104 protein-coding genes, 2 tRNA genes, 1 riboswitch and 4 other annotated features (2 of these 111 cut by a window edge) are annotated in these 115,343 nt (G+C 39.4%); of the genes, 98 read left to right on the forward strand and 8 right to left on the reverse strand.

Translation table 11 applies throughout. The annotated features are described in order from the left end of the window. Window positions 1-21, reverse strand: the beginning of a protein-coding gene (ytrH, locus tag RYX56_RS10415) for a sporulation membrane protein YtrH (protein WP_012960026.1). Its footprint begins 318 nt before the window's first position; 21 of the gene's 339 nt are visible here — the first part of the coding sequence; it begins with the start codon at window positions 19-21; its stop codon lies off the left edge, out of view. 193 nt (window positions 22-214) lie between these two features. Here ytrH and dnaE point away from each other — a divergent pair, with 193 nt between their 5' ends. The 34 genes from dnaE to RYX56_RS10585 all read left to right on the forward strand — a co-directional run bounded on the left by dnaE (window position 215) and on the right by RYX56_RS10585 (window position 38,060). Next, window positions 215-3,580, forward strand: a complete 3,366-nt coding sequence (gene dnaE, locus RYX56_RS10420) for a DNA polymerase III subunit alpha (protein ID WP_317122001.1) — start codon at window positions 215-217, stop codon at window positions 3,578-3,580. Window positions 3,581-3,797: 217 nt separating this feature from the next. Beyond that, window positions 3,798-5,039 (forward strand): NADP-dependent malic enzyme, encoded by a 1,242-nt coding sequence (gene ystJ, locus RYX56_RS10425; RefSeq protein ID WP_317122002.1) that lies wholly within the window; start codon window positions 3,798-3,800, stop codon window positions 5,037-5,039. A 32-nt stretch (window positions 5,040-5,071) separates the two neighbouring features. Continuing rightward, entirely contained in the window at window positions 5,072-5,737 is a 666-nt protein-coding gene (locus RYX56_RS10430) for a FadR/GntR family transcriptional regulator (protein ID WP_317122003.1), read from the forward strand. 85 nt (window positions 5,738-5,822) lie between these two features. Next, the gene (gene accD, locus RYX56_RS10435) at window positions 5,823-6,671 is read left to right on the forward strand and encodes an acetyl-CoA carboxylase, carboxyltransferase subunit beta (RefSeq protein ID WP_317122004.1); all 849 of its coding nucleotides are present in this window, start codon (window positions 5,823-5,825) and stop codon (window positions 6,669-6,671) included. Window positions 6,672-6,685: 14 nt separating this feature from the next. Further along, window positions 6,686-7,663: an acetyl-CoA carboxylase carboxyl transferase subunit alpha gene (gene accA / locus RYX56_RS10440; RefSeq protein ID WP_317122005.1), complete on the forward strand. Its 978-nt coding sequence runs from the start codon at window positions 6,686-6,688 to the stop codon at window positions 7,661-7,663. 209 nt (window positions 7,664-7,872) lie between these two features. Then, window positions 7,873-8,832 (forward strand): 6-phosphofructokinase, encoded by a 960-nt coding sequence (gene pfkA, locus RYX56_RS10445; RefSeq protein ID WP_317122006.1) that lies wholly within the window; start codon window positions 7,873-7,875, stop codon window positions 8,830-8,832. A gap of 32 nt (window positions 8,833-8,864) precedes the next feature. Then, entirely contained in the window at window positions 8,865-10,619 is a 1,755-nt protein-coding gene (pyk, locus tag RYX56_RS10450; RefSeq protein WP_317122007.1) for a pyruvate kinase, read from the forward strand. 79 nt (window positions 10,620-10,698) lie between these two features. Next, window positions 10,699-11,094 carry an FxsA family protein gene (locus tag RYX56_RS10455; protein ID WP_317122008.1) on the forward strand — a complete coding sequence of 132 codons (396 nt, stop codon included), beginning with the start codon at window positions 10,699-10,701 and terminating at the stop codon, window positions 11,092-11,094. 137 nt (window positions 11,095-11,231) lie between these two features. Next, window positions 11,232-11,705, forward strand: a complete 474-nt coding sequence (locus RYX56_RS10460; RefSeq protein ID WP_317122375.1) for a DUF441 domain-containing protein — start codon at window positions 11,232-11,234, stop codon at window positions 11,703-11,705. Window positions 11,706-11,925: 220 nt separating this feature from the next. Further along, window positions 11,926-13,041 (forward strand): citrate synthase, encoded by a 1,116-nt coding sequence (gene citZ, locus RYX56_RS10465; RefSeq protein WP_317122009.1) that lies wholly within the window; start codon window positions 11,926-11,928, stop codon window positions 13,039-13,041. A gap of 111 nt (window positions 13,042-13,152) precedes the next feature. Next, on the forward strand, window positions 13,153-14,421 hold the full coding sequence (icd, locus tag RYX56_RS10470) for an NADP-dependent isocitrate dehydrogenase (protein WP_317122010.1): 1,269 nt from the start codon (window positions 13,153-13,155) through the stop codon (window positions 14,419-14,421). 100 nt (window positions 14,422-14,521) lie between these two features. Continuing rightward, complete coding sequence (mdh, locus tag RYX56_RS10475) at window positions 14,522-15,466, forward strand: malate dehydrogenase (RefSeq protein WP_317122011.1); 945 nt, start codon at window positions 14,522-14,524, stop codon at window positions 15,464-15,466. A 213-nt stretch (window positions 15,467-15,679) separates the two neighbouring features. After that, a complete protein-coding gene (locus RYX56_RS10480) occupies window positions 15,680-16,405 on the forward strand; it encodes a response regulator transcription factor (RefSeq protein ID WP_317122012.1) in 726 nt (241 codons plus the stop codon). After that, window positions 16,398-18,170: a two-component system histidine kinase PnpS gene (gene pnpS, locus RYX56_RS10485; protein WP_317122013.1), complete on the forward strand. Its 1,773-nt coding sequence runs from the start codon at window positions 16,398-16,400 to the stop codon at window positions 18,168-18,170. The genes RYX56_RS10480 and pnpS overlap by 8 nt, the downstream gene beginning before the upstream one ends. 462 nt (window positions 18,171-18,632) lie before the next feature. Then, the gene (gene hflK, locus RYX56_RS10490) at window positions 18,633-19,583 is read left to right on the forward strand and encodes an FtsH protease activity modulator HflK (RefSeq protein WP_317122014.1); all 951 of its coding nucleotides are present in this window, start codon (window positions 18,633-18,635) and stop codon (window positions 19,581-19,583) included. After that, complete coding sequence (hflC, locus tag RYX56_RS10495; protein WP_317122015.1) at window positions 19,583-20,515, forward strand: protease modulator HflC; 933 nt, start codon at window positions 19,583-19,585, stop codon at window positions 20,513-20,515. The genes hflK and hflC overlap by 1 nt, the downstream gene beginning before the upstream one ends. 109 nt (window positions 20,516-20,624) lie before the next feature. Further along, window positions 20,625-23,252 carry a DNA polymerase I gene (gene polA, locus RYX56_RS10500; protein ID WP_317122016.1) on the forward strand — a complete coding sequence of 876 codons (2,628 nt, stop codon included), beginning with the start codon at window positions 20,625-20,627 and terminating at the stop codon, window positions 23,250-23,252. Window positions 23,253-23,266: 14 nt separating this feature from the next. After that, window positions 23,267-24,091 carry a DNA-formamidopyrimidine glycosylase gene (mutM, locus tag RYX56_RS10505; RefSeq protein WP_317122017.1) on the forward strand — a complete coding sequence of 275 codons (825 nt, stop codon included), beginning with the start codon at window positions 23,267-23,269 and terminating at the stop codon, window positions 24,089-24,091. Window positions 24,092-24,154: 63 nt separating this feature from the next. Then, complete coding sequence (ytaF, locus tag RYX56_RS10510) at window positions 24,155-24,790, forward strand: sporulation membrane protein YtaF (RefSeq protein WP_317122018.1); 636 nt, start codon at window positions 24,155-24,157, stop codon at window positions 24,788-24,790. A 30-nt stretch (window positions 24,791-24,820) separates the two neighbouring features. Beyond that, window positions 24,821-25,426: a dephospho-CoA kinase gene (coaE, locus tag RYX56_RS10515; protein ID WP_317122019.1), complete on the forward strand. Its 606-nt coding sequence runs from the start codon at window positions 24,821-24,823 to the stop codon at window positions 25,424-25,426. A gap of 287 nt (window positions 25,427-25,713) precedes the next feature. Beyond that, window positions 25,714-26,739, forward strand: a complete 1,026-nt coding sequence (locus tag RYX56_RS10520) for a glyceraldehyde-3-phosphate dehydrogenase (protein ID WP_047973475.1) — start codon at window positions 25,714-25,716, stop codon at window positions 26,737-26,739. Between the two features lie 320 nt (window positions 26,740-27,059). Continuing rightward, window positions 27,060-27,443: an adenosylmethionine decarboxylase gene (gene speD / locus RYX56_RS10525; RefSeq protein WP_047973476.1), complete on the forward strand. Its 384-nt coding sequence runs from the start codon at window positions 27,060-27,062 to the stop codon at window positions 27,441-27,443. A gap of 148 nt (window positions 27,444-27,591) precedes the next feature. After that, window positions 27,592-27,993, forward strand: a complete 402-nt coding sequence (locus RYX56_RS10530) for a DUF1499 domain-containing protein (protein WP_317122020.1) — start codon at window positions 27,592-27,594, stop codon at window positions 27,991-27,993. Between the two features lie 117 nt (window positions 27,994-28,110). Further along, entirely contained in the window at window positions 28,111-28,566 is a 456-nt protein-coding gene (gene nrdR / locus RYX56_RS10535) for a transcriptional regulator NrdR (RefSeq protein ID WP_047973478.1), read from the forward strand. A gap of 73 nt (window positions 28,567-28,639) precedes the next feature. Then, window positions 28,640-30,091 carry a replication initiation and membrane attachment family protein gene (locus RYX56_RS10540; RefSeq protein WP_317122021.1) on the forward strand — a complete coding sequence of 484 codons (1,452 nt, stop codon included), beginning with the start codon at window positions 28,640-28,642 and terminating at the stop codon, window positions 30,089-30,091. Continuing rightward, window positions 30,092-31,027 carry a primosomal protein DnaI gene (gene dnaI, locus RYX56_RS10545; protein ID WP_317122022.1) on the forward strand — a complete coding sequence of 312 codons (936 nt, stop codon included), beginning with the start codon at window positions 30,092-30,094 and terminating at the stop codon, window positions 31,025-31,027. Between the two features lie 104 nt (window positions 31,028-31,131). Beyond that, on the forward strand, window positions 31,132-32,244 hold the full coding sequence (gene mqnC, locus RYX56_RS10550) for a cyclic dehypoxanthinyl futalosine synthase (protein ID WP_317122023.1): 1,113 nt from the start codon (window positions 31,132-31,134) through the stop codon (window positions 32,242-32,244). Between the two features lie 183 nt (window positions 32,245-32,427). Next, the gene (gene ytxC / locus RYX56_RS10555) at window positions 32,428-33,291 is read left to right on the forward strand and encodes a putative sporulation protein YtxC (protein ID WP_317122024.1); all 864 of its coding nucleotides are present in this window, start codon (window positions 32,428-32,430) and stop codon (window positions 33,289-33,291) included. Window positions 33,292-33,648: 357 nt separating this feature from the next. Further along, complete coding sequence (gene thrS, locus RYX56_RS10560; RefSeq protein ID WP_317122025.1) at window positions 33,649-35,580, forward strand: threonine--tRNA ligase; 1,932 nt, start codon at window positions 33,649-33,651, stop codon at window positions 35,578-35,580. Between the two features lie 170 nt (window positions 35,581-35,750). Further along, window positions 35,751-35,877: a sequence feature (ribosomal protein L20 leader region), on the forward strand. A 101-nt stretch (window positions 35,878-35,978) separates the two neighbouring features. Then, on the forward strand, window positions 35,979-36,482 hold the full coding sequence (gene infC / locus RYX56_RS10565; protein ID WP_317122026.1) for a translation initiation factor IF-3: 504 nt from the start codon (window positions 35,979-35,981) through the stop codon (window positions 36,480-36,482). Between the two features lie 40 nt (window positions 36,483-36,522). Next, window positions 36,523-36,723 carry a 50S ribosomal protein L35 gene (rpmI, locus tag RYX56_RS10570; RefSeq protein WP_012959995.1) on the forward strand — a complete coding sequence of 67 codons (201 nt, stop codon included), beginning with the start codon at window positions 36,523-36,525 and terminating at the stop codon, window positions 36,721-36,723. A gap of 33 nt (window positions 36,724-36,756) precedes the next feature. Further along, window positions 36,757-37,116: a 50S ribosomal protein L20 gene (rplT, locus tag RYX56_RS10575; RefSeq protein ID WP_012959994.1), complete on the forward strand. Its 360-nt coding sequence runs from the start codon at window positions 36,757-36,759 to the stop codon at window positions 37,114-37,116. Between the two features lie 71 nt (window positions 37,117-37,187). After that, on the forward strand, window positions 37,188-37,448 hold the full coding sequence (locus RYX56_RS10580) for a DUF1294 domain-containing protein (protein ID WP_317122027.1): 261 nt from the start codon (window positions 37,188-37,190) through the stop codon (window positions 37,446-37,448). Between the two features lie 36 nt (window positions 37,449-37,484). After that, window positions 37,485-38,060 carry a TVP38/TMEM64 family protein gene (locus tag RYX56_RS10585; protein ID WP_317122028.1) on the forward strand — a complete coding sequence of 192 codons (576 nt, stop codon included), beginning with the start codon at window positions 37,485-37,487 and terminating at the stop codon, window positions 38,058-38,060. Between the two features lie 40 nt (window positions 38,061-38,100). Here the strand turns inward: RYX56_RS10585 and RYX56_RS10590 are convergent, their stop codons facing one another. Further along, on the reverse strand, window positions 38,101-38,481 hold the full coding sequence (locus RYX56_RS10590; RefSeq protein WP_317122029.1) for a sigma-w pathway protein ysdB: 381 nt from the start codon (window positions 38,479-38,481) through the stop codon (window positions 38,101-38,103). Between the two features lie 119 nt (window positions 38,482-38,600). Here RYX56_RS10590 and RYX56_RS10595 point away from each other — a divergent pair, with 119 nt between their 5' ends. Both RYX56_RS10595 and RYX56_RS10600 read left to right on the forward strand, forming a co-directional pair. Further along, window positions 38,601-39,089, forward strand: a complete 489-nt coding sequence (locus RYX56_RS10595) for a dUTP diphosphatase (RefSeq protein ID WP_317122030.1) — start codon at window positions 38,601-38,603, stop codon at window positions 39,087-39,089. 112 nt (window positions 39,090-39,201) lie between these two features. Next, window positions 39,202-40,287 (forward strand): M42 family metallopeptidase, encoded by a 1,086-nt coding sequence (locus RYX56_RS10600; protein WP_317122031.1) that lies wholly within the window; start codon window positions 39,202-39,204, stop codon window positions 40,285-40,287. Between the two features lie 150 nt (window positions 40,288-40,437). Here the strand turns inward: RYX56_RS10600 and sspI are convergent, their stop codons facing one another. After that, window positions 40,438-40,644, reverse strand: coding sequence for a small acid-soluble spore protein SspI (gene sspI, locus RYX56_RS10605; protein ID WP_317122032.1), 207 nt, complete (start codon window positions 40,642-40,644; stop codon window positions 40,438-40,440). Window positions 40,645-40,772: 128 nt separating this feature from the next. On the opposite strand from sspI, the gene RYX56_RS10610 reads away from it, so the two are divergent. The 18 genes from RYX56_RS10610 (at window position 40,773) to RYX56_RS10695 (ending at window position 63,806) form a co-directional block, all read left to right on the forward strand. Then, the gene (locus RYX56_RS10610) at window positions 40,773-41,528 is read left to right on the forward strand and encodes a TrmH family RNA methyltransferase (protein WP_317122033.1); all 756 of its coding nucleotides are present in this window, start codon (window positions 40,773-40,775) and stop codon (window positions 41,526-41,528) included. Window positions 41,529-41,588: 60 nt separating this feature from the next. Next, window positions 41,589-41,822 (forward strand) — a binding site (T-box leader). A 78-nt stretch (window positions 41,823-41,900) separates the two neighbouring features. After that, entirely contained in the window at window positions 41,901-42,935 is a 1,035-nt protein-coding gene (pheS, locus tag RYX56_RS10615; protein ID WP_317122034.1) for a phenylalanine--tRNA ligase subunit alpha, read from the forward strand. 12 nt (window positions 42,936-42,947) lie between these two features. Beyond that, entirely contained in the window at window positions 42,948-45,374 is a 2,427-nt protein-coding gene (gene pheT, locus RYX56_RS10620; protein WP_317122035.1) for a phenylalanine--tRNA ligase subunit beta, read from the forward strand. 78 nt (window positions 45,375-45,452) lie between these two features. Further along, the gene (locus RYX56_RS10625; RefSeq protein WP_317122036.1) at window positions 45,453-46,871 is read left to right on the forward strand and encodes a phospholipase D family protein; all 1,419 of its coding nucleotides are present in this window, start codon (window positions 45,453-45,455) and stop codon (window positions 46,869-46,871) included. A gap of 183 nt (window positions 46,872-47,054) precedes the next feature. After that, the gene (gene zapA, locus RYX56_RS10630; RefSeq protein WP_317122037.1) at window positions 47,055-47,333 is read left to right on the forward strand and encodes a cell division protein ZapA; all 279 of its coding nucleotides are present in this window, start codon (window positions 47,055-47,057) and stop codon (window positions 47,331-47,333) included. Window position 47,334: 1 nt separating this feature from the next. Further along, window positions 47,335-47,880, forward strand: a complete 546-nt coding sequence (locus tag RYX56_RS10635; protein WP_317122038.1) for a CvpA family protein — start codon at window positions 47,335-47,337, stop codon at window positions 47,878-47,880. Window positions 47,881-48,003: 123 nt separating this feature from the next. Then, on the forward strand, window positions 48,004-49,716 hold the full coding sequence (polX, locus tag RYX56_RS10640) for a DNA polymerase/3'-5' exonuclease PolX (protein WP_317122376.1): 1,713 nt from the start codon (window positions 48,004-48,006) through the stop codon (window positions 49,714-49,716). Window positions 49,717-49,753: 37 nt separating this feature from the next. Further along, window positions 49,754-52,120, forward strand: a complete 2,367-nt coding sequence (locus RYX56_RS10645; protein ID WP_317122039.1) for an endonuclease MutS2 — start codon at window positions 49,754-49,756, stop codon at window positions 52,118-52,120. Window positions 52,121-52,134: 14 nt separating this feature from the next. After that, window positions 52,135-52,548, forward strand: coding sequence for a DUF350 domain-containing protein (locus RYX56_RS10650; protein ID WP_317122040.1), 414 nt, complete (start codon window positions 52,135-52,137; stop codon window positions 52,546-52,548). 293 nt (window positions 52,549-52,841) lie between these two features. After that, window positions 52,842-54,545, forward strand: a complete 1,704-nt coding sequence (locus RYX56_RS10655) for a long-chain-fatty-acid--CoA ligase (RefSeq protein WP_317122377.1) — start codon at window positions 52,842-52,844, stop codon at window positions 54,543-54,545. Between the two features lie 206 nt (window positions 54,546-54,751). Next, the gene (locus RYX56_RS10660) at window positions 54,752-56,461 is read left to right on the forward strand and encodes a long-chain-fatty-acid--CoA ligase (RefSeq protein WP_317122041.1); all 1,710 of its coding nucleotides are present in this window, start codon (window positions 54,752-54,754) and stop codon (window positions 56,459-56,461) included. Window positions 56,462-56,561: 100 nt separating this feature from the next. Beyond that, window positions 56,562-57,149, forward strand: coding sequence for a fatty acid metabolism transcriptional regulator FadR (gene fadR / locus RYX56_RS10665; protein ID WP_317122042.1), 588 nt, complete (start codon window positions 56,562-56,564; stop codon window positions 57,147-57,149). 20 nt (window positions 57,150-57,169) lie between these two features. Further along, entirely contained in the window at window positions 57,170-57,943 is a 774-nt protein-coding gene (locus RYX56_RS10670) for an enoyl-CoA hydratase (RefSeq protein WP_317122378.1), read from the forward strand. A gap of 28 nt (window positions 57,944-57,971) precedes the next feature. Beyond that, complete coding sequence (locus RYX56_RS10675; protein ID WP_317122043.1) at window positions 57,972-58,742, forward strand: electron transfer flavoprotein subunit beta/FixA family protein; 771 nt, start codon at window positions 57,972-57,974, stop codon at window positions 58,740-58,742. 14 nt (window positions 58,743-58,756) lie between these two features. Further along, window positions 58,757-59,734, forward strand: a complete 978-nt coding sequence (locus tag RYX56_RS10680; protein WP_317122044.1) for an electron transfer flavoprotein subunit alpha/FixB family protein — start codon at window positions 58,757-58,759, stop codon at window positions 59,732-59,734. Window positions 59,735-59,926: 192 nt separating this feature from the next. Continuing rightward, window positions 59,927-60,241: a thioredoxin gene (gene trxA, locus RYX56_RS10685; protein WP_317122045.1), complete on the forward strand. Its 315-nt coding sequence runs from the start codon at window positions 59,927-59,929 to the stop codon at window positions 60,239-60,241. Window positions 60,242-60,373: 132 nt separating this feature from the next. Continuing rightward, window positions 60,374-62,149 (forward strand): excinuclease ABC subunit UvrC, encoded by a 1,776-nt coding sequence (gene uvrC, locus RYX56_RS10690; RefSeq protein WP_317122046.1) that lies wholly within the window; start codon window positions 60,374-60,376, stop codon window positions 62,147-62,149. Between the two features lie 72 nt (window positions 62,150-62,221). Then, window positions 62,222-62,410: riboswitch (Lysine riboswitch) on the forward strand. Window positions 62,411-62,558: 148 nt separating this feature from the next. Beyond that, complete coding sequence (locus tag RYX56_RS10695) at window positions 62,559-63,806, forward strand: aspartate kinase (RefSeq protein WP_317122047.1); 1,248 nt, start codon at window positions 62,559-62,561, stop codon at window positions 63,804-63,806. A 46-nt stretch (window positions 63,807-63,852) separates the two neighbouring features. Here the strand turns inward: RYX56_RS10695 and RYX56_RS10700 are convergent, their stop codons facing one another. Beyond that, window positions 63,853-64,251 (reverse strand): YslB family protein, encoded by a 399-nt coding sequence (locus RYX56_RS10700; protein ID WP_317122048.1) that lies wholly within the window; start codon window positions 64,249-64,251, stop codon window positions 63,853-63,855. A gap of 201 nt (window positions 64,252-64,452) precedes the next feature. Between RYX56_RS10700 and RYX56_RS10705 the strand changes: the two genes are divergently transcribed. The 5 genes from RYX56_RS10705 (at window position 64,453) to RYX56_RS10725 (ending at window position 69,967) form a co-directional block, all read left to right on the forward strand. Continuing rightward, complete coding sequence (locus RYX56_RS10705) at window positions 64,453-65,802, forward strand: TrkH family potassium uptake protein (protein ID WP_317122049.1); 1,350 nt, start codon at window positions 64,453-64,455, stop codon at window positions 65,800-65,802. Between the two features lie 399 nt (window positions 65,803-66,201). Next, complete coding sequence (locus RYX56_RS10710) at window positions 66,202-66,831, forward strand: succinate dehydrogenase cytochrome b558 subunit (RefSeq protein WP_317122050.1); 630 nt, start codon at window positions 66,202-66,204, stop codon at window positions 66,829-66,831. A 13-nt stretch (window positions 66,832-66,844) separates the two neighbouring features. Further along, entirely contained in the window at window positions 66,845-68,614 is a 1,770-nt protein-coding gene (sdhA, locus tag RYX56_RS10715) for a succinate dehydrogenase flavoprotein subunit (protein WP_317122051.1), read from the forward strand. Then, on the forward strand, window positions 68,611-69,363 hold the full coding sequence (sdhB, locus tag RYX56_RS10720; protein WP_317122052.1) for a succinate dehydrogenase iron-sulfur subunit: 753 nt from the start codon (window positions 68,611-68,613) through the stop codon (window positions 69,361-69,363). The genes sdhA and sdhB overlap by 4 nt, the downstream gene beginning before the upstream one ends. A gap of 139 nt (window positions 69,364-69,502) precedes the next feature. Then, complete coding sequence (locus tag RYX56_RS10725) at window positions 69,503-69,967, forward strand: acyl-CoA thioesterase (protein WP_317122053.1); 465 nt, start codon at window positions 69,503-69,505, stop codon at window positions 69,965-69,967. A 100-nt stretch (window positions 69,968-70,067) separates the two neighbouring features. On the opposite strand, the gene RYX56_RS10730 is transcribed toward RYX56_RS10725, so the two are convergent. After that, the gene (locus RYX56_RS10730; RefSeq protein WP_012959963.1) at window positions 70,068-70,292 is read right to left on the reverse strand and encodes a helix-turn-helix domain-containing protein; all 225 of its coding nucleotides are present in this window, start codon (window positions 70,290-70,292) and stop codon (window positions 70,068-70,070) included. Window positions 70,293-70,511: 219 nt separating this feature from the next. Between RYX56_RS10730 and RYX56_RS10735 the strand changes: the two genes are divergently transcribed. From RYX56_RS10735 to RYX56_RS10785, 11 genes are all read left to right on the forward strand, one after another. Continuing rightward, window positions 70,512-71,354: a PRD domain-containing protein gene (locus tag RYX56_RS10735; RefSeq protein ID WP_317122054.1), complete on the forward strand. Its 843-nt coding sequence runs from the start codon at window positions 70,512-70,514 to the stop codon at window positions 71,352-71,354. Between the two features lie 273 nt (window positions 71,355-71,627). Then, window positions 71,628-71,891, forward strand: coding sequence for a phosphocarrier protein HPr (locus tag RYX56_RS10740; RefSeq protein WP_012959961.1), 264 nt, complete (start codon window positions 71,628-71,630; stop codon window positions 71,889-71,891). Beyond that, complete coding sequence (gene ptsP / locus RYX56_RS10745; RefSeq protein ID WP_317122055.1) at window positions 71,891-73,612, forward strand: phosphoenolpyruvate--protein phosphotransferase; 1,722 nt, start codon at window positions 71,891-71,893, stop codon at window positions 73,610-73,612. The genes RYX56_RS10740 and ptsP overlap by 1 nt, the downstream gene beginning before the upstream one ends. A gap of 261 nt (window positions 73,613-73,873) precedes the next feature. Further along, on the forward strand, window positions 73,874-74,308 hold the full coding sequence (locus tag RYX56_RS10750) for a MarR family winged helix-turn-helix transcriptional regulator (protein ID WP_317122056.1): 435 nt from the start codon (window positions 73,874-73,876) through the stop codon (window positions 74,306-74,308). A 36-nt stretch (window positions 74,309-74,344) separates the two neighbouring features. Continuing rightward, complete coding sequence (gene racE, locus RYX56_RS10755) at window positions 74,345-75,157, forward strand: glutamate racemase (protein WP_317122057.1); 813 nt, start codon at window positions 74,345-74,347, stop codon at window positions 75,155-75,157. A 117-nt stretch (window positions 75,158-75,274) separates the two neighbouring features. Further along, complete coding sequence (locus RYX56_RS10760; RefSeq protein WP_317122058.1) at window positions 75,275-76,381, forward strand: GerMN domain-containing protein; 1,107 nt, start codon at window positions 75,275-75,277, stop codon at window positions 76,379-76,381. Window positions 76,382-76,518: 137 nt separating this feature from the next. Beyond that, window positions 76,519-77,271, forward strand: a complete 753-nt coding sequence (rph, locus tag RYX56_RS10765; RefSeq protein ID WP_317122059.1) for a ribonuclease PH — start codon at window positions 76,519-76,521, stop codon at window positions 77,269-77,271. Window positions 77,272-77,277: 6 nt separating this feature from the next. Beyond that, window positions 77,278-77,865, forward strand: a complete 588-nt coding sequence (locus tag RYX56_RS10770) for an XTP/dITP diphosphatase (RefSeq protein ID WP_317122060.1) — start codon at window positions 77,278-77,280, stop codon at window positions 77,863-77,865. A 27-nt stretch (window positions 77,866-77,892) separates the two neighbouring features. Beyond that, window positions 77,893-78,405 carry a metallophosphoesterase family protein gene (locus tag RYX56_RS10775; protein WP_317122061.1) on the forward strand — a complete coding sequence of 171 codons (513 nt, stop codon included), beginning with the start codon at window positions 77,893-77,895 and terminating at the stop codon, window positions 78,403-78,405. A gap of 165 nt (window positions 78,406-78,570) precedes the next feature. Further along, a tRNA-Gly gene (locus tag RYX56_RS10780) sits at window positions 78,571-78,641 on the forward strand. A 2-nt stretch (window positions 78,642-78,643) separates the two neighbouring features. After that, window positions 78,644-78,720 (forward strand) — tRNA-Arg (locus RYX56_RS10785). Between the two features lie 33 nt (window positions 78,721-78,753). On the opposite strand, the gene RYX56_RS10790 is transcribed toward RYX56_RS10785, so the two are convergent. Further along, complete coding sequence (locus RYX56_RS10790; protein WP_317122062.1) at window positions 78,754-79,161, reverse strand: putative endonuclease domain-containing protein; 408 nt, start codon at window positions 79,159-79,161, stop codon at window positions 78,754-78,756. Between the two features lie 308 nt (window positions 79,162-79,469). Here RYX56_RS10790 and ilvE point away from each other — a divergent pair, with 308 nt between their 5' ends. From ilvE to yihA, 15 genes are all read left to right on the forward strand, one after another. Next, complete coding sequence (gene ilvE / locus RYX56_RS10795; protein ID WP_317122063.1) at window positions 79,470-80,375, forward strand: branched-chain-amino-acid transaminase; 906 nt, start codon at window positions 79,470-79,472, stop codon at window positions 80,373-80,375. A 73-nt stretch (window positions 80,376-80,448) separates the two neighbouring features. Continuing rightward, on the forward strand, window positions 80,449-82,116 hold the full coding sequence (gene ilvD, locus RYX56_RS10800) for a dihydroxy-acid dehydratase (RefSeq protein ID WP_317122064.1): 1,668 nt from the start codon (window positions 80,449-80,451) through the stop codon (window positions 82,114-82,116). Between the two features lie 2 nt (window positions 82,117-82,118). Then, window positions 82,119-82,373: a binding site (T-box leader), on the forward strand. 149 nt (window positions 82,374-82,522) lie between these two features. Continuing rightward, window positions 82,523-84,226: an acetolactate synthase large subunit gene (gene ilvB, locus RYX56_RS10805; protein ID WP_317122379.1), complete on the forward strand. Its 1,704-nt coding sequence runs from the start codon at window positions 82,523-82,525 to the stop codon at window positions 84,224-84,226. Beyond that, window positions 84,223-84,744 (forward strand): acetolactate synthase small subunit, encoded by a 522-nt coding sequence (gene ilvN / locus RYX56_RS10810; protein WP_317122065.1) that lies wholly within the window; start codon window positions 84,223-84,225, stop codon window positions 84,742-84,744. The genes ilvB and ilvN overlap by 4 nt, the downstream gene beginning before the upstream one ends. A 39-nt stretch (window positions 84,745-84,783) precedes the next feature. Beyond that, on the forward strand, window positions 84,784-85,812 hold the full coding sequence (ilvC, locus tag RYX56_RS10815; RefSeq protein ID WP_317122066.1) for a ketol-acid reductoisomerase: 1,029 nt from the start codon (window positions 84,784-84,786) through the stop codon (window positions 85,810-85,812). Then, window positions 85,799-87,346 carry a 2-isopropylmalate synthase gene (locus RYX56_RS10820; RefSeq protein WP_317122067.1) on the forward strand — a complete coding sequence of 516 codons (1,548 nt, stop codon included), beginning with the start codon at window positions 85,799-85,801 and terminating at the stop codon, window positions 87,344-87,346. Before ilvC ends, RYX56_RS10820 begins: the two co-directional genes overlap by 14 nt. A 10-nt stretch (window positions 87,347-87,356) precedes the next feature. After that, window positions 87,357-88,442 (forward strand): 3-isopropylmalate dehydrogenase, encoded by a 1,086-nt coding sequence (gene leuB, locus RYX56_RS10825; RefSeq protein ID WP_317122068.1) that lies wholly within the window; start codon window positions 87,357-87,359, stop codon window positions 88,440-88,442. A gap of 78 nt (window positions 88,443-88,520) precedes the next feature. After that, a complete protein-coding gene (leuC, locus tag RYX56_RS10830) occupies window positions 88,521-89,942 on the forward strand; it encodes a 3-isopropylmalate dehydratase large subunit (RefSeq protein ID WP_317122069.1) in 1,422 nt (473 codons plus the stop codon). Between the two features lie 12 nt (window positions 89,943-89,954). Further along, complete coding sequence (leuD, locus tag RYX56_RS10835; RefSeq protein ID WP_317122070.1) at window positions 89,955-90,548, forward strand: 3-isopropylmalate dehydratase small subunit; 594 nt, start codon at window positions 89,955-89,957, stop codon at window positions 90,546-90,548. A gap of 248 nt (window positions 90,549-90,796) precedes the next feature. Beyond that, window positions 90,797-91,849 (forward strand): tetratricopeptide repeat protein, encoded by a 1,053-nt coding sequence (locus RYX56_RS10840; RefSeq protein WP_317122071.1) that lies wholly within the window; start codon window positions 90,797-90,799, stop codon window positions 91,847-91,849. A 127-nt stretch (window positions 91,850-91,976) separates the two neighbouring features. Continuing rightward, window positions 91,977-93,269 (forward strand): trigger factor, encoded by a 1,293-nt coding sequence (gene tig / locus RYX56_RS10845; protein WP_317122072.1) that lies wholly within the window; start codon window positions 91,977-91,979, stop codon window positions 93,267-93,269. A gap of 526 nt (window positions 93,270-93,795) precedes the next feature. Next, window positions 93,796-95,070, forward strand: a complete 1,275-nt coding sequence (clpX, locus tag RYX56_RS10850; protein WP_317122073.1) for an ATP-dependent protease ATP-binding subunit ClpX — start codon at window positions 93,796-93,798, stop codon at window positions 95,068-95,070. A gap of 160 nt (window positions 95,071-95,230) precedes the next feature. Next, window positions 95,231-96,901 (forward strand): ATP-dependent protease LonB, encoded by a 1,671-nt coding sequence (lonB, locus tag RYX56_RS10855; RefSeq protein WP_317122074.1) that lies wholly within the window; start codon window positions 95,231-95,233, stop codon window positions 96,899-96,901. Window positions 96,902-97,114: 213 nt separating this feature from the next. Next, window positions 97,115-99,442 carry an endopeptidase La gene (lon, locus tag RYX56_RS10860; RefSeq protein ID WP_317122075.1) on the forward strand — a complete coding sequence of 776 codons (2,328 nt, stop codon included), beginning with the start codon at window positions 97,115-97,117 and terminating at the stop codon, window positions 99,440-99,442. Continuing rightward, entirely contained in the window at window positions 99,439-100,032 is a 594-nt protein-coding gene (yihA, locus tag RYX56_RS10865; RefSeq protein ID WP_317122076.1) for a ribosome biogenesis GTP-binding protein YihA/YsxC, read from the forward strand. The genes lon and yihA overlap by 4 nt, the downstream gene beginning before the upstream one ends. A gap of 45 nt (window positions 100,033-100,077) precedes the next feature. Here the strand turns inward: yihA and RYX56_RS10870 are convergent, their stop codons facing one another. Continuing rightward, window positions 100,078-100,554 (reverse strand): LiaI-LiaF-like domain-containing protein, encoded by a 477-nt coding sequence (locus RYX56_RS10870; RefSeq protein ID WP_317122077.1) that lies wholly within the window; start codon window positions 100,552-100,554, stop codon window positions 100,078-100,080. A gap of 296 nt (window positions 100,555-100,850) precedes the next feature. Here RYX56_RS10870 and hemA point away from each other — a divergent pair, with 296 nt between their 5' ends. The 9 genes from hemA (at window position 100,851) to ysxE (ending at window position 110,504) form a co-directional block, all read left to right on the forward strand. Then, a complete protein-coding gene (gene hemA, locus RYX56_RS10875; protein WP_317122078.1) occupies window positions 100,851-102,230 on the forward strand; it encodes a glutamyl-tRNA reductase in 1,380 nt (459 codons plus the stop codon). 21 nt (window positions 102,231-102,251) lie between these two features. After that, entirely contained in the window at window positions 102,252-103,067 is an 816-nt protein-coding gene (locus RYX56_RS10880) for a cytochrome C assembly family protein (protein WP_317122079.1), read from the forward strand. Between the two features lie 44 nt (window positions 103,068-103,111). Next, on the forward strand, window positions 103,112-104,044 hold the full coding sequence (gene hemC, locus RYX56_RS10885) for a hydroxymethylbilane synthase (RefSeq protein WP_317122080.1): 933 nt from the start codon (window positions 103,112-103,114) through the stop codon (window positions 104,042-104,044). Beyond that, window positions 104,044-104,838, forward strand: a complete 795-nt coding sequence (locus RYX56_RS10890; RefSeq protein WP_317122081.1) for a uroporphyrinogen-III synthase — start codon at window positions 104,044-104,046, stop codon at window positions 104,836-104,838. The genes hemC and RYX56_RS10890 overlap by 1 nt, the downstream gene beginning before the upstream one ends. Continuing rightward, window positions 104,835-105,818, forward strand: coding sequence for a porphobilinogen synthase (gene hemB / locus RYX56_RS10895; RefSeq protein WP_317122082.1), 984 nt, complete (start codon window positions 104,835-104,837; stop codon window positions 105,816-105,818). Before RYX56_RS10890 ends, hemB begins: the two co-directional genes overlap by 4 nt. Before the next feature lie 21 nt (window positions 105,819-105,839). Next, a complete protein-coding gene (gene hemL, locus RYX56_RS10900; RefSeq protein ID WP_317122083.1) occupies window positions 105,840-107,126 on the forward strand; it encodes a glutamate-1-semialdehyde 2,1-aminomutase in 1,287 nt (428 codons plus the stop codon). Between the two features lie 179 nt (window positions 107,127-107,305). Then, window positions 107,306-108,571 (forward strand): stage VI sporulation protein D, encoded by a 1,266-nt coding sequence (gene spoVID / locus RYX56_RS10905; RefSeq protein WP_317122084.1) that lies wholly within the window; start codon window positions 107,306-107,308, stop codon window positions 108,569-108,571. A gap of 14 nt (window positions 108,572-108,585) precedes the next feature. Next, window positions 108,586-109,497, forward strand: coding sequence for a hypothetical protein (locus RYX56_RS10910; RefSeq protein WP_317122085.1), 912 nt, complete (start codon window positions 108,586-108,588; stop codon window positions 109,495-109,497). Continuing rightward, complete coding sequence (gene ysxE, locus RYX56_RS10915; protein WP_317122086.1) at window positions 109,494-110,504, forward strand: spore coat protein YsxE; 1,011 nt, start codon at window positions 109,494-109,496, stop codon at window positions 110,502-110,504. The genes RYX56_RS10910 and ysxE overlap by 4 nt, the downstream gene beginning before the upstream one ends. Window positions 110,505-110,583: 79 nt before the next feature. Here ysxE and RYX56_RS10920 read toward each other — a convergent pair whose 3' ends face one another. Next, window positions 110,584-110,781, reverse strand: coding sequence for a YszA family small membrane protein (locus RYX56_RS10920; RefSeq protein WP_317122087.1), 198 nt, complete (start codon window positions 110,779-110,781; stop codon window positions 110,584-110,586). Between the two features lie 223 nt (window positions 110,782-111,004). Continuing rightward, window positions 111,005-111,253, forward strand: a binding site (T-box leader). A gap of 58 nt (window positions 111,254-111,311) precedes the next feature. Between RYX56_RS10920 and RYX56_RS10925 the strand changes: the two genes are divergently transcribed. From RYX56_RS10925 to RYX56_RS10940, 4 genes are all read left to right on the forward strand, one after another. Beyond that, window positions 111,312-113,954 carry a valine--tRNA ligase gene (locus tag RYX56_RS10925; protein WP_317122088.1) on the forward strand — a complete coding sequence of 881 codons (2,643 nt, stop codon included), beginning with the start codon at window positions 111,312-111,314 and terminating at the stop codon, window positions 113,952-113,954. Window positions 113,955-114,139: 185 nt separating this feature from the next. Next, on the forward strand, window positions 114,140-114,682 hold the full coding sequence (locus tag RYX56_RS10930) for an RNA polymerase sigma factor (protein ID WP_317122089.1): 543 nt from the start codon (window positions 114,140-114,142) through the stop codon (window positions 114,680-114,682). Beyond that, a complete protein-coding gene (locus tag RYX56_RS10935) occupies window positions 114,675-114,980 on the forward strand; it encodes a hypothetical protein (protein WP_317122090.1) in 306 nt (101 codons plus the stop codon). Before RYX56_RS10930 ends, RYX56_RS10935 begins: the two co-directional genes overlap by 8 nt. After that, window positions 114,970-115,343, forward strand: the start of a protein-coding gene (locus tag RYX56_RS10940; protein WP_317122091.1) for a carboxypeptidase-like regulatory domain-containing protein. The gene runs 1,420 nt beyond the window's last position; only the first 374 of its 1,794 coding nucleotides appear in the window; it begins with the start codon at window positions 114,970-114,972; its stop codon lies beyond the right edge, outside the window. Before RYX56_RS10935 ends, RYX56_RS10940 begins: the two co-directional genes overlap by 11 nt.

Below are 115,343 nucleotides of genomic sequence, written 5' to 3' on the forward strand. Positions count from 1 at the left end.
TGCGAGAAGGTCACGATCCATTTTGTTTCTCACATCCTTTAATTGGGTTGTCCCATACGTTTGTATAATATATAAGAAAGAGTAGACATTTATGCTTGTAAACAATATTTAAACAAGCTAATCGTCTTGGATGTATAATATAAAAATACAAAAAAATAAAGGTAAGTTATTAGTGAAAGTGGACGAAGGAGTACTATAATAGGGGCATACATATTTGCAAAGAGAGAAGGTGAGGAAAGTGGACTTGCTTCATACACATGTTTATAGCGAGTACAGCTTACTTTCATCGACTAATCGTATTGAGCAACTAGTATCACAAGCAAAAAAGGAAGGGTACGGTGCCCTTGCCCTGACAGATAAAGGGGTTATGTTTGGAGCGATACCTTTTTATAAAGCTTGTTTAAAAGCCGGAATCAAGCCGATTATTGGCCTTGAAGTGCCGATTGACACACAAGTGAATGGAAGGCGCGCGCACCTTAGGTTATTAGCGAAAAATAAAGCTGGTTATCAATCCTTACTAACGATCTCCACAGAATTACAAATGAAATCGGATAAAGCTCGATTTTTTACAAAAGATGAGTTACTCCCTCATTTAGGTCATTGTGTTGTGATCCTTTCCTATGATGGAGGGCCCGTTCAGGAGTATGTGAAAAGCAAAGAGGAAGGTCTAGCTCAAGAATGGTGCAGAGAGTGGATTACATTCAAGCATAAGGGGTCTTGGTATATTGATTTACAAGGAACCATTGAAAAAGATCGAGCATTTTGGAAGAGAATTAGTCAGTTCGCAGCTAGTAATGAACTAAAAGTAATAGGTTCAAATCCTGTTTTATACACTAATAAGGATGATTATGAAGCATATGCGGCAGTCAGAGCCATTCGCTTAGGTACAACCATTCATCTTGAAGAGCCTAATCACGAAGAGCGTTTTTTTTATCTCCGATCGATTGAAGAGTATCAGGCTACTTTCAGCGAATGTCGAGAGGCTCTACTAGGGTTACAAGAAATAGATCAATTATGTCAGCTTGAATTAGATCTCGATTCACGCTATTTACCGGTTTATCCGTTCACTAAGAAAAATAATACACGTGAAGAGCTTAGGAATGCCTGTTTACAAGGGATAGATAAGAGGTTTGGGTCGAGTCCCGCGGAAGAAGTCACACAGAGACTTGAGATAGAATTAAAAGTAATTGATCAAATGGGCTTTAATGATTACTTTTTAATCGTCTCTGACTTTATGCGCTATGCTAGGAATCGGAAAATGATGACGGGACCTGGTCGTGGTTCAGCTGCAGGATCTTTAGTTGCCTATGTGTTATATATTACAGACGTTAATCCTCTTGAATACGGCTTGCTGTTCGAGCGTTTTCTTAATCCAGAACGAATCACCTTACCTGATATTGATATCGATTTCCCGGATCATCGTCGGGATGAAGTGATTCGCTATGTTCAAGAGAAGTATGGGCATGATCGTGTAGCGCAAATAGCAACGTTTGGGACACTTGCTGCAAAGGCTTCTGTACGTGATACAGGAAAAGTTCTTTCGTGTGACTCTTATTTGATTGAAAAAATGGCTAAATTAATTCCTGCAACTTCTGGTATGACTATTAAAAAAGCTATTCAGATAGACCGTGAGTTAAAAACGTTGTACCAAGAGTCAAAGGATGCACAAAGACTACTCGACATTGCTCAATCGATTGAAGGGCTTATGAGGCATGTATCTACTCATGCAGCAGGGGTAGTTATTAGTCCAGTTCCACTTACGGAGCTTGTTGCTGTGCAAAGGGGTCAAGGCCAAGGTGTATTAACACAGGCGACAATGGGAGTCGTCGAGGAAATAGGTTTAGTTAAGTTCGATTTTCTCGGCTTGCGTAATTTAACCTTACTTGAACGTGTTGTTTCAATTATTGAAGAACATTCTGGAGAAGTAATTGATGTGCGTAACTTACCGATTGATGATCAAAAAACCTATCAATTATTAGCGGATAGTGACACAACGGGGATATTTCAACTTGAGTCAGCAGGGATGAGACAGGTTCTACGCTCACTAAAGCCAACTGAATTTGAAGATATAGTGGCTGTAAATGCTCTCTACCGACCGGGGCCAATGGAATTTATTAATGTTTATGTAGAAGGCAAACATAAACAAAGACCTATCTCCTCTCCTCATCCAGATTTAAATGAAATCATTGAAAGAACGTATGGAGTTATTGTTTATCAAGAGCAAATTATGCAAATTGTCGTAAAAATGGCTGGCTTCTCATTAGCGGAAGCCGATTTATTGAGGCGAGCAATAAGTAAGAAAAATAAGCATGAGCTAGAGAAGAGTAGGGTTGATTTCATTACTGGGGCTATTCAAAAAGGCTACGAAGAAGACGTAGCGAAGAATGTATTTCAATTGATTGAACGATTTGCAAATTACGGATTTAACCGAAGTCATGCGGTTGCTTACAGCATGATCAGTTATCAATTAGCTTACTTAAAGACTCACTATCCATTAGCCTTTCATACTGCATTATTATCGAGTGTGTGGAATACGACTGAGAAATTAATGGAGTTGCTACAGGAGTCGAAAAGAAGAAAGATTGACGTATTACCACCAAAGCTCTCTAAAAGTGGGTTGTTATTTACATTAGAGAATGAGGCGATTCGATTTGGCTTATTGCCAATTAGCCATGTCGGCATTCAAGCAGCCAGACATATTATTGAATTGGTTCAAGAGAAACCGTTCAAAGATCTTTTTGATTATTGTTCACGTGTAAATCAACGAATTGTAAATAGGAGAGCAACAGAAAACTTAATAAAAGCAGGGGCGATGGATGAGTTTAAAGAAGATCGGGCCATACTGTTGTATAATCTTGATCAAGCTTATGCTTTTGCTGAAAAAGTTCAAACGTTTCAAGATGAAACGGCAGGGTTGTTCACAATCGATGTAGAAGCACCTCATTATGAAAAGGTCGATCCACTAACTCTTCAAGAAAGGCTCTTTTTCGAACGGGAAGCTCTCGGTGTTTATGTATCTGGTCATCCGTTAGAACAAGTAAGTGAGGTTCTCAAAAAGTATCAGCGCATAAATATTGTGGATCTTTCTACACAGAAGGCAAAGGTACGGATCGCCGGTTTAGTGTCTAACTTAAAAAAGATCACAACGAAAAAAGGTGATCCGATGGCTTTTTTAGAGGTTGGAGATGAGACTGATCAGTGTGAAGTGACTGTATTTCCAGATGTGTGGCAACAACATGGAAAGATGATAAAAGAAGGAGAACTTCTTTTCATGGAAGGTTCGCTTGATCATAAGCGGGATAAGCCACAATTCATCTTAAAAAGATGTGTAGCCGTGCAAACAATTGTTACCCAAGTAAAATCGAAACCTACCCTTTATTTAAAAGTTGTCAATCCTGCCCATTTCTCTCTAGTAAAAGCTTGTTTGTTAGAAGATAAAGGAAATACAGAAGTGGTTGTCTATCTTGATAACGAAAAACAAACAATTAAATTGGAGGCTGATTATAAAGTCGGTCCTAGTGAAGAATGTATGTGGGCGTTAGAAGAATTGCTTGGGCCAGAGCACGTAGTTTTAAAGTAACGTGATGGCCTTAGAAAGTAGTTCTAGATAAGGAATGGTCGAAGTAAAATGGACCTTTCCGCTATTCCCCCCTTGTTGATCGTTATAGTTTTGTTTATAATTAAGAATGATTTTGGTGGTCAGACCAATTATGTTTGTGTACAATGATTCACAACTAACTGAACAAGTAATAAAAATAGAAACGGTCTTGCTACCGAATTAAAGGAGAGTGCCTGTTGTGCCAACGACAAGAGAGGAAGCGCTACATATTCACCGCGCAAATCAAGGAAAGTTAGAATCAAAATCAAAGGTCCCTGTAAAAAACGCTCGTGACTTAAGTCTTGCTTATTCACCAGGCGTTGCAGAACCGTGTAAAGAAATTTTTGAAGATGTTGAATCAGTCTATGAATATACAATGAAAGGCAACATGGTTGCTGTTGTAAGTAACGGAACAGCTGTACTAGGCTTGGGTAATATCGGTCCTGAAGCTTCTCTACCGGTCATGGAAGGAAAAGCTGTATTATTCAAATCATTTGCTGGAGTAGATGCATTCCCAATTTGCTTACGTTCAACAGACGTTGATACGATTGTTGAAACAGTAAAATTAATGGAACCTACTTTTGGTGGAGTAAACCTCGAAGATATTGCTGCACCTAGTTGCTTTGAGATCGAAGAACGCTTAAAGAAAGAAGCTAATATTCCTGTGTTCCATGATGATCAACATGGTACAGCGATTGTTACATTAGCAGGGCTAATTAATGCTCTTAAATTAACTGGTAAAAAAATGTCGGAAATTAAAGTGGTAGCAAACGGTGCTGGCTCTGCAGGTATCGCTATTATTAAATTAATGCAACGCATGGGTGTTCGCGACATTATTATGTGTGATTCTAAAGGGTCTATCTTTGATGGTCGTTCTTACGGCATGAATGATGTCAAAGCAGAAGTAGCTAAGTTTACAAACCGTGATCGCCTAGAGGGAACTCTTGCTGATGTGATTAAAGACACAGACGTATTTATTGGTGTATCTGTAGCCGGTGCTCTTACTGAAGAAATGATTGAGAGTATGAACGAAGATCCAATTATTTTCGCAATGGCGAACCCAGTTCCTGAAATCATGCCTGAAAAAGCAAAAGCTGCAGGAGCTAAAGTAATTGGGACAGGCCGTTCAGATTTCCCTAACCAAGTAAATAATGTATTAGCATTCCCAGGAATTTTCCGCGGTGCATTAGATGTTCGTGCTACACATATTAACGAAGAAATGAAAGTAGCTGCAGTTTATGCGATTGCAGAGCTAGTTGCTGAAGCTGACTTATCGGCTGACTATGTAATCCCTGCGCCATTTGACCCTCGTGTAGCACCTGCAGTGGCAGCTGCTGTAGCGAAAACAGCTATGGAAACAGGAGTAGCTCGCTTGAAGGTTGATCCAGAACAAATTGCTGAAAAGACTCGTCAACTTGCAATTATTGGTCAAGATAAATAATGCCGAGGCAATTAATGAGGTGTGGTTGACTCATGACAGTGGAACAACCCAAAGTCTATATCGAAATAATCAATAAGATTAATGAGATTATGAAAGAAGACAACCTATCACAAGGTGATCGTCTTCCCTCAGAGCGCGAGTTGAGCGACCGACTAAATGTTGGTCGCTCCTCTGTGCGTGAGGCTCTTAGAGCTTTAGAGTTGTTAGATCTGATTGAAACACGTAGAGGTGAAGGGACATTTTTGAAGCCTGCTAATAGTCACCGCCTCGTTAGTATTATTCTTTCTTTTTTATTAAAAGACGAGAGTGCAAAGCAGGATTTAACAGAAACTAGGCGAATTGTAGAGTTAGAAGCGACTCGTTTAGCTTACGGTAGAATGGACCAACAGACATTAGATCGTCTAGAAGAGCTAATTAATCAATCAAAAGAAGAATGGAAGCATGGTGACTTTCCTGTAGATGAAGATTATTTATTTCACAAGACGATTGTAGAAGCGTGTGGAAATCGCCTTCTACTAAACATTTGGATTTCACTTGTGGAATATAACAAGGTTGCTATTAAGGAATCGCTTCAAAGAGAAGGAAGACCTACAGCTTCGATTAAGGAGCATGAAGCTATTTTTCAAGCATTAGCAAATAGTCGCTTAGATGAAGCCTTAGAAGCTATGCGTAAACATCTAGAAAATAGTCGTTTTTAGTTATAGAAATACAGGTTGTACTATTTTAAAACAAGTTATCATATGCTCTAAAAAAATATGAGTCTTAAGCTAGTGAGGTGCTGAAATGCTTAAGGATTTATTCACGAAAAAGAAACGATATGCCACTATACCTTCAGAACGAGCAAAAAAAGAAGTTCCAGAAGGGTTAATGACGAAATGTCCGACTTGTCGAACCATTATGTACACGAAAGAATTAAAGAAAAATTTAAATGTTTGTGATTCTTGTGGTCATCACCATCGTATGACGGCTTATGAGAGAATAAATAGTTTATTTGATTCAGGTAGTTTTGTTGAGTACGATAAAATGATGATTGGAAAAAACCCTTTAGATTTCCCTACTTATGAAGAGAAGTTAGAAGCGGATAGAGTGAAAACAAATCTTAATGAGGCAGTTGTAACAGGAGAAGGGGATATTAATGGCTTTCCTGCTGTAGTAGCTGTTATGGATGCTCGTTTCCGTATGGGAAGTATGGGCTCAGTTGTAGGCGAAAAAATTACAAGAGCGATAGAGGCTGCAATTGAAAAGGACTATCCATTCCTATTGTTTTCAGCTTCAGGAGGAGCACGCATGCAAGAGGGTGTCCTAAGCTTAATGCAAATGGCTAAAACAAGTGCAGCTTTGCAAAAGCTCAGTCAAAACGGAGGGTTATTTATCTCCATTATGACACATCCAACTACAGGTGGAGTGTCGGCCAGTTTTGCTTCGCTAGGAGACTATAATTTTGCAGAACCTGGTGCCCTCATAGGGTTTGCAGGTAGACGTATTATTGAACAAACGATCCGTCAAGAGTTACCCGATGACTTCCAAACGGCTGAATTTTTATTGAAGCATGGGCAACTTGATCGCGTTGTGCCACGTAAAGAAATGAAAAAAATGATGACCACTATTTTAGATATCCATCAACATGCGTAAGGAGGTGTAGGAACATGGCGAGTGAATTAGGATTTGAGAGACCAATTGTTGAATTAAGAGATAAAATTTCTGAACTTAAAACGTTTACAAATGAAAAAGAAATCGATTTAAGTGATGAGATTGAGAAGCTTGAGAATAGACTTCAACAATTAGAAAAAGACATTTATGGAAATCTTCAAGCTTGGGAGAGAGTACAAATTGCTAGACACAGTGATCGTCCTACAACCCTTGATTACATCGAGTACTTGTTTACTGATTTCCTTGAAATGCATGGAGATCGTCTATATGGAGATGATGCTGCTATTGTAGGTGGTATCGCGAAATATCATGGAAAACCGATTACCGTCATTGGCCATCAAAGAGGAAAAGACACAAAAGAAAATATTCGTCGTAATTTTGGAATGCCTCATCCCGAAGGTTACCGTAAGGCTCTTAGGCTGATGAAACAGGCTGAAAAGTTTAATCGTCCAATTGTATGCTTTATTGATACAAAAGGTGCTTACCCTGGGATGGCAGCAGAAGAAAGAGGACAAAGTGAAGCGATTGCAAGAAACCTTCTTGAAATGTCTGGTTTAACGGTACCGGTTGTTTGCATTGTTATTGGGGAAGGTGGAAGTGGTGGTGCACTAGCGCTAGGAGTAGGAGATCGAATTTTCATGCTAGAAAATTCGACTTATTCAGTCATATCTCCTGAGGGAGCAGCTGCTCTTTTATGGAAGGATGCAACACTTGCTCAAAAAGCAGCTGAATCGATGAAGATTACAGCTCCTGATTTAAAAGAGTTAGGTGTTATTGATGATATTATTCGAGAAGCCAAAGGCGGAGCGCATCGAGATGTGCAAAGTCAAGCCGAAGCCATTGATCGAACATTATCTGCTTCACTAGAAGAATTGGAAGTATTATCCAAAGATGAGTTAGTGAACAAACGTTATCAAAAATACAAAAAAATCGGACAATTTACGTTTGTAAACGATACCAATGGCGTAGAATAAGGTAAAGTGCTTTCTGTACAAAAGAAAGCACTTTTTGTTTTGGAAGCATCTGTATTGTGTTCAGTGCTGTAAAGTGGTATTTTTTTAAAATGAGAGCATGATAATAGGTGGAAAGCCACGAAATACGTTTGAGGTTTGTAAAAAAAGGGATTTTAATGATAAGTCACCTTTTGATATATAAATTTAGTTGATTGATGGAGGGAGTACTCATGAAACGAATTGGAGTATTAACAAGTGGTGGAGATTCACCAGGAATGAATGCCGCAATCCGTGCGGTCGTTCGTAAAGCAATTTTTCATGATGTAGAGGTGTATGGAATCTCTTATGGATATGCGGGGTTAATTGCCGGTGATATTCGCAAAATGGAGCTTGGTTCAGTAGGTGATATTATTCATCGCGGTGGGACAATGCTTTATACAGCACGATGCGAAGAGTTTAAAACCCTTGAAGGACAGAAAAAGGGAATTGAGCAGTTAAAGAAATTCGGCATTGAAGGGCTGGTCGTGATTGGTGGAGATGGTTCTTACCGCGGAGCTCAAAAACTAACCGAGCATGGTTTCCCGACAATTGGTGTTCCTGGTACGATTGATAATGATATTCCTGGAACTGACTTTACAATCGGTTTTGACACAGCTTTAAACACCGTTATTGATGCAATTGATAAAATTCGTGATACAGCAACGTCTCATGAACGTACCTACGTGATTGAAGTAATGGGACGTCATGCGGGTGACTTGGCGCTCTGGTCTGGTTTAGCAGATGGGGCTGAAACGATTGTCATTCCTGAAGCTGATTATGACATGAATCAAATTATTAGTCGTCTTAAACGTGGACAAGAGCGTGGTAAGAAGCATAGTATTATCATTGTTGCTGAAGGTGCAGGCAGCGGTTTTGATTTCGGTAAAAGGATTAGTGATGAAACGAAGATGGAAACAAGGGTAACTGTTCTTGGCCATATTCAACGTGGGGGGTCACCTACTGGCGCTGACCGTGTACTCGCAAGTCGTCTTGGAGCTAAAGCTGTTGATTTATTAATTGATGGCGAAGCAGGCAGAACAGTAGGAATTCAAAACAATAAATTGGTTCATCATGATATTGATGAGATTTTAGCAGAACCACATACTATTGATTTAGAAATGTACAAGCTATCACAAGAGCTTTCCATTTAAATAATTAGATAAGCAATTACAGGAGGCAGAATATGCGTAAAACTAAAATTGTATGTACGATTGGACCAGCAAGTGAACAAATCGACACATTGGTTCAGCTTATTGAAGCAGGTATGAATGTAGCGAGATTGAATTTTTCTCACGGAGATTTTGAAGAGCATGGTGCACGAATTGCTAACATCCGTGAAGCTTCAGAGCGCACTGGTAAAACAGTAGCCATTCTTTTAGATACAAAAGGACCTGAAATTCGTACGCAAACATTGGAGGGTGGCGTAGCAGAATTAACGGCAGGAGACCACTTAACTCTTTCAATGACTGAAGTAGTAGGTAATTCCGAGAAAATTTCTATTACATATCCTGGACTTGTTCAAGATGTACATCCAGGTTCGAAAATCCTTCTTGATGATGGCTTAATCGGTCTAGAAGTTGTGGAAGTGAAAGAACAAGAGATCGTAACCAAGGTGCTGAACAGTGGAACTCTCAAAAATAAAAAGGGTGTAAATGTACCTAATGTGAGTGTAAACCTTCCTGGGATCACTGATAAGGATACAGCTGATATCAAGTTCGGTATCGAGCAAGGCGTTGACTTTATCGCTGCATCATTTGTTCGTCGTGCTACGGACGTACTTGAGATTCGTGAGTTACTAGAACAACACCAAGCAACTGACATTCAAATCATTCCAAAGATTGAAAATCAAGAAGGTGTAGATAACATCAATGAAATTCTTGAAGTTTCGGATGGTCTAATGGTTGCACGTGGAGATTTAGGTGTTGAAATTCCAGCAGAAGAAGTTCCACTTGTACAAAAAGACTTAATTAAAAAGTGTAATGCAGTAGCGAAGCCAGTTATCACAGCTACACAAATGCTTGATTCTATGCAACGTAACCCACGACCAACTCGTGCTGAGGCGAGTGATGTTGCAAATGCTATATTTGATGGTACAGATGCGATTATGTTATCGGGTGAAACGGCTGCGGGTGACTATCCTGTAGAAGCTGTTCAAACGATGAATAATATTGCAGCGCGTACGGAACAAGCACTTAATTACCAAGCGATTCTTTCTAAGCGTACGAAAGAAACACGTCCATCTATTACAAGTGCAATAAGTCAGTCTGTTGCTCATGCTGCGTTTAATTTAAATGCATCTGCTATTTTAACAGCTACAGAGAGTGGTTACACAGCTCGTGTCGTAGCTAAGTATCGTCCGCAATCACCTATTGTTGCTGTTACTAGTAATGAGCGTGTCATGCGTACATTAAGCTTAGTTTGGGGAGTATACCCTCTACTTGGACAAAATGCTGAAACAACTGATGAAATGCTTGATAGCACTGTCAATACAGCTGTAAAAGCTGGACAAATTGGACAAGGTGATCTAGTAGTCATTACCGCAGGAGTGCCTGTAGGTGAAACAGGAACAACGAACCTCATGAAAGTTCATGTGATTGGAGAAGTTGTTGCTAAAGGACAAGGGATTGGTCGTCGTTCAGCTTCAGGTAAAGTAGTTGTGGCGCAAAATGCTCAAGAAGCAAACGATAAAGTAACAGAAGGATCAATTCTTGTAACGTATAGCACAGATAAAGATATGATTCCTGCTTTTGAAAAAGCTGCAGCTGTTATTACAGAAGAAGGTGGATTAACTTCTCACGCGGCAGTTGTCGGGTTAAGTTTAAGTACACCAGTCATTGTAGGGGTGGCCAATGCATTGAACTTATTCCAAGACGGTGAAGAGATCACAGTCGATGGGGCACGTGGTGACATTTACAGAGGACATGCAAGTGTACTATAATGAGTAGTAAGGAGAGGGATGATCCTTCTCCTTTTTTCTTTAGAAGTGTATTTAATTCACTATTGTGAAGGAGAGAACGATGTTTAGAATCCTATTATTGCTAATTATTATCGTTCCGGCTTTAGAGATTGCCGTTCTTATTTTGTCTGGAAATACAATTGGAATTTGGCCGACGATCGCTCTTATTATTCTAACGGGAATCCTAGGGGCTTGGCTGGCAAAAAAAGAAGGTTTACAAGCAATCAGAGTGGCACAACTGCAAACAAGTCAAGGACAGGTGCCTAGTAGTGTAATGTTAGATGGTCTTTGTATTTTAATTGGTGGGGTTGTTTTACTTACACCGGGCTTTATTACAGATGCAATTGGCTTCTTTTTACTAATCCCTCAAACTCGTGGGATTGCGAAAGCATTTCTACTCAAGATATTTAATGAAATGATAAAAAATGGAAATTTTATCATTATGTCTAGACGTTAACCACAGGACCTTACCTGTGGTTTTATTTTATTTAAGACATTCTTTTGAGCATTGTGTATGAGTGTCAAACATGGCGGAATTTTCAAAACTATGATATGATAAGGTAGAATTGCTAAGGAGGAAGGTTGGGTACAAACTTGTTTTCACAAGCAACGTTATTTATGCTAATTCTACTTGCCGTTGCCCTTCTTGCTAAAAATCAATCCTTGCTTGTGGCTGTTGGCATTCTACTTATTATCAAATGGGTGGGACTTGGAGACAAATTATTTCCACTATTCCAACAAAAAGGTATAAACATTGGTGTGACGGTGATTACAATCGCAGTATTAACACCAATTGTTACAGGGGAAATTGGTTTTAAACAACTTGGTGAAGCTGTGCGTTCTTCTTATGCATGGGTTGCACTAGCATCTGGCATTCTTGTTGCATTAATTGCATCAAGTGGAATTGATCTATTACAAAATGATCCTCATATTACGACCGCATTGGTATTTGGTACAATTCTAGCTGTCGCTTTATTTAATGGTGTAGCAGTAGGTCCTTTGATCGGTGCAGGGATCGCTTATTTGGCGATGAGGGTTGTACAATTCTTCACAAATTTGGGCGGCTAAGCCGACCACTAAGTAAAACTATCAGAATACTAAGTTAAGTGATAGTTTTAAAATGAGTAAATTAATTTACTATTTAAACGTTCACAAAAGTGTAAAAAATGTTTATAATGGTGCTTGTGTACATCCTTCCTACATAGCGCACATTTTCATTTCGTCAAAATGGAAATGTAAGCATTTACCGAAAGATGAAAAAGATATTCAGGGAAAAGGAGAGATTAACGTGAGTACAACTCGTGGTCTAGAAGGAATTGTAGCAACGACATCAAGTGTCAGTTCGATTATTGAAAGTGTCTTAACCTATCAAGGGTATGATATTGACGATTTAGCAGATAATGCGAGTTTTGAAGAGGTTATTTATCTTCTTTGGAACGGACGTCTTCCAAAAGAGCAAGAACTACGTTCGTTTACACAGGAGCTTGCTGATCATGCTGAAATTCCACAAGCAATTATTGATCAGATGAAATCATATCCAATCAATGAAGTTCATCCAATGGCTGCTCTACGTACGGCAATTTCAAGTCTCGCATTATTTGATGAAAATGCGGATGTAATGGAAGAAGAAGCGAACCGCTTAAAGGCGCTTAAGATCCAAGCACAAATCCCTACAATTGTGACAGCGTTTTCTCGAGTGCGTGAAGGGCAAGAGCCTGTTGCCCCTCGTAAGGACTTAGGTTTTGCAGCAAACTTCCTTTACATGCTAAATGGTAAAGAGCCAGATGAGGTTTCTGTTAATGCATTTAATAAAGCACTTGTGTTACATGCAGACCATGAGCTTAATGCTTCAACGTTTACTGCACGTGTATGTGTAGCTACTCTTTCTGATGTATACTCTGGTATCACAGCAGCTATCGGAGCTCTTAAAGGCCCATTACACGGCGGAGCAAATGAAGCGGTTATGTCGATGCTAACTGAAATTGAAGAAGTAGAAAATGTCGAACCTTATATCCGTAAAGCTCTTGATAATAAAGAGAAAATTATGGGCTTCGGTCACCGTGTATACAAAAATGGAGATCCACGTGCTAAACACTTACGTGAAATGTCTAAACGCTTAACTGATATTACAGGTGAATCTAAGTGGTACGAGATGTCTTTAAAAGTTGAAGATATGGTTACTGGCGAAAAAGGTTTATTGCCAAATGTTGATTTTTATTCTGCTAGTGTTTACCATAGTCTTGGGATCAAACATGATTTGTTTACCCCAATCTTCGCTGTCAGCCGTGCATCAGGTTGGTTAGCTCACATCTTAGAGCAGTATAGTGATAACCGTCTAATTCGCCCACGTGCTGAGTATGTGGGACCTGGTAAACAGACATATGTTCCAATTGAACAACGCTAATTAGCGTAGCAAGGAGTTTATAGCTCCTTGTACATAAGTTAGGGGAGGACAAGGTCATACTTGTCTTGTACAGTGAAAGATAGCTTTATCAATCTAGGGAGGTAATGTAACATGGCAAACGGAGAAGTAATCAAGGTAGAAAATGGAGTTTTAGACGTACCAAATAACCCAATTGTTCCTTATATCGAAGGGGACGGAATTGGCCCTGATATCTGGGCAGCTGCTTCACGTGTAATGGATGCTGCAGTAGAAAAAGCTTATAATGGCGAAAAGAAAATTGTTTGGAAAGAAATTTTAGCTGGTGAAAAAGCATTCAATGAAACTGGGAGCTGGTTACCAGAAGAAACATTAGAAGCGGTACGTAAATATATGATCGCTATTAAAGGACCTCTTACAACACCAGTAGGCGGTGGAATTCGTTCATTAAACGTTGCCCTTCGTCAAGAACTTGACTTATACGTTTGTCTACGTCCAGTACGTTATTTTGAAGGTGTACCTTCACCAGTAAAGCGTCCTGAAGATACAAACATGGTTATCTTCCGTGAGAACTCAGAAGATATTTATGCTGGTATTGAGTATCAAGAAGGTTCTGATGAAGTGAAGAAATTAATCAAATTCCTTCGTGAAGAGATGGGTGCTAGCAAGATCCGTTTCCCTGAAACATCTGGTATTGGTATTAAGCCTGTGTCACAGGAAGGTACAGACCGACTGGTTCGTGCGGCTATCCAGTATGCTCTTGATGAAGGCCGTAAGAGTGTAACACTTGTACACAAAGGAAACATCATGAAATATACAGAAGGTGCTTTCAAAAACTGGGGATATGAAGTTGCTGAGCGTGAATTTGGCGATAAAGTATTCACTTGGGCTCAATATGACAAGATTGTTGAAGCAGAAGGTAAAGACGCTGCAGATAAAGCACAATCCGAAGCAGAAGCAGCAGGTAAGATTATTGTTAAGGATTCGATTGCAGATATCTTCTTACAACAAATCCTCACTCGTCCTAAAGAGTTCGATGTTGTGGCAACAATGAACTTAAATGGTGACTACATCTCTGATGCACTTGCTGCACAAGTTGGAGGAATTGGTATCGCACCTGGTGCCAACATCAACTATGATACTGGACATGCAATCTTTGAAGCGACTCATGGTACGGCTCCTAAGTATGCTGGTCTTGATAAAGTAAATCCTTCTTCTGTTCTTCTATCAGGAGAGCTTATGCTTCGTCACCTTGGCTGGAATGAAGCTGCTGATTTAATCATGGCTTCTATGGATAAAACAATCGCTAGTAAAGTAGTAACATATGACTTCGCACGTCTAATGGATGGTGCAACGGAAGTGAAATGTTCTGGCTTTGCTGATGAATTGATCAACAACCTTTAATCATCTTAATGTTCAAGAAGTCCTTTTAGGACTTCTTGAACAATTTACTGTCTAATCGTTTTTGAAAGGTTTGTTAAATCATAACTAGGAGTTGATGGAAATGGCAATTAAGCGTAGAAAGATTTCAGTTATTGGAGCAGGTTTCACAGGAGCTACAACAGCATTAATGGTTGCTCAAAAAGAGCTTGGAGATGTTGTATTAGTAGATATCCCGCAACTAGAAGGCCCGACAAAGGGGAAAGCATTAGATATGCTTGAATCAACACCTGTTCAAGGTGTAGATTCAAATATTGTGGGTACTTCAAACTATGAAGATACTAAAGATTCTGATGTCGTTGTGATTACTGCTGGTATTGCTCGCAAACCTGGTATGAGCCGTGATGACTTAGTGAGTACGAATGCTGGTATCATGAAAGCAGTTACGAAAGAAGTGGTAAAGCATTCGCCTAACTGCTACATCATCGTTTTAACAAACCCTGCAGATGCTATGACATACACTGTATATAAAGAATCTGGCTTCCCTAAAAACCGTGTAATTGGTCAATCAGGCGTTCTTGATACAGCTCGTTTCCGCACGTTTGTAGCACAAGAATTAAACCTTTCTGTTGAAGATATTACTGGATTTGTACTTGGTGGCCATGGTGATGATATGGTACCTCTTATTCGTTACTCAGCAGCAGGAGGCGTACCTCTTGAGAAGTTAATTCCACAAGATCGTATTGATGCTATTGTTGAGCGTACACGTAAAGGTGGCGGTGAAATTGTTGGCCTTCTTGGTAACGGTAGTGCATATTATGCACCAGCAGCGTCACTAGCTCAAATGGTTGAAGCGATCATTAAAGATAAGAAACGTGTGATTCCTACGATTGCTTACCTTGAAGGCGAGTATGGTTACGAAGACCTTTATGCAGGTGTTCCGACAATTCTTGGTGGCGATGGAATCGAAAAGATTATCGAACTTGATTTGACGGACGACGAAAAAGAAGCACTAGCAAAATCTGTAGATTCTATTCGTAACGTTATGCAGGCACTTCCAAGCAACTAATATCACCTTGAAAAAACCCTTATGGTCTAAAGAGATCATAAGGGTTTTTTCGTAGAATGATAACTTGAAACATCAAAAGTTGAAAAAGTGTGACGACATCTAATCTAACTTTGGTATACTAATGAAGAATAGGGATGAGTATAAATTGTTTTTCGATGGCAGGGGAGCCGTTTAATATAAGTTCTACATAGGTAGAGTGTGGAGGGTGAACAAATGGCACAGAGAATTTTAGTCGTTGATGATGAGGAATCGATTGCAACATTGTTACAATTCAATTTGGAACAATCAGGGTTTGAAGTTACAGTAGCATCTGATGGTGAAGAAGGTTTAGCGTTAGCTAAAAATGAACCATTTGATCTATTAGTATTAGATTTAATGTTACCAAAAATGGATGGACTTGATGTGTGTAAACAACTCCGACAACATAAAAAGATGACACCAATTCTTATGCTAACAGCAAAAGATGATGAGTTTGATAAGGTGTTAGGACTTGAACTCGGAGCAGATGACTATATGACAAAACCATTTAGCCCAAGAGAAGTAGTAGCAAGGGTACGAGCAATTTTAAGAAGAAGCACTCATTTAACTGCTGTAAATGAAAAAAGTCCTGATGAACATACTGCTAATATGATCAGTATTGGAGATGTAGAGGTCTACCCTGACAATTACGAAGTACATGTACATAAGAAAGCACTTGAACTAACTCCTAAGGAATTTGAACTGTTCCTTTATCTAGCTAATCATAAAGGTCGAGTATTGACGAGAGATCAATTGTTAAATGCCGTGTGGAATTATGAATTTGTAGGTGATACACGCATTGTCGACGTTCATATCAGTCACTTGCGAGAAAAAATAGAGCCGAATACAAAGAAACCGGTTTACATTAAAACGGTTAGAGGACTAGGCTATAAATTAGAAGAGCCGCAGCTTCATGCATAAACTCAAGTTTAGGCTGGTATTTGCTATTTTAAGTATGACCTTACTGGTAATGGCTAGCTTGGGCTTGATTATTGGACAGGTCTATAAAAATATATATGAAAACCATTTAACAGATCGCCTTATGAAGGAAGCTGAATTAGCTGCATACACGATTGAATCTCACGAAGGAGACGAAATTGATGAGCAGCTGCTCGCGTTGAGAATGAGTGAACGTTTGGATGCGAGAGTCACGATTATTGCTGTTGACGGTACTGTATTGGGGGAGTCGGCAACAGACCCATCTACAATGGATGATCATTATGAACGTCCTGAGATCAGAGCCATTCGAGAAGGAAGACCTGAAATAGAGATTAGATATAGTGACACGGTGAACCAGGAACTATACTACTATGCCGTACCGTACGAAATAGAGGGAACGGAAGCTGGATACGTTAGAATAGGTGTAGCAACTCAAACCATCACAAATCTTAATGAAACGATTTGGTGGATTCTTGCTGTAAGTTTCACGATTGCCTTTGTTGTGATTGGGACGATCACTTATCGGATTGCAAATGAAATGATTAAGCCGATTGAAAATGCTTCTGAAGTTGCAATTGAGCTGGCAGAAGGGAATTTTAAAGCTCGAACGTTTGAAGGCAAGAAGGATGAAGTTGGACAGTTGACTCGCTCAATGAATGTGCTCGCTTATAATCTTGAACAAATTACAAAGCGACATGAAGCACAACAAGAGCGGCTTGAGACTTTAATTAATAACATGGGAAGTGGTCTCATCTTTATTAATGCAAGAGGAGATATTTCCTTGATTAATCAAAGGTGTCACGATGTCTTTCAAGAAAATACAAATGTTTGGTTGAATCAACTTTACCATGAAACCATTAAATCCAAAGAACTTATAAAAATTGTTCAAGCAGTCTTTATAACAGAAAAAAGGCATCGAGAACAGATTACGCTTGTTAACGGGCTTGATACAAAGCATTTTGATATCCATGCAGCACCTATTTTGAGTGAAATGGGGATAATGAAAGGTATTGTTCTTGTTTTACATGATATTACGGAACTGAAAAAGCTTGAACAAGTTCGTAAAGATTTTGTGGCAAATGTTTCACATGAATTAAAAACACCTATTACATCTATAAAAGGATTTTCCGAGACTTTATTAGATGGGGCAATGAAAGATCCTGTTTATTTAGAGAAATTTCTTACGATCATTTATCAAGAAAGTGAGAGATTACAAAGTTTAATACAAGACTTATTAGAACTATCTAAGTTAGAACAACACTATTTTAGTCTTAATTGGGGGAAAGCCGATTTAACTAAAATTACTGAGGATGTCGTTGAACTCCTTCGTCCCAAAGCGGAGGATAAAGGAATAAAGTTAAATTTACATGGGGACACAGCCGCAAGATTAGAGATGGATGGTGACTCAGAGCGCTTAAAGCAAATTGCAATTAATTTAATTAGTAATGCGATAACGTACACTCCCAATGACGGTCGAATTGATGTGTCGATCATTGCTAAAAAAGAATCAATTGAATTCGTTGTACAAGATAATGGGATTGGAATGGAGAAGGCTGAATTGCCACGCATCTTTGAACGTTTTTACCGGGTAGATCGAGCGCGTAGTAGAAACTCTGGTGGAACTGGATTAGGGTTGGCGATAGTTAAGCATCTTGTCGAGGCGCATAACGGAAAGCTTTCCGTTTCGAGTGAGCTTGGTATGGGAACCACATTTAAAGTTATTTTTATTAGAAATCAACAGCGATAGTCATAATGATCTAGGAATATAAAAATTTTACAATACTTTTACATTTCTTTCATTATAACTTAATGTCGATTACCTATAATAACTTATGAACGGTTTCATCAATGCTAAGCAAACATTCTAGATGCTCATCCCATCTATTTGTTTGGACACGTTGATTTACATCCCCTTAGAAAGACGAAAGCACCCCTTAGCTTTCGTCTTTCTTCTATTGTAAAAACCTAATAACCTCTGTTTTCAAGGTGGAGGATGGTTATTCACAATCAATCCCACTCTAATACTCCCTCATTGATTCATCTAGATTAGTAATTTTTCCTCCAGCTTTGTGTAAATATATACTATAATAGTAAGGTATTTTCTACTATAATTTAGAAAATACCATTCTTTATCATGAGATTTTGAATCTTTTTAGAGAGATATCTCGTATAAAAGGTACCATTAATTATTAAAATAGGGGGATTATGAATGACAGTCAAACAATTAGTTGTTGGGTTTGTCTCCTTGATCGGTATTGCCATTCTTGCTTTGTTTCTTGCAACTGGTTGGTATATTGTCGATGAATCAGAACAAGCCGCATTGATTACATTTGGGAAAGTGGACGAAACCGTTACTGAACCAGGTTTGAAGTTTAAAATGCCGTGGCCAATTCAGCGTGTGGAAATCCTATCAAGAGGTACATACAATCTTCAAGTAGGTTACAGTGAAGAAGATGGGGAAGTTGTAGAGTTTACGAACGAAGCAAAAATGATTACGGGTGATGAGAATATTCTTTTTGCTGACTTAGCCGTTCAATGGAGAATTACAGATCCTGAACAATACTTATATAGTACTGAAGATGCGAGATCAGTACTTTACAGTGCCACTTCAGCTGCTCTTCGTGGAGTAATTGGTAGCTCAGGAATTGACGAAGCATTAACCGATCAACGTCCTGAAATTGAGGCGAAAGTATTTGAAAATCTTGTAGAACTACTTGAAGTCTATGAGATTGGTATTAGTATTCAAGATGTTAAACTACAAGATGTTGAACTACCTACTGATGAAGTACGCCGTGCGTTTATGGACGTAACAGATGCACGTGAGGAACGTTTAACAAAAATCAACGAAGCAAATAAATATAGAAATCAAAAAATAAACGAGGCAGAAGGGGAGAAAGATGCGATTATCTCTCGTGCTGAAGGAACAAAAGCAGAGCGTGTAGAACGTGCGCGTGGGGATGCTTCCTTATTTGATTCTCTTTATAGCGAATATGTTGTTAATCCAGAAGTAACTAGACAACGTTTAGTACTAGAAACGATAGAGCGAGTATTACCAGATACTGAAATATACATCATGGATAGCAATAATGATACCGTAAATTATTTACCAATTAGACCACTAGAGCGTCGTCCTGAAGCTGCAGAGGGGGGAAGTAACTAATGAGTGACGAGAACATTGTGAATTTGAATGAACGTCGTCCTAGTGACGAATGGCGCAAGTATGTGAAATTAATTGCTGTAGCGATTATTTTAATAGTAATTTTAGCAACCATTATAAGTAACCTTTTTATTGTAGAACAAGGAGAGTATAAGGTAGTCCGTCAATTTGGAGAAGTAGTGCGCGTTGTGGATGAACCAGGCTTAAGTTACAAGATTCCATTCATCCAATCGGTCACAACATTACCGAAATACCAAATGATTTACGATATTCCCCCAGCTGAAATTAATACATTGGATAAAAAGAGAATGTTAGCTGATCATTATGCTTTATGGCGGATAGAAGATCCACAACTAATGATCTCTAACGCTACAACTATTGAGCGAGCAGAAGCGATCATGGGTGAAATTATCTTTTCAGCGATTCGTGCAGAACTAGGTCAATTAAACTTCGATGAGATTATTAATGAAGAAAAATCATCAAGAGGAAGTTTTAACGAACTTGTGCGTGAAAGAGTAAATGAAGCATTAGAACGTAATCATTACGGAATTATTCTTACGGATGTTCGAATGAAACGTACAGATCTACCTGAAGAGAACGAAGAAGCTGTTTATCGTCGTATGATTTCAGAAAGGCAATCAACAGCTCAAGATTACTTGTCTCAAGGGGACGCTGAAGCCAACCGAATTAAAGCGAACACAGATCGTGAAGTACAAGAGATTGTGGCAACAGCAACAGCAGATGCTAGAGTCATTGAAGGGGAAGGGGAAGAGGAGGCAGCATCGATTTATAATGATGCCTTTGGTCGTGACCCAGATTTTTATCAACTCTATCGTACCCTTCAATCTTATGAAAGAACTATCGGTGAGGATACGGTCATTGTCCTTCCAGGTGATTCACCATATGCTCGTATTTTAATGGGCTATATTGATTAATTTCAAAAGCATATAAGTAAAAGTCTCGCCTATGCGGGGCTTTTCTTTTTCGCTCGCCACTATGCTACAATTAAGGTAACAATAATTCGACTAGAAAGGAGCCGATTCGTTGAAGAAGCTCATATTAATTGATGGAAATAGTATTGCTTATCGTGCCTTTTTTGCCTTGCCTCTACTAAATAATGATAAAGGTGTATACACAAACGCGGTGTACGGTTTCACAACGATGCTCCTTAAAATCATTCAAGAGGAGAAACCAACACATATGCTTGTAGCATTTGATGCTGGAAAGACGACATTTCGTCATAAAACATATGAATCTTATAAGGGAGGGCGTCAAAAAACCCCTCCTGAGCTCTCGGAACAATTTCCGCTTATTCGAGAATTGTTAGATGCATTTAATATCAAGAGGTTCGAACTTGATAATTATGAAGCAGATGATATTATCGGTACCCTTGCTAAGCAAGCCGAAAACGAAAAGTGGGAAGTGAAAGTTGTTTCTGGAGACAAAGATTTACTTCAACTTGTTTCTGATTATGTAACGGTTGTATTAACGAAAAAAGGGATTACCAACGTGGAGTCATACGATGAAGCGCTTATTGATGAGAAGTATGGAATTAAGCCAGAACAGATTATCGACATGAAAGGATTGATGGGGGATAGTTCAGATAATATTCCTGGCGTACCTGGTGTCGGAGAAAAGACGGCGTTAAAGTTATTAAAACAATTTGGAACAATTGAGAAGGTCTTGGATGCGATTGAGGATGTTTCTGGAAAGAAGTTAAAAGAGAAACTGATGGAGAATAAAGATCAAGCATTAATGAGTAAGGAACTTGCAACCATATTTACAGAAGTCCCATATGACTTATCCCTTAATGAGCTCCAATTTGGTGAATATGATGAGCAAAAAGTGGTTTCTTTATTTAAGGAGCTTGAATTCAAATCATTAGTTGATCAATTTGATTCTGGAGCTAAGGAGTCAGATGAACCTTTAGAAGAGCTTTCATATGAGGTGCTAGAAGAAGTGAAAGAAGAGCATCTAATGACTCCAGCTGCTCTAATTGTTGAAGTGTTAGAAGAGAATTACCATCAGGCTGACATTATTGGTTTTGGGTTAGTCCATGAAAAAGGTCGTTATTTTATTCCGACTGAGGTTGCTCTTCAATCAGACGTATTTGTGTCATGGGCAAAAGATGAAGATCAAAAAAAATGGTTACTTGATGCTAAGCGAGGCGTTGTCACTCTAGGATGGCAAAATGTATTATTAGATGGTGTTGACTTTGATTTATTAATGGCCTCTTATTTACTTGATCCTTCGCACTCTTCTCATGATCTTGCAGATATTGCAACTCGTAAAGGAGCTAAGAGCATTCAAGAAGATGAATTTATATATGGAAAAGGTGCAAAGCGAAAAGTTCCCGAACGTGAAGTGCTAGCGGAGCATTTAGTCAGAAAAGCAAATGTGATTTATCAATTAAAAGAGCAAATGGAGTCAGAACTTAAGCAGAATGAACAATTTGAGCTCTTTAAAGATTTAGAGATGCCTTTATCTGTGGTCCTTGGTCGCATGGAAACAGGGGGAGTAAAAGTAGATGTTGAGCAGCTAAAAGCAATGGGGAAAGACTTAGAGGAGCGTCTCGCTACTCTTGAATCCGATATACATGAACATGCTGGAGTAACTTTTAATATTAATTCACCTAAGCAATTAGGAGAAGTGTTGTTTGAAAAAATGGGTCTTCCAGTAATTAAGAAAACAAAAACGGGCTACTCTACATCGGCAGACGTTCTTGAAAAATTAGCAGAAGAACATGAAATTATCCGTCATATTCTTCATTATCGTCAATTAGGGAAATTAAATTCAACCTACATTGAGGGGCTTGTTAAAGTAACGCATAAGGACACAAACAAAATTCATACTCGATTTAATCAAGCACTTACACAAACCGGGAGATTAAGTTCAACGGATCCTAATTTACAAAACATCCCGATTCGTTTAGAAGAAGGACGTAAGATTCGAAAAGCATTTATTCCTTCAGAAGAAGGCTGGAAAATGCTTGCCGCTGACTATTCTCAAATTGAATTAAGGGTCCTTGCTCATATTGCTAACGATGAAAAGTTAATTACAGCTTTTAAAGAAGATATGGATATTCATACAAAAACGGCTATGGATGTTTTCCATGTAGATGAAGATCAGGTTACTTCAGATATGCGAAGAGGTGCAAAAGCTGTTAACTTTGGAATTGTCTACGGAATTAGTGACTACGGATTATCACAAAACCTAGGTATCACTCGTAAGGAAGCAGCGAAGTTCATTGAACGTTATTTTAATAGTTATCCAAACGTAAAAGACTATATGGATCGAATTGTGGATGAAGCAAGAGAAAGTGGGTTTGTTCAAACTTTATTACACAGACGTCGCTACTTACCTGAGCTCACTAGTCGTAACTTCAATCTGCGTAGTTTTGCTGAGAGAACAGCGATGAATACGCCAATCCAAGGTACGGCAGCAGACATTATTAAAAAAGCAATGGTAGAAATGGCTATTCGTCTCGAAAAGGAACAACTAAAAAGCCGATTACTTCTACAAGTACACGATGAACTTATATTTGAAGTTCCCCCAGAAGAGATAGATGTCATGATGAAGCTTGTTCCGGAAGTGATGGAACAAGCTGTTGAGTTGGATGTTCCTTTAAAAGTTGATATCTCAGCTGGTGACACTTGGTATGATGCAAAGTAAGGAGCGGAATGTCTATGCCAGAATTACCTGAAGTGGAAACTGTTAAGCGTACGTTGAGCGAGCTTGTTGTTGGTAAAACAATTTCAAGTGTGACCGTCAAATGGGCAAACATTATTAAAGAGCCGGACGATACGAAGCAATTTGAAATGCTTCTATTAAACCAGACCATTCGAGAAATTCGTAGAAGAGGTAAATTTTTACTATTTGAATGCGATGATGTGGTGATGGTTTCTCACCTTCGAATGGAGGGACGTTATGGCCTTTATAAAAAGGATGAGGAACTGACGCCTCATACTCATGTGATTTTTCATTTTACCGATGGGGATGAGTTAAGGTATCAAGACGTAAGAAAATTTGGGACGATGCATATATTTCCAAAAGGGTCAGAAGAAGGGGTGCTGCCTCTAGCTCAGTTAGGGATGGAGCCTTTCTCAGAGCAATTTACAGCTGAAGTATTGCAAGCGGCTTTTAATAAAACAAATCGAAAAATAAAAGTAGCACTATTAGATCAGAAGACTGTAGTAGGGCTTGGGAATATTTATGTGGATGAAGCATTATTTAGAGCGCGCATTCACCCCGAGCGTCTTGCCAAAGCCTTATCAGAAGAAGAACTGATTGTTCTCCATCATGCGATTGTTACGACTTTACAAGAAGCGGTGGACCTCGGTGGGAGTTCCATTAAGTCTTACGTGAACGGACAAGGTGAAATGGGTTTGTTTCAACAAAAGCTTGATGTATATGGACGGAAAAATGAACCTTGTCGTCAGTGTGGAACAGAAATCGTGAAAATAGTGGTTGGAGGTCGCGGGACTCATTATTGTCCAAATTGCCAAATCTAACGTACATCGGATAGGCTCTTGCCATATACTATCGTATCGTCTAGGTGGGAGGAGCTTATCAAGATGGTTGAGATTCTTTCATTACTTGCGCTTGCGCTTGCCGTGAGCTTAGATAGCTTTGGTGTCGGATTGACCTATGGATTGCGGAAGATGAAGTTACCCTTTAAATCTTTAGTGTTTATTGCGTGTTGTTCTGCTACTTCTATTTTAGTGGCGATGGTCTTTGGAGGGGTGATACAGCGCGTATTACCTGAGGATGTAGCGGGTTCGATTGGCGGAATCATTTTAATTTTGATAGGAGCTTGGGCCATGTATCAGGTGTTTAGGCCTGCAAAAGCTTCTGAGAAAACTAAAGAAGATGAGATCATCATCAACTTTGAAATTAAAATGTTCGGTGTCGTCATCAGGATATTAAGAAAGCCGATGGTAGCAGATATCGATAACTCAGGTACCATTACGGGACGCGAAGCAGTCTTACTAGGGATCGCTTTATCGCTGGATGCATTCGGAGCTGGAATTGGAGCAGCTCTAATTGGATTTTCTCCTATACCAATGGCTTTAAGTGTTGCGCTAATGAGTGCATTATTTGTTACATGGGGGATGAAGAGCGGGTTTCGCTTTTCGGAGTCACCATGGATTAAAAAGTTCTCATTTATTCCAGGTTTGTTATTAATTGTACTAGGAGTTTTGAGTCTTTAAATCGTTCAACGGAAAAGAAAGGATACAAGTATGCGAATTGGATTAACAGGTGGAATTGCAAGTGGGAAATCAACAGTTTCAAATTGGTTAAATGAGTGGGGTTATCCAATTATTGATGCAGATAAAATTGCAAGGGAAGTAGTAGAGCCAGGAGAGTCTGCTTATCAAGAGATTGTCCGTCATTTTGGTAAGGAGATCCTACTGGAAGATCAATCGATAAATCGCAAAAAACTTGGTTCTATTATTTTTAATGATGAGCATGAACGTAAGGCATTAAATGGCATTGTTCACCCAGCGGTTAGAAAAAAAATGCTGGCTCAAAAAGAGCGTTATGAAGCGAGTGGACATCAAACAGTCATTTTTGATATACCACTTTTATTTGAAAGTGATTTGTTCCACTTAGTGGATAAGGTGATGCTTGTTTATGTAGATGAACAAACACAATTAGAGCGGTTGATAAATAGAGATCAAGCTGGTAAAGAGGATGCACTGGCTAGAATCTCTTCACAATTTCCTTTAAAAGATAAACGCGAGCGTGCTGATGCCGTTATTAATAATAGTGGCTCATTAGAAGAAACGGCATCACAAGTGAAAATGATCCTTAATCAGTGGAAAGCAAACCCTTCTAATTTATAGAGGGGTTTTTTAATGTACCATACCACTCACCTCCGCCTTTCTTGTCTGGCTTCATTGGCTCAGGTCATTGGTCGCTTCACTTTGTCAAACGAAGCAAAAAGCGCTTCTTATTGTCAAACCTCCACCGTCCTCCTCCCTTAACGAGCAATCTCCACCTTTCTAATTAGTCATTCATCCAATTTTTTCAGATTTTCAAAAAAGTAATCGTCCTCTTGTGGTATATATGATATACTAATTAACATAAAAACAATATTGAGTATAACATATATTTGGAGAGGGGAATTCAAATGAAGGTTAAAGTTGCCATCAATGGATTTGGTCGTATTGGCCGTATGGTATTTCGCAAAGCAATGCTAGAGGATGAAGTGGAGGTTGTTGCAATCAATGCGAGCTATCCTGCAGAAACACTTGCTCACTTAATCAAATATGATAGTATTCACGGAACATACACTCTTCCTGTTGAAGCGAAAGACGATACGATTGTAGTTGATGGGAAAGTTGTGCAGTTACTTCATTCACGTGACCCTCGTGAGCTACCTTGGGCAGAACTTGGAGTAGATATTGTTATTGAAGCAACTGGTAAATTTAAGACACAAGAAACTGCGGGTTATCACATTGAAGCTGGTGCTAAGAAAGTATTGATTACCGCTCCGGCTAAAGAAGAAGATATCACAATCGTAATGGGTGTAAATGATGGGGATTATGATGCCTCTAAACATCACATTATTTCGAATGCATCTTGTACAACAAATTGCTTAGCGCCAGTCGCAAAAGTATTAGATGAAACGTTCGGAATTGAAAGCGGTTTAATGACAACTGTTCATGCTTATACAAATGACCAAAAAAATATTGATAATCCACATAAAGATCTTCGTCGAGCTCGTGCGTGTGGTCAATCGATTATCCCGACTTCAACAGGGGCTGCAAAAGCTATTGCAAAAGTACTTCCTCAGCTTGAAGGAAAGTTAAATGGAATGGCCTTACGTGTACCAACACCAAATGTCTCCTTAGTTGACTTAGTTGTTCAAGTTAAAAAGGATGTTACTCATGAAGAAGTGAATACTGCCTTGAAAATGGCTGCAGAAGGGTCGCTGAAAGGGATTTTAGGATTCTCAGAAAAACCACTTGTATCAATTGATTATAATGGAGAAGAGCAATCTTCTGTTATTGATGGGTTATCGACGATGGTAATGAGCGAACGTCAGGTGAAGGTTCTTGCTTGGTATGATAACGAGTGGGGCTATTCTTGTAGAGTTGTTGATTTAATGAACCTTGTTGCTAAAAAAATGACTACTCCATCTCATGTTGGTTAATTCTCACTCATAGCTACCGCTGACTTGGATACCCTAACAAGAGAAGAGTGCTATGGAAATCACGTATATACTGTTGGATCAACCTTTGTCAAATTTGATAAAAAAGTAGTAAAAATTTCTTTTAAAAAAATGACAAGGATTGGTTGCATTAAAATTATAAAACAAGTATACTGATTTTCGTGAACTTCAATTAAAGCAAACCAGGATTCGTTTACTTGCAGAAAGGGTTAGGACCTCTTTGGACTAACTTTCCCCCGTGTAATTGAACGTTCCTACATGCTTGAGAAGGCATGAATTTTTTGTGAAGGGGGATTCAACTTATGGACACTATGGGTCGTCACGTTATTGCAGAACTTTGGGGCTGTAATACTGAGAAGTTGAATAATATGAGTTTTATTGAACAAACATTTGTAGATGCTGCGCTTAAATCAGGTGCAGAAGTACGAGAAGTTGCATTTCACAAGTTTGCACCACATGGTGTTAGTGGCGTAGTCATCATTTCCGAGTCTCATTTAACGATTCACAGCTTTCCAGAACATGGTTATGCAAGTATTGATGTATATACATGTGGAGATCGTATTGATCCGAATGTGGCATCTAATTACATTGCTGAAGCGCTTGGTGCTAGCTCAAGTGAAGTAATTGAAGTGCCAAGAGGAATGGGACCAGTTAAAGCAGAAAAATCAAAAGTTAATGCGTTCTAACATAGGGAGAAAGAGGGTAATCCCCTCTAGCTTTCCATTTTAAAAGAGAGGTTTGTTTTCACCTCTCTTTTTTGTATGCTCTTTTTCTTCTCCTAAAAATGCTCTTGGGTGTGATATGATAAAGAAAAGAAAAGTCAGGTGAAGAAAAATGGCATTAAGAGAACTTTTTGGCAAGTTAGTAAATAATCGGACTGAAACAACAGAAAAACACTCTGTTGATCAATTGAAAACGAGATATTACAAAACGTCTAAAGACAAAGCAATACAGGCCGTTGAAAGTGTCGTTCAATCATCGGGTTGGCAAGTTAAGCGGATCGAAGAAGAACGTGGAGAAATGATTGCTCAACCTAAAAATGGTGGAGAATCTTTATTGATTGCAACGATCGTAACGGTCAAGCCGTTTCGAACAGCGGTTGATTTTTCTTGTTCAACTGGTACGAGCCTTCCATCTGATTTTGGTAAAAGCAAAAAAATTGTTCTTGCTCTGTATGATAGGTTGGACCAAGAGCTACCCTTTGTTGGTTCGGGGATTGGAGAAGAGTTACTCTAATTTTAAGTAGGGGAAAGATACCCTGCCAAGCTTGTCAGATATCGTCTTTTTTTATATGATAGAGAAAAGAACGGAAGCTGTGTCTAACAGAAGATACAGAAAAGTGGAGATGATTACATGCGGTGTCCAGCTTGTCAATATAATGGAACGAGAGTACTTGATTCAAGACCTAGCCATGAGGGCCGCTCAATTCGTAGACGACGAGAGTGTGAATCATGCAGTAATCGTTTTACGACATTTGAAATGGTAGAAGAAGTACCTCTCATTGTTGTAAAGAAAGATGGAACACGCCAAGAGTTTAGTCGTGATAAAATACTACGTGGGCTTATTCGAGCATGTGAAAAACGACCAGTTCCACTTGAAACGCTAGAGCAGATTGTGAATGAAGTTGAGCGCGAGTTGAGAGGGAAAGGTAAGAATGAAGTAAATAGCGAAGATGTCGGAGAGCTTGTGATGGAGCGACTAGCCTTAATAGATGATGTCGCTTATGTTCGCTTTGCGTCGGTCTATCGCCAGTTTAAGGATATTAATGTATTTATCAAAGAACTAACGGAATTAATGAATAAAGGATAAGGTTAAAGAGCTGTAGTGTGAATACGCTATGAGCTCTTTTTTACTCATGACCTGAGGAGAGGAGGGACATTCAATGAGTTGGCATTGGAAGGAACTGTTGCCGGTTGACTCGTTCACAGTACGTGTCTCCAGCTACTTAACAGATTTGGATCAAAAAGTGATTACGTTATTGTACCAGCCTTTAGTTGGAGCCCTAGCCCATAGCTTGTACATGACTTTGTGGTCACAATTAGAACGTGATCAATATTGGAGTGAGAGTCAGACGCACCGACAGTTGATGCTGATGATGAATATCCCCCTCCAAACGATTTTTGAAGAACGAAAAAAGCTAGAAGCCATCGGACTTTTAAAGACTTATAAGAATAGTAAGGAGGAAGGGTCCTCTTATTTATATGAATTGCAACAACCAATGTCCCCAAAACAGTTTTTCGAAAATGATGTATTAAGTGTCTATTTATTTAATCGTCTAGGAAAACAGAAATATCGACAATTGCGCGAACGGTTCACAGAAGACAAGGTAGACAAAGGGGAGTATACCGAATTAACACACTCATTTGATGAAATATTTCATTCTCTCCATCATTCTGAAATCGTGTCTAATCTACAATCAGAAACATCAGATGCAATGAAGCTTAATGAGGCTTCGGAATTACTAGGGCAGGATGGGGATTCGTTAACATTTATTGAAGGGAATTTTGATTTTGAACTAATGAAAAAAGATTTATCAAGCTTTATTGTCCCAGAACAATTACTTACTAAAGAGGTTAATCAAGCGATCATCAGGCTTGCTTTTGTCTACCGAATAGAACCTCTAGAGATGAGTCGGATTGTCGGGCAAGCTGTCCTTCATGATGATGAAGTTGATATAGATTTATTACGAAAGAAAGCGCAAGAGTGGTACAAAATTGAACATAGTTCGGAGCCACCAGGGCTTGGGTTAAAGGTTCACCCGATTCAGCATCAAACGATGACATCTGTTGAGCCGAAAACAGAAGAAGAAAAGATTATTAAATTTTATGAAACAACTCCTCCTCTAACCTTACTCGAAATTCGTTCAGATGGAGCTTATGTTGCCCCTGCAGATGCGAAAATTGTTGAATCCTTACTAATGGATTATCAGCTATTACCAGGTGTAGCGAATGTCTTAATCGATTATGTTCTTTTTCAGCACGATATGAAGCTTCAAAAAGCTTTAATTGATAAAATTGCTGCTCACTGGGCTAGGAAAAAAATTAGTAAAGTAGCCGATGCAATGGTTCTTGCAAGAGAAGAACAAGAAAAGAAAGTCTTTGCAAAGGAAAGAAGCCAATCAAATGCCTCTTCTAAGCGTACGCAAGGACCGAGAAAGAACACAAGGCGCGATCGTTTACCAAAATGGTTAGTAGAAGAAAAAGAAAAAGAGAAGAATAAGGACCAAGAAAAGAAAACGCCTGAATCATCTCCTGAAACCACTGATGCCAAAGAACGTTTTGACAAGATGATGGAGGAGCTTAAAAAACGCAAAAGGGAGAAAGGAGAGAACTAGATGAAGCCAATACAATCCACGTTAAAACAGTGGACTAAAAGTGCAGGATTACAAGAACGGCTAGAGAACCAAAAGAAAGAACTTTTTAAAGACCCTTTTATTCAAGAATTTTTGAGAATGGAAAAATATTCGCTTACTACTGAAATGGTTGACCGTGGTATGGTGAAATTGTATGAATTTAAGAAGGAGCGAACCCATTGTGCGAATTGCCCTGGATTAAAAGCATGTCCGAACATGATGAAAGGTTATCAGCCGACCCTTCAGATTGAACGTGGACACCTAGAGCTTCGCTATCTCCCTTGTGCCTTAAAAGTTCAAGAAAAGCAGCATAAAGAGCAACAACAATTAATGAAGTCACTCTACATCCCAAAAGATATTCTTAAAGCTCGGTTTGAAGACATTGATATGGATGGAGAGCGAGAAGAAGCGGGGGCTGCTGCTCTTGAGTTTGCTTTAAAAGCAGAGCCAGGTGAAAACGGTGAGGGCTTGTATTTCTACGGCAAATTTGGCGTCGGGAAAACGTATTTAATGGGTGCAATTGCTAATGAGCTTTATGAGCGCGGGGTTGAATCCTATACGGTGTATACGCCTGATTTCTTTCGTGAGATGAAACAATCGATAGGTGATGGGACCTTTCAAGGTAAACTCGATCGGATAAAACGTGCCAAAGTATTGATTTTAGATGATATTGGAGCTGAAACAACATCGAGTTGGGTTCGCGATGATGTACTTGGAGTGATCTTGCAATATCGTATGCTGGAGAAGTTACCAACTCTTTTCACCTCGAATTATGACTATGATGAGCTAGAGGAACATTTGTCTTATTCCGATCGAGGTGGAATAGAGGAGCTGAAAGCAAAGCGCATTATGGAACGTATTAAACACCAAACGACTTTTGTGACGGTTAAAGGTCATAATCGACGGGAGTCTAAATAATAAATTTGAAATTTTTGGTACAAGAATCGCCCTTGCTTTCTTAAGGGTTCTATCTGTGATAGGATGAAGGTATCTTAAATTGATAGATTGTGAGGGTCATGATCATGAGCATCGATGCAATTCTTGAACGTGCGGTAAATGGGGAGCGCATCTCAATGGAAGATGCGATTGCTTTATATGAAAGTGATGAAGTAGAAAAAATGGGTGAGGTAGCCAATAAGATAATGAAGAAGTGGCACCCGGAACCTGTTACAACTTTTGTAATTGGAAGAAACGTTAACTATACAAATTTCTGTGATACGTACTGCCGTTTTTGTGCGTTTTATCGTAAGCCAGGTCACGATGAAGGCTATGTTTTAGAAGATGAACGTATCTTCCAGAAGATTCAAGAAACGATTGATGTTGGTGGAACGGAGATCTTGATGCAAGGTGGTACTAATCCGGACTTGAAATTAGATTATTATACAGACTTGCTTCGGGGTATTAAAGAACGTTTTCCTGATATTTGGATGCACTCTTTCTCACCAGCGGAAATTTGGAAGATTGCAGACGTTTCTAATATGACTGTAGAAGAAGTTCTACGCGAGTTACATGCTGCAGGCCTAGATAGCATGCCTGGTGGTGGAGCTGAGATTCTTACAGAAGAGACTCGTCTTCGTGTCAGTCGCTTGAAGATTACATGGGAGCAGTGGATGGAAGCGATGAAAGCTTCTAAACGTGTCGGCATGCATGGTTCTGCCACAATGGTTATTGGGTTTGGAGAATCAAATGAAGAGCGTGCGCTTCATCTTCAACGTGTACGTGATGCTCAAGATGAGACGGAGTGCTTTAAAGCATTCATTTCTTGGACATTCCAACCGGAGAATACAGGCATGTGGAAAACAGAAAAACTAGGTGCGCGTGATTATTTGAAGAATGTTGCGATCTCTAGAATCTTCCTTGATAATATTGCAAATTTCCAATCTTCATGGGTTACTATGGGACCAGAGGTTGGAAAGCAGTCGCTTGAATACGGTTGTAATGATTTTGGTAGCACAATGATTGAAGAAAATGTGGTATCAGCAGCTGGTACGACACATAAGGTTAATACGAATGAAATCCTTCGTTTAATTCGTGAAGCTGGTAAAGTTCCAGCACAACGAAACACCAAATATGACATTGTACGTATGTTTGAGGGTGAAACGGCGGCTGAAAAAGATTTTACCATGCAAAATTAATCATAAGCTCTTTTCCTTATATTTAGGAGAAGAGCTTTTTTGTTCCCCTTGAAAGATGGTATGTGAAAAATTAATCATTTTTTTGACACAACAGCATAGGATGGAGTAAAGCCTGTCTAAATGACTTCATGAGTGTGTAATCATAGATGAGTTTTCTAGTTGAGTGGGTTAGGGGGAATAGGTGTGATAGCCATTCATTTTGAAGAAGAACGTGACTGCAAGCAATTGTATGTATTATTACGTGATTATATTGAAAGGTATGCGGAATTAGGGTTAGGTGGCAAGGTTGAGTCAAATGGGGTTGAAACCATTGTGCTTAATTATACAAATAAGCATGTAAGCTTCTATGACTCCTTTCATCCACTATTAACATCAGTTCTTACAGAGCATGTCATTAAAACAAGAGAAGATGATTGGTTACTTGATATTATTGAGACAATGTTCTATTTTACAGATGAGGAAGAACAACAACAAATTCTTACCATAGCCAGGTCGATTTTAGAAGGAGATCGAAGTGATTTGCCATCTTTAGTTCCTTTTTTTAATCGATATGCCTATATTTATGATGCGTTTGCTAATAGTTTAGAAGAAGAAACGAACTTCTACTACGATCCCTTTTTAACGTTTCGACTAAGAGAGTACGGTGAGATGTTAATAGATTGTGTAGAAATTGCGATTGATGAATACATGCTAGAGCAAGAATATCAGAACATGATTGAAGACTTTCGTCAATATGTTCAATGTAAACCCCAGAAGTTCGAGGTGATTTACGTTGTGCATGATGAACAATTTATGTTTTATGATAAACATTTTAGAAAGCTTCCAAAAGATGAGGTTCTTTACCATCTGCAAGAAGAACTGGTTTTTGAGGAAGCAATTGAACTTGATAATATGGTGATTAGTCCACTCGTCAGTATGGTTCCAAGTATGGTTCATGTCTTTTCAGATGAACCAGATCACGGGGTCGTTGTCACCATCCAAGCAATTTTTCAAGAACGTATGAAATTATACCCATATCATGATTATGAGAAAAAAAGATTGGAATAAATAAGATGCCCTCTTGATTTTCCATTTCCGCGTCCATATAATACTACATATCAACACATTTGATATGAATGGTTATGATGAGGATAAGAGGCGCCACATATGACTTACAGAGAGGGAAGCATCTGCTGCAAGCTTCCTAGTACGTATGGATGACCTTACCACCTCTGAACTGCGCAGGGAAACACTGAAGTGGATTAACTAGCGCCGGCGCACAGCCGTTATCCTGTATGATGAGTTGCTACATACAATGTATTTTTTTGTTGTAGCGAAACAAGGGTGGAACCACGAACTACACTCGTCCCTTCTATGATGAAGGGACGAGTGTTTTTTATTTACAAAAAAAAGGAGTCGAGAAGAATGGCAGATGTTCTAAAGATTACATTTCCAGATGGTGCAGTAAAGGAATTTCCAAACGGCACGACCACAGAAGATATTGCTGCATCTATTAGCCCAGGTCTGAAGAAAAAAGCATTAGCTGGAAAGTTTAATCATACATTGGTTGACCTTCGTACACCACTCACTACTGATGGTGAAATTGCGATTGTAACGCAGGATTCAGAAGAAGCACTAGAAATTATGCGTCATAGTACAGCACATTTAATGGCTCAAGCAGTAAAGCGTTTATTTAAGGGCGTGAAGCTTGGTGTCGGTCCTGTAATCGAGGGCGGATTTTACTATGATATCGACTCAGAAGAGTCCATTACAGCAGAAGATCTACCTAAAATTGAAAAAGAAATGAAGAAACTTATTGCAGAGAACCTCGAAGTGAAACGTGTAGAGTTAAGCCGTGAGGAAGCAATCGCTCGTTATAAGGAAATTGGCGATGAATATAAATTGGAACTAATTGAAGCGATTCCTGAAGGGGAGAGTTTAACGATTTATGAACAAGGTGAGTTTTTTGATCTTTGCCGTGGTATTCATGTTCCATCTACAAACAAAATTAAAGAATTTAAGCTTCTAAGCCTTGCGGGAGCTTACTGGCGTGGAGATAGTAAAAATAAAATGCTACAACGTATTTATGGAACAGCATTCTTTAAGAAAGCTGACCTAGATGAGCACCTTCGTTTATTAGAAGAAGCAAAAGAACGTGATCATCGTAAGCTTGGTAAGGAACTGGGGATTTTCGCATTGTCACAGAAAGTTGGACAAGGCTTACCGCTATGGTTACCGAAAGGTGCCACTGTACGTCGAGTGATTGAGCGTTATATTGTGGATAAAGAAGAGCGCCTTGGTTATCAACATGTGTATACACCAATTTTGGGAAGCTCTGAGCTATATAAAACTTCCGGTCACTGGGATCACTATAAAGATGATATGTTCCCAGTAATGGAACGCGATAACGAGGAGTTCGTCCTTCGACCAATGAACTGCCCACATCATATGATGGTATACAAGCAAGACATGCGTAGTTATCGTCAGCTTCCTCTACGTATTGCTGAGCTGGGTATGATGCATCGTTATGAAATGTCTGGTGCTGTATCAGGATTGCAACGTGTTCGAGGTATGACGTTAAATGATGCTCATATCTTCTGTCGCCCTGACCAAATTAAAGAAGAATTTTTACGAGTGGTGTATTTAATCCAAGAGGTGTACAAAGATTTCGACCTAGAAGATTACAAGTTCCGTTTATCTTACCGTGATCCAGAAGATAAAGAGAAATATTTTGATGACGATGCAATGTGGGAAAAAGCGCAAAGCATGCTTAAAGAAGCAATGGACGAGCTAGATGTTGATTACTTTGAAGCTGAAGGGGAAGCTGCGTTTTATGGCCCTAAGTTAGATGTACAAGTTCGTACGGCTCTTGGAAAAGACGAAACATTATCAACTGTACAACTTGATTTCTTATTGCCGGAGCGCTTTGACCTAACGTATGTAGGTGAAGATGGTCAACAGCACCGACCTGTTGTTGTGCACCGTGGGGTTGTTTCAACGATGGAACGTTTTGTCGCTTTCTTACTTGAAGAGTACAAAGGGGCATTCCCAACCTGGCTTGCACCTGTACAAGTTCAAGTGATCCCTGTATCTCCAGATGTACATTTAGATTACGCGAAGAAAGTTCAAGATCAACTTCAAGCTGCAGGAGCTCGCGTGGAAATAGACGAGCGTAATGAGAAGATTGGTTACAAAATTCGCGAAGCCCAAATGCAAAAGATTCCATATATGCTTGTACTTGGTGATAAGGAAATGGAAGCAGGAGCTGTTAATATCCGTAAATACGGTGAGCAAGCGTCTGAATCAAAAGAGCTTCAAACATTTATTGATGACTTAAGTGGAGAGTTGAAGAAATAAACCTTCTGCTAAACGTCACATCTAGGTGCAAATGAAATAATTATGTAGCATGATTAAAATAACCATTGCAATGTGGACAAACATTCGTTAAAATAACGAAGTCGGACATATTGTGTTGACATCTTTAAAAGGATTATGCTATAGTTATCTAGGTAATCAAATAGAGGAAACAAAGCAAGCAGAGGCGCCCGCTTCTCACCTGATTGACGCTAAGGTTGTTGACAGGTATGATGGGATTCATTTTTGAGTAAATGATCGAAGTGTGGGCGTATTGTGCGCCCGCACTTTTTTTCATGAATCGGTGCATGTTCTGTATATCAAGTTATGATGAACAGTTATGCGATAAATTGCTTTGATCCGCGAAAATCCTTTGGAGGTGGCTCATTATTAGTAAAGACATGTTGGTCAATGAAGGGATTCGTGCCCGTGAAGTACGACTCATTGGAGCGAATGGCGATCAAATTGGAGTCAAGTCAAAACAAGAAGCGCTTGAAATGGCGCAAAATGTAAATCTCGACCTCGTATGTGTTGCTCCTGCTGCGAAACCACCTGTATGCCGCATTATGGACTACGGTAAGTTCCGTTATGAGCAACAAAAGAAAGACAAAGAAGCACGTAAAAAGCAAAAGGTTATCAATGTTAAAGAGGTTCGTTTGAGCCCAACGATTGAAGACAATGACTTTAATACGAAGCTTCGCAACGCTCGTAAATTCCTTGAAAAAGGAGATAAAGTAAAAGCTGCGATCCGCTTCCGTGGACGTGCGATTACTCACTCCCAAATCGGAAGAGTAGTATTAGAGCGTCTTGCAAAAGAATGTGAAGATGTTGCTGTAATTGAAGCGAAGCCTAAGATGGAAGGTCGTAGTATGTTCCTAATTTTAGCGCCTAAAACTGAAAAGTAACATCGACTAGCTTGAAGAAGATTAAAGGAGGACCTTAGTTATGCCTAAAATGAAAACTCATAGAGGCGCTGCGAAGCGTTTTAAAAAGACTGGATCTGGAAAGCTTAAGCGTGCGCATGGCTTCACTAGTCACTTATTCGGTAACAAGTCTCAAAAGCAAAAGCGTAAGCTACGTAAGTCTGCTATTGTACACTCTGGCGACTTCAAGCGTATTCGCTCAATGTTAACGTACAAAAAATAATTGATTCGTTCGGATTAAAAGGAGGGAACTTCGATGCCAAGAGTAAAAGGCGGTTATGTCGCTCGTCGTCGTCGTAAAAAGGTATTAAAGTTAGCAAAGGGTTATTTCGGTTCTAAACACTTATTATTCAAATCAGCACAAGGACAAGTAATGAAGTCCTTACTATATGCTTACCGTGATCGTCGTCAAAAGAAACGCGACTTCCGTAAGCTTTGGATTACACGTATTAACGCAGCAGCTCGTATGAACGGTCTTTCTTACAGCCGTTTAATGCACGGTCTTAAGCTTGCTGAAATCAACGTAAACCGTAAGATTCTTGCGGATCTTGCTGTTAACGATGCAGAAGCATTTGCACAATTAGCTGAAAAAGCTAAATCAAGCCTAAATGCATAAAACAAACAAAAGCGCGGCATTCTTGCTCGCGCTTTTTTTGATGAGAAGGCAATGAAGTCGGGGGTGAGTAGATGGAATGGATTATTTATTTATTCCTTATTAATATCACATCTTATCTCGTTATGGGATATGATAAGAAACAAGCTAGAGTTAAAAAATTCCGTGTCTCAGAACGGAATTTATTTATACTAACGGTTATAGGAGGAAGTATAGGGACTTATATGGGAATGAAGCAGCATCGTCATAAAACGAAGCATCGGACATTTACTGTGGGAGTACCTTTAATCATAAGTATCCAAATCATACTTGCAGCTTTCATCATATTCAGATAATAAACATATAATGATGGGAGAGGAGGATTGCTACTGATGGATGAATTTCTAGATAGTTCGCTAGCTTTTATCGAACAAAGTGGCTGGTTAGCTCCACTCTTTTTTATTCTTTTGCATGTTTTTAGGCAAGCTTTCTTTATACCCGTTCTGATTGTTTGTTTAATTGGAGGCTATTTATTCGGTACCTTATACGGTTCAATTTATTCAATTATAGGATTAACTGCAGTTAGTATTGTGTTTTATGGTTTGGTACGAATTTTCCCAGGGCTTAGGAAGAAACTAACGAATATGAAGCAACATTTCTTTAAAGATCGTCAAGATTGGAATCTTCCACAGATGATGATTATTCGGATGATGCCACTTGTTCATTTTCACGTCGTTTCCTTGTATTTGATCGAGACATCCAAAAACCTACGAGAGTATACGAATAAATCCTTTCTAGTTAGTATTCCACCAGCTATTCTTTATACGGCATTTGGTGATATGATTCATGAGCTACCTCTAGCAGGAACCATTGTTTTTGCAGTCTTTCTTTTCATCTTATTTATGTTAGTGAGACGAAAACAATCAAGCATAAGTTGGGAAGAGTTTTTCCATACAAAAAAACCGTAACCATCTCAATTAAATTATTGAGTGGAAACGGTTTTTTGTGTTAGCGTCGCAAAAATTCTTTAATGGGACTTTTCCATTCGATTTTTGCACTAGGATAACGAAGTCGAATATCCTCTTCAATAAAAATAAAGTCCTCTCGGTGCAAGCCTTTAAGGCGTTCTGTATCACGAGCCCATATATAGATGGAAACAATCTCAAAAGATTGCTCTGTGGTTCCTAAATATTTTTCGCCTTCAAACATGACACCTTTATAAGTGAGTAAAAAATTCTTACGTACATTTTTTTCATCATCTAAAAAGAAAAATTGTCTTTTTTCATGTGCTTGTTCAAGTTTACGGCGTGGATGGAATACATACTTAATCGCAGAGTAGACGATTAATACAATCGCAATGAGGAGTAACAAACGAAATAACAGTACCACTTCTCTATCCCCTTTCTTCGAGGCTTTCTACTTATTATAGTCTATACGAATTAGAACGTCATTGGTTGCAAAATTCTAATGAAAAATTGTTATAATAATTAAGGATAGGAGTGATCTAGATGAACTTAAAAAAGTTATTTGAGACACAAGAACAGTTAAATGACAGAATATTATCTGAACATAAGCTAGAAAATCATGATTTATTTGCAGAAAAGCAATTAGCTTTTCTCGTCGAATTAAGTGAACTTGCAAATGAGACTCGATGTTTTAAGTATTGGAGTAAAAAAGGACCGTCTAGTAAGTCTACGATATTAGAGGAGTATGTAGATGGGCTTCATTTCGTTTTAACACTAGGTCTTTCTTTAGGATATACCACGTTTGGACAATCTAAAAACAGTTCCAAAGAGCGTACATTGACGGAGCAATTTTTATATGTAATGGAATGTAACCATCTCTTAAATGAAAAACAAACAGAAGCGAGTTTCCATGAACTAGCACAGTCATTTTTAACGTTAGGAAGCCTTTTAGGTTTTGGAGAAGATGAAATTGAACAAGCCTATTTTAAGAAAAATGAGGTAAATCATCAAAGACAAGATCAAGGGTATTAAAATTCTTTCGAAATAATTTGAGTTGCGAAATAATTTCATTTATACTTAAAAAAGAGTGAAAAAGTGGGGGTATAAATGAAGTACCTTTCACGATCGAAGGGAGAAATACATAATGACGAAGCTTGATGAAAAATTGCAAATGCTAAAAGATTTAACAGATGCCAATGGAATTCCGGGGAACGAAAAAGAAGCTCGTGATGTCATGTCTAAGTACATTACTCCATTTGCTGATGAAGTGACAACTGATGGGCTAGGAAGCCTTGTAGCAAAGAAAGTAGGTTCACAAGACGGCCCTAAAATTATGATTGCTGGCCATTTAGATGAGATTGGTTTTATGGTGACAAGTATCGATGATAAAGGTTTCCTTCGCTTTCAAACAGTCGGTGGCTGGTGGGAGCAAGTGATGCTAGCTCAACGAGTAACAATTATGACGAAAAACGGGAACATCCCTGGTGTAGTGGGCTCAAAGCCACCACATATTTTGCCAGCTGAAGCTCGTAGAAAGCCAGTTGATAAAAAAGATATGTTTATTGATATTGGTGCAACAAGTAAAGAAGAAGCAATGGAATTCGGTGTTCGACCAGGAGATTCCGTTGTTCCAGTCTGTGAATTCACGGTTATGAAAAATGAGAAGTTATTAATGGCTAAAGCATGGGACAATCGCATTGGCTGTGCCATTGCGATTGATGTACTGCGTGAGTTAAAAGGTGTCGACCACCCTAATACTGTGTATGGCGTGGGTACGGTACAAGAAGAAGTTGGGTTGCGTGGAGCACGTACTTCTGCTCATTTGATCCAACCTGATATTGGATTTGGCGTCGATGTGGGAATTGCTGGAGATACTCCGGGCGTAACGGAAAAAGAAGCACTAGCCAAAATGGGAGATGGACCACAAATTGTGCTATATGATGCATCGATGATTTCTCATAAAGGGTTACGTGATTTTGTAACAGACACTGCAGATCAACATGATATTCCATATCAATTTGATTCAATGGCTGGTGGTGGCACAGATTCAGGAGCGATCCATCTTACTGCCAATGGGGTACCTGCACTATCGATTACAGTGCCTACTCGTTATATTCACACTCATGCAGCGATGCTACACCGAGATGATTATGAAAACACGGTTAAATTAATTGTAGAGGTAATTAAGAAGCTTGATAGTAAAACAGTAGAAGCAATTACGTATAATTAATAAGAGAATCCGGTCCATTTCGGTGGACTAGATTTTTAGAATGAGGTTTAACAATTATAGGTGAGGGCATAGGCAAGCACAGTTATATGACTTTCAATGAATAAGCGTCTAGTTCAAGTCTAAGACTGAGAGCTAGACGCTTCTTTAAAATTACTGAAGTCCTTGCGAAATTTGCTGGCAGAGTTGATCCTTTTCTTGTTCATTGGCATTTTTCCAATAAACTTCAAATAAAACCCCTAGACCAGGTAACATTTTTTCTTCGCCTTTTTGAATGGCATCTAGAATGGTAGCTTCGACTTCTTCTTCACTGCTGCCTTGAATATTAGCCATAATTGCTCCACGTAAATTAAAACCCATTTGAAACAGCTCCTTTAGTATGGAAATATTTTTCTTGCTTGCATTAGTATGTCGCAAGCCACACTGGATTATGAGTGAAAAAATCGGTATGATGGGTGATAGGACATGAACGTATAAAGGAGAAGAGCATGAAACGAATTGATTCTGTAAAGAATGAGCAAGTTAAAAATTGGAAAAAGCTACATACGAAAAAGGGACGTGATAAAGCAGGGCGCTTTCTAATAGAAGGGTTTCACCTTGTAGAAGAAGCCCTAAAAGCGAAATTCCATATCGAAATGATCATCATGACAGAGAAAACAGTTTTACCACTATCGTGGCAAATTGATGAGAATGATTTAGTGATCGTTAGCCCTCAAGTTTTAAAAGAGATTTCAGAGACGGAAACTCCACAAGGGATTGCGGCAGTATGTGCCATTCCCGAAGCACCCTCTTTTGATAGGCTGAGTGGGCAATTTCTCCTTATTGATCGAGTCCAAGACCCAGGTAATATTGGTACGATGATTCGTACGGCTGATGCGGCTGGAATGACTGGGGTCATACTTGGTGAAGGTAGTGTTGATTTATTTAACAGCAAAGTGATTCGTGCATCCCAAGGTTCGATTTTTCATATGCCTGTTATTCGTGGTTCGCTAATGGAATGGGTGGGGAAGTTAAAAGAAAAAAATATACCCGTATTTGGAACGTCCCTTACAGAGGCCAGTTCCTATACTGCCATCGAACCACAACCTGAATTTGCCTTGATTGTGGGTAATGAAGGAGAAGGTGTGTCGAGTGAATTATTAGAGAAGAGTAATCAAAACATTTATATTCCAATCTATGGACAAGCGGAATCTTTAAATGTAGCAGTCGCTACTGGTGTTCTTTTGTATTATTTGCGTGGTTAAGTAAATGAGAGCTTGCACACGTTCTTGAAATTATCTATAATATAGAAGCAAATAAATAAGATACATGCGAAGAAAGAGATTAGTACGTGTTACACCACCATAAAGGGAGGAAATGTCTAAGACTGTAAGCATTTCTATGGCAGGAAGCACTGAATTCACTCTGGAGCAGACATCGGAAAACAAGCTAGTACCTGTTAAGATGTTCCGGCAATGAGCCGTTATGACAATGAAGAATGTAATGAACCATTGGTTTATTATGAAATAAGGGTGGTACCACGAGTCTTCGTCCCTTTAGCGGGAGGCGAAGGCTTTTTTTGCGTTCTTTTTTGGAACGGAACCAAACTGGACGAATTACTGAAGGAGGAAATGAGCATGCGTGAGCGTTTAGAAGAGCTACAAGAGCGAGCTTTAGCACAAGTTGCTGAAGCAACAGATGTGAAAGCATTACAAGAAGTAAGAGTTGCTTATTTAGGAAAGAAAGGACCAATCACCGAGGTGCTTCGTGGAATGGGTAAACTTTCTGCTGAAGAGAGACCACTTATTGGTCAAATGGCAAATGATGTTCGTGACGCCATTAAATCAAAAATTGAAAGTAAAGAGGTTGAACTTGAAGCAGCAGCTGTAGAGGCGAAGTTGGCTAATGAAAGCATTGATGTGACACTACCTGGTCGTCCTGTATTAACCGGATCCCGTCATCCTCTAACAGCTGTAGTTGAAGAAGTAGAGGATGCGTTTTTAGGACTAGGTTTTTCAGTTGCAGAAGGTCCTGAAGTTGAAACAGACTACTATAACTTTGAAGCATTAAATTTACCAAAAGATCACCCAGCACGTGATATGCAGGATTCGTTTTACTTTACAGATGAGCTTTTATTACGTACTCATACTTCTCCTGTACAGGCACGTACTATGGAAAAGTATGAAGGTAGAGGTCCGGTGAAAATTATTTGTCCAGGTAAAGTATTCCGCCGTGATGATGATGATGCCACACATTCACATCAATTTATGCAAATTGAGGGTCTTTTTGTTGATAAAAATGTGCGCATGAGTGACTTAAAAGGGGTACTTGAAGCATTTGCTCAATCCTTCTTTGGTCGTGATCGTAGCATTCGCCTTCGTCCTAGCTTCTTCCCATTTACAGAACCTTCTGTAGAGGTTGATGTTTCATGTGGGATGTGTGGGGGAGAAGGGTGTCGCGTATGTAAGAACACAGGTTGGATAGAAGTTCTTGGAGCAGGGATGATTCATCCACGTGTACTTGAAATGAGTGGATTTGATCCGACCATTTACAGTGGTTTTGCCTTCGGAATGGGTGTAGAACGCCTTGCGATGCTTAAATATGATATTGATGATATTCGTCATTTCTATACAAATGATGTACGCTTTTTAGCGCAATTTAAACAGGTGTAAGGGGGAATAGACATGTTAGTATCTTATAAATGGTTACAAGATTACGTGAAAATAGATGACGTTACACCAAAAGAGATCGCAGAGAAAATGACTCGCGGTGGTATTGAAATTGACTTCGTACATGAGTTGAATCAAGGCATCAAAGGTGTAGTGGTAGGGTATGTTCTCTCTTGCAGTCAACATCCTAACGCTGATAAGTTAAATGTTTGTCAGGTGGATGTCGGAGAAGAAGAGCCAGTTCAAATTGTATGTGGCGCACGAAATATAGCAGCAGGCCAATATGTTGCTGTAGCTAAAGTAGGCGCAGTCCTTCCTGGTAACTTCAAAATAAAAAAAGCAAAGCTACGTGGCGAAGTATCACAAGGAATGATTTGTTCGTTGCAAGAGCTCGGTATTGAGAGCAAGCTTGTTCACAAAGATTATGCAGAAGGTATTTATGTCTTTAGTGAAGATGTTGAAGTAGGTGCAGATGCACTGGCTATCTTAAATTTGGACGATACGGTTCTAGAACTAGACTTAACGCCAAACCGTTCAGACTGCTTAAATATGTTAGGGGTAGCTTATGAAGTGGCTGCATTATATGATCGTAACGTTGAACTACCAACGATTGAGCTAGATACAAATAAAGAACAAGCATCGGATTATATTAGCGTATCTGTAGAAAATGCCATTGATAATCCTTATTATGGTGCAACAATTATTAAAGATGTGAAAGTAGGTCCATCACCATTATGGTTGCAAAATCGTCTGATGGCAGCTGGCATTCGTCCAATCAGTAATGTGGTAGATGTGACGAACTACGTATTACTTGAATATGGTCAACCACTCCATGCTTTTGACTATGATCGTTTCGGTTCTAAAGAAGTTGTTATACGCCGTGCAAATGATGGAGAGAAGATGGTGACACTTGATGATGCTGAGCGTTCATTAAATGCCGATCACCTTCTTATTACAAATGGAAAAGAGCCTATGGCAATTGCTGGTGTAATGGGTGGAGCGACTTCGGAAGTGAATCAAGAAACCTCTACAATTTTACTTGAAGCTGCTTACTTTAATCCTTCTACTGTAAGAAAAGCTTCCCGTGATCTTGGCTTACGTAGTGATTCAAGTGCTCGCTTTGAAAAAGGTGTAGATCCTGCTCGTGTAAAAGTAGCGGGTGAGCGTGCAGCTTCTCTTATTGCAGAGCTTGCAGGTGGTACGATTGTCTCAGGTGTGGTTTGTGCAGATGAACTAACTGTGGAAGAACAACAAGTGGCACTAGACTTAGAGCGTATGAACGACCGTCTTGGAACGACGATTAAAAAGACGAATGTGGAAGAGATTTTCAACCGTCTACAATTCTCATTTGAAGAAAATGGAGATCATCTTGTAGTGACTGCTCCAACTCGTAGACAAGACATTCAAATTGAAGAAGATTTGTTTGAAGAAATTGCTAGGCTGTATGGTTATGATGCTATTCCAACAACTTTACCTGAGGGGGCAACAACTCAAGGAGTGCTAACTCGTTATCAGGAAAAGCGTCGCCGTGTTCGTCGTTATTTAGAGAGTACTGGACTCACTCAAACGATTACTTACTCTTTAACAAGTCCTAAGAAGGCTGAAGGATTTGCAACGGATTATCCAATTGAAAAGGCAGTTCGTTTAGCTATGCCGATGAGTGAAGATCGTAGTACGATGCGTACAAGTTTAATTCCTAACTTATTTGATGTTTTAACATACAATTTGAATCGTAAAAATAGCGACCTTCACCTTTACGAAGTAGGTTCAATTTTCACAAGCGAAGAAAAAGAATTAACAACTCAACCAATAGAAAGAGAAATGGTTGCGGCAGCATTTACTGGAATGTGGCAAGAACACCCATGGCAAGCAGAGAAAAAGCCTGTGGATTTCTTTGTGGTCAAAGGGATTGTGGAAGGTCTATTTGCTGAAATGGGTCTTAAAGATCAAGTTAAGTTCCAACAGGCTAAGCTTGAGAAGATGCACCCAGGTCGTACTGCGGTTGTAGTCCTTAATGATGAAGAGATTGGCTTTATTGGACAAGTACACCCAACAACAGAAAAGCAAGAAGATTTGCGAGAAACTTACGTGTTCCAGCTTGATTTAGAGAGCATTCTCACAGCAGATGTGGCACCTGTTGTCTATGAATCATTACCAAGGTTCCCAGCTATTCAAAGGGATATTGCCTTAGTGGTTCATAGAAGTGTAGCAGCCGGAGAGGTTGAAGCGGTTATTCGTCAAACTGGTGGCAAATTGTTAAAAGCTGTTCATTTATTTGATTTATACCAAGGAGAGCATATGGAAGAAGGCAAGAAGTCATTAGCTTTCTCTTTAACGTATTTAGATCCAGAAAAAACATTAACAGATGAAGAAGTAACAAGTGTTCATGAAAACGTACTTGAAGAAATAAAGAAACAAATTGGTGCCACACTTCGTGCGTAAATAATTTGGTTTGAAACCCCTGCCTAAGAGGAAACTATATGGTGGGGGTTTTATTTATTCTGCCAAGATAGAGAGGGAGTGGCTTCACTGAAAAAGCGCTATGTACTAATCGCTATTTTATTCATATTAATTATCGTTACAATATACGGGATTTATCGTCCACTTCCAGAAGGGGTTTCTTATGAAAGTGAATCCTACTATGTAGAGAATGTTGATTTCTTATATGACTTAACCTACCTAGACCTAGAAGAAGACGTTCTTCAAATGGAACAGCAAATATTCTCAGCTATTGAAGATGCGATAGTAGAAGCAGAGGAATTTATTATATTTGATATGTTCTTATATAATGACTTCTATGATCCTGAGCTCGACTTTCCCCCGCTTAGTCAACATATGACCGATGTATTAATTGAGAAGAAAGAAACAAATCCTGAAGTTGAGATGCTTGTTTTATCTGATGAAATTAATACAACCTATGGGTCTCATCGGTCTCAACACTTCGAACAATTAAAAGACGCTGGTATTGATGTAGTTGTTGTAGATGTGACAAAGTTACGTGATTCAAATCCTTTATATTCTGGAATTTGGCGTACCTTTATCCAGTGGTTTGGTCAATCAGGTAATGGTTGGTTACCAAATGCCTTTAGTCCAGAAGCGCCAGATGTCACGCTGCGTTCTTATTTGAAATTATTTAATGTGAAAGCGAATCACCGCAAAGTAGTGGCAACTGAACGAACAGCGATTGTGTCTTCTGCTAATCCACATGATGCTAGTGCTCATCATTCTAATATTGCGTTTCAGGTGAACGGACCAATTATTGATGAGCTGGTCTATACAGAGCATGCAGCGAGTGAGTTCTCTAACGGCCCCACTCTCACAAATGCGGAAGCTCTCCCTGTGGAAGAAGGGGATGTAGAGGTAAGGGTGCTGACCGAAGGAAGAATATATGAACGAACACTTGAGATGATTGATGAGACAGTATCTGGTGAGGAACTATGGATTGGTATGTTTTATTTATCAGATCGAGATATCATTAATTCCCTGATTGACGCTGCTAATCGTGGAGCTCAGATTCGTCTAGTATTAGACCCTAATGAAAATGCTTTTGGCCAGGAGAAGGTAGGATTGCCCAATCGCCCTGTTGCAGCAGAACTGTTAGAAGAGGCACCTATTGAAGTGAGATGGTACGACACGATTGGTGAACAATTTCACCCTAAGCTCATCGCGAGAGTCAGTGAGGATCACACGACTGTTATTGGTGGATCTGCCAACTTTACAAGTCGCAACTTGCGTGATTATAATCTCGAAACGAATGTGTGGGTAGAAGCACCAAATGGGCACTCTTTCTCCCAAGACATCTCCTCCTATTTTGAAACAATATGGGCTAACGAAGAAGGTCACTTTACTGTGCCATACGAAGAGTATAGAGATGAGACAACATGGCTGACTAGGTTTTTATATCGATTACAGAAGTTGACAGGATTAACGACGTATTAATTTAGCGAAAATACTGACCACCACCGTTAGATAGGTGGTGGTTTTCATCGCGATTTTTCTTTTTTTTCCAACGGTTTGAACAGAAATATTTCCAACAACCGTGCTTCATGTTATGATTAACAAAGGATTTTGTCGGCTCTTAGTGTTTTAGAGCGAAGATTGTGGAGATAGGAGGCTTCTTTTGTGTCTAAGAAAAATCAAAAACAGCGGACAACTGTTTCAATCTATGGTCAAAATTATACGGTTGTCGGTCAAGAATCTCCGGCACATATAAAAGAAGTGGCGCAAGAGGTTGACCAAAAAATGCGAGAAATAAAAAAGAGAAACCCTTATTTAGATACAACACGTCTAGCAGTGTTAACAGCTGTTAATATAGTGGATGAATATAAAAAGTTACAGTTGAAACTTGAACAAGGCGTGACTAGCAACGTAGAATCAAACCGTACGACAGGAGACGAATAATATGTTAAGTTTGCTTTTACTTCTACTCTTATTTATGAGCTTCTTTATAGGACGTAGACGTGGATTTATATTGCAGTTGATTCATTTAGTAGGCTTTATCGTCGCATTGTATGTGGCATATAAATATTATCAAGATGTTGCTGCCTACATACAATTGTGGATTCCATATCCTCAATTCTCATCTGATAGTACTGTGGGAATGATTATTAATTCCTTTAACGGAGAAAGTGTTTATTACTCTGGAATTGCTTTTGCTTTATTATTTTTCGGAACGAAAATCCTCTTACACATCGTAGGATCGATGTTAGATTTTGTTGCGCATCTACCAATCTTGCGCTCTATCAATCGATTGCTCGGGGGGATCTTTTGTTTTATTGAAACCTATTTAATTTTATTCATTTTACTTTATGTTGGAGCGTTATTGCCAGTTGAGCTTGTTCAAGATCAGTTGCAGCGATCAATCGTTGCCCAAACAATGATGAATTACACTCCATTCTTATCTGACTGGATTCGTGATCTGTGGGTTAAAAATAATTTAGGGTCATAATGAAGGGGAAAGGTCTAACCATGTAAAGGTTAGACCTTTCTTCATGATTGGGTCCTTTTCTTGATTTTAACTACTAGAAATCGGTATGATGGTGGGTAGGAGAAAGGATCGGTGAATAGGATGATGAACAAAAAAGAGGTTATTAAAACTCTAGAGACGATTGCGATTTACTTTGAAATTAAAGGTGAGAATCCTTTTAAGATATCAGCTTATAGAAAAGCGGCTCAAGCATTAGAGTCAGATGAGCGTACAATTGACGAAATAGAAGATCCTGCAAAATTAAATGGGATAGGAAAGGGCACAGCAGAAGTCATTAATGAACTTAAATCAACTGGGGAATCGACTTTATTACGTGAACTTGCAGAGGATGTGCCTCCTGGATTAATTCCGCTATTAAAAGTGCAAGGTTTAGGTGGGAAAAAGATTGGAAAATTATATCAAGAGCTTGGTGTGGTAGATGCGACTACATTAAAGCAGGCTTGTGAGGATAAAAAGGTACAGACATTAGCTGGTTTTGGCAAGAAAACAGAAGAGAAGATTCTTGCGGCATTAGAAGACGCAATGACTCGTCCTGATAGGCTTGCTCTGCCTTTAGTGCTACCTGTTGCTACATGGATAGAAGGTCAGCTTGCATCGATGACAGATATTGAAAACTTCCAACGAGCAGGAAGCATACGCCGCTTGCGTGAAACCGTCAAAGATCTTGATTTCATTATTGCAACCAATCAACCAAGCAAAGTAAAAGATCAATTAATCGCGATGTCTGATGATGGAAAGATTATTGCAAGTGGGGAAACAAAAGTATCACTTGAAATTGAACAGGAATTTCCAATCTCTGTAGACTTTCGATTAGTTAAGCCTGAGGAATTCGCTACAACCCTTCACCATTTTACTGGTTCGAAAAATCACAACGTAAAAATGCGTCAGTTAGCAAAGAAACGTGGAGAGAAGATCAGTGAGTATGGTGTTGAAAATAGTGAAACGGGCGAATTAAAAACATTTAAAGATGAGAAAGAGTTTTTTGCTCATTTCGGCCTTGCATTTATTCCTCCAGAGGCCAGGGAAGATCAAGGAGAAGTTGAGTACTACGCGAACGAAGAGGATTTTGTTAAGCTAGAGAATGTGTATGGTGATTTGCACATGCATACAACATGGAGTGACGGTGCACATTCGATCGAGGATATGGTGGAAGCAGCAAGAGCAAAAGGCTATGAGTACATTGCCATCACTGATCATTCTAAATACTTAAAAGTAGCTAACGGGTTAACAGAAGAACGATTAAAGGCTCAGCATAAAAAAATTCGTGAATTGAATGAGAAATATGAAGACTTTACTATTTTTACGGGAATTGAAATGGATATCCTTCCAGATGGAACGCTCGATTACGACGATTCGATTTTGGAAGAAGTAGACTTTGTGATTGCGTCTATTCATTCTTCTTTTTCACAAAAACAAGAAGTGATTATGGAACGGTTAAAAACTGCTTTATCGAATCATCATGTTGATCTAATTGCTCATCCTACAGGTAGAGTACTTGGTAGAAGAGACGGCTATGACGTCGATGTTGAAGCATTAATACGGTTAGCAAAAGAAACAAATACAGCTCTTGAATTAAATGCTAATCCCAATAGACTGGACTTATCAGCAGAATGGCTAAAGAAAGCTGCTGAACAAGGAGTAACGATTTCAATTAATACGGATGCCCACCATATAGAAGGATTAAACGATATGAAATTTGGTGTATCACAAGCAAGAAGAGCCATGCTAAAAAAAGAGAACATTCTTAACATGTGGACATGCAAGGACGTACAATCATTTTTAAATCGTCACCACTAGAGTTTGAGGTGGGCGGTTAAATAAAGGAGTAAACGATATGGACCGGGTATTACGAGTATTAGAATATAGTAAAATGAAACAGCAGCTGCAAGAACATGTTGCTTCTTCTCTAGGAAGACGGCTTGTTGATTCCCTACATCCTCACACGGAACTTGAAGATGTTGTTCGTATGCAAAAAGAAACTTCAGAAGGCACAACTGTACTTCGTTTGAAGGGTCATGTGCCTCTTGGAGGGATCTTTGATGTGACAGCTCACGCTAAAAGAGCACAAATTGGTGGGGCGCTTGCATCAAGTGAATTAATCGAAATCGCAAGCACGATTTATGGAGGGCGACAATTAAAAAAATTTATTGAAGCCATGGTAGAAGAGGAAGAAATAGAACTGCCATTATTGTATGAGTACACAGGTCAAATAGAGCCTTTAACGGATATAGAACGAGCGATTAAGCAATGTATCGATGATAATGGCCATGTGTTAGATTCAGCGAGCGCAACATTACGTACGATCCGTCAACAAGTAAGAAGCTTCGAGTCAGCAGTACGTTCTAAACTAGAGAGCATCACCCGTTCTTCAAATACACAAAAAATGCTTTCCGATGCGATCGTGACAATTCGTAATGATCGTTTTGTGATTCCAGTCAAACAAGAGTACCGTAGTGCATTTGGAGGAATTGTACATGATCAGTCGGCTTCAGGTGCGACTTTATTTATTGAGCCACAAGCAATAGTGACAATCAATAATCAATTACGTGAAGCAAAGGTGAAAGAAGCACATGAGGTCGAACGTATTTTAGCTGAACTTTCAGCTCTCGTTTCAGAGCATGCAGGGGTGATTTTAATTAATCTCGAACAGTTAGCTGCTCTTGATTTTATTTTCACTAAAGCTCATTATGCGAAGAGAATTAAAGCAACGGCGCCTATACTAAATGACCGCGGATATATTCAATTAAAGCGAGCAAGACATCCGTTGTTGTCAGATGAAGAAGTTGTTCCTATTGGGGTTGAGCTAGGGGATCAATATCGTTCTCTGATCATCACAGGTCCGAATACTGGTGGTAAAACGGTTACCTTGAAAACGGTTGGACTCCTTACTTTAATGGCTCAATCAGGGTTACATGTCCCAGTCGATGATGAATCTGAGATGGCTGTATTTAAGCAAGTATTTGCAGATATTGGGGATGAACAGTCCATTGAGCAAAGTTTAAGTACCTTTTCAAGTCATATGACAAACATTGTAGATATTCTAGATAAAGTTGACTTCCAAAGTCTTGTATTATTTGATGAGCTTGGTGCAGGAACGGACCCAACAGAAGGAGCAGCTTTAGCAATTTCAATATTGGATGATGTTTATAAGCGGGGCGCATGTGTGGTAGCTACAACCCACTACAGCGAATTAAAAGGATATGCCTATAATCGAGAAGGGGCAATCAATGCCAGTGTAGAATTTGATGTTGAAACCTTGCGTCCTACGTATCGTCTTCTAATTGGGATTCCAGGAAGAAGTAATGCGTTTGCTATTTCCAGGAGACTTGGTTTAGACGAGCGAATTATTGATATGGCCAAAGAACAAATTGATAGTGAGACGAATCAAATTGAAAATATGATAGCCTCTCTTGAGACAAGTCAAAAGTCAGCTGAATCCGACTGGAATGAAGCAAGCTCCATTAGAAAAGAAGCAGAGTCTCTTCGTCGTGAGTTAATGACTCAACTCGATCAATTAGAAGAAGAGAAAGAGCGTGTGTTAAAAGAGGCAGAAGAAAAAGCAACTGCTGCACTTCATTCAGCCAAAGAGGAAGCTGAATTTATTATTGGCGAACTTAGAGAAATGCAAAAAGAAGGCTTACAAGTTAAAGAACATCAGCTGATAGATGCAAAAAAGCATTTGGAAGATGCTGTGCCTAAGCTTACAGATAAGCAAAAGAAAGTGAAGAGGGAAGCTGCAAAAGCCAAAGCTAAACAAACCATACAAGTAGGCGATGATGTAAAAGTATTAAGCTTCGGACAAAAAGGTCATGTTATTGATAAAATCAATGAGAAAGAATTTAACGTACAAATTGGTATTATGAAAATGAAGGTAAAAGCAGACGATCTTCAATTACTTGATCGACCAAAGCCAGTTGAAACAAAGCCACTTGCAACTGTAAGAGGTAGCGACCATCATGTAAAACCAGAACTTGATCTTCGCGGACAACGTTATGAAGATGCGATGTTAAAAGTTGAAAAATATATCGACGATGCCCTTTTAGCAGGGTATCATCAAGTTTCAATCATCCATGGTAAAGGAACAGGTGCGCTTAGAAAAGGTGTGAAACAATTAGTAAAGCAACATCCGAGAGTCAAAACTGCACGAGATGGTGGAATGAATGAAGGCGGACTTGGTAATACCGTTATTGAATTGAAATAAATAAGGAGATCAATATGGAAGCACTTTTAGAGCTTGAAATAATGAAAACAGCAGCTTATTATAGCGTGTCATTATTAGCGCTTATTGTTTTTCTCACCATTTTTGAAACGGTGACAAAATACAAAAATTGGGAAGAAATCAAAAAAGGAAATATTGCTGTTGCCTTAGCTACAGGTGGAAAGATATTTGGAGTAGCCAATATTTTCAGACATTCGATTGAGTACTCTGATTCATTATTAATGATGCTCGGTTGGGGAGTGTTAGGATTTGCGTTACTACTATTCAGCTATTTCATATTTGAATTTCTAACCCCGAGTTTTAAAGTAGATGAAGAAATTGCTCATGATAATCGTGCAGTAGGCTTTATCGCCATGGTCATCTCTATTGGTCTCTCCTATGTGATCGGTGCAAGTATTATTAGTAGATAGGTGTAGGGGGAGAATTAGATGGAAACATTAATGAAAATTTTATATGTTTGCTGTGGTGCGTTTATTTTAGCTGGCATTATCTATATGATTTTTTTCGCTGCATCATAAGGTGAATTGGCCGTGTGAAAGGATATTCACACGGTTTTTATTTATAAGTAAGAGCGGACTAGGAAAAAAGTTCAGAAAATTATAAAAAAAAGATACAAATCTGTAAGCGATTACAATACAATGGTAGTAGAGGAGAGTGGCACACGAGAAAGGAGATCGAAGAAAGGGGTAAGGAGATGACTGTTATGATACCAGAAGACAAAATTTGGCTTAAACATTATCCAGAGGAAATTCCTCATACGATTTCATATGAGGATAAGGCGCTCCATGAATACTTAAAGCAAGCTGCTAGCCGATATGCTAAAACATCAGCTTTGCATTTTTTAGGGAAAGAGTTAACCTATGAAGAGCTTTATGATCAAGCTAAACAATTTGCTAACCAATTGCAATCTCTTGGTGTGAAAAAAGGTGACCGAGTAGCGATTATGCTTGCGAATTGCCCGCAGTCCGTCATTAGTTATTACGGTGCTTTAATGATTGGAGCAATTGTTGTTCAAACGAACCCATTATATGTTGAGAGAGAGCTAGAGCATCAGCTTGTGGATTCTGGAGCAAAGGTTATTATTTGTCTTGATTTAGTATTTCCTAGAGTGCAAGCTGTCAGAAGTAAAACAAGTTTAGAACATGTCATCGTCACCAGTATTAAAGATTACTTACCATTTCCAAAGAATCTCTTGTATCCACTTGTACAAAAAAAGAAAATGGGAATTAAAGTCGAAGTTGAGTATGATAAGAATACTTTAGCTTTTAAGGATTTTCTGGGGAAGGGCTCTACCAAAGAAGTTCAAGTCGATATAAATCCTAAAGAAGATTTGGCATTATTGCAGTATACAGGTGGGACGACTGGACCGGCTAAAGGTGTAATGCTGACGCATGCAAACCTAGTTATTAATACATCTCAATGTATGGCTTGGATGTACAAAATGCGACCAGGACAAGAAAAGATGTTAGCGGCTTTGCCTTTCTTTCATGTGTATGGAATGACTATCATTATGAACTTCTCCATTATGGGAGGTTTAACAACGGTCATCCTGCCGAAGTTTGAAGTGAAGGGTGTACTGAAGACGATTCAAAAGCAAAAAGTCACTTTGTTCCCAGGCGCGCCAACGATGTATGTCGCATTAATTAATGATCCTGATATTCAAAAATATGATCTGTCTTCCATTGAAACATGCTTAAGTGGAGCAGCTCCACTACCACTTGAAGTTCAACAGAAATTTGAAAAGCTTTCTGGAGGGAAGCTTGTTGAAGGATATGGTTTGACGGAAACGTCTCCAGTTGCCATCTCTAACCCAATTTGGGGTGAGCGGAGAACAGGAAGTATTGGAGTGCCTTGGCCTGATACAGATGCAGCTATTATTTCAGCAGAAACTGGTGAGAAGGCAGACATTGGCGAGGTTGGAGAAATTGCCATACGTGGGCCTCAAGTTATGAAAGGTTATTGGAATCGACCAGAGGAAACGGCTAAAGTATTCAAGGATGATTGGTTCCTCACTGGGGACATGGGTTACATGGATGATGACGGATACTTCTATATTGTCGATCGTAAAAAAGATATGATAATAGCTGGTGGATTTAATATTTATCCACGTGAGATTGAAGAAGTGTTATATGAGCATGACGCTATTCAAGAGGCGGTTACAATTGGGGTGGCTGATGAGTATCGAGGCGAAACAGTAAAAGCCTTTATTGTTCTAAAGCAAGGCAAGTCAGTGACCGAAGAGGAGCTAGATCAATTTTGTCGTAAACATCTTGCTGCATTTAAAGTTCCAAAGTTATATGAATTTAGAGAAGAGTTACCGAAGACTCTTGTCGGAAAAATTTTACGACGTGTCCTTGTCGAGGAAGAAAAAGAAAAACATGAAGAGAACAAAGTCAGCAATCAATAATTTTATAACTCTATGAGTAAAACCTGTCCAAAATTGGGCAGGTTTTTATTGGATGAAAATGGTTCATGTAGACATTATTCGACGATAAAGCAGGAAAATTTTAAAAAATCACAAAAATCTATTTAAAAATGAATCAATATTCATTACAATAGAAAAGAGAGAGGAAATGTTAAGTAAGAGAGGGGAGCGATGAGGAGGCCAATTTAATGTCGACATTAACCGAACATGCATGGGTTGGACGTTATCACGAGGAAATTCCGGCAAGTATTGAGTATCCTAATGTTTCACTACATGAATTAGTAGAGCAAGCTGCACATAAATACCCGAACAATACGGCATTAGAATTCATGGGGAAGTCACTTACATATAGTCAATTTGACTTAGAAGTAAGAAGACTCGCCAATCATCTTCAATCTCTAGGCTTGAAGAAGGGCGAACGCGTAGCCATTATGTTGCCAAACTGCCCACAAGGAGTCATTGCTTATTTTGCAACGTTGCTTGTAGGAGGAGTTGTTGTACAAACAAATCCTCTTTATGTAGAGCGCGAATTAGAGCATCAGTTATCTGATTCGGGTGCCAAAATCATTTTATGCTTAGATTTGCTTTATCCACGAGTAATGAAGGTGAAGAATGCGACTTCTGTTGAACATGTTATTGTAACCGCTATCAAGGATTACTTGCCTTTTCCTAAAAATTTGATCTACCCTTTTATTCAAAAGAAGAACACAAAGATGACTGTGAATGTTGAGTATTCAAGCACGATTCATCCATTTCTTTCATTTGTTACAAAAGGGAATGACAAGAGACCTGATGTAGAGATTGATCCACAGGAGGATTTAGCGTTACTACAATATACAGGTGGTACGACGGGGCTTGCTAAAGGTGTGATGTTGACTCATCGTAACCTAGTTGCGAATACAATCCAATGTCGTCATTGGATGTATAAGATGAAAGAAGGACAAGAACGTACATTAGCCGTGTTACCTTTCTTCCATGTATATGGGATGACTGTGTCTATGAATTTAACACTAATGAATGGGAATGCTCTACACATCGTTCCTCGTTTTGATCCAAAGCAAGTTTTGAAATTAATTAGCAAAAAGAAAATCACCATTTTTCCTGGTGCACCAACAATGTATATTGGGTTGATTAATCATCCTGATGTGAAAAAGTATAACCTTTCTTCCATCGAAGCGTGTATCAGTGGTTCGGCATCTCTACCAGCGGAAATCCAACAACAATTTGAAGAATTAACGGGTGGCCGTCTTGTAGAAGGTTATGGCTTAACGGAAGCTTCTCCTGTTACTCATTGTAATTTACTTTGGGGAGAACGTCGCCAATCAAGTATTGGGTTACCTTGGCCAAACACGGAAGCTGCGATTTTATCAATGGAAACTGGTGAACCAGCTAATCAAGGAGAAGTTGGAGAGCTTGCAGTCCGAGGGCCGCAGATTATGAAAGGCTATTGGAATCGTCCTGAAGACACTGCTGCAACGATGCAAGATGATTGGCTCCTAACAGGGGATATGGGCTATATGGATGAAGAAGGCTATTTCTATATAGTTGATCGTAAAAAGGATATGATCATTGCAGGTGGATTTAATATTTACCCAAGAGAAATTGAAGAAGTATTGTACAACCATGAAGACATTCAAGAAGCAGTTGCAATTGGGGTTCCTGATGAGTATCGTGGTGAAACAGTAAAAGTATTTGTCGTTTTAAAAGAAGGCAAACAACTATCTGAGAAGGAATTGAATCAATATTGTCGTAAGAATTTAGCGGCCTATAAAGTCCCAAGGCTATATGAATTCCGCGAAGACCTACCAAAAACAATTGTCGGTAAGATTTTAAAACGTGTTCTAATTGAAGAAGAAAAAGAGAAGACATCTGCATTAAATAAAGAAAGGTCTAGCTAATAACCACTGCATAAAAAAATGGTGGATTGACAGTCTAGGTTTTTTCCTCTAGAATAATAGATATGAATGAATACTCATTCATTTTAAAGGGGAGACACAAGTGGGAAAGAAAAAAGGACCTAAATACAACCAGATTATAGATGCAGCGGTAACGGTTATTGCCAAACATGGTTATCATCAAGCACAAGTTGCAAAGATTGCCCGAGAAGCAGGGGTAGCAGATGGAACAATCTATTTATACTTCAAAAATAAAGAAGCTATTTTGACTTCTCTTTTTGAAGAAAAGATGGGGCGTTTTGTCGACACGATCAGAATAAAGATTGCTACTTGTCAAACCGTTGAAGAGAAATTTCTTCTTTTAATGACGATGCACTTTGAACAATTAGAAGCAGATAAGCAGTTAGCTATCGTAACACAATTAGAGCTTCGCCAATCAAATACAGATCTTAGATTAAAAATTAATGACATCTTAAAAGGGTATTTAACTCTTATGGACGAATTAATAACTGAAGGGAAAGAAAGCGGATACTTTGATCCTGATTTAGATAACCGATTAGCGCGTCAAATGATTTTTGGAACGCTAGATGAAGTGGTGACAAATTGGGTCATGAAAGACTGCAAGTATGACCTTACAGCTTTAGCAAAGCCCTTACACCAAATGCTTTTGGGAGGGTTTTGCAAAAGGTAGATAAGAATGGAGTGGAAGATATGGAGTATATCAAGCTTGATGTGAGTGAACATATTGCGACGATTACCTTGGCTCGCCCACCAGCAAATGCCTTATCACGTGGCGTTCTATCTGAACTTGATGAAGCGTTCACTCAAATTGAACAAGATAATGACGTTCATGTTGTCTTGCTCATGGGCGAAGGAAGGTTCTTTGCAGCTGGAGCAGATATCAAAGAGTTTACAGAGGTAGAAGATGGTGCAATGTTCACCAAGTTAGCTCTTCAAGGTCAAGATCTATTTGATCGAATTGAGTCATTTAAGAAACCTGTTATCGCTGCTATTCATGGTGCAGCGCTTGGTGGAGGACTAGAGCTTGCAATGGCGTGTCATATTCGTCTAGCAACTGAAGATGCCAAACTAGGGTTACCTGAATTGCAACTTGGGCTTATACCAGGTTTTGCAGGCAGCCAACGTTTACCACAATATGTGGGGCGTGCTAAAGCGACCGAGATGCTTTTGACAAGTGATCCGATTACAGGGTCTGAGGCAAAAACATTAGGTCTTGTTAATTCGACTCATTCTGAGCAAGCGCTCATTGAAGATGCTAGAGCTCTTGCGAAAAAAATCGCAATGAAAAGCACAGTAACCACTCGCTTAACCCTTGATTTACTTCAATATAGCATTGATGAACAATACAAGGATGGCGCCAAGCGAGAGGCCGAATTATTTGGTTTAGCATTTGATTCAGAAGATGGAAAAGAAGGCATCCAGGCTTTCATTGAGAAACGAGCACCTAAATTTCAAAATAAATAAGTTTACTAATTCTAGGAGGGAATAAAGCATGAATATTTTCGTCTTAATGAAACGTACATTTGACACAGAGGAAAAAATTGCGATCTCAAACGGTCGAATTGATGAGGGTGGCGCAGAATTCATTATTAACCCATACGATGAGTATGCGATTGAAGAGGCGATTGTCCTTCGCGATGAGCACGGCGGGGAAGTAACCGTTGTCACAGTAGGAGAAGAAGAAGCAGAAAAAGAACTTCGTACCGCTCTTGCGATGGGTGCTGATAAGGCCGTATTACTTGATAGTGAAGATGTGGAGGAGCTTGATCAATTTACAACCGCTACTATGCTTGCAGCGTACTTGAAAGAACAAGAGTATGACATCATTTTAGGCGGAAATGTAGCTGTTGATGGGGGAAGCGGGCAAGTTGGACCTCGTGTAGCAGAACTATTAGATATCCCACAAGTGACAACGATTACAAAGCTTGAAGTTGCAGATGGTCAAGCAACAATCGTTCGTGATGTAGAAGGGGACGAAGAAACACTTGAAGTCTCACTACCAGTTCTTGTAACGGCTCAACAAGGTTTAAATGAGCCCCGTTACCCATCTTTACCAGGTATCATGAAAGCAAAGAAAAAGCCATTAGAAACTCTTGATTTAGATGATCTTGATTTGGAAGAAGAAGATGTGGAAGCAAAAACAACGACACTTGACATTTTCCTACCACCAGATAAGCAAGCAGGTAAACAATTAGAGGGTGACCCACAAACGCAAGTGAAGGAACTCGTTTCACTTCTAAAATCTGAAGCAAAAGTCATTTAATTGGAGGGATTATCATGGCAAAGAAAGTACTTGTAATTGGAGAAGTTCGTGACGGAGAATTACGTAACGTATCATATGAAGCGGTCGCTGCAGGGAAAGAAGTAGCAGATGGCGGAGAAGTTGTAGGGGTTCTTTTAGGAGAGGATGTAAGCGGTTTAGCTGATAGCCTAATTCACTACGGTGCTGACCGTGTGATCGTGGTCAACCATGCCGATCTAAAAACGTACACGACAGACGCATATCAACAAGCATTGCTTCAAGTTCTTGATGTAGAAAATCCAGAGGGCGTATTGCTTGGTCATACTTCCCTAGGAAAAGACGTATCGCCACGTCTGGCGATGAAGCTTGGTGCTGGACTAATTTCAGATGCGATCTCAGTTGAAATGGACGGGGGAGATGCTGTCTTCACACGTCCAATCTACTCTGGGAAAGCTTTTGAGAAAAAGAAAGTAAATGATGGGGTTTTGTTTGCGACCATTCGTCCAAACAATATCGTACCACTTGAGAAAGATGAATCAAGAAGTGGCGATGTATCTACGCTCACAGTTGATTTGAAAGATTTACGTACGGTGATTAAGGATGTTGTCCGTAAGGCAACTGGTGGCGTCGATCTTTCCGAAGCAAAAGTAATTGTAGCTGGTGGACGTGGAGTCAAAGGCAAAGAAGGCTTTGAACCGCTTCAAGAGCTAGCCGATCTATTAGGTGGGGCAGTAGGTGCTTCACGTGGTGCGTGTGATGCGGACTATTGTGACTATGCGCTCCAAATTGGTCAAACGGGAAAAGTCGTAACGCCAGATCTATATATCGCCGTTGGACTTTCAGGTGCGATTCAGCATTTAGCGGGTATGTCGAACTCTAAGGTCATTGTAGCGATTAATAAAGACCCAGAAGCACCGATCTTTGAAGTAGCTGATTACGGAATTGTCGGTGACTTATTTGAGATCATTCCGATTTTAACAGAAGAGCTAAAAAGTGCTCTAGTTTCAAACTAAAGATCAATGAAGGGGAAGCTCATGGACGCGTGAGCTTTCTTTCTTTTTTAAAAGGTTTGAAGAAAACTATTTAGGTTATCTTATTAGAAGTATGAGAATGATAAGATCAAGCAACTTATTCGCCATTCAAGATCGCAAATGGTATAATCATACTGTAAATTAATTTGTTGAGATTTAAAGGAGGCTTTTACAATGGCTATAGTAAATGTAACTGATCAAACGTTTGCAAATGAAACAAGCGAGGGAGTTGTCCTTGCAGATTTTTGGGCACCTTGGTGTGGACCTTGTAAAATGATTGCACCTGTTCTTGAAGAACTAGATGCTGAAATGGGCGACAAAGTTAAAATCGCTAAACTTGATGTTGATGAAAATCAAGAAACAGCTGGTAAATACAGTGTTATGAGTATCCCAACTCTACTTGTTTTCAAAGACGGCGAAGTAGTGGATCAAGTTGTAGGTTTCCAACCGAAGGAAGCTTTAGCAGAGCTATTAAACAAACACCTATAATTCGAACCGAGATCGCGTTCTCACTTTGAGAACGCGATTTTTTAATGGTTTTCACTTGATATTTTAAAGGTTGTCACTAACAATAGAGAGTAAGAACGTATGTTTACAGCCTATGAGAGGGGAGACGTTACAGTGAATCAATTAAAGGAAAAGCTAGCGATCTTGCCTGATCAGCCTGGCTGTTATTTAATGAAAGATCGTCAAGGTACGATTATCTATGTAGGAAAAGCAAAAGTATTAAAGAATCGTGTGAGATCCTATTTCACAGGGTCACATGACGCGAAAACTCAACGTTTAGTCAGCGAGATTGTTGACTTTGAATATATTATGACTTCTTCAAATATTGAGGCGCTCATTTTAGAGATGAATTTAATTAAAAAGCATGATCCTAAATATAATGTCATGCTAAAAGATGATAAGTCTTACCCGTACTTAAAAATTACGAATGAAGAGCATCCTCGTTTGATTACGACAAGGTCTATTAAAAAGGATGGCGGAAAATATTTTGGACCTTATCCGAATGCAGGTGCTGCAAATGAAACAAAGAAATTATTAGATCGCCTATACCCATTGCGTAAATGTCGTACGATGCCTGATAAAGTATGTTTGTATTATCATATCGGACAGTGTTTAGCTCCTTGTGTCTATACAGTCACAAAACAACAGAATCAAGAAATGGTTCAAGAGATCACAAAATTTTTGCGGTCAGGTCACGATGAGATTAAGCAAGACCTTACTGACAAAATGATGATGGCTTCTGAGGACTTAAATTTCGAAAGAGCAAAAGAGTTACGCGACCTACTTCAGCACATGGATGCGGTCATGGAAAAACAGAAGATGACGATTAACGATCATATCAATCGTGATGTGTTTGGATTTGCCTATGATAAAGGATGGATGTGTGTACAAGTATTTTTTGTGCGTCAAGGAAAATTAATTGAGCGAGATGTTTCCATTTTTCCTTTTTATAAAGAAGCAAAAGATGACCTTCTGACGTTTGTTGGGCAATTTTATCTGCAAAAGGAACACATTAAGCCTGCAGAAATATTAGTACCAGAAGATATAGACCGTGAGCTTGTTGAGCAATTATTAGAAGTTAAAACAAATCATCCTAAAAGAGGCAGAAAAAAAGAGCTGCTTGATCTTGCTAATCAAAATGCCAAAGCTGCCTTAAAGGAGAAGTTTTCATTAATCGAAAGAGATGAAGATCGCACAATAAAGGCAGTTGAAAAACTAGGTGAGGCCATGGGAATTTCGACGCCATATCGAATTGAAGCGTTTGATAATTCTAATATTCAAGGGACCGATCCTGTATCGGCAATGGTCACGTTTTTAGATGGGAAGCCTAGTCGAAAAGATTACCGCAAGTACAAGATCAAGTCAGTAAAAGGCCCGGATGATTATGGGTCGATGCGTGAAGTGATAAGAAGACGGTATTTTAGGTTATTACAAGAAGACCGCCCCCTTCCAGATTTAATTGTCATTGATGGGGGGAAGGGACAAATTGCGGCAGCACAAGAGATTATTGAAGATGAATTAGGCCTTTCTATACCTGTATGTGGGCTTGCCAAAGATGAAAAGCATCGCACTTCTCAATTATTAATGGGTGACCCGCCCTCTCTAGTCTCGCTCAAAAGAGATAGTCATGAATTTTATTTGTTGCAACGTATTCAAGATGAGGTCCACCGATTTGCGATTACGTTCCACAGGCAAACAAGATCAAAAACGTTTTTTCAGTCAGTGCTAGACGATATAGAGGGAGTAGGAGAGAAACGAAAGCGACAGCTCCTAAAGCATTTTGGTTCCGTTAAGAAAATGAAAGAGGCGAGCATGGAGGAATTGAAGATGCAAGGGATCCCGCAGAAAGTAGCGGAGGCTATTTATGAAAAATTACATGAAGGTCAATAAATTACTTCTTGCAGGAGTGATCTTCATCTGCTAAAATGAAAAACAATTAAATATGCCGCACTTCAAAAATGAAGTGATGGTAGAGGAGCGAAAACCAAGAGTACACTAGTCGAGAACGATGAGGTTTAACGACGCTAGTTGAAAGGGGAATTCGCCGAAGTGTGTAGGACACTCATAACCATACATGCTGGACTTATCCTAAAAAAGGATAAGGCTGTCACTTGACTATACCCAATAGTCTTGTGGAGAACTATCTCACGTGAGAAAGGGAGTAGTGTGGTACCTGTACGGTATGACAAGCAACGGTGAGGGGTTTTCCTTATTGTTGCTTTTTTTGTACGCATTAAAGGTATAGCACATCCAGTCGATCAAATGTATCGCGCGTGAAGAGATTGAGAGGATGAGGAAAATGGCAAGGGTTGTACAAAAATATGGTGGAACGTCAGTTGGTTCTGTAAAGAAAATCGAGAATATCGCCAATCGAGTAGCACGAGTAGTTGAGGACGGAAACGAGGTGGTCGTCGTTGTATCGGCTATGGGGAAGTCAACAGATCAGCTCGTTCAACTAGCGAATGACATTACAAAAAATCCAAGTAAAAGAGAAATGGATATGCTACTTACTACAGGTGAGCAAGTAACGATTGCCTTACTTACTATGGCTCTTCAAAAAAGGGGAGTGGATGCTCTTTCTTATACAGGAGGCCAGGCTGGAATCCTAACCGAAGCGAACCATGGCAATGCTAGAATACGTGAAATTGACTCTGCTCGTTTGAATGAACAACTTGAAGCAGGCAAAGTACTTGTTGTAGCTGGATTTCAAGGCATAATGGAAGATGGAAGTATTACTACTTTGGGGCGCGGTGGCTCAGATACAACGGCAGTTGCGTTAGCGGCAGCGACAAAAGCTGATCGTTGTGAAATTTATACGGATGTAACGGGAGTCTTTACAACCGATCCTCGTTATGTGGAGAAAGCGAGAAAACTACAAGCGATCTCTTATGATGAAATGTTAGAAATGGCTAACCTTGGTGCTGGAGTGTTACACCCTCGGGCTGTAGAATTTGCGAAAAATTATGATGTTCCTTTAATGGTTGCATCAAGCATGGTAGAAGAAACAGGAACAATGATAGAGGAGGAAGTAACAGTGGAGAAGAATTTAGTGGTGCGCGGAATTGCATTTGAAAATGATGTAACAAAAATAACGGTAGCAGGATTGCCGAACCGAATTGATAGCCTACCTAAACTTTTTTCAATCCTATCAAGCCATGGGGTTAATGTAGATATCATTATCCAAAATCAATATGATGCCAATCACGTGAACATATCTTTTTCAATTACGCAATGTTCATTAAAAGACACGGTAGCATGCCTAGAGCAAGCGAAAGAGGAATTAGAATTCGAAACCCTTCATCATGAAGAGGAACTGGCAAAAGTATCCATTGTGGGGTCTGGTATGATCTCAAACCCTGGCGTTGCTGCAACAATGTTTGAAGCGTTAGCTAAAAACGATATTTTTATCAAGATGGTGAGCACTTCAGAAATTAAAGTGTCAGCAGTCGTATCGGAAGATGATATGGTAATGGCTGTTGAGGTCTTACACGATGCATTTAAATTAGATGAAGTGCTGGCAGAGGCACCCGAAAAACAACTTGTGTAATCTGCTTAGTATACAAAAAACGATGCTTAGAAAGCATCGTTTTTTGTTAAAGAGCGAGCGAGTCTTGCAAGTCAGATTCAATTTGTAGATGAACAATACCCTTTTTCTTTGTTTGAGTAGCAGCAGTAAAAGAGGACAGCCACGTTTCGACTTGTTGGGCAAGGAAACCAGCTTCTAGTTGATAGCATCTGGTGTCATTTTTTTTCATCCATTCTCCTTCTAACTCAAAGTGTCGTTCATTTTTCTTTTCTTTAACAAGGGTAAGGTTACCCCAGTTCGCGTCATTAAAAAATTCAATGACTTCTTCTATCGTATGTAATGGATATTTTCGGGCAATGGATTTACCGACCCAATACAAAATCGAATCATATTCTTGTCCGAATACCTCTTTTAAGACATCATTTCTAAGCAATTCGTACCCAAATGTTTCTTGTCTAGGTTCCATGTAGAAAACACCTCTCCTCTTCTTATATTATAAAAGGTGAAGCAGTAGCTGTCCAAATGAATATAGATGGATTCTCTAGTAGACTTTGTGGAATTTTAGGGGAACGATATGGATAGTACTTACTTTTTTCCTAGGAATTCTAGTTTCTAAAAGGTTAAAGTGGTATACTAAAGCGCGAATGAATGCGGAGGTACTACATATATGAAATTAGGTTTAAGTCAATTTCTATCCCCATTTAGAATTATTATTATTTCTTACGTATTAGCAATGATTTTATTTAGTATCTTGCTTTATTTACCGATCTCACACAAAGCTGATGTTGATGTGACATTCTCTGAGGCGCTATTTACTTCTGTAAGCGCTGTGAGTGTAACGGGGCTGACGGTTGTAAATGTATCAGAAACCTATAGTTATGTTGGGATATTTTTCCTTTCGTTAGCCATTCAACTAGGTGGCATTGGTATTATGACGCTCGGTACATTTGTATGGATGCTCTTTGGAAAGAAGATTAATTTATCACAGCGAATGCTTATTATGGTCGATCAAAACCAAAATAAGTTCTCTGGTCTTGTTAATTTGATGCGCGGGATTTTATTTGTTGCATTAATTATTGAATTTATTGGAGCGTTAATACTAGGTACATATTATTTACGCTATTTTGATTCTGTATGGGAAGCTTATTACCAAGGCTCTTTTGCGGCGTTGAGTGCTTTTACGAATGCGGGATTTGATGTAACAGGCCAATCATTAATTCCCTTTGCAAACGACTATTATGTTCAGCTCGTCGTCATTCTTTTAATTTTTGCAGGTGCAATAGGATTTCCTGTATTAATGGAACTAAAGGAGTACTTCTCGAAGGAGAATCCTCATTTCAAATTTAGTTTATTTACAAAAATCACGACAACAACTTATTTTGCAGTATTTGTAATTGGCGTTGTTGGTATTTGGGCTCTAGAAACCGGCTCTTATTATGTAGGTCTAGAATGGCACCAGCAATTATTTTATTCTATTTTTAACTCTGCTACTACAAGAAGTGGTGGTCTTGCTATCATGGATGTCTCAGAGCTTAACCTAGCAACTTTACTCTTTATGTCAGCACTTATGATTGTCGGAGCTAGTCCATCAAGTGTAGGTGGGGGGATTCGTACGACAACGGTCGCGGTCATGTTCTTAACCATTAAGAGCTTCGCGCTCGGTAAAGAAGATGTTAAAGTCTTCGGTCGTGAGATTCACCCAGAAGACCGTCAAAAGGCATTTATTGTGCTATCCGTATTTTTAGTTATGTTATTTGCTGCGGTCACCTTAATTGTTGCTTTTGAAGGACAAAAGGATATTGCTCTAATAGCGATTATTTTCGAAACTGCCTCAGCGTTTGGAACTTGTGGATTATCGATGGGGATCACACCTCACCTATCCTTACCAAGTCAATTTGTATTGATGATCTTGATGTTTATCGGGAGAGTAGGGTTAATTGCCTTTTTATTCTCGATCCGTCGTAGAGAAACCAAAAGTCATTTTAAGTACCCAACCGAACGAATTATCATTGGGTAACATATGGAGGTCCTGTTTACACCAAATAAAAATTGGGTAAACAGGATTTTTTTATATAATTTTTTTAGGGATATTTCTCTAAAAGATTAAAATAAACAGACTATTTTCTACAAAAAACGCTAACCATCAAGGTTTTCTTATGGGATAAGGGTTAGAGAGGGGTGAAATCTTTCCCCAAATAGCTTGTATACGTTTTCTTGACGAAGGAATCTGATGGGAGTACAATTAATTTGTCGGATTTTTTTCACAGAAACTTTACGTAAGTTTCACAATTTAGTTGAATTTCCATATCACGTTGTTTTCGCAGTGGGGAGGTACACGTTATACGGAAAAAGAGAGAAAGTACACAGGGTAAGAGAGTATGGGTAGGAAAAAAAACAATTGTGGGGGGACAAAGGTATGGCCGGTAATCGAGAGTTTTTTAATCGTAAGTTACATTCCTTACTAGGTGTAATTCCCGTGGGATTATTCTTAGTACAACATCTAGTTGTCAATCATTTTGCTACACGAGGCGCTAGTTCATTTAACCAAGCATCACATTTCATGGAGAGCTTGCCTTTCCGTTATGCGCTTGAGATCTTCATTATTTTTATTCCACTTTTATACCACGCTATTTATGGTATCTATATTGCATTCCAAGCAAAAAACAATACAGTACGTTATGGTTTCTTCCGTAACTGGATGTTCCGTCTACAACGTACATCAGGTATCTTCCTATTAATCTTTATCGCATGGCATGTTTGGGAAACGCGTATCGCAGCCGCTTTTGGTGCTGAGGTTAACTACAATATGATGGCAGATATTTTAAGTAGTCCATTTATGCTAGCGTTCTATATTTTAGGTGTCGTGGCAGCTACATTCCACTTTGCTAATGGATTATGGTCATTTGCTGTATCTTGGGGTCTTACTGTAACACCACGTTCACAAAAAATTGCAACATACGTAACGATCGGTATTTTCTTAGCATTAACGTTTGTAGGGATTCGTGCAATCCTAGCATTCATTAATCCAGACTTAGCAAACATTTAAGGGGTGGATCAGAATGAGTAAAGGCAGAGTTATTGTTGTCGGAGGCGGACTAGCTGGTCTGATGGCGGCAATTAAAGTAGCAGAAAAAGGTGTGCCAGTTGATCTATTTTCATTGGTACCAGTAAAACGTTCTCACTCTGTGTGTGCACAGGGCGGAATTAATGGTGCAGTAAATACAAAAGGAGAAGGGGACTCTCCTTGGGAACACTTTGATGATACGGTTTATGGAGGAGACTTCTTAGCTAACCAACCTCCTGTTAAAGCGATGACAGAAGCAGCACCAGGAATTATCCATTTAATGGACCGTATGGGTGTTATGTTTAACCGTACTCCCGAAGGCTTATTAGACTTCCGTCGTTTCGGTGGAACTCAGCATCACCGTACAGCATTTGCTGGGGCGACTACTGGCCAACAATTATTGTATGCACTTGATGAGCAAGTTCGTCGTCATGAAACAAGTGGTCTTGTAACGAAATATGAAGGATGGGAATTCCTATCAGCGATTGTTGATGATGAAGGTACCTGTCGCGGGATTACAGCCCAAGATTTAAAGTCATCTGAAATTAAAAGCTTCCCTGCAGATGCAGTTATTATGGCAACTGGGGGTCCCGGAATTATCTTTGGTAAGTCGACAAATTCTGTAATCAACACTGGATATGCAGCTGCTAAGCTTTATCAACAAGGTGTTCACTATGCAAATGGTGAGTTCATTCAAATCCACCCAACTGCTATCCCTGGTGATGATAAGCTTCGTTTAATGAGTGAATCTGCACGTGGTGAAGGTGGACGAGTTTGGACGTATAAAGATGGTAAGCCTTGGTACTTCTTAGAGGAAAAATATCCTGCATACGGTAACCTTGTACCACGTGATATCGCAACGCGTGAAATCTTTGATGTGTGTGTTGAGCAAAAGCTTGGTATTAACGGTGAAAACATGGTATACCTTGATTTATCTCATAAAGATCCAAAAGAACTTGATATTAAGCTTGGTGGAATTATTGAAATCTATGAAAAATTCATGGGTGATGATCCACGTAAAGTACCAATGAAAATCTTCCCTGCCGTGCACTATTCAATGGGTGGAATGTGGATTGATTACGATCAAATGACAAACATCCCTGGATTATTTGCAGCAGGTGAGTGTGATTACTCACAACATGGTGGTAACCGTTTAGGAGCTAACTCATTACTATCTGCCATTTATGGTGGTATGGTAGCCGGACCAAAAGCAATTGAGTATATGAACGGTCTTGAAAAATCTGCAGAAGCAATGTCTTCTTCTCTATTTGATGGTGAAGCGAAAAAAGAACAAGAAGCATACGAAAACATCATGAAAATGGATGGTAAGGAAAATGCTTATATTCTTCACAAAGAGCTTGGAGAATGGATGACGGATAACGTTACAGTTGTACGTTATAATGAAAAGCTTCTTAAAACAGATGAAAAGATTCAGGAATTAATGGAGCGTTACAAAAATATTAACATTAATGATACAGCTAAATGGAGCAATCAAGGTGCATCATTCACAAGACAACTTGATGGTATGTTAAGCCTTGCACGAGTCATTACTCTAGGAGCTTATAATCGTAATGAAAGTCGTGGAGCACATTACAAGCCTGAATTCCCAGATCGTAATGATGAAGACTTCTTGAAAACAACAAAAGCGACGTTTAACCCAGCGACGAATGCTCCGGACTTTACGTATGATGAAGTTGACACATCGCTCATTAAACCTCGTAAACGTGATTACTCACAAAAGAAGCAAGGAGCTGTTAAATCATGAGTGAAAAAACAATAAAATTTAAAGTGACTCGTCAAGATGACCCAAACGGCAGTTCTTATGTGGAAGAGTTTGAAGTACCATATCGTCCGAATATGAACGTGATCTCAGCTTTAATGGAATTTCGTCGTAACCCTGTGAATACAAAAGGGGAGGCAACAACTCCAATCGCTTGGGATATGAACTGTTTAGAAGAGGTATGTGGCGCTTGTTCAATGGTGATTAACGGTAAACCTCGTCAATCTTGTACAGCACTAGTAGACCAACTTGAACAGCCGATTAGCCTTGAGCCGATGAAAACATTCCCGGTAGTCCGTGATTTAATGGTTGATCGTAGTAGAATGTTTGATTCATTAAAGAAAGTTAAAGCATGGATCCCTATTGACGGAACGTATGATTTAGGACCAGGACCTCGTATGGCGGAGTCAAAACGTCAATGGGCATATGAACTTTCTAAATGTATGACATGTGGTGTGTGCTTAGAGGCATGCCCGAATGTAAACAGTAAATCTGAATTTATTGGCCCAGCACCGCTTTCTCAAGTACGCCTATTTAATGCACACCCAACAGGTGAGATGAATAAAGCTGAACGCCTTGAGACGATTATGGGTGATGGTGGACTTGCCAATTGTGGTAATTCTCAAAACTGTGTTCAAGCATGTCCAAAAGGGATCCCTCTTACAACATCAATTGCTGACTTGAACCGTCAAACAACATTGCAATCATTCAAGAATTTCTTTGGCGGACAATAAAAGAGCCTTCAAGAAATTAAGATTGGTTTAAGTGCTCGCCCTCTTACCATTTTTATTTTCTCGTTCTATCATCTAGAGCGATGGAAATAGATGTGAAGAGGGTGAGCTTTTTTACATATTAAAAAGTGAGGGAAAAACAATGAGATTACCAACTTATATTAGTGATTTTGAAAGATGGAAAGAAGGATTTACTTTTTCAAAAGCTATTCGTGTACGTTTTTCGGAAACGGATGCGTTTGGTCATGTGAATAATAAAAATGCTCTTGTCTATTTTGAGGATGCGAGATTGGAGTATTTTAGTTCACTCGGATTAATGCAGAAATGGGCGAGCCAAGATTTTGAGACAATGATTGTGGCTGCTGATCTGCAGTGTGACTATGTTAGGCAGATAAAATTTGATGAAATGCTATCGGTACATGTGAAAGTAGAAAAGTTAGGCAGCTCATCTCTTGATCTCCATTATCTTGTAGAAAATCAATTAGGCGAAGTTTGTTTAACTGGAAGAGGAACAATTGTTCAAGTGGGTAAAGAGAGTGGAAATGCAGTCCCATGGAATGAAGAAATGCGCCAAGCTTTAAATGGACATGTAATAAGTGAGTTGTAAGTAGCGTAAAATCAGTCTTCTTATAAAAGTAAAAGTCAGCTTATCTCCTAAGATGGAGGTAAGCTGACTAGAAGGCTGTCACATGGTATTTCTATGCTAGTTAAATTTCAATTTCACCTAGTCTAATTAGTTCAATAACAGCTTGAGAGCGCCCCTTAACCCCCAACTTTTGCATCGTATTAGAAATGTGATTTCGTACTGTTTTCTCACTTATGAAAAGTTCTTGTGCGATTTCTCTTGTGGTCTTATCTTGAACAAGTAGTTCGAATACTTCTCGTTCCCTTTTCGTAAGTAATGGTTTAGGTCCGAATTCTGCTCCTTTCAATGAGTTCACTCCTTCTTGCTCGGGCTAAGAGCGAATTTGGGTAACTCAATCCCATTGTTGAAGGGCTTTAGTCTTGATAGTATATGTAGAAGGTAACGAACATGTGAGCATAATTTAAGGATTATTAAAGTATTATATGTATGAGGGTAAATATTGACTACATTTTACTTATTCAGCTATGATGGATAGGAAATGAGTTTTGACAAAGAGGGTTGCTGTATGAAGGGACCGTTCCGCATAGAAAAAGTAGTAAATAATAATGTAGTGATAGCGACTAAACCTGATCTGAATGAAGTAATTGTCATTGGGAAAGGAATCGGCTTTGGTCGAAAACGTGGTCAGGAAATACATTCTGGCTCCATTGATAAATTATTTGTTCTAGCTAATCAAAAGGAGCAAGAACAATATAAGTTATTATTAAACGATGTAGATGAATCTTTAATTGTCACAATGGAAAAAGTTGTTAGGATGATTCAAGCTGAACTTAAAGAACCACTTCACCAAAGGATTCATCTTGCTATGACAGATCATATTCAATTTGCGATAAGGCGAATCGAACAGGGCATTGATATACCGAATCCTTTTCTGACTGAAACGGAGCTCATGTTCCCAGAAGAATTTCACCTTGCAAGAAAAGCAGTTCACCTATTAAATGAACATCTAGATGTAGAGCTTCCAGAAGCTGAGATTGGCTTTGTGGCCCTTCATATTTATAGTGCTTCTTCTAATCAACCCATTGCTGAAATGAATGAACATCCACAATTAATTTCAGATTTAGTGTTCATGATTGAAAGAAACGCCCATATTGAGTTGAATAGGCGCTCAGTTGAGTATATGCGTCTAGTAAGTTTTTTGTGTGAACTTATTGATCGATTTAGAAAAAAAGAAATGATTCAAACATCAGACAAACTTGCACATTTGTTGAAAGAAGAATTTGAGTTATGCTATACTATCACTATTGAGTTGATTGAGGTCTTAAATACTAGATTCTCAACCTCCTATAAAGTTGAACAAGTTCCAGATATGGTGTTCTACTTAAAAAAGCTTATAAAGTATAAATAAGGGTTGCACTTAGATTACGTGTTACTGACAAGATCAGGCATGAGTACGGAAGTGTATATGAGGGTTAAATGGGGTACGATACAAGTGTACTTCATGTTTTCATCATGTGCGTTTCTTTACTGATGCCTGTTTTTTGTAGGAAAACCTTTAAACCGTTTTCATAATTATTACAGGGAAGCAAAAAGTAGGGAACATTTATTAATACTGAATAGGTGAACTTCTCTATATAGCTGTTTACTCTATTCTAAAATAAACGAAAGAGGTTGATGAAAAATGGCAGAAAAAACATTTAAGATTACAGCAGAAACAGGAATTCATGCTCGTCCGGCAACACAGTTAGTAAACAAAGCAGGTCAATTTTCTTCTGACGTAACACTTGAATACAAAGGAAAATCTGTGAACCTAAAATCAATCATGGGTGTAATGTCACTTGGAGTTGGACAAGGTGCGGAAGTAACAATCAAAGCTGAGGGGTCAGACGCTGATGAAGCTCTTCAAGCGATTGAAGATGTAATTAAAGAAGGGTTAGGAGAATAATGTCACAAAAATTGACTGGAATTGCTGCATCAAGTGGTGTTGCAATTGCAAAAGCTTTTGTACACGTAGAGCCTAACTTTGAGATTGAATTGAAAGAAGTAGCAGATACAAAAGAAGAAGTAGATCGTTTTGATTCAGCTTTAGCGAAGTCTAAAGAAGAACTTGCTGTTATTAAAGACAAAACAGAAGCTGAACTTGGTGCGGATAAAGCCGAAATTTTTGCTGCACATTTACTTGTCCTAAGCGACCCTGAGCTTGTAGATGCAGTAAAAGGTAAAATTAACGATGAAAAACAAAATGCAGAATACGCATTAAATGAAATTGCTAATATGTTTATTTCAATGTTTGAGAACATGGATAACGAATATATGAAAGAACGTGCCTCGGATATTCGTGATGTTTCTAAACGTGTTTTAGGTCATTTATTAGGTATTGAAGCGCAATCACTAGCTACTATTTCAGAAGAAACGATTGTCATCGCTGAAGACTTAACACCCTCAGATACTGCTCAATTAAACCCTGTTTTTATTAAAGGGTTTGCAACTGATATCGGAGGAAGAACATCTCACTCAGCGATTATGTCCCGTTCTCTTGAGATTCCGGCTGTTGTTGGAGCAAAAGAAGTAACAGCTAAAATCGAAACGGGTATGATGATCATCGTTGATGGAATTGACGGAGATGTTATCATTAATCCATCTTCTGATGAATTAGCTACATATGAAAAGAAAAAAGCTGATTTCCAAAAGCAAAAAGAAGAATGGGCTAAACTTGTTAATGAAACCTCAACGACAAAAGACGGTCATCATGTTGAACTTGCTGCAAATATTGGTACGCCGAAAGATCTTGAAGGTGTAATCAATAACGGAGCTGAAGGTATTGGTCTTTACCGTACAGAGTTTCTTTATATGGGAAGAGATGCTCTTCCAACTGAAGATGAGCAGTTTGAAGCGTATAAAGAAGTTGTTGAGCGTATGGAAGGTAAGCCAGTTGTGATACGTACCCTTGATATTGGTGGCGATAAAGAACTTCCTTATCTTGATTTACCAAAAGAAATGAATCCATTTCTAGGCTATCGTGCGATTCGTCTTTGTTTAGAAAAAGATGATATGTTCCGTACTCAACTTCGTGCATTATTACGAGCTAGCTCATACGGGCAACTGAAAATTATGTTCCCAATGATTGCGACGCTTGAAGAGTTACGCCAAGCGAAAGTCCTCTTAGCTGAAGAGAAAGAGAAGCTTGTAGCAGAAGGTGTAGAAGTTTCAAATGACATGGAAGTTGGGATTATGGTTGAAATTCCATCAACAGCAGTGGCTGCCGATCGTTTCGCTAAAGAAGTTGACTTCTTTAGTATCGGAACAAATGATTTAATCCAATACACGATGGCAGCAGATCGAATGAATGAAAGAGTTTCTTATTTATACCAACCATACCACCCTGCTATTTTACGCCTTGTTAACATGGTGATAAAAGCTGCTCATAAAGAAGGAAAATGGGCTGGTATGTGTGGCGAGATGGCTGGAGACGAGATTGCGATTCCATTATTACTAGGTCTAGGTTTAGATGAATTTAGCATGAGTGCCACTTCGATCTTGCCTGCTAGAAGCCAATTGCTTGACCTTTCGAAAGAAGAACTTACAACATTTGCTGAAGAGATGCTTAATTTAGATACTGCAGATGAAGTAGAAGAACAAGTAAGAAAAGCGTTTGTAAAAGCTTAAAATAGTAAAGAGTAACCGTTTAGAACGGTTACTCTTTTTTTGGTTGCGTTCATTTGTCATTTCTCGTAACAGTCAGATCAAAGCTTGCAATTCCCTAAGAAAACAGGGACAATGATGAAATAAGGTACAGTTATCAACACTTAAAATGGTGCATGTGGAGCGTTTTGAATTTATTATATGATTATTTAATTGATAAAAATAGGACGATTATCGTCTGGACGATCGAGACGAAATCACGTTTAATAAACGGAGGTACAATAGATGGATCATCAACAAATTGAACAAATTGAGCGCTCTTTACGTAGAGTTTCAGAAATGGTAAAGCAGAAGGGACGAGAAATTCTGACCCAATTTCCGATTACTCCACCACAATTTGTCGCATTACAATGGTTAAACGAATATGGTGATATGACAATAGGAGAATTATCTACTAAAATGTACTTGGCATGTAGTACCACAACTGATTTAGTTGATCGGATGGAGAAGAATGAACTCGTAGAACGTGTAAAGGATAAGAACGATCGTCGTGTTGTTCGAATTCATTTACTAGAAAAAGGAACGACGATCATTAATGAAGTGATTAATAAGAGACAAGAGTATTTAGAGAATATATTAGCTAACTTCTCACAAGAGGAAGTAGACTTTCTAGAAAAGAGCTTACACGTTTTACATGAGGAAATGAAAGCGAAAGTTTAATGTGTTAAGAACACCGTAGAAATTGAGGGAGACATAGTGGATAGACCTATAGGAGTTATTGATTCTGGATTAGGCGGGTTAACCGTAGCAAAAGAGTTAATGAGACAGTTACCAAAAGAGGAGATTGTCTACATTGGCGATTCAGCACGTTGCCCATATGGCCCAAGGACGACTGAGGAAGTTAGAGCGTTTACATGGGAAATGATTGATCGGTTAGTAGATGAAAATATGAAGATGCTTGTCATTGCCTGTAATACAGCTACAGCTGTTGTGTTAGAGGAAGTTAAACAAGAGCTTTCTATTCCTGTGGTTGGAGTCGTTCATCCAGGTGCCACAAGCGCTCTTAAAGTGACGAAAAAGGATCACGTGGCAGTAATCGGGACAGCTGGGACCATTGAAAGTGGAGCGTATGAAAAAGCCCTTAAATCAATTAACAATGAAGTTGAAGTGGAAAGCTTAGCTTGCCCTCCTTTTGTTCCTTTAGTGGAGCGTGGGGTGTTTGACGGGGTTGAGGCTAATCTCATTGTTAAAGAAACCTTAGAACCGCTAAAAGGAAAAGGGTTTGATACATTAATTTTAGGGTGTACACATTATCCGTTATTAAAAAATACGATCCAAAAGCAAATCGGCTCAAACATACAACTGATTTCTTCAGGGGATGAGACGGCTAGGGAAGTAAGCGGATTGTTGTACCACAATAACTTGTTATTTACTGATAAACGTAAGCCTACTCACCGTTTCTTTACAACTGGTGATCACGAACAGTTCAAGGTATTAGCGGACAAATGGCTAGAAATGGACATTGGACAGGTTGAGTCCATTCTATTAGGAAAACAAGAGACCATCTAACATGACGTTAGGTGGTTTTTTTATATGTGCTTGTAATTATTTGTAGACAAGTGGTCTAAACTTCGATTGAGCTCGTATACATGTAGTACAAACCATCTTTTATTAGGAGGGGAAACAATGCGTAAGATGTTTCGTAGAGGGGTTCCTGTGCTCGTGTTATCTACACTCGTAGCTACAGGGTGTTCGTTTGGGGGTAATGAGGCAACAACAGAGATGGATGCGCCACCTGTTAGTTATGTAGATGAGGGAGAATCTCTGGACTTAGATGAAGAAGAGGATGTAAGTGAAGGGGAAGAACAAGAAGCAGAGGCACCAGAAAAAGGTGAAGAGGGAGAGGGAGAAGGCACTGAGGCTGTTGTTGAAGATGTACAACGTGAATTATATCTTATTGATGAGAATGGTTTAGTTGTGCCTCAGACGCTCTCGTTACCTAAAACTGAAAGTGTATTAAAGCAATCGCTTCAATATTTAGTTGAAGGTGGCCCTGTAACAGAGCTATTACCAAATGGGTTTAAAGCCGTTCTTCCTGCTGGTACAGAAGTGGATGTTCACTTAAATGATGGTGTGGCCATTGCCGACTTTTCAAATGAGTTCAAAGAATATGATCCATCCGAAGAACAACAAATTCTTCAAGCGATTACATGGACGCTTACTCAATTCGATACGGTTGAAAAAGTAAAGCTTAGAATTAATGGATATGATCAAGAGATGATGCCGCAAAATGGTACACCTATTGGTGATGGAGTTAGTCGTGCTAATGGAATTAACTTAGAGTCTAATGGTGTAGTAGACATGGTGAATAGTAAAAGTGTGACACTATATTTTTTAGATCAAAAGGGTGAGAATACGTATTATGTGCCTGTTACTCGTCGAGTTGGGATGGAAGAAGATTCTGTCAAAGTTGCAGTTGAAGAACTTCTTCAAGGACCATCCTTTAAATCAAATTTATTAACGGACTTTAGAAATGGTGTACAACTATTATCCGATCCTATCTATGAAAATGGAGTGGTTACGTTAAATTTTAATGAATCGTTGTTAAGTCAATTAGACGCAAAGGCAGTTTCAGATACAGCTTTGAATATGCTAGCTCTTACATTGACTGAGCAAGAGGGTGTGGAACAAGTAGCCGTGCAAGTAAATGGTGAGGCAAATATTCTTCATGAATCCGGACAAATGACTCAACCGGTTTCAAGACCAGAATTAGTGAATACCGGCAGCTTTTAGATAAGGTGAGGAGAGATGGTCATTTGACTATCTCTTTTTATTTGAGGAAGGATTTTGGGAAAGATGGATATAAGAGTGGTTTTTGTGTGATTCTAGAAGTGGATAGATGTTATGATATTGTGGAGGAGGAATTGACCATGAGACAAGACGGTAGACAAGTAAATGAATTAAGACCGATACAATTAGACACTCAATACCTAAAGCATCCAGAAGGTTCAGTCCTCATTTCAATGGGAGATACGAAAGTAATCTGTACAGCGAGTATTGAAGAGAGAGTGCCACCGTTTATGCGAGGGCAAGGGAAGGGTTGGATAACAGCTGAATACTCTATGTTACCTAGAGCAACGGAACAACGTACAATCCGAGAATCTTCTAAAGGGAAAGTAACAGGCAGGACTATGGAGATTCAGCGTTTGATTGGTCGTTCACTAAGATCGATTCTTGATCTAGACTTGCTCGGAGAACGTACGATTTGGGTTGATTGTGATGTGATCCAAGCTGATGGAGGAACGAGAACAGCATCGATAACAGGTGCATTTGTGGCCTTGACATTAGCAGTTGAAAAAGCAGTTGAAAATGGAAAAATTAAAAAATGGCCGATTAAAGACTATTTAGCAGCCGTATCTGTCGGAGTAGAACCGACTCACGGAGAAATATTGGATTTATGTTATGTAGAAGATGCTGCAGCAGAAGTGGATATGAATGTAGTGATGACTGGTTCGCATGAATTTGTTGAGCTTCAAGGAACAGGTGAAGAAGCGACATTTTCTAGAGAGCAACTTAATCAAATTCTCAATTTAGCGGAGCATGGAATAGATCAACTAATACATCATCAAAAAGCAGCTATAGGGGCTGTGAGTGAGAAGATCGATACATATAAAAAAGGATGAATTAACATGAGCAAGCAAATCATTATTGCTACTAAAAACAAAGGAAAAGTGCGAGAGTTTGAGCAAATGTTTGCAAAAGACGGATATGAAGTGAAATCTCTGCTTGATTATAAAGATATCCCTGATATTGAAGAAATTGGGGAAACGTTTGCAGAAAATGCATCCATTAAAGCAGAAACATTAGCTAAAGCTTTGAATGAAGTGGTGATTGGGGATGATTCAGGGTTAGTCGTCGATGCTCTAGACGGGCGTCCAGGAGTATATTCAGCTCGCTATGCAGGATTGACAAAAAGCGATGCTGCCAATAATGAAAAAGTATTAAAAGAAATGCAAGACATTCCGAGTGAAGATCGAACAGCTCGTTTTGTATGTGCAATTGCTGTAGCCTCACCACAAGAAAACACCTTTATCGTTGAGGGCACATGCGAAGGAGTGATTGCGCGTGAGCCGGTTGGAACGAACGGATTTGGCTATGATCCTATTATGTTTCTCCCTGCATTCGATAAAACGATGGCGCAATTAACAGCAAATGAAAAAAATGAGATCAGCCATCGTGCGAAAGCATTACAACAACTAATAAGTAAGTGGAAATAGATAGATAAAGGATGGGAGAGGATTTACATGAAGCTTCTCATTATGAGTGATAGCCATGGTTGGGGCGAAGAGATCGTTCAATTAGTGAAGCGGCATCAGCATGAAGTAGATGCAATGATCCATTGTGGGGATTCCGAGTTACAAGTGGATGCAATCGAACTAGAGGGAATCAAAATGGTTAAAGGTAATTGCGATTTTGGCGCAGATTTCCCTGAAGACTTAATTGAGACTTTTGGTTCTTTTGTTGTCTATGCTACTCATGGACATCTTTATAATGTGAAAATGACTCATGTGCCCCTTAGCTACCGTGCAGAAGAGGTAGGGGCTAACCTTGTCTGTTTTGGACACTCCCATGTGGCAACAAGCTTTAAGGAGCAGGGGATTGTTTTTATTAATCCTGGTAGCTTCCGGCTACCTAGAAGCCCTAAAGAGCAAACGTATGTTATTTGTGAAGTAACGGACTCTACTATACATGTGCGCTTTTATGAAAGAGAAAGTGCAGAAGAGTTGCATACTCTTTCAGAAAACTATTCTAGGTAAAAGGGATTTGGTTTTGAAAAGAAGGCAGTCTGCGCATAACTCTGCCTTCTTTCCAAAAAGATAGTTATTAAAAAAATGATAATTGTTATTGACACATTAAAAAATATTAGGTATAGTTATAAGCGTCGTCAGTTACTTAATTGATAGACGAACACATAATAACATGCGGGTGTAGTTTAGTGGTAAAACCTCAGCCTTCCAAGCTGATGATGTGAGTTCGATTCTCATCACCCGCTTTGTCCCAGTAGCTCAGCAGGATAGAGCAACGGCCTTCTAAGCCGTCGGTCGGGAGTTCGAATCTCTCCTGGGACGCCATTCCTATATTACATACGTAACGTCTCCGTTTAATTAAACGGAGACGTTTTTTGTTGGTCTTGCTTGTTGCTTGATTTCTCTTAAATAGTCATGTGTATCAACCAAGATTTTATCATCTTCATAGTACAACACACTCCAACCTTTTTTCCTCATAGAACGACTAAGCTTCTTTTCATCTACATTTTTCGTCTTTTCAATGAGTGCCAGTCGATAAGGAACTAAAGCCATATTGATTGTGAAGCCTCCAACCTCATAGCGAGGGGTGGGATAATAACCTAACTCTCGTAACTTTTCATAAAGGACCTTTTCAGCTTGTGTTCGGCAATTGGCTTCATTTTCTGTTACTAAAACTAATAATGCTTTTCGTTTTTGTCTAAGACGAACAAAAGGAAAGCGTTTAGATAAGTAAACCAAGCGGAACAGTTGCTTTAGTTGTTTCATCTTCATCACCCAATTATATCTTTTCCGCATTTACTCGATTCTATTAATAAAAAGGAAAAGATTTTAAAATGGGCTAAACGTAGGCTAGGTAAATGTGTAAGCGTATTCAATATTTCGGATAAATCTAAATTGTCAAATTATTTTACGGAAAGTGGTTGACCACTTCCCAAAATGGGCGTATTATAAACCTCAAATAACCATCACATAGAAAAACAAATGTCCGCTCAGAAAAGATACATTCATGGATTTTTTCTCATTGATTATTGGAGAAGGAAATCGGGTTGGAGACATTGAGGAGAGTGAGCATCATGAGTGAACAGTGGATTTACTTAAATGGACAATTTGTTTTGAAACAAGAAGCGAAAGTGTCTGTTTATGATCATGGGTTTCTATATGGTGACGGTGTTTTTGAAGGCATCCGAGTTTATGATGGAAATGTCTTTAGATTAGACGAACACCTTGATCGCTTATATTATTCAGCTAAATCAATCATGTTAGAAATACCACACACAAAAAAAGAGATGACTGATATCGTCGTTCAAACATTACAAAAAAACCAACTAAAGAATGCATATATTCGTTTAGTGATTTCAAGAGGAGTTGGAAATTTAGGACTTGACCCAGCATCTTGTGCAACTCCACAAGTTATTGTAATTGCTGAAGAGTTAGCGTTATTTCCAAAAGAACTCTACAAGACAGGACTTGAAATTGTCACGGTAGCAACAAGAAGAAATCGACCAGATGTGCTCAGTCCTAAAGTTAAATCACTGAATTATTTGAATAACATCCTGGTAAAAATAGAAGCAAGTCTTGCAGGAGTAAGCGAAGCGTTGATGTTAAACGATCAAGGGTATGTCGCTGAAGGATCTGCGGATAATGTCTTTATTGTTAAAGGAAATAAAATCTTAACACCTCCTGGTTACATTGGTGCCTTAGAAGGCATTACTCGAAACGCCATTATAGAGCTAGCTGATGAGCTAGGTTATGACATGAGAGAAGAGCCATTTACAAGACATGATGTATATGTTGCTGATGAAGTGTTCTTAACAGGTACAGCAGCTGAAGTCATTGCCGTTGTAAAAGTAGATGGCAGAGTCATTGGTGAAGGAGTGCCAGGAAAAGAAACAAACCGTTTACTCGAAGCGTTTCGTAAGCGAGTCGTAGAAGATGGAGAAAAAGTTTATCCTGAATCAAATCAAGTAGAGGTTAGCTGAGACTAGTATAGAGATAGATGAAGTTGAGTGGAGTGGAGTGGAGTGGAGTAGCAAGGAAGTTAGGGGCGATAAAATGAGAAGTGACATGATAAAAAAAGGCATCGATCGCGCGCCACACAGAAGTCTACTAAGAGCTGCAGGTGTTCGTGAGGATGAAATGGATAAGCCGTTTATCGGAGTATGTAATTCATATATTGATATTATTCCAGGCCATATGCACCTCAATAAATTTGCAGAAGTAGCAAAGCAGGCTATACGAGATGCTGGGGGAATTCCATTTGAATTTAATACAATCGGTGTTGATGATGGGATTGCAATGGGGCACATTGGAATGCGTTACTCACTACCAAGTAGAGAAATTATATGTGATGCAGCTGAAACAGTTATAAACGCACACTGGTTTGACGGGGTGTTCTACATTCCTAACTGTGACAAGATCACACCAGGAATGTTAATGGCTTCCGTTCGAACGAATGTACCATCCGTATTTGTATCAGGGGGTCCGATGGAAGCGGGACGAACAAAGGATGGAAAAAGCCTCTCATTAGCATCCGTTTTTGAAGGAGTTGGAGCATTTGCATCAGGTGCCATGTCAAGAGAAGAACTATTAGAAATTGAACAAAGCGCCTGTCCAACATGTGGTTCATGTTCTGGAATGTTCACAGCCAATTCAATGAATTCCCTAATGGAAATGCTAGGTGTGGCATTACCTGGTAATGGCACAATGGTTGCTACGAGTGAAGCTCGCCACCAGTTGATTAAGGATGCAGCGAAGCATTTAATGAATTTAATTGAAAAAGATATCAAGCCTCGTGACATCATTACTGAAGAAGCAATTGATGATGCATTTGCCTTAGATATGGCGATGGGCGGTTCGACCAATACAGTCTTACACACATTGGCTATCGCAAATGAAGCTGAAATTGAGTACGACTTAAATCGGATTAATAAAGTTGCTGAAAGAGTGCCTTACTTATCTAAGATTAGCCCAGCATCTGATTATTCAATGGATGATGTCCACCAAGCTGGTGGAGTAAGTGCTATTATGAAAGAACTGTGTAATATCGATGGAGCGATTCATCCCGATCGAATTACAATTACAGGTAAGAGTCTATATGAAAATGTGAAAGATGCAGAAATTACAAATGATGAAGTGATTCGTCGTCAGGACAATCCTTATAGCCCGGTAGGTGGTCTATCCATTCTTTATGGTAACCTCGCTCCAGATGGTGCAGTTATTAAAGTAGGGGCAGTTGATCCTTCGATTAAAGTATTTGAAGGAGAAGCGATTATTTTCAACTCCCAAGAGGAAGCTCAAAAAGGCATCGACGAAGGTTTAGTGAAAGCAGGCCATGTCGTTGTTATCCGTTATGAAGGTCCAAAAGGTGGGCCAGGAATGCCTGAGATGCTTGCACCAACATCCTCTATTGTTGGGAGAGGATTAGGCACGAAAGTTGCACTGATTACAGATGGCAGGTTCTCTGGTGCTTCTCGTGGGATTTCAATCGGTCATATCTCACCAGAAGCTGCTGAAGGTGGTCCGATCGCTTTCATCGAAAATGGTGACAAGATTCGTATCGATCTAACGAACCGTACACTTGAATGGCTTGTTACACCTGAGGAGCATGCGGAGCGTAAAGAAGGCTTTGTTGCACCGGAACCAAAAGTGAAAAAAGGATACCTTGCTCGTTATGCAAAGCTTGTTACATCAGCTAATACTGGTGGGGTTATGAAAATCTAATAACTAAAACGAAGAAGAGGAAAAGTATTCATTAGACCTAGCAACTACAGAGAGCCGTATTGCTGAGAATCGGCGTTGCTCTAATGAAGAAGCTCACCTCCGAGTGTCAACCTGAACGAGTAATCTACTAGGGTTGGTCGAGTGTTTGTAGCACTCGTTACCAAAACGTGATAAGCATAGCTTGTCCATGAGGCTGAACTCATTCGAATTCAGCGAACAAGGGTGGTACCGTGAAAAGAAATCTTTTCACCCCTTCAGTCGTTATTAGGACGGCTTGTTGTGGAGTGGAAAGATTTTTTTATTTGGAAAAATATTAATTAGATCATGATTCCACATTTAAAATACAGAATGTTCTCAAAAAGATAACTTGTGAGGAGGAAGAGACGTGAGCACAAAGTTGCAAAGTATGGAAAAGCAAACTACCGCATCTGGTGAAGAAATGTCAGGTTCTAGCATGTTGATGAAAGCCTTAGCCTGTGAGGATGTAGATGTCATTTTTGGTTATCCAGGTGGAGCAATCTTGCCAACCTACGATGAAATTTACAAAACGGGTATCAGACACATTCTTGCAAGACATGAGCAAGGAGCTATCCATGCTGCTGAAGGTTATGCAAGAGTATCAGGAAAACCAGGAGTATGTATTGTTACGTCTGGTCCTGGAGCGACGAATGTCGTAACGGGCATTGCTGATGCAATGATTGATTCCCTTCCTCTTGTCGTCATTACTGGGCAAGTAGCAACAACAGTCATTGGCACAGATGCTTTTCAAGAAGCTGACATGATTGGAATTACAATGCCGATCACAAAACATAACTATCAAGTTCGTTCGGTTGAGGAATTACCACGCATTATAAAAGAGGCTTTCCATATTGCAACGACTGGAAGACCAGGTCCAGTGTTAATTGATCTTCCGAAAGATGTATCACTTGCAACTGGGATGTTTGATTATGAGAAAGATGTTGATCTTCCAGGTTATCAACCAACCGTTATCCCAAACAAACTTCAAATCCGTAAAGTCGTAGACTCAGTTACTGCTTCTAAAAAGCCAGTAATCTTAGCGGGAGCCGGAGTCCTTCATGCTAAAGCGTCAGATGAACTTGTAGCATATGTAGAGCAACAGCAAATTCCAGTAGTCAATACTTTACTTGGTTTAGGTAGTTATCCAGGGGAAGATGATCTTCATTTAGGAATGGCTGGGATGCATGGAACCTATACAGCCAATATGGCTCTTCACGAAGCTGATCTTTTAATTAGTATCGGTGCTCGCTTTGATGATCGTTTAACTGGTAACCTTGCTCATTTTGCACCTCATGCAAAAGTAGCACATATTGATATTGATCCTGCTGAAATCGGGAAAAATGTTCCGACGGAAATCCCGGTCGTAGGAGATGCAAAACAAGCGTTGTTAATGTTAATGGACGAACAGGGTAAACGTGGTGATCATCATGAGTGGAAGAGTTGGCTCAGAGAATTGAAAGAGGAATATCCACTTTGGTATGAACAAGATGGTGAAACGATTAAACCTCAACATTTAATTGAGAAGATTTATGAAGTAACAAAAGGAGAAGCCGTTGTTACAACAGATGTAGGTCAGCATCAAATGTGGTCAGCACAGTTTTATAAATTTAACTATCCAAATCAGTGGGTTACTTCAGGGGGACTCGGAACAATGGGATTCGGTTTCCCGGCGGCGATTGGTGCTCAATTTGCAAAACCAGACAAACCGGTTGTAGCGATCATCGGTGATGCTGGTTTCCAAATGACAGCTCAAGAGTTGTCGATCTTACAAGAATTGAATTTACCGATCAAAGTCATGATTGTAAACAATGCTGCACTTGGAATGGTTAGACAGTGGCAACAGTTATTCCATGGTGAGAGATACTCTAACTCTTTGTTCCCGATCCAACCAAACTTTGTCAAGCTTGCAGAGGCTTATGATGTTAAGGGGATGAAAGTAGAACAACTCTCAAACCTTGAAGCATCACTCAAGGAAATGTTTGATTATCCTGGCCCTGTATTAATGGATTGTAGGGTAGCAAAAGAAGAAAATGTGTACCCAATGATTTCACCAGGTAAAGGACAACACCAAATGGAGGGGGTTAAGCCATGAAACGTACGATCACAGCCCTAGTTAACAATACATCTGGTGTGCTGAATCGAATTACCGGCTTGTTTGCAAGACGGCATTATAACATTGAAAGCATTACCGTAGGGGTTACAGAAAACCCTTCGATTTCAAGAATGACATTTGTTGTAAATGCTGATCAGATGCAAAATGTTGAACAAGTGATTAAACAATTAAATAAACAAGTTGATGTATTGAAAGTGAAAGATATTACAGATGAAGCCATTGTGGCTAGAGAACTTGCTTTAATTAAGATTGTGGCCTCTCCTAGTCAGAGGGGTGAAATAGCAGCCTTGGTCAACCCATTCAGGGCATCGATCCTTGATGTTGGGCGTGAAAGTATGACCATTCAAATTACTGGTGATCATCCAAAGGTCGAAGCATTCATTGATTTACTTCGACCGTACGGGATTAAAGAGTTAGCTCGTACAGGAATTACCGCTTTCAATCGTGGTCATAAAAAACCACTGACTGATCCCTATCGTTTAACCTTAATTAACTAATAAATGAAAAAATCAACCAAAACAGAGGAGAGATGAGAAATGGCAAAAGTATTTTATAACGGTGATGTAAACGAGGCAGTATTAAACGGAAAAAAGGTGGCAGTAATCGGTTACGGTTCACAAGGTCACGCGCATGCACTAAACATGCGTGAAAGTGGAGTAGATGTAGTAGTTGGATTACGTAAAGGTAAATCTTGGTCGCAAGCTGAAGAGGATGGATTTAATGTTTATACAGTAAGGGAAGCAGCAGCTCAAGCAGATTTAATCATGATCTTACTTCCAGATGAGCATCAACCAAAGGTGTATAAAGAAGAAATTGAGCCAGAATTAACGCCTGGTAAGGCATTAGCATTTGCTCACGGATTCAATGTTCACTTTAATCAAATCGTTCCTCCAGAAACAGTAGATGTTTTCCTTGCAGCGCCTAAAGGACCTGGTCATTTAGTTCGCCGTACATTCGAAGATGGAGCTGGAGTACCTGGATTAATTGCTGTATACCAAGATGCAACAGGGGAAGCGAAAGACATTGCTCTTGCTTATGCGAAGCAAATTGGTTCAGCGCGTGCAGGTGTACTTGAGACAACATTTAAAGAAGAAACAGAAACTGATCTATTTGGGGAGCAAGCAGTCCTTTGTGGTGGTACAACAGCTCTTGTGAAAGCTGGATTTGAAACACTAGTAGAAGCTGGCTACCAACCTGAAGTTGCATACTTTGAGTGTTTACATGAATTAAAACTTATCGTTGATTTGATGTATGAGGGTGGATTAGAAGGAATGCGTTACTCAATCTCTGATACAGCACAGTGGGGAGATTTTGTAGCTGGTCCACAGATCGTTACAGATGAAACGAAGCAAGCAATGAAAAAGGTATTAACTGATATTCAAACGGGGAAATTTGCAAAAGGCTGGATCCTTGAGAACCAAGTGAACCGTCCAGAATTCAATGCAATCAATGAATCTGAAAAGAACCACCCAATTGAAGTGGTAGGTCGTGAGCTTCGTGAAATGATGCCATTTGTAAAGGCTAAGCCAAAAGCAAAAGGAGTGGTAGCTAGTGCGAAAAATTAACGTCTTCGATACTACGCTCCGTGATGGCGAACAATCGGCTGGCGTCAATTTGAACTTTGAAGAAAAACTTGAGATTGCAAAACAACTTGAAAGGCTTGGAGTAGATGTGATGGAGGCTGGATTTCCAGCTTCCTCACAAGGTGATTTCAGGTCTGTTCAAGCTATTGCAAACACGGTTAAAGGAAGTTCTGTAACGGGGCTAGCACGTTCTGTTACAAATGACATTGATGTGGCATGGGAAGCGCTGAAAAATAGTGCAGAACCACGCATCCATGTTTTCTTAGCAACTTCACCCATTCATATGACATATAAGTTACGAATGACACCTGATGAAGTCGTTCGCACTGCAGTAGAATCTGTAAAATATGCGAAAGCGAAATTTCCACAAGTGCAGTGGTCAGCAGAAGATGCGAGTCGTTCAGAGCTTCCATTTTTAGCAACAATCATTGAGGCTGTAATTGATGCTGGAGCTACGGTTATTAATCTACCGGATACAGTAGGTTATACCACTCCTCATGAGATTGGAAATATGTTCCGTTATTTAACAGAGAATGTACCAAATATTGACCGTGCTATTTTATCTACTCATAACCATGACGACCTTGGAATGGCAGTGGCGAATTCACTCGCGGCTATTCAAAATGGGGCAGGTCAAGTTGAGTGTACGATGAATGGAATAGGAGAGCGCGCAGGCAATGCTTCTTTAGAAGAAATTGCGGTGGCACTTAACATCCGAAAAGATCACTATCAAGCGGATACTGGATTGACGTTAAAAGAAATAAAGCGTAGTAGCTCACTTGTTAGTAAGCTGACAGGCATGATCGTACCGAGTAACAAAGCGGTAGTTGGTGCTAATGCATTTGCTCATGAGTCAGGTATTCACCAAGACGGTGTCTTGAAGAATAAAGAAACATATGAAATCTTCACACCAGAGCTTGTTGGGGTTTCTTCAAATCGTATGGTACTTGGAAAGCATTCAGGTCGCCACGCCTTTAAAGAGAAGATTGTTGAGTTAGGATTTAACGGTACGGAAGATCAACTTCAAACCATTTTCAAGGCGTTCAAAGATTTAGCTGATAAGAAGAAAGATGTTACCGAAGACGATCTTTTTGCTCTTATGACTGAAGCAACAGTTGGAGAAGCGGTTGCTCATTATGAGTTAGAAGCTCTTCAAGTAAATTATGGAACGAATAATATCCCAACAGCTACGATTACCCTAAATGTTCCATCAGAAGGAACGATACAAGAAGCAGCCACTGGTTCTGGTAGTGTTGAAGCCATTTACAATACACTTGAGCGCATGATTGATGGTCCGGTTATTTTAGAAGATTACCGAATTCAATCAATTAATGGTGGTCGAGATGCTCTAGCAGAAGTATTTGTGAAAATTCAATATGACGGAGTAGAATCGACTGGTCGTGGAACAGCGCATGATGTCCTTGAAGCATCAGCTAAAGCATACATCCATGCGATTAACCGTACGATTAACCGTCGTGCCTATAATGCAGAACGAATGAAACAATTGAACGCCTAGGAGGGTCAGTATGAAAAAAACAATTGCTGTACTTCCTGGAGATGGGATAGGACCAGAAGTAGTGAAAGCAGCTTTAAAAGTATTGGATCAAATTGCTGAGCAGTATCAACATCAATTTGAGTATAGATACGCAGATATTGGCGGAATAGCAATTGATCTGCATCAAACACCACTTCCACAACGGACGCTTGATACATGTAGACAAAGTGACGCGATCTTATTAGGAGCTGTTGGTGGACCAAAATGGGATCAGCTACCAAGTCATATGAGACCGGAAAAAGGGTTACTACAACTACGTAAATCGTTGCAATTATTTGCAAACCTCAGGCCGGTAACTTGCTATGAAAGTTTACTTGAGGCATCTCCTTTAAAGCCTGAGCGAATAAAAGGAGTCGACTTTGTCATTGTTCGCGAATTAACGGGAGGTATCTACTTCGGAGAACCTCGTGAGCGCAGATATGACAACGATGAAGAGCTAGCGATTGACACACTTACGTATACGCGTAAAGAAATCGAACGAATTGTACGCAAAGGGTTTGAACTAGCTCAAGTAAGAAGGAAAAAGGTCACCTCTGTAGACAAAGCCAATGTGCTAGAGTCAAGTCGCCTATGGAGAGAAGTTGTTGACGAAGTAGCTAAAGAATATCCAGAAGTGAGTTATGAGCATATGCTTGTTGATAATGCAGCAATGCAATTAATTCGCCAACCTACTTACTTTGACGTAATGGTTACAGAGAACATGTTTGGAGACATTTTAAGTGATGAAGCTTCAATGTTAACAGGATCTCTTGGAATGTTACCATCAGCTAGTCTTTCTGCTATTGGACCGAGCTTATACGAGCCGATTCACGGTTCTGCTCCTGATATTGCTGGAGAGAACAAAGCAAATCCATTAGCGACGATTTCTTCTTTGGCGATGATGCTTAAATATGAATTCGGTCTAGAAGAGGAAGCAGAAGCTTTGGATGAAGCGATTGAATCAGTTCTAAAAAAAGGTATCCGCACAGCGGACCTTGCAAGTGCAGGGGTTGAATATCATTCGACTGAAGCAGTGACAAATGAAGTTATCGAGCAACTTAGTTCTATTCGCGTATAGAAAATGGAGGGGTGCAGTGGAAACAGTCCATTGCCCTCTTTTAATCCAAAGATCTAATCGAAAAGGGAGGGAAATCATATGACCCCAAAAACAATTATAGAGAAAATCTGGGATCAACATGAAGTGATACAAGAGGAAGGTAAGCCGAGTTTGCTCTATATTGACTTGCATATGGTACATGAAGTGACATCTCCTCAAGCATTTGAGGGCCTGCGCATCCACAATCGAAAAGTGAGAAGACCAGATTTAACCTTTGCAACAATGGATCATAATGTGCCAACAGTCGACCGGTACAATATTACCGACCAAATTGCGAAAACACAGATTGAAACATTACAAAAAAATTGCGATGAATTTGGTATTGACGTGGTAGACCTAGAACATCCTGAAAATGGAATTGTTCATGTTATTGGTCCAGAACTTGGACTCACACAACCAGGGAAAACGATTGTTTGCGGAGATAGTCACACTTCTACTCATGGTGCTTTTGGGGCGCTGGCATTTGGTATTGGTACAAGTGAGGTTGAGCATGTACTTGCGACACAATCGCTTTGGCAATCTAAACCAAAGACCTTAGAAGTGAAGATAATAGGAAAATTAGCGAAAGGGATCGCTGCAAAAGATGTGATTCTTGCAATCATTGCTAAGTTTGGAGTAGACGTTGGAACGGGATCCGTTATTGAATTTACTGGTGATGCGATTCGTGGTATGACGATGGAAGAAAGAATGACAATCTGTAATATGTCAATAGAAGCAGGGGCAAAGGCAGGTCTAATTAGTCCTGATCAAGTAACGTTTGATTACCTAGAAGGGCGTCAATATGTCCCTAGTGGAGAGGCATTTACTGAGCTAACAAAGCGTTGGAGTACGCTAGCTACAGATGAAGGAGCGACTTATGATCGCACCGTTACGATTGATGCAAGTGAAATTGAACCAATGGTTACTTGGGGAACGAACCCATCACAAGGAATTGGAATTTCAAAATTAGTCCCATCACCGGAGGAAGCTACGACGGATGCTGATAAACGTGGGATTGAGCAAGCGCTAGATTATATGGATTTGAAACCAGGTACACCGATTCAAGATGTACGTGTCCAACATGTCTTTATAGGTTCCTGTACAAATTCCAGATTAAGTGATCTTCGCGCAGCGGCGTCTGTGATCAAGGGAAGAAAAGTGGCTAGTGGGGTTCGGGCTTTAGTTGTACCAGGTTCACAAAAGGTAAAAAAACAAGCAGAGGAAGAAGGCTTAGACCAGCTATTTATAGAGGCCGGCTTTGAATGGCGTGAGTCTGGTTGTAGTATGTGCTTAAGTATGAATCCTGATTTTGTTCCTGAGGGTGAACGCTGTGCGTCTACGTCCAACCGCAATTTTGAAGGAAGACAAGGAAAAGGTTCTAGAACACATTTGGTCAGTCCTGAAATGGCTGCAGCAACAGCATTAGCGGGTCATTTTGTTGATGTTCGTCAATTAAAAGAAGAAAAAACAATGACATCATAAGGGGGATTGGAAATGGAACCGATAAAAGTACATGAAGGAACGGTTGCAACGCTTAATCGTGTCAATGTCGATACCGATCAAATTATTCCAAAGCAATTTCTAAAACGTGTAGAGCGTACAGGTTTTGGTCAATTTTTATTTTACGACTGGCGCTTTAATGCAGATGGCAGTGAAAATCAAGGGTTTGAACTTAATCAACCTCATGTTAAAGGAGCAACCATTCTAGTAGCAGGTCATAATTTCGGATGTGGTTCATCGCGTGAACATGCTCCTTGGGCTTTACATGATTATGGATTTCGTGTCATCATTGCTCCTAATTTCGCAGATATCTTCTATAATAACTGCCTGAAAAATGGTATGCTGCCGATCCGATTAGATGAGAAATACGTGTACCAATTGCTTCAAAAAGGCGAGAAAGAAACCTTGAAAGTAGCAGTTGACTTAGAGAATCAAACGATTAAGGCTGAAGATTTTGAAACTAGTTTTGCAATCGATCCGTATTGGAAGCAGATGCTTTTAAATGGTTGGGACGAGATCAGCCTGACGCTTCAGTATGATGAGAAAATCAAGAAATATGAAGAAAAAGTAGTAGGGCAGCCAGTATAAGATATGTAATAGGTATTAAAGGGGAGGACATCTATGTTCTCTCTTTTTTTTAGTGGTTAGCTTTTTTTGGATTGAGGGTAAGATAAAAAGGAAGTTTTGGTTAAAAGTAATATCAAATAAGGCGAGAAATGACTGCTATGAATGGTTCTCGTTGTAATTCATGTGTCAAGCTGATAAACTGAAAAGAATAACTAAACAGAATGTGTTAAAGCTAGTAAGCAACATGTCAAAGAGAGTGGAGCGATTCCATGGACGGCAAAAAAACAAATAAAAAGGATACGAATCTTATCTTATACCCAGGTCTTGTTAAGCGCTTGATTGAAAAAGGTATGGATGCATTGAAAGCGAAAGATGCTACGAGTGCTTACGAACATTTTCTTACAGCTGAACAATATGAACCAGACCATCCGCAAGTACGCTTTGGAAAAGTATTGAGCCTTGTTGAGCTTGGCAGGTTGAAAGAGGCCGTTACACATACAAGCGCCCTGCTTAATGAAGGGATAGGAGATTATTACGACAATCTTCAAGTACATATTTCCTTACTTGTTCAACTTGGTCATTATCAAGAAGTAGTGGATATGCTTGAAGCTGTATTAAGTGAAAATACTGTACCGGCGCAATTTGCTGAGTCTTTCTATCAACTTCTTCATTTTAGTAGACAAATGATAGATGATTCGGTATTACTTGCAAATATTGAAGAAGAAGTGCCTGAACTATCTTCCCCGTTAACAGAGCTTAAAAGTAAGTTAGACGAGGGTTCCGTGAAAGCCCAATGGAAGGCATTACAGCATTTGAAGGAACGTCAATTTGATGATGCGATAGAGCCATTAATTATGTACATAGAAGATGCAAGTAAAGATTGGTTACTTAGAAGTTTTGCGTTAGAAATCCTACATATGAAACAGTGCGAACATTCAGTACATATTGAAAAAGCTCATAGAACGATCTCGATTATCCCTAATGAATTGGAAACGGTTAATAATCAACCCTTTGCAATAAAGGTTAGAGCTGAACTCGAGAAAAATTTAGAACATGAGGACCCACTCTTAGCGGAGATGGCTGAACAAATTGGGAATCTTCATCTATTTGCTTGGTACCCATTCACGCCAGAACCAGACAATACATCCTTTTGGGCAGGAGTCTATCATTTTCTAGCAAGTGAAAGATTAGGTTTAGACAAATCAATTGAAGAAATAGCAGATCTTTATGAAACTGATGAACATTCCATAAAAGAAAAAGCGATTGATGTTACACAGTTAGAAGAAAGCGTATTTGATGCGTACACGCACTTCACACAGTGATTATTTGCTTTAAGTAAGATTCATTTGAAAACATATAGTGATGTGTTATAATAGAATGGTTGTCAATCATGAACAGTATAAAAATCGTTCGCTTTGCGAACATGTGTATAGTTGGAGGGAAAGAATTATGACTGCAAAATGGGAAAAGTTAGAAGGAAACGAAGGCGTTTTAACAATTGATGTTGAAGCGGAGAAAGTTGATGCTGCACTTGATGCTGCATTCAAAAAAGTTGTTAAGAAAGTAAATGTACCAGGTTTCCGTAAAGGAAAAGTACCTCGTTCTTTATTTGAAAAACAATATGGTGTTGAAGCTCTTTACCAAGATGCTCTAGATATCCTATTACCTGAAGCTTATGCGGCTGCAATTGACGAAACAAAAATCGAGCCTGTTGATCGTCCAGAGATCGACATTGAAACAATGGAAAAAGGTAGCAACCTTGTTTTCACTGCAAAAGTTATTGTAAAGCCAGAAGTTACGCTTGGTGAGTACAAAGGACTTGAAGTAGCAGAGCAAGATACAACTGTTACAGATGAAGATGTTGATGCTGAACTTACTCAACTTCAAAACCGTCACGCTGAGCTTGTTGTAGTTGAAGATGGTGCACTTGAAAATGGTGATACAGCAGTAATGGACTTCGAAGGTTTCGTTGATGGTGTTGCGTTTGATGGCGGACAAGCTGAAAACTATTCACTTGAAATTGGATCTAACCAATTCATCCCTGGTTTTGAAGAGCAATTAGTTGGTCTTAAAGCAGGAGAAGAGAAAGATGTAGAAGTTAACTTCCCAGAAGAGTACCATTCTGAAGATTTAGCTGGTAAAGCTGCTACATTCAAAGTGAAGCTACATGACATTAAGCGTAAAGAATTACCAACACTTGATGATGAGTTTGCTAAGGATGCAAATGAAAATGTTGAGACACTTGATGAGTTGAAAAAAGAGATTAAAGAAAAGCTTCAAAAAGATAAAGAGCAAGCGGCTGATACTGAAATTCGTGATACTCTTGTTGAAAAAGCGGCTGAAAATGCAACGGTTGACGTGCCAGATGCTATGGTAACAACTGAAACAGACCGCATGCTTCAAGAATTCGAGCAACGTTTACAAATGCAAGGTATGAACCTTGAAATGTACTACCAATTTGCTGGTCAAGATGAAGCTGCTATGCGTGAGCAGTTCAAGACTGATGCAGAAAAACGTGTTCGTATCAACCTAACATTAGAAGCTATTGCTAATGCAGAAAACATCGAAGCAACAGATGCAGATGTTGATGCTGAGTTAGAAAAAATGGCTGAAATGTACCAACGCTCTGTTGAAGAGTTAAAAACAATTTTCGCAGCTCAAGGTGGAACAGAGGGCATTAAAGGTGACCTTAAAATCCAAAAAGCTGTTGAACTACTTGTTGAAAACAGCAAGAAAGCGTAAATAGGTTTAAGATCTCATTACGAAGGATAGTTAATAAGACAAGGCGCACTTTTGTGCCTTGTCTTTTAACTCATTTAAAAGACATCTTAGAAAACTGCGTTAATCATGTATGTTTCCATTCTCATATGAACAAGATGTATGTAGCACTCGTAAAGAATAGTAAAAAGTTTTCATTCTTTTTACTTAAGATTGTTTAAGAAAAAGGATTTTTTAAGAGTAATCTTGAATGTATACTAAATCCACACATAAACTTAATAAAGAAAGGACTTGTTGTCTCGTACATAACTTTAAAAGGTTAGTTAGAGGTCGTGTCGATCACAAGTTGAAGTAGTTTAATTTCAGTACATAAGTAAGAGGCTTTTCTTTACGAGTTTTTGACTGTTATGTGATACAATGGCCTGACAAAGCTATTGTCACGCATAACAATCATTCTTTAATTACGTCTACGTCGTGTACAACTCTCCAAGAGAGTCTAATTAGGCAAAAGTTGGCTCTTGGTGGTAAAATATTTGTGAGGGGTGATTTGATGTTTAAATTTAATGAAGACAAAGGGCAGCTTAAATGTTCTTTCTGTGGAAAAACACAAGATCAAGTCCGTAAGTTAGTTGCTGGACCTGGTGTGTATATATGTGATGAGTGTATAGAACTTTGTACGGAAATCGTTGAAGAAGAGCTTGGTGGCGAAGAGGAAGTAGAATTCCAAGAAGTACCTAAGCCTCAAGAAATCCGTCAAATTCTTGATGACTACGTTATTGGTCAAGACCAAGCTAAAAAGTCGCTTTCGGTTGCTGTTTATAATCACTATAAACGTATCAACTCAATGAATCGCTCTGAAGAAGTTGAGCTTGCTAAAAGTAACATTGCGATGATTGGACCAACTGGTAGTGGTAAAACACTTTTAGCTCAAACATTAGCACGTATTCTTAATGTACCTTTTGCTATTGCGGATGCAACATCGCTAACAGAAGCTGGTTACGTTGGGGAAGATGTTGAAAACATCTTACTTAAGTTAATTCAAGCTGCTGATTATGATGTGGAGAAAGCAGAAAAAGGAATCATCTATATTGATGAGATTGATAAAGTAGCACGTAAATCAGAAAATCCATCGATTACGCGGGATGTTTCTGGTGAAGGTGTTCAACAAGCACTTCTTAAAATTCTTGAAGGAACAACAGCGAGTGTGCCTCCACAAGGTGGACGTAAGCACCCTCATCAAGAATTTATTCAAATTGACACGACAAACGTCCTATTCATTTGTGGCGGTGCATTTGATGGCATCGAGCAAATTATCAAACGTCGCTTAGGTAAGAAAGTAATTGGCTTTGGATCAGAAGTAAAACAAGAAGAATTAAAGCCGGGCGAATACTTAAGTAAAGTGTTACCAGAAGACTTATTACGCTTCGGTTTAATTCCAGAATTTATTGGTCGTCTACCGGTTATCTCAAGTTTAGAACCACTTGATACTGATGCACTTGTTGAGATCTTAACAAAGCCAAAAAATGCTCTTGTGAAGCAATATCAGAAGTTATTAGAACTTGATGATGTGGAACTAGAATTTACAGATGATGCACTTGTTGAGATTGCTAAAAAGGCCATTGAGCGTAAAACGGGCGCTCGTGGGCTACGTTCGATCATTGAGGGAATTATGCTTGATGTAATGTTTGATCTTCCTTCACGCAAAGATGTTGTAACTTGTGTGATTCACGCTAAGTGTATTACAGATCAAGAGTTACCGATCTTAAAAACAGAAGACGGCACTGAAATTTCGTTGTCTAAAGAAGAGCCGAAAGAAAGTGCATAATGAGCTTTTAAAGCACACCTCTAAAGCGGGGTGTGTTTTTTTGTCTTCATCTAGAAAAAAGTAAAGAGGAATTTTTAGAACTCGCATTTTCTTTGGTTAGTGAGATAGTTGTCGGTCATACTAAGAAAAACAGTTAATGACTACATCAGGAGGTAACAGGATGAATTGGACAGCGATTGCATTAGTGATTCAGTTATTCTTTGGCGTGATTATAGGGGTGTACTTTTGGAATTTGTTAAAATCTCAACGAAACCAACGAGTGACAATTGATAGAGACTCTAAAAAAGAGATGGAACAATTAAGGAAGATGCGTGCCATACAATTAAGTGAACCATTATCAGAAAAGGTTCGCCCTATTAGTTTCGATGATATCGTCGGACAAGAAGAAGGGATTCGGTCACTGAGAGCAGCTTTATGTGGACCAAATCCTCAGCATGTTATTGTATATGGACCTCCAGGTGTCGGGAAAACGGCGGCAGCACGTCTCGTCTTAGAAGAAGCAAAGAAAAATAGTCAATCTCCATTTCGACACGAAGCGGTATTTGTAGAATTGGATGGAACGACAGCTAGATTTGATGAAAGAGGAATTGCTGATCCATTAATTGGTTCAGTACATGATCCTATTTATCAAGGTGCAGGCGCAATGGGTCAAGCAGGCATCCCTCAACCTAAACATGGAGCTGTGACAAAAGCACATGGTGGTGTTCTATTTATTGATGAAATCGGAGAACTTCATTCGATCCAATTAAATAAATTATTGAAAGTGTTAGAAGATCGAAAGGTATTTCTTGAAAGTGCTTATTATAGTGAAGAAAATCAACAAATTCCTAAGCATATTCATGAAATTTTTCAAAAAGGGCTTCCGGCAGATTTTCGTTTAATCGGTGCAACGACACGTACGCCACAAGAATTACCTCCAGCGATCAGGTCAAGATGCCTAGAAGTGTATTTCCGTGCGTTAAAGCCACAAGAAATTGTATCAATAGCTAATAAGGCCGTTGATAAGCTTGCATTTAAAGCAGAGGAACAAGCGATAGAAAGTATCGCAAAATATGCTACAAATGGCCGTGAAGCAGTAAATATTGTTCAAATTGCAGCAGGTGTAGCTACGTCAGAAGGAAGAGAAGAAGTAACGCTTAGAGATGTAGAATGGGTATTACATGCAAGCCAATTAACTCCTCGTCCAGAACGTAAAATACATGAAGAGCCAGCAGTAGGGCTGGTTAATGGATTAGCAGTATTTGGTCCAAATATGGGTGCTCTTCTTGAAATAGAAGTTAATGTAATCGAAAATCGTGGCAAAGGATCTGTTAATATTACAGGTATTGCCGAGGAAGAAAGTACCGGTAATCAAATGCGCTCCATAAGACGAAAAAGTATGGCCAAAGGATCTGTTGAAAATGTTGTAACCGTCCTTCGTCGAATGGGCATTCCAACTCAAGATTACGATGTACATGTGAATTTTCCAGGCGGTGGTCCTGTGGATGGACCTTCAGCTGGAATTGCTATAGCAACAGGTATTTTTTCTGCCATTCAAGGACAAAAAGTCAAAAATACAATTGCCATGACGGGTGAGTTAGGCATTCACGGGTCGGTAAAGCCGATTGGTGGAGTCGTTGCTAAGGTAGAAGCTGCTAAATTAGCCGGTGCCACGCAAGTCATTATTCCGAAAGAAAATGAGCAAGCGATACTAAAGGAAGTAGACGGGATTGAAATTATTGCTGTTTCACATCTAGATGAAGTACTGAAGTTAGCAATAGAGTGCGAAGAAGCTACTGAAGAGGTCATCCCTGCTAGTACCGGACTTAATACTTCCCCAACACCTGTTTAACGGGAATTTCAAGGTCAGCTCTTGATTTCTCTGGCTACTTACATTAGACAAAGAATGGGGGATAAGATAAAATTAATGGAGATCAAATTCGAATCTTTTAGCAATTGAGCCAAATGAACCCAATTCATTCGAACTAGTTATTGCGAATGGATGTTAAGGTTTTCTTGATAAAGGGTATTAATTCGGAACTAGGAAATTTGGAGGTGTATGCGGATGGTCGCAGAAAAAACAAAACGAACTATTCCGCTTCTGCCTTTACGCGGCCTGCTCGTCTTCCCATCGATGGTACTTCATTTAGATGTTGGGCGTGCTAAGTCAGTACAGGCATTAGAATTTGCAATGAATGAAGATGAGGAAATCCTTTTATCTACACAAAAGGAAATTTCAATTGATGAACCAACGAATGATGAAATTTATTCAGTTGGAACGCTCGCTAAAATTAAACAATTGTTAAAACTTCCAAATGGTACAGTACGTATTCACGTTGAAGGACTGCACCGTGCAAGGATTGAAGAATATCTAGATAATGCTGATTTTCTTGAAGTAGAAATGACAGAGTTATCTAATGAACAAACAGATCGTACTGCTGAAACTCAAGCAATTATGAGAAACTTGCTGGAGATGTTTGAGCAATATACGAAGGTGAGTAAAAAAGTATCAGCAGAAACGTTAGCAACGGTTTCAGACATATCAGAACCTAGCCGCTTTGCAGATGTATTAGCATCTAATCTTCCCCTTAAGTTGGCTGAAAAGCAAGAGCTTCTTGAGATGAATAATGTGGTTGAAAGACTGCTTCATTTAATAGAGATTTTAAACAACGAACAAGAAGTGTTAGGCCTTGAGAAAAAGATTGGTCAGCGCGTAAAAAAATCAATGGAAAAAACGCAAAAAGAATATTATTTACGGGAACAAATGAAGGCGATTCAAAAAGAATTGGGCGACCGTGAAGGACGTACAGGAGAAGTAGCTTCTTTAAAAGAAAAAATTGAAGAAGCTACTATGCCAAAGTCTGTAGAAGAGAAAGCTCTAAAAGAGCTTGATCGCTATGAGAAAATGCCCGCAAATTCAGCTGAAAGCTCCGTTCTGAGAAATTACATTGAGTGGCTTGTGCAATTACCATGGACGAATGAAACTGAGGATCAACTCGATGTGAATCGTGCAGAAGATATTTTAAACGAGGATCATTATGGCTTAGAAAAAGTAAAAGAACGCGTACTTGAATATTTAGCCGTTCAACAATTAACAAATGAGCTAAAAGGTCCGATTTTATGTTTATCTGGCCCTCCTGGTGTCGGGAAAACATCGTTGGCACGTTCCATTGCTCGCTCACTTAATCGTAATTTTGTTCGCATATCGTTAGGCGGAGTGAGAGATGAAGCGGAGATACGTGGTCACCGTCGTACATACGTCGGCGCAATGCCGGGCCGGATGATCCAAGGAATGAAAAAAGCTGGGTCAATTAATCCTGTCTTTTTACTAGATGAAATTGATAAGATGGCAAATGATTTCCGTGGTGATCCTTCTTCTGCCTTATTAGAAGTGTTAGATCCTGAACAGAATCATACTTTTAGTGATCATTATATTGAGGAGCCATATGACCTTTCAAAGGTTATGTTTGTGACAACAGCTAATAACATTGCCACCATTCCTGGTCCTCTTAGAGATCGTATGGAAATGATTCATATTGCAGGGTACACGGAAGTGGAGAAAATGCAAATTGCTAAAAATTATCTCCTGCCTAAGCAAATGAAAGATCATGGTCTATCAAAATCGATGATACAAGTAAAAGATGAGGCTATTCAAAAGGTCATTCGTTATTATACAAGAGAAGCAGGGGTTCGTAATTTAGAGAGACAACTTGCCACATTATGCAGAAAAGCTGCTAAAATGATCGTAACGGGTACTAAAAAGCGTGTTATACTTACTCAAAAGACAGCTGAGGAAATGCTAGGTAAACCACGTTTTCGCTACGGTATAGCAGAAGTGGAAGATCAAGTGGGAGCGGCTACTGGTCTTGCTTACACATCTGCCGGTGGTGATACATTATCTATTGAAGTATCGCTTTCGCCTGGTAAAGGTAAATTAACGTTAACAGGTAAATTAGGCGATGTGATGAAAGAGTCGGCGCAAGCTGCTTTTAGTTATATTCGTGCAAGGTCAAAAGAGCTTAACATTGATGCGGATTTTCATGAGAAAAATGATATCCATATCCATGTTCCAGAAGGTGCTACACCTAAAGATGGTCCATCAGCTGGGATTACTATGGCAACAGCCCTCATTTCTGCTTTGACTGGTCGTGTAGTAAAGAAAGAAGTAGGAATGACTGGGGAAATTACATTAAGAGGACGTGTACTGCCGATTGGCGGACTTAAAGAGAAGTCAATGAGTGCACATCGAGCTGGTCTTAAGACGATCATCATTCCAAAAGACAATGAAAAAGATTTGGAAGATGTACCCGAAAGTGTTCGCCAAGATCTTAACTACATTCTAGTTGGGCACTTAGATGAAGTCTTAAAGCATGCGTTGGGAGAGAAGAAATGAAGGTAACAAAAGCAGAATTATTTACAGTCGCAGTAAAGCCTGAACAATATCCAAACACACCTTTACCGGAAATTGCACTAGCAGGTCGTTCAAATGTGGGGAAGTCATCTTTTATCAATAAGATGATTAATCGTAAAAGTTTGGCACGGACGTCACAGCGTCCGGGGAAAACCCAAACATTGAATTTTTACGCTATTAATGAACAACTTCACTTTGTCGATGTGCCGGGGTATGGTTTTGCAAAGGTGTCAAAAAAGGAACGAGATTCTTGGGGAGAAATGATTGAGACATTTATTCAAACACGTGAACAATTACGTGCCATCGTCCAACTGATTGATGTCCGCCATAAACCATCACAAGATGATAAATTAATGTATAAGTGGTTAAAACATTTTGATATGCCCGTCATACTGGTTGCGACAAAGTGTGACAAGATCCCAAAAGGGAAATGGCAAAAACATTTAAAAGTGATTTCACAAGAATTAGAAAAACATGAAGAGGATCCACTATTACTCTTTTCCTCAGAAACTGGTCATGGAAAAGAACAAGCGTGGAAAACGATTCTGTATTACGCTACAAAAAAAGATTAACAAAAAGGTCTGTACCAAAAAAGGTGCAGACCTTTTGCTTTATTATTATTTTCGCTTTAAAATGAAAAACAGACCTATGCAGATAAGTACAATGGGCCATAAATCAAGTACAATCTTATGAGTTGGTTGCAACCATTCTACTGGGTCGATTGAAAGAAAAGCAACGATTGAAAAAATGGTGAGAAGGAGACCGGGGATTAATCCTTCCTTCTTAGTGCGAACATAGACAAGTAAGAAAGAAATTCCGACAATGAGGGTATACATTCCCCAATGTTCTGGCCATGATGGAATGAGAGAAAGACCGTGAAAATGAATACCAAGACCTATTAATATAAGGCCAGGAAAAAGCGAGCTTGTATCTTTTCCTAAAATTGATTGCAGTAAAAACGCAAGACCAATAATGAGTAAGATAGAAGGCCAGCTTGCTACTTGTTCTTGGTACGGTAAGGAATATTGGTTGGTGAGAAAAAAAGCACCAAGACCGCTCAATAAGACGCCAAGAAAAATACGTTGTTGCTTCATGTACTTACCCCCAATCATGAAAGAGTTGGTCATATATTTAGATGGAATGGTTAAGCTAAAAGGAAAGAATTCTCTAGCGTACCAAAGTCATCATACAATACCAACATAATAGCATAGGCTTCATGATCTGTTCACAAATTTTTTTTGAGTGATTAGACAGACATGTTATAATGGGTTTAGTAAAGGGTAAGGGTTAAACTAGTCCCTAATTAGAACGATTTATTGGGCATAATTTATTAGTAGAAGTTACGGAAATGAAATGATAGATGAAGTGAACGGTGGGGGTGAGTTAAAGAATGCATATTATTGTTGTCGGATTAAACTATAAAACAGCCCCGGTTGAAATGCGAGAAAAGTTCGCCTTTCAAGAAGCTGAGATGCCAATAGCGCTTAATCAGCTTCGCAACATGAAAAGTATTCTAGAATGTACGATTATATCTACATGCAATCGAACGGAAATCTATGTGGTTGCTGATCAGCTTCATACAGGGCGCCATTTCACGAAATCCTTCCTGGCAGAATGGTTCCAATTATCTAAAGAAGAAGTTTCACCTTATTTGGATATACGTGAAGACCATCATGCGATTGAACATTTGTTTAGAGTAGCATGTGGACTTGATTCTATGATCTTAGGAGAAACACAAATTCTTGGCCAAGTTCGAGATAGTTTTCTCTTAGCTCAGCAAGAACAAGCAACAGGTACGATTTTTAATCATTTATTCAAACAAGCAGTTACACTAGCTAAGCGTGCTCATTCAGGTACTGAAATTGGCCAGCATGCTGTATCTGTTAGTTATGCTGCAGTTGAATTAGGTAAGAATATATTTGGTGACTTTGACGGTAAGCATGTATTAATTTTAGGTGCAGGCAAGATGAGTGAATTAACTGCCAAGCATTTGCATGCTAATGGTGCTAAGAAGATTACCGTCATTAACCGTACGGAAGCTCGTGCAGCAGAACTTGCAGCTCGTTTCCTCGGACAAGCGAGACCGTTTGAACAACTCCAAGACGCTTTAGTAGATGCTGATGTTTTAATCAGTTCGACGGGAGCCCGTGATTTTGTTGTGTCTAAAGAGATGATGTCTAAGACTTTAAAGAAGCGTAAAGGACGTCCTTTATTTATGGTTGATATTGCAGTGCCACGTGATTTGGACCCGGCGCTTGCTGAGTTAGATGATGTATATCTGTATGATATTGATGACCTACAAAATATTGTTGAAGCTAATTTAGCAGAGCGTAAGCGGGAAGCTGAAAAAATCGAGTTGATGATTGAGCTTGAAATCGATGAGTTTAAATCTTGGCTAAACACTTTAGGTGTGGTGCCGATTATTACCGCTCTTCGATCAAAAGCTTTAGCAGTGCAAGCCGAAACGATGGAGAGTATTGAACGTAAATTGCCAAACCTCTCAGAACGTGAGAAGAAAGTTCTTCGCAAGCATACAAAGAGTATCGTCAACCAACTTTTACGTGATCCAGTAACTCGAGTAAAAGAACTGGCTGGAGAATCTAGTTCAGATGAAGCGCTTGAATTGTTTACAAAGATCTTCGCATTAGAAGAAGAACTTGAAACACAAGAGCGTGAGGTGCGTGTTCGCGAGGCAGAGCAACAATGGGAAGCACAAAAGAAAGAATACAGTGCACTCTCTAATAAGCAAGATGCAGTCGTTCGCTCCTAAGGAAAGGAGTGAGATTAGCGGATGAATTGGATTTATCCATTAACGATTGTCCTTTATAGTTTAAGTGTATTTGGCTATTTTATTGATTTCTTACAGCAAAACCGGAAAGTCAATCGATTGGCTTTCTGGTTGCTTTCTATAGTATGGGTCTTACAAACGGTGTATTTCGTGTACCGAGCATTTGAGTTAAATCGATTGCCGTTAATTACCCCGTTTGAAGGGCTCTTTTTTTATGCATGGGTAGTGGTTACGCTATCTCTTTTAATCAACTGGTTTTTCAGGGTTGATTTTCTCGTGTTTTTTACGAATGTTGTAGGCTTTAGTATGATGGCGTTTAGTCTATTTGTGAGGGATAGTGGTATTCCTGAATCACTGTATACCCTCTTAGTTTCAGAATTACTAATTATTCATATCACCATTATATTATTGTCATATGCTGCGTTTACTTTATCATTTGCTTTTTCGATTATGTATGTGATTCAACATCAAATGCTTAAACGGAAGCTTTGGGGTAAACGACTTGTGCGCTTTGGTTCGTTATCGAAACTCGATCGATTGGCATATCGAATGACTATTTTTGCTTTTCCATTCTTTTTAATTGGTCTCATTCTTGGTTTCGTTTGGGCCAATACTCAATTTGGATTTATCCCGCTAATGGATGCGAAAGTTATTAGTTCGTTATTCGTTTTATTTGTATACGCTATCTACCTATACCAACGAGCTGTTCACTACGTTCGGGGATATAACATGGCGCTATTAAATATTGCTTGTTTCTTATTACTTTTAATTAATTATTTCTTATCTGGTCAGTATTCAGAGTTTCATCTATGGTATTAACAGATTTAAAAAGTGACATTGACTGATTAACTGGAGGTTTATACATGCGTACGATTGTAATTGGTTCACGCCGTAGTAATTTAGCTTTAACACAGACTGATTGGGTTATTGCTCAATTAAAGAAAAAAGACGTTCCTTATGAGTTTGAAGTGAAAAAGATCGTCACAAAGGGAGATCGTATTTTAGATGTGACGCTTTCTAAAGTTGGTGGGAAAGGGTTGTTTGTAAAAGAGATTGAACAAGCTCTTGAGAATAAAGAGATTGATCTAGCTGTTCACAGTATGAAAGACGTTCCATCCGTTATGCCTGATGGCTTTACATTAGGAGCGATTACAGAGCGAGAAGACCCTCGTGATGCCTTTATTTCAGTTGATAACGTAAAATTAGCAGATTTACCGGCAGGAGCGATTGTGGGTACAAGTAGCTTACGTCGTTCAGCTCAACTTTTAGCAGAGCGTCCTGACCTTGAAGTGAAATGGATTCGTGGTAACGTTGAGACACGTTTACGTAAATTAAAAGAAGAAGATTTTTCTGCGATTATTTTAGCTGCTGCAGGATTGAAGCGGCTCGGTTATTCAGAAGAGTTAGTGACAGAGTACTTATCTCCAGAAATGTGTGTTCCTGCTGTAGGACAAGGTGCACTAGGCATTGAGTGCCGTAGCGATGATGAAGAAGTGCTTGAATTAATTCAGAAACTAAATGATGATTACACATCTCGTACTGTAACCGCGGAGCGTACGTTCTTACACAAGATGGAAGGTGGTTGTCAGGTGCCAATCGCAGCTTATGCTACGATCCAAGCTGATGACCAACTTTCTTTAACTGCACTTGTAGGCTCTCCTGATGGTAAAACGATCTTAAAAGAGAGATTAGTTGGTCAAGACCCTGTGAAATTAGGCGAGGAGATTTCAGATCGTCTTCTTGAAAAAGGGGCTAAGGAAATTTTAGATAAAGTGAAACGTGAGCTTGATCAGTAATGAATACGGCTGCACTTGCGGGTAAGCATGTACTTGTAACGCGTGCAATCGAACAAGCTCAACCCCTTATTAATCGAATAGAAGAAGTGGGCGGAATTGCACATGTTATTCCGCTTCTCTCTTTTCAAACTATAGAAGAAGCACATCATATTGAACAAGTACGAAACAGTCTTGAACATTATCAATGGCTTGTTTTTACAAGTGCAAATGGTGTGCGTTTCTTTTTTGAAGCGTTTAAAGAAGATCATCTTCGCTCTATTATTAAAAAGGCCAACATTGCCGTAGTCGGACATAAGACTGAAGCAGTTCTTAATCAGTATGGCTATCAGGCAAGTCTGCTTCCAAAACATTATGTTGCAGAAGATTTAGTCCTGGTATTACGTGAGCATATTAATGAGGGTGAGCGTGTTTTACTGCCGCGTGGTAATTTGGGACGAACTTATTTACCAAAGGCATTGAGCGCTCATGGAATTGAAGTAGATGATTTAACCGTCTATAAAACGGTATGTCCTGATGTGGCCAAAGACCACATTCAATCTCTGATAAATGAACACATACCGCTTGATGTGATCACCTTTACAAGTTCTTCAGCCGTTAAACACTATACTCAGATTTTAGAGGGGCTTGAGCTAGAAGATCCATTTCCTTATGCACGGATTGCTTGCATAGGACCGATAGCTGAAAAAACAGCACAAGAGTATCATTTACAAGTAGATATAACAGCAAGTACATACACTATTGAAGGCCTTATAGAAGCTATCTCTACATATTTTAAGGAGGATGAAAACTATTGAAACAGTTAGAATTTAATCGCCATCGTCGCCTTCGTCAAACCGCCTCGATTCGTCGTATGGTTCGCGAAACATCTGTTAAAACAGATGATTTGATTTATCCGATCTTTGTAATCGAGGGGGAAGGGGTAAAGAATGAAATTCCTTCTATGCCTAATGTGTTCCAATGGTCACTTGATTTAGTGGATACTGAAGTAGAAGAAGCGGTGGCACTCGGAATCCCTTCTATTATCGTATTTGGAGTTCCAGCAGATAAAGATGATGTAGGCTCTTCTGCCTATCATGATCACGGAATTGTTCAAAAAGCGATTCGTCAAATTAAAGAAAAGCATCCTGATCTTACAGTGATTGCTGATACATGTTTATGCCAATTTACCGATCATGGTCATTGCGGTGTCATTGAAGACGGTAAGGTGTTGAATGATCCAACGCTTGACTTGCTTGCTAAAACAGCGGTTTCTCAAGCTGAAGCTGGTGCGGATATTATTGCTCCTTCAAATATGATGGATGGCTTTGTAGCAGCGATTCGTCATGGCTTAGATGAAGCAGGTTATCATGACGTGCCGATTATGTCTTACTCGGTTAAATATGCATCAGCATTCTACGGGCCGTTTCGTGATGCAGCTCATAGCTCACCTAAATTTGGCGATCGTAAAACATACCAAATGGATCCTGCTAATCGCCTAGAAGCAATTCGCGAAGCACAATCAGATATTGAAGAAGGGGCAGATTTTTTAATTGTAAAGCCCGCTCTTTCTTATCTAGATGTGATTCGTGAGGTAAAGGATCACTCCGGATTTCCAGTTGTAGCTTATAATGTCAGTGGGGAATACTCGATGATAAAAGCTGCTAGTCAAAATGGTTGGGTCGATGAAAAGGCCATTGTGCTTGAAAAGATGACAAGTATGAAACGAGCGGGTGCTGACTTGATCTTAACGTACCATGCTAAAGATGTGGCTCGTTGGTTAAAAGAAACGAACTAACAGATTGAAAGGAGAATGAGAATGCGTTCATTTAAAAATTCAGAAGCAGCTTTCCAAAAAGCAAAACCACTAATGCCAGGTGGAGTAAATAGTCCGGTTCGTGCATTCAAATCGGTAAAGATGGACCCAGTGTACATGGAAAGAGGTAAAGGCTCTAAAATTTATGATATTGATGGTAATGAGTATATTGACTATGTTCTTTCATGGGGGCCACTCATTTTAGGTCATGCTGATGAGCAAGTGGTAGAGGCATTAAAATCAGCAACTGAAAAAGGGACAAGCTTCGGTGCTCCTAGTGAGCTTGAAACGAAACTTGCCGAACTTGTCATTGAACGTGTGCCATCTATTGAAGTCGTCCGTATGGTTAACTCTGGTACTGAAGCGACGATGAGTGCATTGCGTTTAGCACGTGGTTATACAGGCCGCAATAAGATTTTGAAATTTGTGGGTTGCTATCATGGGCATGGTGATTCTTTATTAATCAAAGCTGGTTCAGGTGTTGCAACTCTTGGCTTACCAGATAGTCCTGGAGTTCCAGAGTCGGTTGCGAAAAATACACTAACCGTTCCTTACAATGATATCGAGAGTGTAAAGTATGCGTTTGAACAATTTGGTGATGACATTGCCGGAGTGATTGTAGAACCTGTAGCAGGAAACATGGGTGTTGTAACCCCTGAGCCAGGATTTCTAGAAGACTTACGTGAGATTACAGCGGAAAATGGGACGCTTCTCATTTTTGATGAAGTTATGACTGGTTTCCGTGTTGGTTATGAGTGCGCACAAGGAAAGCTAGGTGTGACGCCTGACCTAACTTGTCTCGGTAAAGTAATTGGTGGCGGCCTACCTGTAGGTGCGTATGGCGGGAAACGTGAAATTATGGAACAAATCGCACCAGCTGGTCCAATTTATCAAGCGGGTACGTTATCTGGAAATCCACTAGCGATGACTGCAGGGTATGAGACGCTTTCACAACTTACACCAGGAAGTTATGATCACTTTGAGGCGTTAGCTACTAAGCTTGCCGATGGTTTATCGGAAGCTGCGACGAAACATAATATTCCACATTCTATTAACCGAGCTGGTTCAATGGTGGGCTTCTTCTTTACAGATGAAAAAGTAACGAACTTTGAGAAGGCTTCTACCTCAAATTTAGATTACTTCACTCGCTATTTCCAAGAAATGCTTCAACAAGGGGTTTCTCTTCCACCTTCACAATTTGAAGGTATGTTCTTGTCGACTAAGCATACAGAAGAAGATATTGATCAAACGATCGCAGCCGCAGAAATTGCTTTTTCAAAGTTAAAATAAACATACACAAGTGGGTTCTCATTATGAGGGCTCACTTTTTTTTGTTCAATCCTTGACTATGTCATTTTTACTTTCTCTTTTCCTTTGTCATATTTAGTAAGGCTTGCTCATAAAGTGATATTGTACTGAATAGCGTAGACACAGAGGATGAGATTGATCATGTTGAGGAGGAATGTATTGTGACACAAGAACATCCAACGAAGCTTTCATTTTCTATTGAGGAATCGGTTTGGTTAAATAAAGGGCAAGAAGTTCAAGAGATTGTAGGAATGTCACTTGAACCAGATATTTCGATTGAAGAAAAAGACCATCATGTATATATAAAAGGTGGCTTGCGACTTATTGGTGAATACCAACCTGCAAAGTCAGAAGCTGAAGTAGATCTTGAAAAAGGATCGGTTGAGGACCAAGTATCTTTTCGATCGGTTGGAGATGTTTCTCTTTCAGAAGATGGGACAGGGAAAATCACTCATTTTTTCCCAATTGATGTAACGATCCCTATTAGTCGTATTCATAATTTAGATGATGTATATGTTCAAATTGAATCATTTGATTATGATCTCCCTGAAAAAAGTTGTATCCAACTCACAGCAGACATTAGTATTAGTGGGATGAATCACCCTCAGGATCAATCTGCTAACAGGCCGGTAGCTACTGAAAAAAAAGCAGACGAAAAAGAAGAGTATGTTGAGCCCTCATTTTCCTTTGATGCAAAAAGTGCGACATCTCATAAAGAGTTAATAAGTCCTCCACCATTGCATGGAGGGAGTGAGGAGTTTCAACCTCCCCCGTCAAATTCATGGCAGGCACCGGTGTTTAATCAATATTATGGGTACCAACAACCTCTACCTGAGGAGACGGCAGAAGAACCAGAGCAAGTAGAGCAAGTAGAGGAAGAAGTTGATGAAGTTGAAGAAAGAGTAGAGGCTACACAAGAAGTTGTAGATGAGCCGTCAGAAGAGGTCGAAACAATTGAAGAAATTTTAGAAGAACCTAGGTTAGAAAGTGAGGCAGCTACTGAACAGCAAGAACAAGAGGATGAAGAAGAAGTAAGAGAAGCAACAGTAGTTGTAGAAGCTGTTGAAGAAGAAAAGAGTGTTGCACCATTAACTAAAATGGTTGCAAGACCTTCTGAGCCGATTGCTAGACCTGTTGAGGAAGAAGAAGTAGAAGAAGTAGAAGAAGTAGAGGGTGATTATGAGCCAGTACTTGAAGTAGGAAAACCTCGAGAAGAAAACGCCTTATATCTAACAAAGATGCTAACAAAAGGAGAAGAGCGTTTCTCTAAGTGGAGAATGTGTATTATTCAACCGAATGAAACGATCGATACCATCGCACACCGGTACAATGTGAGTACAAGTCAGCTTGCAAGAATGAATCAATTAACAGAAGAAAAGGTAGAGGAAGGTCAAATTCTCTATATTCCAGTAAGTGCCAAGTCCTAAACGAGGAGTTAGTTATGATGGAACTGGTGGATTGGCTTAAAGCGCAATATGGTTTTAAACAGGTTGAATTTATTAATGAGGCTGTTATTCTGACCGACCAAGGGCGAAAGAGAATTCGTTCTTGGTCGGATTCTTCCTTACTAGAATGGCATGTTGAATGGAGAGACCGTTGTCATTATACTCCCATTGTGTTAACGGATCGGATGATTCGCACAAAGGAAGAAGAGGCCGCTGCAAAATGGAAGGAGCAATGGATTACTTTACATGATGAAATAGAGGAAGTATACCCTCAACTTGACCATGAAAAAGCCTGGGGCATGTTAATGGGCTTAATGATTACGCATGGATTAGAAGAACGTCAATTAGAGAGAGTGTATAAAGAAGAGCTACCCTCCTATGAGTGGAATCCAATGTTACTAAATGGATTAAGAGATGATATTCAAGATCAGTTGATTCGCTACCATAAAGAGGCGCTTGTCCGATCGAAAAAAGCCGAACGTATTCGTAGTCAACAAAGAAACGTGAAACAACCTCTTCTTGATTTGTTCCAATCACCAGATCAAGCTAGAAGAATCTATGAGGTGCTGATTTGGAGAGGGACAAATGAACAAGCCCACCTTGGCTATCAATCTTTACGTCAATTTTTGATCAACTGGCAAATTGTAAATGGAACAAAGTCTCTTGAGAAGGTTATTGCATCCATTGGCCATACAGAAGGTTTTAACAAAGATCAGGCCTTATTGTTTATCGTAGAAGTTCTTGAGCCATATGAGTGGGCAGCATTGACTCGTTCCCTTATGAGTAATGAAAGTGAACGACAGATAGAAGAGAAATTAACAAAGATGTCCAATGAATGGGAAGCAGCAAGGCAACTTGTTTCGATTCTTGGAAGATGGATAGATGACCAAAAGAAGGTGGTTACATGAGGCAACATGTTGAAAATCCATATGCCTCTATTTTATTTTATTATGATCTTTATCCTGAACACATTGAAGACTTTGGAAAAATAAAGAAGGTAATAACCTCAAGGGGAGTATTTGCTTTAAAGGAAACAACCATGAATCGACTAGAAGCCGATGAATTTATTCATGCGATGAGAAAGCTAGCAAAGTTAAATTATAAACAAGCTATTCCAATCATGCCTACTAAATACGGGGAGTATACGGTGGCTACGAGTACTCATACTTACTACGTTATGCCTTGGTTAGAAGCTGTGGAATACATGGGAAGAGAGTCTCAGGAAGAAAAGCTAGCCACACAGATGGCCGTTATTCACCGCCTGACGGTGAAAACTCAAGCATTCGATAAAGGGCAAGTCGATGAGTCTTTTCAACAGTTGATTAAGCATTGGGAGATGCGAAGATTGGAACTGAGTAGGTTTGCTGATTTTGCTGAGCGTAAAAGGTATATGTCACCTTTTGAATTAACTTTCATTACCCACGCTCATATGCTTGATCAAATGGCAATCAAAGCAGGTGAGCATTTACAAAAATGGTATGAAACTTGTGTGGAAAAAGAGAAATATCGAACCGTGCTTTGCCACGGTAGACTCTCACGCTCACATGCTATTTTCAATATGGAAAATGAGCCGACTTTGCTTAATTTTGAAAGGTCCAGTATTGATACCCCAGCGAGGGATTTGGCTAGTTTCTGCCGTACAAACTTTCGCTATACGATGTGGTCTGAAGATGAAGTACTTCGTTGGTTTATGTGTTATGAGCGCCACTTGCCATTGCTTGACGAGGAAAAGGAATTATTATGTGGATATTTACTGTTTCCTGAACCAGTCGTTTTTGCAGTAGAGTCTTATGTGAACGACCGGCAAGGGCAAAGTGAATTACAGCACGTCCAGCGACTTGAAAAACGGTTGATTTCCCTTCGGAAAGTCCAACGATTAAGTCAAAAATTAATTGTAAAACAAGAAGAAAGCTAACGTTCTCTACCTTCATGAGAGAACGTTTCTTTCATTTTGCTTCTTCTTTATAAAAAAACTCCCTTATCAAAGCTATTACTTAAAATAGCTTTAATAAGAGAGAACAATAAAGAACGAACATTAACGTCAGCAAGATTACATCAAAGGTTGTAGGAAATAGTAGGGTACGTAAAAACTGAAAACAGATGAGTGGAAGTAGTAATTGAGCAAACATTGCACGAATTTTTAACCACCAAGGGGGACGATGATAATAACGGCGGTATTTCCGGCCCATCATGCAGAGCCCTCCTTCATAAGAAAACATCATGTCATACCATACTCTATGCAAAAGAAAGGGCATTTGTGCAAGCTACATGATCAGGTTGCATTTTATGCAACTGTACATATAATAGTATAGAGATGATAAATTGTGGTAAAGCTAATATTGACGAATTAATAAGAAATAAATTAAACTATATAAGAATCATATTAAGTGATAAGTGTAGACTTTAATTTAAGATCGATATGCATAGAATGGGAAGAGTAAATTCCGAACCTTTAAGAGAGAGAAATCATTAGCTGAGAGATTTCTTAAGATGTACGAATTGAATGTCGCCCAGGAGCAACCTTACTGAACGACTAGTAAGTAAGGTCGGTTAAGAGCCGTTATCAAATGAAGTGTGTAGTTTCTTTCTCTGTCTGTATTTTGGGATGATTAGAGGCTGCAAACAAAGGTGGTACCGCGAATACAAACTCTCTTCGTCCTTTGGAGGAAGAGGGTTTTTTTATTTTCACCAAAAGGAATTTATTGGAAAGAGGGTATAAAAGATGGAGAAAAAAGAGCTGTCGATGCCAACGAAGTATAATCCACAAGAAACAGAAGCAAAGTGGTATTCCTATTGGCTAGAAGGAAAGTACTTTGAAGCTACAGGAGATTCAACGAAACAACCATATTCCATTGTGATTCCACCGCCAAATGTAACGGGTAAATTACATCTTGGTCATGCATGGGATACAACGCTACAAGATATCCTTTCACGCGTTAAACGAATGCAAGGTTACGATACGTTATGGCTTCCGGGTATGGACCATGCAGGTATTGCTACTCAAGCAAAAGTTGAAGGGAAACTTCGTGAAGAAGGTGTAAGTCGTTACGATCTAGGCCGTGAAAAGTTTGTTGAAAAGTCATGGGAATGGAAAGAAGAATATGCTGATTTCATTCGTAATCAATGGTCAAAATTAGGGTTATCACTTGATTACTCCCGTGAACGCTTCACATTAGATGAAGGGTTATCAAAAGCTGTACGAGAAGTATTTGTAAAGCTATATAATAAAGGCCTGATCTACCGTGGAGAGTATATTATTAACTGGGATCCTAAAACAAAAACAGCTCTTTCAGACATCGAGGTTATCTATCAAGATGTTCAAGGAGCTTTCTATCACATGAGCTATCCATTAACAGATGGTAGTGGAAAGATTGAAGTCGCTACGACTCGTCCTGAAACAATGCTAGGTGATACTGCTGTCGCTGTTCATCCTGAAGATGAGCGTTATAAGCACCTGATCGGAAAAACAGTGACTCTTCCGATTACTAATCGTGAAATCCCTATCGTTGCAGATGATTATGTGGATATCGAATTTGGTTCTGGGGCAGTTAAAATCACACCAGCACATGACCCGAATGATTTTGAAATTGGAAACCGTCATAACCTTGAGCGGATTTTGGTTATGAATGAAGACGGTACAATGAATGAAAAAGCTGGAAAGTATAATGGGATGGATCGTTTTGAATGTCGCAAGCAAATTGTTGCAGACTTGCAGGAAGCTGGCGTTCTTTTCAAGATCGAGGAGCATATGCATTCTGTTGGTCATTCTGAGCGTAGTGGGGCAGTTGTTGAGCCGTATTTATCGACTCAATGGTTTGTAAAAATGCAACCTCTTGCTGATGCTGCTATTGACCTTCAACAATCAGAGGATAAAGTTAACTTTGTTCCAGATCGATTTGAAAAAACGTATTTACGTTGGATGGAGAACATTCGTGACTGGTGTATTTCTCGTCAGCTTTGGTGGGGACACCGTATCCCAGCTTGGTATCATAAGGAAACTGGTGAGGTTTATGTAGGACACGATGCACCAGAAGATATTGAAAACTGGAAGCAGGATGAAGATGTCCTTGATACATGGTTCAGTTCAGCTTTATGGCCATTTTCAACAATGGGCTGGCCGGATACAGATTCTCCTGATTATGAGCGTTTCTATACGACAAATGTCCTTGTAACAGGTTATGACATCATCTTCTTCTGGGTTTCTCGTATGATTTTCCAAGGTCTTGAATTTACAGAGAAACGTCCTTTCAACGATGTTCTGATACACGGTCTCGTACGTGACTCAGAAGGGCGTAAGATGAGTAAGTCGCTTGGAAATGGTGTAGATCCAATGGATGTGATCGACAAATACGGTGCTGATGCACTACGCTTCTTCCTTTCAACAGGAAGTTCCCCGGGAAATGACTTACGTTTCTACTGGGAAAAAGTCGAATCAACATGGAACTTTGGTAATAAGATTTGGAATGCATCACGTTTTGCCCTTATGAATATGGATGGCTTAACGTACGATGAAATCGATCTAAGTGGAGAAAAGACAATAGCTGATAAGTGGATCTTAACACGCCTTCAACAAACAACTGAAGATGTAACGCGTTTAATTGATGCATACGAATTCGGAGAAGTCGGTCGTCTTCTCTATAACTTCATTTGGGATGACTTCTGTGACTGGTACATTGAAATGGCGAAATTACCATTAAACGGGGAGGACGAACATGCGAAGAAGACAACTCGTTCTGTTCTTGCGTACGTATTGGATCAGACAATGCGACTTCTTCACCCGATTATGCCGTTTATTACCGAGGAAATATGGCAGCATTTGCCGCATCAAGGCGACTCCATTACAGTTGCCGCTTGGCCAGAGCGTAAAGAAGAGTATGTATTTGCAAACTCAGTGAAAGATATGGAACTTTTAAAAGAAATGATTCGTTCTGTTCGTAACACACGTGCAGAATTAAATGTTCCGATGAGTAAGCAAATTGAACTTCTTGTCAATGCAAAGGATCAAGACACACTCGCACAGCTTGAGCGTGGCAAGAGCTACATTGAAAAGTTCTGTAACCCGAGTAAGTTAGAGTTAGGTACGAATGTATCGGCACCTGAAAAGTCAATGTCTCAAGTTCTTTCCGGAGTAGAATTATTCCTACCATTAGCTGGATTATTAGACTTAGATGCAGAAATAGCTCGTCTTGAAAAAGAGCTAGAGAAGCTAACTAAAGAAGTAGAACGTGTTGATAAGAAGCTAAGCAACCAAGGCTTCATTGCAAAAGCTCCAGAGAAAGTAATTGAAGAAGAAAAGGCAAAACAAGCAGATTACAAAGCAAAACGCGAAACGGTTCAAGCGCGTATTGCTGAGTTAAAAGCGTAATAAGTGAAAGAGTCGTCTCCCTTAATTTAGGTGGGCGACTTTTTTTGTTGACGTTGCTAGCTAATCGCTAATAGCTATTAAGAAGAGCTAGACAACAAGTTATAAAAAATTTCTTCATTCGTGCAACCTTCTCGTGGTAAATTGGCTCTATATGGTAGAGCGACCAGAGATAGGAGATCGTTGGAATGGTGACATTAATCGAGCGGTTAAAAAGGAGAGAAGAAGAAGCATTCCATGAGTGGATGAGTCGTGATAGTGGTGGGGCAATGCGACTCGCGACGTTGCTACTTAAAGATTCCTACGAAGCAGAAGATGTTGTTCAAGACGCGTTTATTCTTGCCTTTAATAAACTTGAACAATTGAGTGATGACGAGAAGTTAACGAAATGGCTACTTTCGATTGTTGTCAGTCAATGTCGAAGGCGGACGAGAACGTGGAGTTTTAAGCATCTCTTTCTCTCTTCAAATGAAGAGCTGATGGAAAGAGTAGAGGATTGTAGCCCTTTGCAATTGCTTTTGACCGAAGAAACAAGACGGAATCTCATACAAACGATTCAACGATTGCAACCGGTCTATCGAGAAGTGATTGCTTTGTATTACTATAGCGAATATTCAATCAAAGAAATAGCAGATCTACTTAATGCAAAAGAAAATACTGTAAAAAGTAGGTTAGCACGAGCGAGAAAACAATTAGCTCAGTTCTTAAAAGAGGGTGAAGAAGATGAATGAACGCGAGGAAGTAAAAAGGTGCATCGATGAACAACTCGAACAAATTCAATTCACCAAACAAAAGGAAGTCATCAAAATGATCCATCCCAAGACTGCACTAGAAAAGTGGGTGTCTTGGATGAATCAAGAAATGACTATTCCGGTCGTTCCAGTTACGTCCGTTGCAGCCCTGCTTTTAGTTATCAGTATGACTGTAGGTAGTGATAACCCTACTCATACCAATCAGTTAGTGGAGGTCGGTGGCAATATTTATTATAAGCATGTCGTCGAAGGGAGGGTCATAGAAGGTGAATCTTAAGATAAAGAGAAAAAATTTCCTCTATGTTGTTGTCGGAATGCTTGCGTTTAGCTTATGTTATGTTTACTTGTTTGCCCCAATCATGGAAGAACGGAAGGTAGAGAGAGCTTTTAGCCAAGGAGAACCTCATGCTAATGAATTAATCATTAACTTGATCGACCGAGCAAATACAGACTCACAAAAACTTCATTATATCGAAAAGTATATGCTGACGTACTCGTTTTGCTGTCCGATTAAAGATGTTTACCTCTCTCCTAGTATGAGTCACTGGCAAGAAGAGAAGAGCTGGCATGGATTTACGTTAGAAGAAATGGTGCCTTATCTGGAGATGTATGTGGAGAAACGAGGTAATGTAGATGGTGT

It is taken from the genome of Alkalihalophilus lindianensis (assembly GCF_032843265.1).
GTDB classification, from domain to species: Bacteria; Bacillota; Bacilli; order Bacillales; family Bacillaceae_D; genus Alkalihalophilus; species Alkalihalophilus lindianensis.

What these genes read in the sequence shown, in the direction of transcription:
- ilvC (WP_317122066.1), top strand. Translation starts at nt 84,784, where the DNA reads ATGGCAAAAGTATTTTATAACGGTGATGTAAACGAGGCAGTATTAAAC.
- RYX56_RS10455 (WP_317122008.1), top strand. Translation starts at nt 10,699, where the DNA reads ATGTTTAGAATCCTATTATTGCTAATTATTATCGTTCCGGCTTTAGAG.
- dnaI (WP_317122022.1), top strand. Translation starts at nt 30,092, where the DNA reads ATGAAGCCAATACAATCCACGTTAAAACAGTGGACTAAAAGTGCAGGA.
- accA (WP_317122005.1), top strand. Translation starts at nt 6,686, where the DNA reads ATGGCGAGTGAATTAGGATTTGAGAGACCAATTGTTGAATTAAGAGAT.
- sdhA (WP_317122051.1), top strand. Translation starts at nt 66,845, where the DNA reads ATGAGTAAAGGCAGAGTTATTGTTGTCGGAGGCGGACTAGCTGGTCTG.
- ilvB (WP_317122379.1), top strand. Translation starts at nt 82,523, where the DNA reads ATGGAAAAGCAAACTACCGCATCTGGTGAAGAAATGTCAGGTTCTAGC.
- ptsP (WP_317122055.1), top strand. Translation starts at nt 71,891, where the DNA reads ATGTCACAAAAATTGACTGGAATTGCTGCATCAAGTGGTGTTGCAATT.
- RYX56_RS10760 (WP_317122058.1), top strand. Translation starts at nt 75,275, where the DNA reads ATGCGTAAGATGTTTCGTAGAGGGGTTCCTGTGCTCGTGTTATCTACA.
- RYX56_RS10645 (WP_317122039.1), top strand. Translation starts at nt 49,754, where the DNA reads ATGGACCGGGTATTACGAGTATTAGAATATAGTAAAATGAAACAGCAG.
- RYX56_RS10775 (WP_317122061.1), top strand. Translation starts at nt 77,893, where the DNA reads ATGAAGCTTCTCATTATGAGTGATAGCCATGGTTGGGGCGAAGAGATC.
- lonB (WP_317122074.1), top strand. Translation starts at nt 95,231, where the DNA reads ATGAATTGGACAGCGATTGCATTAGTGATTCAGTTATTCTTTGGCGTG.
- RYX56_RS10635 (WP_317122038.1), top strand. Translation starts at nt 47,335, where the DNA reads ATGTTAAGTTTGCTTTTACTTCTACTCTTATTTATGAGCTTCTTTATA.
- RYX56_RS10725 (WP_317122053.1), top strand. Translation starts at nt 69,503, where the DNA reads ATGAGATTACCAACTTATATTAGTGATTTTGAAAGATGGAAAGAAGGA.
- RYX56_RS10710 (WP_317122050.1), top strand. Translation starts at nt 66,202, where the DNA reads ATGGCCGGTAATCGAGAGTTTTTTAATCGTAAGTTACATTCCTTACTA.
- ilvD (WP_317122064.1), top strand. Translation starts at nt 80,449, where the DNA reads ATGAGAAGTGACATGATAAAAAAAGGCATCGATCGCGCGCCACACAGA.
- ysxE (WP_317122086.1), top strand. Translation starts at nt 109,494, where the DNA reads ATGAGGCAACATGTTGAAAATCCATATGCCTCTATTTTATTTTATTAT.
- ytaF (WP_317122018.1), top strand. Translation starts at nt 24,155, where the DNA reads ATGGTTGAGATTCTTTCATTACTTGCGCTTGCGCTTGCCGTGAGCTTA.
- RYX56_RS10530 (WP_317122020.1), top strand. Translation starts at nt 27,592, where the DNA reads ATGGCATTAAGAGAACTTTTTGGCAAGTTAGTAAATAATCGGACTGAA.
- speD (WP_047973476.1), top strand. Translation starts at nt 27,060, where the DNA reads ATGGACACTATGGGTCGTCACGTTATTGCAGAACTTTGGGGCTGTAAT.
- RYX56_RS10600 (WP_317122031.1), top strand. Translation starts at nt 39,202, where the DNA reads ATGACGAAGCTTGATGAAAAATTGCAAATGCTAAAAGATTTAACAGAT.
- rplT (WP_012959994.1), top strand. Translation starts at nt 36,757, where the DNA reads ATGCCAAGAGTAAAAGGCGGTTATGTCGCTCGTCGTCGTCGTAAAAAG.
- pnpS (WP_317122013.1), top strand. Translation starts at nt 16,398, where the DNA reads ATGCATAAACTCAAGTTTAGGCTGGTATTTGCTATTTTAAGTATGACC.
- hemL (WP_317122083.1), top strand. Translation starts at nt 105,840, where the DNA reads ATGCGTTCATTTAAAAATTCAGAAGCAGCTTTCCAAAAAGCAAAACCA.
- hflC (WP_317122015.1), top strand. Translation starts at nt 19,583, where the DNA reads ATGAGTGACGAGAACATTGTGAATTTGAATGAACGTCGTCCTAGTGAC.
- RYX56_RS10890 (WP_317122081.1), top strand. Translation starts at nt 104,044, where the DNA reads ATGAATACGGCTGCACTTGCGGGTAAGCATGTACTTGTAACGCGTGCA.
- clpX (WP_317122073.1), top strand. Translation starts at nt 93,796, where the DNA reads ATGTTTAAATTTAATGAAGACAAAGGGCAGCTTAAATGTTCTTTCTGT.
- RYX56_RS10540 (WP_317122021.1), top strand. Translation starts at nt 28,640, where the DNA reads ATGAGTTGGCATTGGAAGGAACTGTTGCCGGTTGACTCGTTCACAGTA.
- rph (WP_317122059.1), top strand. Translation starts at nt 76,519, where the DNA reads ATGAGACAAGACGGTAGACAAGTAAATGAATTAAGACCGATACAATTA.
- sdhB (WP_317122052.1), top strand. Translation starts at nt 68,611, where the DNA reads ATGAGTGAAAAAACAATAAAATTTAAAGTGACTCGTCAAGATGACCCA.
- RYX56_RS10650 (WP_317122040.1), top strand. Translation starts at nt 52,135, where the DNA reads ATGGAAGCACTTTTAGAGCTTGAAATAATGAAAACAGCAGCTTATTAT.
- pfkA (WP_317122006.1), top strand. Translation starts at nt 7,873, where the DNA reads ATGAAACGAATTGGAGTATTAACAAGTGGTGGAGATTCACCAGGAATG.
- mqnC (WP_317122023.1), top strand. Translation starts at nt 31,132, where the DNA reads ATGAGCATCGATGCAATTCTTGAACGTGCGGTAAATGGGGAGCGCATC.
- sspI (WP_317122032.1), bottom strand. Translation starts at nt 40,644, where the DNA reads ATGGGTTTTAATTTACGTGGAGCAATTATGGCTAATATTCAAGGCAGC.
- icd (WP_317122010.1), top strand. Translation starts at nt 13,153, where the DNA reads ATGGCAAACGGAGAAGTAATCAAGGTAGAAAATGGAGTTTTAGACGTA.
- RYX56_RS10675 (WP_317122043.1), top strand. Translation starts at nt 57,972, where the DNA reads ATGAATATTTTCGTCTTAATGAAACGTACATTTGACACAGAGGAAAAA.
- RYX56_RS10935 (WP_317122090.1), top strand. Translation starts at nt 114,675, where the DNA reads ATGAATGAACGCGAGGAAGTAAAAAGGTGCATCGATGAACAACTCGAA.
- RYX56_RS10700 (WP_317122048.1), bottom strand. Translation starts at nt 64,251, where the DNA reads ATGGAACCTAGACAAGAAACATTTGGGTACGAATTGCTTAGAAATGAT.
- RYX56_RS10695 (WP_317122047.1), top strand. Translation starts at nt 62,559, where the DNA reads ATGGCAAGGGTTGTACAAAAATATGGTGGAACGTCAGTTGGTTCTGTA.
- ilvE (WP_317122063.1), top strand. Translation starts at nt 79,470, where the DNA reads ATGAGTGAACAGTGGATTTACTTAAATGGACAATTTGTTTTGAAACAA.
- RYX56_RS10740 (WP_012959961.1), top strand. Translation starts at nt 71,628, where the DNA reads ATGGCAGAAAAAACATTTAAGATTACAGCAGAAACAGGAATTCATGCT.
- RYX56_RS10660 (WP_317122041.1), top strand. Translation starts at nt 54,752, where the DNA reads ATGTCGACATTAACCGAACATGCATGGGTTGGACGTTATCACGAGGAA.
- hflK (WP_317122014.1), top strand. Translation starts at nt 18,633, where the DNA reads ATGACAGTCAAACAATTAGTTGTTGGGTTTGTCTCCTTGATCGGTATT.
- RYX56_RS10585 (WP_317122028.1), top strand. Translation starts at nt 37,485, where the DNA reads ATGGATGAATTTCTAGATAGTTCGCTAGCTTTTATCGAACAAAGTGGC.
- RYX56_RS10520 (WP_047973475.1), top strand. Translation starts at nt 25,714, where the DNA reads ATGAAGGTTAAAGTTGCCATCAATGGATTTGGTCGTATTGGCCGTATG.
- ilvN (WP_317122065.1), top strand. Translation starts at nt 84,223, where the DNA reads ATGAAACGTACGATCACAGCCCTAGTTAACAATACATCTGGTGTGCTG.
- RYX56_RS10910 (WP_317122085.1), top strand. Translation starts at nt 108,586, where the DNA reads ATGATGGAACTGGTGGATTGGCTTAAAGCGCAATATGGTTTTAAACAG.
- RYX56_RS10925 (WP_317122088.1), top strand. Translation starts at nt 111,312, where the DNA reads ATGGAGAAAAAAGAGCTGTCGATGCCAACGAAGTATAATCCACAAGAA.
- polX (WP_317122376.1), top strand. Translation starts at nt 48,004, where the DNA reads ATGAACAAAAAAGAGGTTATTAAAACTCTAGAGACGATTGCGATTTAC.
- leuD (WP_317122070.1), top strand. Translation starts at nt 89,955, where the DNA reads ATGGAACCGATAAAAGTACATGAAGGAACGGTTGCAACGCTTAATCGT.
- coaE (WP_317122019.1), top strand. Translation starts at nt 24,821, where the DNA reads ATGCGAATTGGATTAACAGGTGGAATTGCAAGTGGGAAATCAACAGTT.
- RYX56_RS10840 (WP_317122071.1), top strand. Translation starts at nt 90,797, where the DNA reads ATGGACGGCAAAAAAACAAATAAAAAGGATACGAATCTTATCTTATAC.
- leuC (WP_317122069.1), top strand. Translation starts at nt 88,521, where the DNA reads ATGACCCCAAAAACAATTATAGAGAAAATCTGGGATCAACATGAAGTG.
- RYX56_RS10610 (WP_317122033.1), top strand. Translation starts at nt 40,773, where the DNA reads ATGAAACGAATTGATTCTGTAAAGAATGAGCAAGTTAAAAATTGGAAA.
- RYX56_RS10670 (WP_317122378.1), top strand. Translation starts at nt 57,170, where the DNA reads ATGGAGTATATCAAGCTTGATGTGAGTGAACATATTGCGACGATTACC.
- RYX56_RS10655 (WP_317122377.1), top strand. Translation starts at nt 52,842, where the DNA reads ATGATACCAGAAGACAAAATTTGGCTTAAACATTATCCAGAGGAAATT.
- RYX56_RS10680 (WP_317122044.1), top strand. Translation starts at nt 58,757, where the DNA reads ATGGCAAAGAAAGTACTTGTAATTGGAGAAGTTCGTGACGGAGAATTA.
- mdh (WP_317122011.1), top strand. Translation starts at nt 14,522, where the DNA reads ATGGCAATTAAGCGTAGAAAGATTTCAGTTATTGGAGCAGGTTTCACA.
- RYX56_RS10595 (WP_317122030.1), top strand. Translation starts at nt 38,601, where the DNA reads ATGAACTTAAAAAAGTTATTTGAGACACAAGAACAGTTAAATGACAGA.
- mutM (WP_317122017.1), top strand. Translation starts at nt 23,267, where the DNA reads ATGCCAGAATTACCTGAAGTGGAAACTGTTAAGCGTACGTTGAGCGAG.
- trxA (WP_317122045.1), top strand. Translation starts at nt 59,927, where the DNA reads ATGGCTATAGTAAATGTAACTGATCAAACGTTTGCAAATGAAACAAGC.
- RYX56_RS10880 (WP_317122079.1), top strand. Translation starts at nt 102,252, where the DNA reads ATGAATTGGATTTATCCATTAACGATTGTCCTTTATAGTTTAAGTGTA.
- RYX56_RS10735 (WP_317122054.1), top strand. Translation starts at nt 70,512, where the DNA reads ATGAAGGGACCGTTCCGCATAGAAAAAGTAGTAAATAATAATGTAGTG.
- RYX56_RS10430 (WP_317122003.1), top strand. Translation starts at nt 5,072, where the DNA reads ATGACAGTGGAACAACCCAAAGTCTATATCGAAATAATCAATAAGATT.
- lon (WP_317122075.1), top strand. Translation starts at nt 97,115, where the DNA reads ATGGTCGCAGAAAAAACAAAACGAACTATTCCGCTTCTGCCTTTACGC.
- pheS (WP_317122034.1), top strand. Translation starts at nt 41,901, where the DNA reads ATGCGTGAGCGTTTAGAAGAGCTACAAGAGCGAGCTTTAGCACAAGTT.
- infC (WP_317122026.1), top strand. Translation starts at nt 35,979, where the DNA reads ATGTTGGTCAATGAAGGGATTCGTGCCCGTGAAGTACGACTCATTGGA.
- pyk (WP_317122007.1), top strand. Translation starts at nt 8,865, where the DNA reads ATGCGTAAAACTAAAATTGTATGTACGATTGGACCAGCAAGTGAACAA.
- rpmI (WP_012959995.1), top strand. Translation starts at nt 36,523, where the DNA reads ATGCCTAAAATGAAAACTCATAGAGGCGCTGCGAAGCGTTTTAAAAAG.
- RYX56_RS10790 (WP_317122062.1), bottom strand. Translation starts at nt 79,161, where the DNA reads ATGAAACAACTAAAGCAACTGTTCCGCTTGGTTTACTTATCTAAACGC.
- nrdR (WP_047973478.1), top strand. Translation starts at nt 28,111, where the DNA reads ATGCGGTGTCCAGCTTGTCAATATAATGGAACGAGAGTACTTGATTCA.
- hemA (WP_317122078.1), top strand. Translation starts at nt 100,851, where the DNA reads ATGCATATTATTGTTGTCGGATTAAACTATAAAACAGCCCCGGTTGAA.
- RYX56_RS10930 (WP_317122089.1), top strand. Translation starts at nt 114,140, where the DNA reads ATGGTGACATTAATCGAGCGGTTAAAAAGGAGAGAAGAAGAAGCATTC.
- RYX56_RS10705 (WP_317122049.1), top strand. Translation starts at nt 64,453, where the DNA reads ATGAAATTAGGTTTAAGTCAATTTCTATCCCCATTTAGAATTATTATT.
- RYX56_RS10920 (WP_317122087.1), bottom strand. Translation starts at nt 110,781, where the DNA reads ATGATGGGCCGGAAATACCGCCGTTATTATCATCGTCCCCCTTGGTGG.
- RYX56_RS10870 (WP_317122077.1), bottom strand. Translation starts at nt 100,554, where the DNA reads ATGAAGCAACAACGTATTTTTCTTGGCGTCTTATTGAGCGGTCTTGGT.
- RYX56_RS10770 (WP_317122060.1), top strand. Translation starts at nt 77,278, where the DNA reads ATGAGCAAGCAAATCATTATTGCTACTAAAAACAAAGGAAAAGTGCGA.
- RYX56_RS10480 (WP_317122012.1), top strand. Translation starts at nt 15,680, where the DNA reads ATGGCACAGAGAATTTTAGTCGTTGATGATGAGGAATCGATTGCAACA.
- RYX56_RS10580 (WP_317122027.1), top strand. Translation starts at nt 37,188, where the DNA reads ATGGAATGGATTATTTATTTATTCCTTATTAATATCACATCTTATCTC.
- yihA (WP_317122076.1), top strand. Translation starts at nt 99,439, where the DNA reads ATGAAGGTAACAAAAGCAGAATTATTTACAGTCGCAGTAAAGCCTGAA.
- accD (WP_317122004.1), top strand. Translation starts at nt 5,823, where the DNA reads ATGCTTAAGGATTTATTCACGAAAAAGAAACGATATGCCACTATACCT.
- pheT (WP_317122035.1), top strand. Translation starts at nt 42,948, where the DNA reads ATGTTAGTATCTTATAAATGGTTACAAGATTACGTGAAAATAGATGAC.
- RYX56_RS10750 (WP_317122056.1), top strand. Translation starts at nt 73,874, where the DNA reads ATGGATCATCAACAAATTGAACAAATTGAGCGCTCTTTACGTAGAGTT.
- thrS (WP_317122025.1), top strand. Translation starts at nt 33,649, where the DNA reads ATGGCAGATGTTCTAAAGATTACATTTCCAGATGGTGCAGTAAAGGAA.
- hemC (WP_317122080.1), top strand. Translation starts at nt 103,112, where the DNA reads ATGCGTACGATTGTAATTGGTTCACGCCGTAGTAATTTAGCTTTAACA.
- tig (WP_317122072.1), top strand. Translation starts at nt 91,977, where the DNA reads ATGACTGCAAAATGGGAAAAGTTAGAAGGAAACGAAGGCGTTTTAACA.
- leuB (WP_317122068.1), top strand. Translation starts at nt 87,357, where the DNA reads ATGAAAAAAACAATTGCTGTACTTCCTGGAGATGGGATAGGACCAGAA.